Source organism: Flavobacterium anhuiense (assembly GCF_001705175.1).
Taxonomy (GTDB): Bacteria; Bacteroidota; Bacteroidia; order Flavobacteriales; family Flavobacteriaceae; genus Flavobacterium; species Flavobacterium anhuiense.
Map to the genome: position 1 here is coordinate 2,191,517 of NZ_CP016907.1, position 115,343 is coordinate 2,306,859.

The following is a 115,343-nucleotide window of genomic DNA, read 5'->3' on the forward strand; positions in this document are numbered from 1 at the left end:
ACAAAGAAGAAATAACGGATCTGCACGTTTTTTATAAAACAAAAAAAGAAAACAAAAGCTCTCAAAAATGGGGCAAAAAGCTGAATTTGAAAGATGAGAAAGTAAAAAACTTTGTTGAATTTTTGTATTTGGCTCAAAAAATAGAAACCGTTTCAATTGGCGAAGATTATTGGAGTTATGATCCTGTTGTGGCAAAAACTTTCAATGATGCCAAAATGATTCAATCAATCGAAAATGTATACAATACTTTGTCTGATCCGTTTTTAAAAAACAGATATTGGTTCCTCACTATGAAGGCGCGTTTTTATAGTAATGACAAACAAAAAGCAATTGACTTTTTTAACAAAACCGAAAGTTCTGTTGCCAAGAATACTTTGTATTATCGTGCTTTGGCGTATGTTGCCGGAATAAATTATAAGCAGAAAAAATACGCGACTTCAAATTATTTATACGCTCAGGTTTTTGACAAATGTCCAGAATTAAGAGTGGTTACGGCTTATAGTTTCAAACCAAAAAACGAATCTGATTGGACTAAGGCTTTAGCCATGGCAAAAAACAATAAAGAAAAAGCAGCGCTTTGGGCAATTCACGGATATTATAAAGATGAAAAACAGGCGATTGAAAAAATCTACGAGTTAGATCCGAAAAGTGAACATTTAAATTATCTAGGAACGAGATTGGTAAATTCGCTAGAGCAAAAAATAAACAATTCATTTCAGGTGAGCAGCGGAGATTATAGCAAGCCGCCAACACCGCAGACTGTTGCAGAGAATAAAAATGAAAACAAAGCAAAAGTTGACAATAGTGAAGTTGATTTAATTGCAAAAATTTCTGCTGCTGGAAATACCGAAAAACCATACTTATGGGATCTTGCAATTGGATATCTTCAAACGCTAAAAGGCGATTATGCTAATGCGGATAAGAATTATACGAAAGCTGAAAAAACACTTCCAAAAACAGAATTGGCCAAATATCAAATTCGATTATTGCGTTTTGTAAATAATTTGAGCAAAATAGATAAGCTGACTGATGAAAACGAAAAAACAATTCTAGCCGATTTGAATTGGCTGTATTATGAACTTCCTAAAAATTATAAAGGACAAGAATTTCGTTATCAGAATGCTTCATCATGGAGCAGAAGTTATTTGTCAAATCTTTATAAAGAAAGCGGCAATTTGGTTATGGCTGAAATTTTTGGTGAATCTCGTTATAGTTATTGGAATGATGGAAATTCGTTTTATGATGATGAGAAGAAATTATTGGGAATTAAAACATTTTTGGCAAAACCAAATAAAACTGAAATAGAAAATATTGGAGCAGGAATTTATAGTTTGAAACTAAAAGATATAAATAATTTTCAAGCAGTTCAGGCGACATTCAAAAACAAAATTCCAGAAGCAATCGAGTTTATGAAACAAACCGATTCGGTTCAGTATTATAAGTTTTTAGGGAATCCGTTTAACGGAAGTATAAAAGATTGTCATGATTGCGATCACGCGGCGTATCAGAAAAGAAAATATACTTTCATGGATTTCTTGACTACAATAAAAGAAATGCAGGATAAATTGGCGCAGAAAGAAGATGTTTACACGAATAGTCTTTTGCTAGGAAATGCGTTTTATAATATTTCTCATTTTGGAAACGGAAGAACTTTTTATGAAAACAACATTGTAGGTTATGGTTCTAGTCCATATTCATTCAGAAATACAATGAAAGAAATGATTACAAATAATTCGGTTTCGAAAATGTATTATCAAAAAGCTTTTGAAGCAGCATCAAACAAAGAGCAAAAAGCAAAATGTTTGTATCTGATTTCAAAATGTGAAAGAAATGATTATTACAATAAAAAATACAATAACGTAAACAGCTATTGGGAAATTCAAGATGATAAAGTTAATTTTATTGCTTGGAACTCATTCAAAGCGTTGAGAAAAGACTATTCTGATACGAAATATTATCAGGATGTAATTGGAGAATGCGGTTATTTTAATACATATATAAATCAATAATTGAAGTAATGGTAAACAAAATAGAACATATCGGGATTGCTGTAAAAAACATGGATGATGCGAATGTTTTGTTCGAAAAAATGCTTGGCGTTCCGTCTTATAAAATGGAAGCAGTAGAAAGCGAAGGCGTATTAACTTCTTTTTTTCAAACCGGAAATAATAAAATCGAACTCTTGGTAGCAACAAATACTGAAAGTCCGATTGCTAAATTTCTGGAGAAAAAAGGAGAAGGCATTCATCATATTGCATTTGATGTTGATGATATCGAAGCTGAAATTGCACGTTTAAAAAACGAAGGTTTTGTCTTGATTAACGAAGTTCCAAAGAAAGGAGCCGACAATAAATTGGTTGTTTTTCTGCATCCAAAGAACACAAATGGAGTTTTGGTGGAGCTTTGCCAAGAAATTAAATAAAAAAATGTCATTTAATTTTTAAATAAGATGTTGAAAATCAATTTCGTTTTTGAGATTCAAAAAAAGATTTAAAATAAAATTCAAATGATGTCTTAAAATATTTGGAGTGAATGAAAAATAGTAGTAATATTGCATCCTCTAAACCGGTCCTATAGCTCAGCTGGTTAGAGCACCTGACTCATAATCAGGTGGTCCCTGGTTCGAGCCCAGGTGGGACCACTTATTTAGAAAATAGAAAGCCTTTACAGAAATGTAGAGGCTTTTTTTGTTTTTGGCGCTTTTGAGATGTGAAAATTGAAATTTTTGATACTTAATAATTAAATTCCTGTTTCTGTAAAATCCCTTAACTTTATCCATCCAAAACAAATTTAATCTTAAGATGGATAGATTAACTCCCGAACAGAGGAGGAAAACTATGCAGGCCATAAAAAGTACTGCTACAAAGAGTGAAGTAAGGCTTGCAAAAGCATTATGGAAATTGGGCTACAGATATCGAAAGAACAATAAAAAGATATTTGGAAGGCCTGATCTTACTTTTGCCAAATATAAAATCGCCATTTTTGTGGATAGTGAATTTTTTCACGGAAAAGATTGGAAAACTGAACAGTTAAGAATTAAAACGAATCGAGAGTATTGGATTCCGAAAATTGAAAGAAATATACAGCGAGATGAAGAAGTCAATTCTTTTCTAATTGATAAAAATTGGACCGTTCTTAGATTTTGGAGTAAGGATATTGAGAAAAATCTCGAAGTCTGTGTGGCAAAAATTGAAGGAACGATTATGCTTTTGAGTATTTAAACCTTTCTGCTTTGAGTTGTTTGGCTTCGATTTTTTCAATGCATTTGAATATTTCGGAAGCTAGTCTCTCTATAACCGGCATGCTTACCGAATTTCCTGCTTGTTTGTAAAGGCTTGAATTAGAAATTTGGGGTAATTTATAGCTGTCAGGAAAACCTTGAAAACGAAAACACTCTCTTGGAGTTAATTTTCTAAAACCGAATTCTGTTGTAATAATGGGAACGTTGTGTCCTCCAGTTCCCATATTGGCAGTTAGAGTAGGGCAGACTTCTTTTTTGTTTTCTCGTACGTAATGTCTTCTGAACTGATAAATTCTATCTTCTCTTACAACCGCTTCTTTGAGCGTGTTATACATGTATTTGTCTTCTGTATAATAGAATTTTTTATCAACTTTTTCTTTTATGATTAAATCGGTAACTTTTTGGGTTAATTCTTCTTTTTCAGGAAAATTAAATTTAAAACCTTTTTTAACGAAATCTTTATCAAACGCGATCATGAAAATCCGTTCGCGGTTATGAGGAATGTTTCCAAAATCTTTAGTATTCAAAATGGCGCTGTCAAAAGTGTAATTGCGTTTTTTGATTTCACGTTGAATTACTTTCATGGTATTTCCTTTGTCGTGTCCTTTAAGATTTTTGACATTTTCGAGAAATACTACTTTAGGTCTCATTTCATCAATAAAATCTAATATTTTAAAAAAATGATTTCCTCTGCTGTCTTTAAAGCCTTTTCTGTGACCCGCAAGAGAAAAAGGCTGGCAAGGAAAGCCGGCAGTAAGAATATCTATTTTGTTGAGTTTTTTTACATCGAGCTGCATTACGTCGCCTTCAATAAGTTTATGCTCGAAATTGTTTCGATAAGTGACACAGGCTTTCTTGTCAAATTCATTTGCCCATTCTAATTTGAAACCTGCATTTTCAAAGCCCAAACAAATACCGCCCACGCCTGCATATAAACTTCCGACTGTATATTTGTTTTTCATTTTGATTACGATTGAGATGCGTCTGAATTGGATTGTACAAATATATTAATTTGATATTCTTATTCTAGAAGGAATGAACTTGAACTGTTTTTTAGATGTGAGTTGATTTAGAAATTTTTTCGAAGAGAAGTTTTTTTTTGAAATCAGTAAATTCTTATAGGCCTGTGGTTCTTGTGAATAATAATAATTGCCCTTCTAGAGCCTTTTATAAAAGGATTAGCAGAATTGGAAAAAGAAAATGTTAAAATTTGTTTCTCCTTTTTTAATTTAAAAGTTGCTTTTCTGTAAAAAACTTATACTTTTGTTCAAGATTTTAGAGATAGAAATGCATTGTGCGAAATTTCTACCAAAGAATATTTATCAATAATTATCTAGACTTGCATATTGCAATAGCTTGAATTTATGAAAAATCTAAAAGCCCCATTTTTAGTAATCGCCTTATTGTTGTTGAATGTTTCATTAGTTGTGGCAAATGAGCCACTTCCTGAACCCGGTAATACAGATGGTATGAATCAAAAAAGTAGTGAGGATTGTGCAGCTTGTCCTGAAGGCTTTCCAATAGATCAAAATGTTAATATTCTCCTTGTAGGCGGTTTGGCTTTAGGAGCTATTATGATATATAAAAACCGAACAAAAAAAGCTTCAATTTAATTGAAGCTTTTTTTATAAAAAAAAATAATTAGGGTTATTTGTTTATAGAATAAAGTCTAGAAATATATTTTCCGACTACATCAAATTCAAGGTTGATTTTTGTTCCAACTTTGAAATCTTTAAAATTAGTGTGTTCATATGTGTATGGAATAATTGAAACACTAAATTCATTTGTTTTAGAATTTACAACTGTAAGGCTAACACCATTTACTGTAATCGAACCTTTTTCGATTGTGATATTGTTTTGAGTTTTGTCGTACTCAAAAGTATAATTCCAGCTTCCGTTTGCTTCTTCAATTTTAATGCAAGTTCCAGTTTGGTCTACGTGTCCTTGTACAATATGCCCGTCAAGACGATCTCCGAGTTTCATTCCTCTTTCTAAATTAACGATATCGCCAACCTGCCAATCGCCGATATTGGTTTTTAAAATAGTTTCGTCAATCGCAGTTACTGTATATAGAGAATCTTTAATGGCTACAACTGTAAGGCATATTCCGTTGTGCGAAACGCTCTGATCTATTTTTAATTCGTGAGTTATGGATGAATCAACTGTTATATGAAGATTGCTTTGGTCTTTTTTGATTTCGTGAACTTTGCCGAGTGTTTCTATAATTCCTGTGAACATTGTGGTTTTATTTTACTAAATTTGCACATCAAAATTAGTAATAAATAAACTGAGCTCATGAATAAAAAAGCAGAAAATATAATTGTTGGAATTTCAGTTGGAGATTTAAACGGTATTGGAAGCGAAGTTATACTGAAAACATTCGAAGATTCTCGTATGTTAGAATTGTGTACGCCGGTTATTTTTGCAAATGCTAAAATTCTTTCTTTCGTTAGAAAAAGCTTTACATCTACAGTTCAGTTTCACGGAGTTGATAAATTGGATCAGATTATACCAGGAAAGGTAAATGTTTTGAATCTTTGGAGAGAAGGGGTTGATATTAACTTTGGAGTCAATGATCCAAAAATAGGAGAATATGCTATAAAATCTTTTACAGCTGGAACAAAAGCGTTGAAAGAAGGTGAAATAGATGTTTTGGTAACAGCTCCGATTAATAAGTATAATATACAGTCTGAAGATTTTAAATTTCCTGGACATACGGATTATCTAAATCAAGAATTAGAAGGAGATGCTTTAATGATGATGGTGCAGGATAATTTAAGGGTAGGTTTAATTACAGATCACGTGCCTTTAAACGAAGTGGCTTCTCATTTGACTGAGGAGCTAATTACTAAAAAAATAGAAACTATTAGAAAATCTTTAGTTCAAGATTTTAGTATAGTGAAGCCAAAAATTGCAGTTTTAGGATTGAATCCGCATGCTGGTGATGGTGGTGTAATCGGGAAAGAGGATGATTTGATTTTAAAACCAGTTCTGAAAAAAATATTCGATTCAGGGACAATGGTTTTTGGTCCGTTTCCTGCAGATGGTTTTTTTGGAAGCTCTCAATATGAAAAATATGATGCTATTGTGGCAATGTATCACGATCAAGGATTAATTCCGTTTAAGACGCTTTCTTTTGGGAAAGGAGTGAATTATACAGCAGGTTTAAATAAAGTAAGAACCTCTCCAGATCACGGCACAGCGTATGATATAGCGGGGAAAGACATGGCAGATTACAATTCGTTTAAAGAAGCAGTCTATCTTGCAATCGATATTTTTCGCTCGCGTAATCAGTATGAGGAGATTAGCCAAAAACCTCTTAAAATAAAAGAAAAACAGTTATAAACAAAAAAAGGTCAATAAGATTATTAGATTTATAATAATTTTATATCTTTGCACCCCAATTCAGATATCTAGTTTTAGAATTGAATTGATCAAATTGATGTTGAAATGAGCAAAACAAAAGAATTTTTAATTCCTTTCGTAGGATTAAAACTAGGAAAACACCATTTTGAGTATCAAATAAATAACACGTTCTTTAAGGACTTTGATTACGATGAGTTTAAAAGTTCAGATATTAAAGTCAATTTACTTTTCGAAAAGAAAAGTAATATGTTAGAGTTAGAATTCAAACATAAAGGAACCGTAAATGTCCCTTGTGATCTGACAGGCGAAGATTTTGATTTACCTATAAAGGGAAAAATGAAACTGATTGTTCGCTTTGGAGAAGAATTTAATGATGATAATGAAGAGTTGTTGATTTTACCACATGGTGAACATGAAATAGATATAGCACAATATATTTATGAAATGATCGCACTTTCTGTTCCGCAGAAAAGAGTTCATCCAGGTGTTAAAGATGGAAGTCTGCAAACAGAAGCTTTAACAAAACTGAATGAATTAAGTGTAAAAGAACAAAAGGAAGAGAGTAACAAAGAAGAAGATATTGACCCGCGTTGGGAAAAATTAAAGAAACTATTAACGGATAAATAATATAGTAAAATGGCACATCCTAAGAGAAAAACCTCGAAAACAAGAAGAGATAAGAGAAGAACACATTACAAAGCTACTGTAGCTCAAATCGCTACATGTCCTATTACAGGTGAGGCACATTTATACCACAGAGCTTACTGGCATGAAGGTAAAATGTACTACAGAGGGCAAGTTGTTATCGATAAATCTGAAGCGGTTGCTTAATACGTTTTTGTAAATTATACTAGAACTCTCACATAGTGAGAGTTTTTTTTGTTGGTTATAATTTTCGTTTTTTAGGAAAATATAGACAAATTCGTTACGTTTTTTTTTGTAATTTTCAAGCCTTTTAAAAATTTTTCAAATTAATGATAATTTGAAAGGAAAATAATAGAATATAATGAATACAATCACAGCCGCAATTACCGCTGTTGGAGCTTATGTTCCTGACTTCGTTCTTTCGAACCAAGTGCTAGAAACAATGGTTGATACCAATGATGAGTGGATTACCGCTCGAACAGGAATTAAAGAAAGAAGAATTCTTAAAGATGCTGATAAAGGTACATCTTATCTTGCCATTCAAGCAGCAAAGGATTTAATTGCAAAAGCAAATATAGATCCGCTTGAGATTGATATGATTATAATGGCAACTGCAACACCAGATATGATGGTGGCTTCTACAGGAGTTTATGTTGCGACAGAAATTGGAGCTACAAATGCATTTTCATACGATTTGCAGGCTGCATGTTCAAGCTTTTTATACGGAATGTCGACAGCTGCAGCATATGTTCAGTCAGGACGTTACAAAAAAGTGCTTTTAATTGGTGCTGATAAAATGTCATCAATTGTAGACTATACAGACAGAGCAACTTGTATTATTTTTGGAGATGGAGCTGGTGCAGTTCTTTTCGAACCAAATTATGAAGGTTTAGGTTTGCAGGATGAGTATTTAAGAAGTGATGGTGTTGGAAGAGATTTCCTTAAAATCCCAGCAGGAGGTTCTTTGATTCCGCCTTCAGAAGAAACTATAAAAAATAGACAGCACAATATTATGCAGGACGGTAAAACTGTTTTCAAATATGCTGTGACTAATATGGCCGATGCCAGCGAATTGATTTTACAAAGAAATAATTTGACAAATCAAGACGTTGATTGGTTGGTGCCACACCAAGCAAACAAACGTATTATCGATGCTACAGCAGGAAGATTAGAATTAGACGAGTCTAAAGTGCTGGTAAACATCGAGAGATATGGTAATACTACTTCTGGAACTTTACCATTAGTATTAGCTGACTTTGAAGATAAGCTTAAAAAAGGAGATAATGTTATCTTTGCCGCTTTTGGTGGTGGATTCACTTGGGGATCTATCTATTTGAAATGGGCTTACGATAAAAAATAAATTAAAACTAAAAACGAATCATTATGGATTTAAAAGAAATTCAAAACCTAATTAAATTTGTTGCAAATTCGGGCGTTGCAGAAGTGAAGTTAGAAATGGATGATGTAAAAATCACGATCAGAACAACTTTAGAAACAAATGTAACTGAAGCAACTTACGTACAGCAATTACCTGCTCAAGCAGCTTTACCTCAAGCGGCAGTTCCGCAAGTTACAGCTCCAACAGTTGTAAGTGTAACTCCAGAGAAACCTGCTTCTGACGATTCTAAATATGTTACTATAAAATCTCCAATCATTGGAACATTCTATAGAAAACCATCTCCAGACAAACCAGTTTTCACAGAAGTTGGAAGCACTGTATCTAAAGGTGATGTTCTTTGCGTAATTGAAGCAATGAAATTATTCAACGAAATCGAATCTGAAGTTTCTGGTAAAATTGTAAAAATTCTTGTAGATGATATGTCTCCAGTTGAATTTGACCAACCTTTATTCTTAGTAGATCCATCATAAATAAATTTAGATTTTAGATTTTAGATTTTAGATTGATCTGTCAGAATTAATACAGACATCTAAAATTATCTAATTATCAAATTGTCTAATTATCTAATTAAAATAAGATGTTTAAAAAAATATTAATTGCGAATAGAGGAGAAATTGCACTTCGTGTAATTCGTACATGTAAGGAAATGGGAATCAAAACTGTTGCAGTTTACTCTACAGCCGATGCAGAAAGTTTGCATGTTAAATTTGCAGACGAAGCGGTTTGTATAGGCCCTCCTCCGAGTAACTTATCGTATTTGAAAATGTCAAATATTATTGCAGCTGCAGAAATTACAAACGCAGATGCAATTCATCCAGGTTATGGATTTCTTTCTGAGAATGCTAAATTCTCTAAAATCTGTCAAGAGCACGGAATTAAGTTTATCGGTGCTGCTCCAGAAATGATCGACCGAATGGGAGATAAAGCTACTGCAAAAGAGACAATGAAAGCTGCAGGAGTTCCTTGTGTACCAGGTTCAGACGGTTTATTAGAATCATACGAACATGCAAAAAAAGTAGCTAAAGAAATTGGCTACCCAGTAATGATGAAAGCTACTGCTGGTGGTGGTGGAAAAGGTATGCGTGCCATCTGGAAAGAAGAAGACCTTCAGAAAGCATGGGAAAGCGCACGTCAAGAAGCTGCTGCAGCGTTTGGAAATGACGGAATGTACATGGAAAAACTTATTGAAGAGCCACGTCATATCGAAATTCAAGTTGTTGGAGATGCATACGGAAAAGCATGTCATCTTTCTGAAAGAGACTGTTCTGTACAGCGTCGTCACCAAAAACTTACTGAAGAAACCCCTTCACCTTTCATGACAGACGAACTTCGTACAAGAATGGGAGAAGCTGCTGTAAAAGCTGCTGAATTCATTAAATATGAAGGAGCTGGAACTGTAGAATTTTTAGTGGATAAACACAGAAACTTCTACTTTATGGAAATGAATACTCGTATTCAGGTGGAGCACCCAATCACAGAACAAGTTATTGATTATGATTTGATCCGTGAGCAGATTATGGTTGCTGCCGGAATTCCGATTTCTGGTAAAAACTACCTTCCGCAATTACACGCTATTGAAGTTCGTATTAATGCTGAAGATCCTTATAACGATTTTCGTCCTTCTCCAGGAAAAATTACTACACTTCATATGCCAGGAGGACATGGAGTTCGTTTAGATACTCACGTATACTCAGGATATAGCATTCCGCCAAACTATGATTCTATGATTGCTAAGTTGATTACAACTGCACAATCTCGTGAAGAAGCTATTAGCAAAATGCGCAGAGCTTTGGATGAGTTCGTGATCGAAGGCGTGAAAACTACAATCCCTTTCCACAGACAATTAATGGATGATCCAAAATATATTGCAGGAGATTATACAACTGCATTTATGGATACATTTAAAATGAATAGTCCAGAATAATTATAAAGGCTTCCAAATTTGGAAGCCTTTTTTTTATAAGCCTTTATAAATTCCAATATTTAAATTCCAAATTCCAATTGGAAACTTGAAATTAGGAATTTAAATCTTACTATAAACTTTGGAATTTGGAATTTACAAAAATTGGAATTTCTTTCAAGGTTACACTTTAAGTGTTTACTTATTACACACCTTTTTTCTCTTTTACACACCTTTTTAATTTTCTCATTTTTTGTTATATTTGATCTAAAACCTTTAAATACAGGTTTTTATGGTATTTGGCACGGCTCTTTTCTTTTATGGCATAATAATTTCATTACTTAAAGCGTAAACAACTATTAATTTAAATATATACGTTATGAAAAAATTATTTTTATCAGCCGCAATTGTTTTAGGAAGTTTAACGTCATTCGCTTCAACTACACAAGCACCCAATACAATCGTAAAAACGATTTCTATTGAAGACGAATACACAGAAATAAAATTAGAAGAATTACCAGCCGCTATTACAGAAGCTTTGAAAAAAGCATATCCTGAAGCAGTAATTACTAAAGCATACAAAAACGAAAAAGCACAGTATAAACTTGATGTGACAGTTGGCGACAAAGTTGGAAATCTTTTCGCAAATGCAGACGGAACTTGGATTAAACAATAATCTTAAAATGAGGTCTTGTGAAAATCCGGATCAAGAATACTAAGATCAAATTAACTATATTAAAAAACAACTATCATGAAAAATTTATTTTTATCAGCCGCAATCGTTTTGGGAGGTTTAACATCATTTGCTTCAACTTCGCCAATTTCAAATTCAATCGTAAAAACAATCTCTATCCAAGATGATTATACAGAAATCAAATTGGAAGAAGTTCCAACCGCTGTAACAGACGCTTTGAAAAAAGCATATCCAGACGCTGTGCTTTCTAAAGCATTTAAAAACACAAAATCTGAATACAAACTTGAAGTAACTGTTGGAGATAAAACAGGAAATCTTTTTGCTAACGCAGACGGAACTTGGATTAAAAAATAATAAAGTCTAACCCTTAAACTATAACTATGAAAAAGTTAATCTTATCGGCAGCAATTGTCTTAGGCAGTTTGTCGATGCATGCAGAAACCACTGCTGTAACTAACCCAATAGTACAGACAGTTAATGATCAGGATGGATATAAAGAAGTAGACGGAGTTCCGGCAGCTGTTAAGAAAGGCTTAGATGAAGCTTATCCTGGTGTAGTGCTTGAAAAAGCTTGGGTAAATGATAAAAAGGAGTACAAAATTGAGATAACGGTTCGAGGTGAAAAATCGATCGTTTATACAGATGCTTCTGGTAACATTCTTAAAAAATAATTTAAACCACAAATATTATGAAAAAGTTAGTTTTATCAGCAGCGATTGTTTTAGGAAGTCTTTCAGTAAATGCTGCAGTTCTTCCAGCAATCTCAATTACTCAATCAGTAATTTTTCAAGATGCATATACTGAGGTGGCTGCAGACCAAGTGCCGGCAGCAGTAAAATCTACAGTTGAAAAATCGTTTCCAAACACTAAGCTGGAAAAAGCTTATAAAAACGATAAGAACGAGTACAAACTTGAAATTTCAAGTGGAGATAAGAAGTATACTATTTTTACAGATGCTTCTGGTAATATCATCAAGAAATAATTAAAAATCAGCATCATGAAAAAATTAATCTTATCCGCAATAGTTGTTTTAGAAATAATGTCAATTCATGCAAATGTATTGCCTGCTTCTAAAGTTACTAAAGCAACTGTAACCATTCAGTCAGAATATACAGAAGTTACAGTAGATGCTGTGCCTGCAGCTGTAAAAACAGCCTTGCAGACCGCTTATCCGGGTGCAAAACTGGAAAAAGCATTTGTAAACGAAAAAAAAGAGTACAAGCTCGAAATATCAGTTGGAGACCAGAAGGCTACTGTTTATTCAGATGTCAATGGTAACTGGTTGAAAATATAATTAGGTGAATTTAGATTTATGTTTTTGGTGAAAAAGAGATTGCGTCGTGCAATCTCTTTTTTTTTACATATTTTACATAATTTTATGAAATAACAAGTATAATAATATTATTTTAGCAAAAAGTCCCTAAAAGCAGATGCCGAAGATATTAATAATAGAAGATGATATTGCGTTTTGTAAATTATTAGAAAAATTTCTAATCAAAAAAGCGTACGATGTAACGATAGCGTTCTCTGCCTCAGAAGCACGTGAAGCAGTTAAAAATGAATCCTTTGATTTGATTTTGACAGACCTTCGCTTGCCTGATTCTGATGGTATTGGATTGATGTCTGAATTTAAAAATTCGCATCCTCATATTCCGGTTATTTTGATGACAGGTTATTCTGATGTAAACACTGCAGTTAAAGCCATTAAAAATGGAGCGGCAGATTATATTTCTAAGCCGTTTAATCCAGATGAAGTTCTTTTGGTTATTACCAATGCATTGCAAGCTCCAAAAGCTGAAGAAGAACAATCTGAAATTACAGAGAAAAAGAAAAAAGCATCTAAAAAGCCAGTTTCAACAGAAAATGAATTTGTTAGAGGAATTTCTGTTGCTTCAAAAAAACTTCTGGATCATATTCAATTGGTTAGTCCAACCGATATGTCTGTTTTGATTATTGGTGAAAGTGGAACAGGAAAGGAAATCATAGCAAAAAGCATTCATCAGCAGAGCAGACGGAAAGACAATAATTTTATTGCAGTAGATTGCGGAGCAATTCCGAAAGAATTGGCAGCGAGCGAATTTTTCGGTCACTTGAAAGGTTCTTTTACCGGAGCAATCAATGATAAAAAAGGATATTTTGAAGCGGCTAATGGCGGAACTTTGTTCTTGGACGAAATTGGAAATCTTTCGTACGAGAATCAAATTCAATTGTTGAGAGCACTTCAAGAAAGAAAAATTAAACCCGTTGGCAGCAATAAAGAAATAAACGTCGATATACGCATTATTACGGCGACCAATGAAGATTTGCGTGAAGCAGTAAAAAACGGCGATTTCAGAGAAGATTTATACCATAGAATCAATGAATTTTCTATTCAGTCACCATCTTTAAAAGACCGTGGAGAAGATTTAATGGTTTTTGCCGATTATTTCCTTGAAAAAGCTAATCAGCAGTTAGATAAAGATGTTATCGGATTTTCTCCAGAAGTAGTTTCTATTTTTCAAAATTACAACTGGCCAGGAAATTTACGAGAATTGCAAAATTGCGTAAAACGTGCCACTCTTTTAACCCGTGGAGATTTTATAGAAAGCGATGTGCTTCCGGCAGAGTTTTTTCAGATTCAAAAACAACCTTCATCAAATGAGGTTTTTTCATTATCTGAAAACGAAAAAGAAACTATTATTCATGCGTTATCAAAAACACAAAATAATAAATCGGAAGCGGCAAAATTGCTTAAAATTACCAGAAAGACACTTTACAATAAATTGAAACAGTACAATATTGAGTAAAAAATTACTTTAAAAAGAGTTTTTTAAATCTCGTGTTTTAATTCTTCAAAAAGAACTTTTATTTTCTCATTTAAATCTGAGTAAGTCGCTTTTATATCAATCGTATCTAAATCTTCTTTTTCGAGATCTTTTAAAAGTTCACCAATTTCATTCGCCTGAATTTGTTTGAACATCGGAGCAATACGGTGCGCGATAGATTTTATTTCATCATAATTTTTTTCTTGAACCGCGATTTTCAAAAAGCCTAAATTTTCTACTGTCGTGTCAATAAAAGATTTTAAAACTTCTTTTAACGCCAATTCGTCTTGTCCCAAAAAATCTTTCAAAGTTTCGAGAGAATAGATTTGAGAAGCATTAGTTGTGCTCTCAATATATTCATTCACAGGAATTTCTTCATGATCCAAAATATGCTGAATCGTTTCCAATAAAATTTTTGGCGAATAAGGTTTCTTTATAACCGTAGTAAAACCAGCATTTTTATATACCGAAAGATCCAAATCTGTACGTCCTGTAAGTGCAATGACAGGCTGATTTTTAAATACAGTTTCGGGAAGCTCGCGAAGTTTCTCTAAAAACAAAAATCCGTCGATTTCTGGCATTTGAATATCAGTAATGACAAAATCAAAATGCGTATTTCGAAGCGCTTCTAGAGCTTTAGCAGGATTAGTAAACGATAAAACCTGATGCTGTTCCTGTTTTAAAACACCGCTGGTCAAATTCAAGAGATTTATATCGTCATCTACAACAATAAAAGTTTGTTTTTTGATTTTTTTTGAAAGTTTGCTTTTGGTTTCGTTTAAAATAATATTCCCCTGGCTGCTATCAAATAATAATGGCAACTGAATAGTAAATGTGCTTCCTTTTCCAAAAATACTTTCTAAACTTAAGCTTCCGCCCAAAATAGAAATGATCTTCTGGCAAATTGATAATCCTAAACCGGTTCCGCCATATTTCTTTTCAATGTTCTCATTAGCTTGCGCAAATTCTTCAAAAACCAATTTCTGATTCGCTTTTTCAATTCCAATTCCAGTATCTTGAATCGAAATTGTAAAAGACTGATCGTCATTCGCGTAAGCGGCAATTCGAATATGACCTTCTTCGGTAAATTTATAAGCATTTCCAATAATGTTGGTCAGAATCTGTTTTAAGCGAAAAGGATCGCCAACAATGCGTTTCTGAAACTGCTCGTCTACGTTGATGATCAGATCGATGTCTTTCTGTTTGTAAACCGTCTGAATGTTTCTAGCAACATCTTCAATAATTTCGGGTAATGAAAATGGAACTTTTTCTATAGAAATTTTTCCTGCTTCAATCTGCGAAAAATCCAATAAATCCTGAACAAGCTGAGTTATATATTCAGACGAATTTTTAATGTTTTTAATGAAATAGGATTGCTTGGTATTGACATCTGAATTGCCTAAAAGTTCAGAATAACCGACAATGGTACTCAAAGGAGTTTTTAGATCGTGGCTTACAGTTGAAATTAATTGCTCGCGGCTTTTCAACAGATTTTTGGTTTTAAAATTCGCGATTTCAAGCTGTTTTTTGTACAACTGAGATTTCGAATAATCGCTGACAATCAAAATTGAGAAAAAGACCGTCAGCAACAAACCAATAACAGCAGAAGCCGTAACAATTTCGTTGACTCTTTTTAATGATTTTTCTTTTAATGAATTGTTCTTTATCGAATTGATGATAATCTCTCGCTCAATAATTCGAAGTATTTTTCTTAGCTGATCTGAAATGGCGATTTCATTTTGAAGCAATTTGTTTTCTTCAAAATTCAAAGATTCTTTCTTTTTTTCGGCTTTTATTTTTACAGAACTCAAAAGCTTTTTAGAATTGGCCAAAATAGAATCTGAAGCTTTTTTGCTCAGCGTGTTAGTGCTGTCATCAGGAATGTTCGAATTTAAATAATCGACATAACGCTGCAGAACACTTCGCTGGTAACTTCCTAATTGATTAGGGTTTTTAGTGAAATCCTGAAGTTCGAGTTTTCTAAGATTAAACTCCATTTTCGTGATTTCATCAATCGCATTATTTACAGAAGTTTCATCGTCTGCTTTATTCTTGATTTCTCTTAATTGCTTGATGTTTTCTGTCTTTTCTGCCAAGAAATAAGTGACACTATCCAAAAGTGTTTTCTGGTATTCTGTCGTAACAATCTGTTTTAAAGTATCGATACGTTTGCGAAGCGAATCGGTTTCGATCAGATAATTTTTAAAATCTTTTTCAGAATTATTCTGAATTGTCTGTCTGGCTAAGCTCTCAGTTTTATAGACATTCGAATAAAGTCGGCTGACTCTAAGGATTTTGGTTTTTTCTAAAGCGATCTTATCTTCAAGCTTGTTATAAACCACATTTTCAGAATACAGAAACCACCCAACTGTAACAACCAAAGCCAATAATGCAACATAGCTGAATAAAACTTTGATTGCGGTGTAACTTCTTTTGGTCTCCATATTTTGCTTGAAAGATTTGGGATTCGGTCCGATTTTCGGGGATTAAAAACATTGCAATTTATCTAAAAAAATCTGTTTACGGAATAGTAAATTGGTCAATATCTTACATAATTCTAATGTCTAAAAACAGAAACAGCCGTAGATTATGTAAATCTACGGCTGCCAAATTATGTTTTTTGCTAATTATAAAGTCTCATCCAACCATTTGAAGAATTCACCTTGCCAAACTTGAGCATTTTGCGGTTTTAAAACCCAGTGGTTTTCATCTGGGAAATACACAAATCGGCTTTTAATTCCTCTTAATTGAGCTGCTTGAAAAGCTTCTTGTCCTTGCCCGATTGGAACACGGAAATCTTTACCTCCTTGGAAAATTAAAATTGGCTTATTCCAATTCTGAACCAAAGTTGCAGGGTTGAAAGTAGTATACGCTTTTTGTGCTACAGCGTTATCTTTTTCCCAATATGGTCCTCCAAAATCCCAGTTATTAAAGAAAACTTCCTCAGTTGTTCCTAACATTGAAACGGTATTGAAAACACCATCGTGAGCGATGAAAGTTTTGAAACGGTTTTTGTGGATTCCAGCTAAATAAAATACAGAATATCCTCCGTAACTAGCTCCAACGCAACCCAAACGGCTTTTGTCAACATAGCTTTCTTTTGCCACGTCATCAATGGCAGAAAGGTAATCGTCCATAACTTGTCCGCCCCAATCTTTACTGATTTGTTCATTCCACTCAACACCATGTCCTGGCATTCCGCGACGGTTTGGAGCAACTACTACATAGCCTTTTGCAGCCATTAAAGAGAAATTCCAACGGAAAGAATACGATTGTGTCAATGGACTTTGTGGTCCTCCTTGACAGAATAATAAAGTTGGATATTTTTTAGTAGCATCAAAATTTGGAGGTAAGATTACCCAAACCAGCATTTTTTTGCCGTCGGTTGTAGTAACATAACGTCTTTCGGTTTTGCTTAAAGCTAAAGTTTTATACGTTTCTGTATTGATGTTTGATAATTGTTTCCAAGTATTTTTTTTCAAATTGAAAGAATATATTTCTCCAGCGTGATTCATGTCTGTTCTAGTAACAATAATATCATCTCCAGAGAAACCAATTAAATCATTCACATCAAAATCTCCGTTTGTCAATTGGCGAACATTGATTGCGATTTTAGTCAAACCAGGAAAATTAACTGAGAAAAGTTGTTTTGTACCATCAATTGGCGCCACAAAAAATACTGTTTTCCCGTCTTTACTCCAGATAAAATTATCTACAGTTCCGTCCCAGTTTGCTGTCAAGTTAGTTTTGATGCCTTTAAATTCAACAATAATATCGTTTTTATCAGACTCGTAACCGTCACGTTTCATTTGCAGCCAAGATAAATTTCCTGTTGGAGAAAATTGCGGTGCAGTATCATAACCTAAATTACCTTCGGTTTTATTAATTGTTTTTTGAGTTTCTAAATTGTACTCATAAATGTCTGTGTTGGTAGAAATAGCATAAGCAGTTCCCGCTTTTTTCTTGCAAACATAGAAAATGCTTTTGCTGTCTGGCGACCAGATATAATCTTCGTCACCGCCAAAAGGTTTTTGTGGAGAATCGAAAGTTTCACCTTTCATGATGTCGGTTCCTTTTGCTCCGTCTTTGTTTTCTTTATAAAAAACGTGATTAAACTTTCCTTCGTTCCAAGTATCCCAGTGACGATAATCTAAACCATCATAAATTTGAGCATCAGATTTTGTTAGACTTGGATAAAAATCTTTACCTAAAACACTTTCAAGTTTTACTTCTTCATTGTAAACGACAAATTTTCCGTCAGGCGAAATATTTTTATCAGCTAAAATTTCTTTAGTGTCTTTAATCTCAGTTGCAGTTCCTCCGTTTACAGGGATCGTGTAGATTTTAGAAGTCGATTTGTTATCGGCCACAGAAGGCGTTGAAACTTTAAAAACGACATTTTTTGCATCTTTAGAAATGCCAAGAGGCGTCACTCTCCCTAATTTCCATAACAATTCTGGTGACATTACATTCTGTCCGATAGCATTTAAACTCATCATTATTAAGGTTGTTAATACTACTTTTTTCATAATTAATTATTCTATTTTTTGTGCGCTAAAAATACAACATTTAAATTCCAAGTTGTTAAATTCCAAATCCCAATTATTGTTAAAATTCTGAGATAAATTTTTTCGCCACGAATTCACGAATTTTTATTCTCAAAGATTATCAAAAAATAATTCGTGAATTTGTAGCTATCAAAAAATCAGTATTTTTATAAAAAACTCTGAAAATGGAACTAAGCTATTGGGAACTTAAAAATTGGTTCACGAATGTAGATTACACAATTGTGGGTAGCGGAATTGTAGGTCTTCATACTGCATTACGCTTGCGCGAAAGATTTCCTGCTGCTAAAATTCTGGTTCTCGAACGCGGAATGTTGCCACAAGGCGCCAGTACAAAAAATGCCGGTTTTGCCTGTTTCGGAAGTCTTTCTGAAATTATGGATGACTTAAAAACGCATTCAGAAGAAGATGTTGTGGCACTTATTGAAAAACGTTGGAAAGGACTTCAGCTGCTTCGAAAAAGATTAGGTGATCAGGCCATTGATTTTAAACCTCATGGCGGATATGAATTGTTTTTGAAAGAAGATGAATTTGGATTTAATGAATGCATTTCTAAAATTCCGTTTATCAATGAAGTTTTAAAACCACTTTTCAAGACCGATGTTTTTTCGAAAGAAGTAGACCGATTCGGATTTCAAAATATTCAGGATTATTTAATTTTTAATCCGTTTGAAGCGCAGATTGATACTGGAAATATGATGCAGGAATTGCTAAGGCAAGCTGTTTCTTCAACTATTTTAATTCTAAATCAGCAGACAGTTACTTCCTATCTTGATGCAGGAAATCATGTCGAAGTGGTTTTAAATGATTTTAGCTTTAAAACACAAAAACTGCTTTTTGCAACCAATGGTTTTGCAAGCTCTTTGACAAACGGAGCAGTAAAGCCAGCCAGAGCGCAAGTGCTTATTACAGAACCAATTCACAATTTAGACATCAAAGGTACGTTTCATTTAGACCGCGGTTATTATTATTTTAGAAATATTGGCGATCGAATTTTATTAGGCGGAGGAAGAAACCTTGATTTTGAGGGAGAAACAACTGCCGAATTTGGACAGACGAAAATTATTCAAAATAAATTGGAAGATTTGCTGAAAAATGTAATTTTACCAAATCAGGATTTTCAGATTTCGCATCGTTGGAGCGGTATTATGGGAGTCGGAAATAGTAAGAATCCTGTCTTGACCCAGCTTTCTGAAAATGTGTTCTGCGGAGTGCGTCTAGGCGGAATGGGAGTGGCAATAGGAAGTTTAATAGGAACAGAATTAGCAGATTTAATATAATGGCAGCAACCAAAAAACCAGTACCAAAAAAAACAACAGCAAGCAAACAAAAACCTAAAACGTCTTCCAAAAAATCGAATCGTTCTTTTGGCGAAAAAGTAAAATGGTTTTTTATTAAAGCGGCTTTATGGTTTTTTGGATTATCAATTGGGTCGGTTATATTTTTTAAATACGTTCCAGTGCCATTTACGCCATTAATGCTCATTCGTGCCATCGAAAATAAAATGGCTGGTAAAGAAGTTTATTTTGACCACGATTGGGAACCGATTGATAAAATATCAATGAATTTGCAAAAAGCTGTAATTGCAAGTGAAGACGGAACTTTTTTAACCCACAATGGTTTTGATTTTAAAGCACTTCAAAAAGCGTATAAAAGTAACGAACGCGGACGCCGAATTAGAGGCGGAAGCACCATTTCGCAACAGACGGCCAAAAATGTCTTTTTATGGCAAGGGAAAAGTTATTTCCGTAAAGGTCTCGAAGCTTATTTTACGATTCTAATAGAATTGATCTGGGGTAAAGAACGCATTATGGAAGTGTATTTGAACAGTATCGAAATGGGTGATGGTGTTTATGGCGCTTATGCAGCTACAGAACATTGGTACCGAAGAGACGCTTCGAGTCTGACTCCAATGCAAGCAGCTGGAATTGCGGCGATATTGCCAAACCCAAGAAAATTTAAAGCTACAGGTTCTTCAAGCTACATTAATAGAAGAAAGGAAAGAATTGTGCGAGAGATGCGTTATGTTGGAAAAATCAATTACAATGGAAAAGAAGAAAAGAAAAAGTAAAAAAGCGCTTTTTGCTTTTCTGATTTTGACTGTAACGTTAACTTTTGGGCAAGGAAAAACAACAGAAATAGGTTTTATATCTGACAACGATTTGTACACATCGTCTAAATACGATATGTATTATACCAATGGCTTGGAACTCTTTTATCGATTTTTATCTAAAAACAACAGTGAGAAAATCAATAAAGAAATTACCGAATTTAGAATTGGGCAATATCTTTATAATCCACGTTTTCTAAACAAAGAGGCCGTTACGATAAACGATCGTCCTTTTGCGGGTTATCTTTTTGCAGAAGCTGGAAAAAGCTTTTTTTATCAGAGCGAATCAGTTTTAAAGACCGATTTTCAAATTGGCTTTCTTGGGCCAAATGCATTTGGAGAGGAATTGCAAGAGGGTTTTCATAAATTGATCGGCTACAAAAAAGTATATGGTTGGGAAAACCAGATTCATAATGCTTTAGGTTTGCAGGCGCATGTTATTTATTCAAAAAAAATGTTTCCTTCAAAACATAACGATTTTGTCGATCTTCATTGGCAATCAGAAGGCAATCTGGGAACTATTTTCTCAGGAGTTTCTACAGGATTTATGGCGAGATTTGGATTTAAAAAACTCCTTCCAATTTACGATTCTAATATGCATAATGCTTCGGTAAGTGCAAATGAACAGCTAAATATTAGAGAGTTTTATTTCTACGCAGCGCCAAGTGTCAATTATCAGTTTTATGATGCGACGATTGAAGGCAGTATGTTTAATGATACAAGTCCAATCACTTTCGATTTGGAACCGCTTCGCTTCAACGCCGAAGCTGGTTTGAAATACCGACACAACAACTTCAACATATCTTATTCTTTCCTCTATCGCGGAAGAGAATTGAATGATCCTGGAATTGATACGAATTCGGGATATTTTTATGGGTCGATAAGGATGGGGTTTTTGTTAAGATAGGCTAAGCTATATATTCTGTAGTGCCTCTAGTTCATAGTGCTCATAGTGCGTTAGCACTATCTTGATGCTGATAGGCTTTCAGCCTATAATAAAGATAGCTCTGAAAGAGCGCAACCACTAGCATAACGCAACGCGTTATGAATATGAATATGAATATGAATACGAATGCAAATTAATACAGTTAATCCAGCCCTGAAAGGGCGAAAGCCTAATCCCAAAGATAGCGTTCGTCATATTCAACCTTATATTTGTTTAGAAAGGCTAGAAGTTCTTTTTTGAATGTCTTTTTTCTATGATGTTCTTCTTGGTTTTTAATGTACTTTATAACGATATCTAATTGTGAAGGATTAACAGAAAAAATGCCATAACCATCCTGCCAATAAAAGTTAGAGTAACGCGGATCTACCGTTTTTACCCATTTTGATGATCGTTTTTTTACTTCTTCAACCAATTTCATTTGTGTAATCTTTTTAGATAACAGACATAGAATATGAACATGGTCATTATATCCTCCTACTTGAATGGGATTGCATTCTAAACCTTTGCAAATTCCTCCAAGATAAGCCCATAATTTCTCTTTTAAATTGTCGTCAATAAACGGATTACGCTTTTTTGTGCTAAACACTAGATGCACATATACTTTGTATAACGATTGTGGCATATTTTTCTCTTTTATAATTGCATTGATGAATTTTAAGCAGAAAGATTTGTGTCAAATGCTGATGATTTGAAATGCAAATATTGTATACGCAAATACAGAATTTGGACTCCAAAAGTTTTATTTATGACATAATAAGTCACAATATAATTCAGAAAAAAAGCCACTTCTGTTTTTTCAGAAATGGCTTTTTCGTTATAATAAATTGAAAGACTTATTTCTCCTTCAACAATTTTTCCAAATATTCAACTTTCTCTTTTTCTGCTTGAACCAAACGCTCATAAAGTTCAACTACTTTATCAAGAGGATTAAAAGTACAATGATTGCTATTGAAGTTTCCTTGGCTATCATGAAAAGTATTAAAGTAATTAAACACATTTTCTTCCGAAAAACTTTTTATAGCTTCTGGAGTTACACCAAGCGCTTTTGCTATTTCGGCAAGTTTTGCTTCATCGATGGTTTCACTATTTTCTATGGCAGAAATAGTTTGTTGGTTTGTTCCTAAAGCTTGCGCCAAAGCTTCTTGCTTCATATCGCGAAGTTCACGAATACGGCTTATTTTTCGCCCTATATGATTTGATTTTGTTGATGTGCTCATAATATCAAAGGTATTTAAAAAACATTTACAAAATTGTTTTCGAGTAAAAAACAGATTCCTTTCTGTAAAATACGTTAAGGTTAATAAGAATAAAATAATAGTTTATGGTCTAGGAATTATCCTGAATGGTCAACATACAAATACCAAACGCCATTTATCTTTCGCATAATTCCCGAAAAGTTACCAGAACTATTTTTGCCATTTGGAGCTTCGACGCTAAATTTTGCGCTTACAAAAGCATCTTTTTTCGAAAGTGGTTCCACAACAAAATCGGTCATAGTCAATTTTCCCATTCTTTCTTTTGGCCAATATTTTTTGTAGAAATCGGCAATATTGTTTTTTCCGTAAACCACACCAGCAGTGTAAATCATACGAACCGAATCTACAGGAGCATAAAAATCAAGGTAACCTTCAAGATCACCATTGTTCCAACAAGCTTGCTGAGCTTTTAGACGGTCGAGTACTTGTTGTGAAATTTTATCTTGACAAATGCCTTTAAAAGAAAGCATTAGTAAAGAAGCAAAAAATAATAGTTTTAAGTGACGCATATCGATAGTTTTAAGTTAATTCTAAATTTAATTGCTTTTTATTGCGGCAATATTTCCTGTCTTTTTATCGAAAGTAATGGTTTTGTTTGGTCCACCATAAAAGAGGGTCAAAGTCAGCGTGCTATCGGTTTCATTTTTAAATAGAATATCTTTTGCTGTTCTAATTTTGATATTCAAATTATCATTCATAATCTCAGAATCGATGCATTTGATAATTCTTTTTTCAAATAATCCCTTTTTCTCAATTACTTCCAACCACGGTTGGACCATCACGCCGTAGCCAACAATTTGCGCTCTGTAATTTTCGTTGAGATCTTTATTTTGATACAAACCTAAAGATGTGCTCGATAGCAGTAAAGCATAAAACGGAAGCATCATGGCTATAATGCTCAATGCAAATGTTACCAGTATTGTTGCTAAAAAAAGTTTTGAAATGAGTTTTTTCCAAAAAACAATGATAATTACAAAACTGCTTATTAGCCAAACCCATGATAATACTACATCACTATAATAACCGCGCAGACTGATTTCTTTAAAATAATATAAAAGACAATCTAGCACAAAAATCGCACAGATAATGAAATAAACTCGCAATATCATTTTTTTACTCTTACTCATAATTTTCCTAAAATATAATGTAAAGCAAAAAGCATAACAGTTGATAAAACTAGAATAGGGAAGAAGGAAAATGAAAGTGTGTACATAATTTCTTCATTCAGAAGATATGTGCTCCACGAAGATTCACGATCAACGAAAATGCCATAATTCCAGAGAAACCAAATCGAAATTAAGAAAACTAATTCAAGTCCGATTTGTAAATATTTGTTTTTTATGAGTGTAAACAGCAAAAAAACAATGGTTAGAAAAACGGTTGTGAATACGGACATTAAATAAGCATCATCAAAAAAAGAACAATCTAAACAACCACTTGACATTCTTTCAGAAAAGCTTCCCATTGCCCAGTAGATTTCTGCGAAAGTAAAAACGAAAAGAAAAACTGCAATAAGAATAAGTTTCTTTAAGAGTGAAAATATTTTGTTTTTTAAGTTCTGATTCATTTTGAAATGTTTGATAAGCTATAAAAAATATCCTGTTCGGAATTTTGTTTCACACAAAAATAGAAAACGGTTTTTGAAGAAATATCTTTCAAATAGTATAATTGCATCAAAATAAGTTTTATTAAAAAATGAAATGCTTAACTGTTTGATAACATGAAAGATAATTTTGATTATTTACCTTTAATTAAAATTTCAAATTATGGATATCAATTGGAATATAATAGCGATTGTAGCAATATTGGTAATTATTCTTGTTGTGCTAACAATCAGAAAAAATCAGCGAGAGAAAAAGAAATTGGAAAAGTTGCTAAACAACGATTTTAAAAAAGCTGAGAAAAAGAGAGTGGATGCAGATGATGCTGCAAATGAGAAATAGATAGAAATTTTAAAAATCTAAATACACAGTTTGTATTTCGAGCCTTCTTCGAAAAAAATATTTATACTAAACCCGACAGGTTTTAAAACCTGTCGGGTTTAAATTTGTGGAGAATACCGGATTCGAACCGGTCGCCTCTACGCTGCCAGCGTAGCGCTCTAGCCAAATGAGCTAATCCCCCTGATTATTTTAGAGTATAGATTCGAACAGTCGCCTTCCCGATTTTTCATCGGGACGCTCTAGCCAAATGAGCTAATCCCCCTGATTATTTTAGAGCATAGATTCGAACAGTCGCCTTCCCGATTTTTCATCGGGACGCTCTAGCCAAATGAGCTAATCCCCCTGATTATTTTAGAGCATAGATTCGAACAGTCGCCTTCCCGATTTTTCATCGGGACGCTCTAGCCAAATGAGCTAATCCCCCTGATTATTTCGGAGTATAGATTCGAACTGTCGCCTTCCCGATTTTTCATCGGGACGCTCTAGCCAAATGAGCTAATCCCCCTGATTATTTCGGAGTATAGATTCGAACTGTCGCCTTCCCGATTTTCATCGGGACGCTCTAGCCAAATGAGCTAATCCCCAAAAGTCTTAACAAATAAAGTCAATTAATTCTCAAAAAACAAATTTCTAGAAGTTTCGGATGAATTATTTTCAAAAGCGTAACTTTACCTTTAAATGTAATTTTTATGAGTCTAGAAAATACAAACGGAAGTTTAGAAACTTCTTTTCAAAATACGATTGCAATAGTTCAATTTGGTCATCCAGCCAGTAATTCTTTTCCGCGAACTTTATTAGATGCTTTGACTGCCGAGATAAATAGTTTAAGTCGAAATGAAGATGTTTCGGTTATTATTTTAAAAAGCGAAGGAAACAAAGCTTTTTGTTCAGGAGCTTCTTTTGATGAACTTTTAAAAGTCGAAAATGAAGAACAAGGCGTAGAATTCTTTTCGGGTTTTGCACATTTGCTGAATGCCATGCGAAATTGCAATAAAATTATAATCGGCCGAGTACAAGGAAAAGCTGTTGGCGGAGGTGTCGGAATTATTTCGGCTTGCGACTATGTTTTTGCAACTCCGCAAAGCGATATAAAACTGTCTGAATTAGCAATTGGAATAGGGCCATTCGTTATTGAACCAGCCGTTTCTAGGAAAATAGGAAAAACGGCAATGACACAAATGACTCTGGCAGCTCACGAATGGAAATCGGCAGATTGGGCTTTCCAGAAAGGTCTTTATTCGAATATAAGTGACTCCGAAAATTTAGATAAAGATGTCGAAAATTTTGCTAAAAGATTAAGTTCTTATAATCCCGAAGCGCTTTACGAAATGAAAAAGATTATTTGGGAAGGAACAGAACAATGGGAATCTCTTTTGTTTGAACGTGTTGCCATTACGGGTAAATTGGTTTTGTCAGATTTCACTAAAAATGCTTTGCTTCAGTTTAAAAAATAGGTATGATATAAGTCATTGATTTTAGAAAAATAGGAGCATAGCTTTGAAAAAGTTTTAAAATCAAATTTTCACTACATAAATTATTGAACATGACTATTATTTCGCTAATGCAAAAAGTTGACATTGCAGAGAAAATTAAAGACGCTCCAGACAGTGGTTATCAAATTGGGGTTGTCATTGGATCTTTTATTCCGTTTCTGGTTTTGGGCGGAATTGCTTTGTGGATGTATACTCGTGCTAAAAAAAGAGCTAAAAACGGCAATTAATTTGTAAATTTGCAAGCTTAAAATTAAAAATCGATGAGTAATATCAGAATTACAAAACAATTTAGTTTCGAAACCGGTCACGCTTTGTACGGTTACGACGGAAAATGCAAGAACGTTCACGGACACAGTTATAAATTATCGGTAACGGTTATTGGCTCTCCAATTACAGACCGATCGAATGTAAAGTTCGGAATGGTGATTGACTTTTCTGATCTAAAGAAAATTGTAAAAGAAGAAATCGTCGATCAATTTGATCATGCTACTGTTTTCAACCAAACAACTCCGCATGTCGAATTGGCAAATGAATTGAAAAACCGTGGGCATCATGTTATTTTGGTAGATTATCAGCCAACAAGCGAAAATATGGTGGTTGATTTTGCTGAAAGAATTAAAAATCGTCTGCCTGCCGGAATTTCTCTTTTTTCATTAAAACTTCAAGAAACAGAATCGTCTTTCGCAGAATGGTACGCTTCTGATAATCTTTAAAATTCCAAAAAAGAAATTCTAAATTCTAACTTTTTGACTTCGCTCAAAGTGGCAAAAGTCTAAAATTCTAAGAAGTCTAACAATCTAACAATCTAAATGAAAAAAATATATTTTGCTTCAGATCAGCATTTTGGTGCGCCAACTCCAGAAATGAGTTTGCCTCGCGAAAAAAAATTCGTGGCTTGGCTTGATGAGGTTAAGGAAGACGCAGAAGCAATTTTTTTATTGGGAGATTTATTTGATTTTTGGTTTGAGTATAAAACGGTTGTTCCGAAAGGTTTTGTTCGAATTTTAGGTAAGCTGGCAGAAATTCGCGACAGCGGAATTCCGATTTATTTTTTTGTTGGAAATCATGATTTGTGGATGAATGATTATTTTGAAACCGAATTAAATATTCCGGTTTATCACGATAATAAAGAATTTACTTTTAACGGAAAAACCTTTTTAATTGGCCATGGCGACGGAAAAGGTCCGGGCGATAAAGGTTACAAAAGAATGAAAAAGGTATTTACCAATCCGTTTTCAAAATGGCTTTTCCGTTGGTTGCATCCAGATGTTGGCGTGAGTTTGGCTCAATATTTATCGGTCAAAAACAAATTGATTTCTGGTGACGAAGATGTGAAGTTTCTAGGAGAAGAAAACGAATGGCTGGTTTTATATGCGAAACGCAAGCTAGAAACCAAATATTACAATTACTTTATTTTCGGACACCGCCATTTACCTATGATTATTCCAGTTGGAGAAAACTCCGAATATGTGAATCTTGGAGATTGGATTGGATATTTTACTTACGGTGTTTTTGATGGAGAAAAATTCGAGCTTAAAAAATTCGAAAAATAATTACTTCGCATTCGGATAAATGCCAATTTTATGCGTTCGCAGAATATATTCAGAAAGCTGTTTGCTGTTTGAAAGCTGAAATTTAATTGCTCCAGATGCTTTTTTAGGCATATGGCATTCTACACAATTGCTCGCTAATAACTTCTCAGGCATTGTTTTTAAAGTAGTTTCTTTATGCTTCAAACCTTGATGGCAGCTCATACAGATTTTTGAATACGAAGCTATATTTTTAGAAGCATTTTCATGCGGATTATGGCAAGTAATGCAATCCATTTTATCACTTTTCATAAAACATTTGCTTTGCGCCATCAATCGATATTGATTGCCGTGAACATCAAAATTTGCGGTATCAGTGATGCTTTTAGTCTCACGAAAGAATTCGGATAAATTATTACCAGGTTTAAATTCAAAACGAGATTTCAATTTCATGCCATCATTTCCTGCGTGACATAAAGCGCAAGCATCCAATTTTTGCTGTCTGTTTAAGGTTTTGAAACTCGTAATGCTATTGGCAACTTTTACGTTTGGATTTTTTAAATGAAAGTCAACATGTTTTTTGGCAGGGCCGTGGCAACGTTCACAATCAATTCCGTAAACTATTGTTTCCTTTCTAATAATATCTTCAACGTCCATAGACATCATATTCCTTTGTTCAGAATTTTGATTCACGCTTCGGCTGCTGGCATTTGAGGCGTGGCAAGAATAGCAATCTTTTACCACCATACGGTCAAAGTATGGCTTATCGGCAGGAAAACCTGGACTTGTTGCCCAATTATTTATGGAGTGATAAAAAGAAACGGGAAGTTCGTAAGTATTGTTGTTTTTCCAATAAACAGAAGTCTGAGCATGTTTGGTTCCAAAAACAATTTCAAATTTATATTTAGCTGTTTCTTTGCCGTTTTTATAGACAACCTGATACAAGCTGTCACCATGTTTTTCCATGACCAATTTGGTCTCTTTATCGTAAATGAAAGTATGATTTTTAGAATCAAAATCGCCAGAAACATTTTCTAAAATTGCTGGAGCGGTCGCTTTAAAATGTGAACTTCGAAAAGCCATTTCAGATTGCACTTTGTGGCATTGCACACAGCTTTCAGAACCTGCATAATCAGTTCCGCGCGGATCAATATATTCTTCTGATTTGCTATTGCATCCGACAAAGAGAATTGCCAGAAGTGATAAGGTAAGTAGAAATGCAGCTTTTTTCATTCCTGTAAATATACTTTTTTTTGAATTGAATCAAAATATATTTCAATAATGAAAGAATGCTGTTAAAATATTTAGAATGCTTCTTAATTCATGCCGACTCCATAAACATATTCATCGAGTTCAATTCTGAATAAAGAACCTTCGACCAAATCTTTTATCGATTTTAATTCGGTCATATTTACAGCCAGATCAATAGAATTGCATGGAGTTTTCAATAAAAACTTATGGCAAGAGTATTTCATTTCGCATGCTTCGCAACAAGCGTTTTCAATCATGCTATCTTCAATCAAATCACAAAAATGATTCAATTCCTGAACTGTAAAATAAAAACCAGTTTCCTTAAAAACCAATTGCACTTTGTCTGAAATCGTAGTGTTGTGATCTTTCCAGTAAAAAGCTATGCCAAAGTTGTTATGATATATTTGTTCAATTTCTCTCATCGTAAATCCTTTTATTCGAACAAATATAAATATTATTTATATTAATTCTAAATAAAAAAAATCATAAAAGTTTGAAAAAAAACTCTGATCAGTTTGTTTTAGTTTCTGCCAGACCCGTAAATATATTCGTTGAGATTAAGTCGAAATAAAGAACCGTCGACCAAGTCTTTTATAGAATCTAATTCCTTTGGTGATATTTCTAAATCTATAGCAACATAGGGAGTTTTCAATAAAAATTTATCGAAGGCGCGTTTTACACCACGCGTATCATAGTCATTGTGGTCTGTGACGCAGTCTTCAATTAAATCGTGAAATTCATTTAATTCTTGAACTGAAAAATAAAATCCCATTTGTTTAAAAAGCAACTGGATTTTATCTGATATAATTTCGTTGCCTTCTTTCCAATAAAATGAAATTCCAAAATCGTTTCGGTATATCTGTTCGATATCTTTCATGGCAATTTTTTTAGGCCACAAAGATACGGACTCTTTGTACTAATACTTGACTAAGAAAAGCATAAAAAAAAGCTAAAAAATAGTATTAGTGTTTTGATTTTTAGCTGTTTATGTAAGGTTTTGTGAATTCGCTTTTTTAGGAAATTCAATTATTATTTCAACCAATATTTTAGCTTGGAAAGAAAAGCTGTCTGTTGGTCAACAAATAAATAATGGGAGCAATTATCAAGGAAAGCAAAGTTATTTTTTTCAGTTATAGCCTTTAGAGAATTGATTTGTGCCGATGAAAAAATGCCATCATCTTTTCCGTAAATTCCATAGATTGGAACTCCAGCCGCTTTAATTTTTTTTAAAAAAGGTCTGCTGTCGATATTGTTTTGCTTTTCATTTTGATAAAAAACTAAAGGCGCGTTTTTATTTCTAATATTGGTTTTGAAAAATTCCCCAGCTTCGTAATCGGCATATAGTTTTTTAGATTCTGCCGTTGGATTTGGCATTTTAAAAAAGCCATTTTCTCCAGCAAGTTCGTAGCATCCTTTTCTGTATTCGGCAGAATTTTTATTTAGATTTTCTACGATATCAATTTTCTTCAATTGTTCAGAATCGTTATGGTACTTTTTCTTTAATGTATTTAAAATATGATCGTAAGTTTCCTGTTGAGAAAACAAAGCTCCTGCTAAAACCAAAGCGGTTACATTTTGAGGATATTTGTTGGTATAAAGTGTTGCAACCAAACCACCAAAGCTATGACCCAATATGATTGCTTTCTTTAAATGATATGTTGCATAAATCGAATTTATATCCTGAAAAGCTTCTTCAAAAGTAAATTTTGCATCAGGATCTGTAGATCTTCCTTCGCCACGACGATCATAAGCAATAACATAAAAACCTAAATCAGCTAGATTTTGAGCTGTTGTTCCTTCAAATAAAGTAGCGTTTCCACTTGGACCTCCGTGAATAAAAATTACAGCTTTATTCTTCTCGTTTCCGTAGGTTTTGATGTAAAGACTTTGTCCGTTTGAAAAAAAAGATATCGATAAAATAAAAGTTAAGAATAATGATTTCATTTATTCCAATTTGTGATGATCGTCCATATCTTTTTGAAGATCTAAATTTCTAAAAGTAGGAGATGCAAATCCAAAACCTAAAACAGTCAAAAGTGTAACACTTCCTCCAAAAATTACAGACGTAACAGTTCCCATTAGTTTTGCGGTTGCACCACTTTCAAAAGCACCTAATTCGTTAGATGATCCAACAAAAATTGAATTTACAGCACCAACGCGTCCACGCATATGATCTGGAGTTTTAAGCTGTAAAATAGTCTGGCGAATTACTACTGAAATTCCATCGGCTAATCCGCTTAAAAATAAAGCGAAAACAGAAAGCCAGAATGAAGTTGAGAATCCAAATAAGATAATAGATAATCCAAAAACAAAAATGGCAACCAAAAGTTTTTTACCTGCATTTTTATATAAAGGAATATAGGCCGAAACAATCATGGTTATAAAAGCTCCAACAGCAGGCGCAGCTCTTAAGATACCAAAACCTTCGGAACCTACTTTTAAAATATCTTGTGCAAATACAGGCAATAACGCTACCGCGCCCCCAAAAAGCACGGCAATCATATCAAGAGATAATGCGCCAAGAACAATTTTATTTTTGAAGACAAAAGTTAAACCTTCAGTTAGACTGTCTTTGATTGATTCTCCAATCTTCGGATTTATAATTGGTTTTGCACTGATTTGCGATAAGGCGATTAAGGAAAGAATCGAGAATCCGAAAACAATACACATTGACCAGTGAACACCAATCCAGTTGATCGAAAATCCCGCCAATGCGGGCCCCATCACAGCTCCAATCTGCCAAACCGAACTGCTCCAAGTTGCAGCATTTGGATATACTTTTTTAGGAATAATTAAGGATAAAAGCGAGAAAATAGTTGGCCCCATAAAAGCACGAACCAATCCGCCAAAAAATACTAAAGCGTAAATAGAATACAAAATTACATTTGAAGACCAACCCACAACTACTTTTGGCCAAGTCAGTAGAAATAGCCCGAAACTGATTATCGAGAATCCTAAAATGCATTTTACCAATAATCCTTTCTTTTCTTTTTGGTCAACAATATGTCCTGCGAATAATGCCATCCCAACGGCAGGTATAACTTCCATTAAGCCAATAATTCCTAACGAAAGTGGGTTTTTAGTTAAACTGTAAACTTCCCATTCGATTACAATAAACTGCATTGACCAGGCAAAAACCATTGCAAAACGCAATAATAAAAATACGTTGAATTCTTTATAACGAAGCGCCTGATACGGATCTGGCTTGTTGGATTTAATCTCTTCCATCTGTTCTAATGTCTTTCAGCATAAGCTGAGTTGAAATTGTACCGTTCCATTCATTTTCGGCAATGGTATACGCCAGCTGAAACGGATTTTGATTTTGTGCTATATTTAATTTTTTTCCGAGTCCAAAGCCAATTGCGGCAATTCCGTCGGAATTATTTTGTTTAACGAAAAGTCTTAAATGCTCTTCTTCTGCGCCTAAAGTTTTCGCGTAACCAGTATCTTTTATATTTCTGGTCATAAAAACCGGCGTCATGTTTTGCGGACCAAATGGTTCAAATTGTTTTAAAATTCGAATGAGTTTTGGGGTGATATCTGAAAAATCAATTTCAGCATCAATTTCAATTTCTGGAGTTCTCATTTCAGGATGGATAGTTTCTCGCACGCATTTCTCAAAAGCTTCTTTAAAAAGCTGATAATTTTCGGCTTTCAAGGTCATTCCAGCGGCGTACATGTGTCCTCCAAATTGCTCCAAATGTTCTGAACAGGCATCTAGTGCATTATAAACATCAAAACCTTTTACAGATCGGGCAGAAGCGGCATATTTATCACCACTTTTTGTAAAAACCAAAGTCGGACGATAATAAGTTTCAATCAATCTTGAAGCCACAATTCCGATTACGCCTTTGTGCCAATCTTCCTGAAAAACAACCGTAGAAAAGCGTTCTTCTTCCTTGTTTTCTATAATCTGTTGAAAAGCCTCTTTGGTAATTTTTTTATCTAAATCTTTTCGGTCCGCGTTGTATTGTTCAATTTCCGAAGCGAATTGCTGAGCTTGCTCAAAATTAAATTCAGTTAACAATTCAACTGCATGGTTTCCGTGTTTGATTCTTCCTGCTGCATTAATTCTTGGTGAAATAATAAAAACAACATCAGTAATATCCAGAACTTTCTTTTTTACTTGATGGGTTAAAGCTTTAATTCCAGGTCTTGGTTCGCTATTAATGACTTTCAAACCAAAGTAAGCCAATACACGATTTTCTCCCGTTATCGGAACAATATCGGCTGCAATTGCTGTGGCCACTAAATCTAAATAAGGAACTAAATCTTCAATCGTTTCATTTCGATTCTGACCTAAAGCCTGAATTAGTTTAAAACCAACTCCGCAACCGCACAACTCATCGTAAGGGTAGGAGCAATCTTCTCTTTTTGGATCTAAAACTGCAACTGCATCAGGAAGGATTTCTCCAGGGCGGTGGTGATCACAAACAATAAAGTCAATGTTTTTCGCTTTCGCGTAAGCGATATGATCAATGGATTTGATGCCACAGTCAAGAGCGATAATTAGGGAAATTCCGTTATCGTCTGCGTAATCAATTCCTTTATATGAAATTCCATAACCTTCGTCATACCGATCCGGAATATAAGTAGCAATATTTGGATAATGTGATTTCAAATAGGAAGAAACCAAAGAAACCGCTGTTGTTCCGTCAACATCATAATCGCCGAAAACTAAAATGTTTTCTTCATTTTGAATGGCTTGTTCGATTCGTGCAACGGCTTTGTCCATATCTTTCATTAAATACGGATCGTGAAGGTGATCTAAAGATGGACGAAAGAAGTTTTTCGCATCTTCAAACGTTTCAATTCCACGCTGAATTAGCAGTGATGCTACAAAATCTTCTACATTTAAAGCTTGCGCTAAATGTTTAATTTTTTCTTCAGATGGTTTTGGTTTTAAAGTCCAACGCATGGGTTGATTTTAAATTTTAAATTTTAGATTATTGATTTTAGATGGTAGATTTCTGAAATCGTTTAATCTGATTGGTAATTTTTTTTGCCACTCCCGATAACATCGGGATAAAAGATTTGAAAGGATTTTTAACCACAAATTACACAAATTTCCGCTAATTCAATTTGTGGGAATTTGTCTAATTTATGGTTTACTTTTTTATCGCTTCATCTGCGGCGGGTTATTTCGGCAACTTAGACAAAGTTTTGAGAATGTTAGATTGGTGGTTTTTGAAAAATCTAAAATCTACAATCTGAACTCTAAAATATGTTACTTCGCTTCTAAAGCATTTCCTTCAAACTGAATGCCGTCCCAGCCTAAGTTGATGAAATTTCTAATGTTTTGGTGATTTGTTCCATTTGGATCGCCTAAAACTTCTTCAAAATAAAAAGCTCCGAAGCAAGCTAAAGTTTCTTCTTTGCTTAAGTTTTGCAGTTTTGCGAAAGAAAACAATTTGCAAGAACCTGAATTTTCGCCCGCTGCATTATGCTGTGTTCCATTTTGAAAAGCAGTTGGAGTAAAGTTGTAATTTTCTTCAATTACTGCAATAGTCTCAGGAAATGTGATTTGTGTTGGAGTTTGTTTTACTTTTTCTAAAAAGGCTTGAATGCTCATGATTTATTCTTTAATTATATTTTTTGATTCCTATTGTCAGTTCGAGCGGAGTCGAGAACCAAATGTTCATCTAGACTCTGCTTGATGTAACAAATGGAATTTGAACCAACAATAATTTTATTCTTCTTCGTCTTTTGAATATTTACTCTTTTTGGCTTCTTTTTCAATTGTTTTTCCGGCAACAACCACGACAATTTCGCCACGCGGAGCTGTTTTTTCAAAATGTGCTAAAACTTCTTTTGCTGTTCCGCGTACATTTTCTTCATGTAATTTTGATAATTCTCTTGAAACGCAGACTTGTCTTTCTTCTCCAAAATACTGAACAAATTCGCTAAGAGTTTTAACGAGTTTATGTGGAGAAACGTATAAAATCATGGTTCGGGTTTCTTCGGCTAAAGCCAAAAAACGAGTCTGACGCCCTTTTTTATCGGGCAGAAAACCTTCAAAAACAAATTTATCATTTGGTAGCCCGCTGTTTACCAATGCGGGAACAAAAGCAGTTGCTCCTGGAAGACATTCGACTTCAATTTTATTTTCGACGCAAGCGCGAGTCAATAGAAACCCCGGATCTGAAATGGCTGGAGTTCCAGCATCCGAAATTAAAGCGATAGTTTCGCCTGCTTTTAATCTTGCAATTAAATTTTCGGTCGTTTTATGCTCATTGTGCATATGATGGCTGTGCATGTGCGTGCCAATTTCAAAATGCTTTAATAGTTTTCCGCTTGTACGAGTATCTTCCGCCAAAATCAAATCGACTTCTTTCAAAACCCGAATGGCTCTGAAAGTCATGTCTTCAAGATTGCCAATTGGCGTTGGAACGATATATAATTTTGACATAATTGTTTATTCGTAAAATGTAAAATGTGAGATGTGAAAATTTCTTTACGAGAATTTCTTTTCAATAATTCCCATAAAACGTTCTGCGTAATCGTCTTTTCCTTCCCAATTATTATAGTCTGGTTTTACCATGTTTTCTATAAAATCTTTCGCTTCGCTATAAGAATCAAAAGTCATTAATTGGTTTAAAACGCGGCTGTAATCTTCTGTGCTATTTCCAAAAAGATTTTTAGTAAATGCGATTCGATCATTTAGATCAATATGAAAACCTCTTGCCAGTTTCTCATTTAAGCTTACAGCTTTTGGTTGTGCAGGAGTTTCAAGAATAGCAGTTTCTACTTTTTTAGGTTCTTTGAAATCATTTATTGAAGGAGTTGGAGTTGATGGAACAGCTTCAAAACTATCTACTTTTACAAACTGCGCATCGGCATAATTAATTCCGAAATCTTCAAACTGAATAGTTGGCTGTGCAGGAGTTTCTTTCTTAGGTTCTTCTTTCACTTCTTCAATGAATGGTTCTGTTTCCAATTCGAAAGCTGGTTTGAAATCTGGAATTGGTTTCAATTCATTTATAGTTGTGAACGAAAGATCATCAGTAGGTTTTTTGGTTTCTTCTGCCTTTTCAGCAATTGGCTCAGCAATTTCTTCGATAACTGGCTCTTCAATTTCCGCAGCGATTGGTTCAACAGCTTCTTCGATTGCAGGTTCTACGACTTCAGCGATTGGTTCAGCAGTTTCAACAATTTCTGTTGGTTTTTGTTCCGAAATTTCAGGTTCGTAAGATTCTTCAAGCGTGATAACTTTTTCTTCGGCTGGCGCTTCAAGTTCAATTATAGCAGGAATTGTCTCTTCTTCTTTTTCAAAAATGGTTTCCAATTCGGCTACAATATCGTTTTGCCCGATTGTTGGTTTTGCAGCGTCGAAATTCTCTTCTACAAATTTTAATACCGCTAATTTCTCGTATAATTTCTGAGTTTCAAGGTACAATTGATTGATATCGGATTTATTTTTAAGTTTTAAAATTCGATGTGCAATGCTAATTAAATCAGCTTCCAATTTTTTTTTCATAACTGTTGAAAATTATAGTGAATAAGGTATTTTAGTGTATTTAATGTCTGAATGTCTCTATTCTCAAGGAAATTCAAAAGATAATTTTTTATTTCTGTTAATACGCTTTCGCGAATCTAAGGTTTGGTAAAAATTTTCTACTTTTGAAAAAATGTAAAACAGTACATTTTTACATCAATTTATTGCCAGTACAAAGTAATAAAAACTATTCATTTTTAAAGGTAGAAAAATACAAAATGTTTCTCGAAAATACAGTAAATCACAAAGAACAATTTGGTTGGATTGAAGTTATTTGTGGATCAATGTTTTCGGGTAAAACCGAAGAGCTGATCCGAAGATTAAAGCGCGCCCAATTTGCCAAACAAAGAGTCGAAATCTTTAAACCAGCTATTGATACCCGTTATCATGACGAAATGGTGGTGTCTCATGATGCCAACGAAATTCGTTCAACTCCAGTTCCAGCAGCTGCCAATATTTTAATTTTAGCTCAAGGTTGTGATGTAATCGGTATTGACGAAGCACAATTTTTTGATGACGAAATTATTACGGTTTGTAACGATTTGGCAAATCAAGGAATTCGCGTCATTGTTGCAGGTTTAGATATGGATTTTAAAGGAAATCCGTTTGGGCCAATGCCGGGACTTATGGCGACGGCAGAATATGTAACTAAAGTTCATGCGGTTTGTACCAGAACAGGAAACTTAGCTAATTATAGTTTTAGAAAAACCGATAATGATAAATTGGTTATGCTTGGAGAAACAGAAGAATACGAGCCACTTAGCCGTGCAGCGTATTTTAAAGCGATGAAAAAGAATCACGAAAAATAGATTATTTTACTTAATATAAGCCTTGACAAAAACATTTTAAAATATGAGAAAATCGACTGTTTTATTGTTAATATTAATTGGAATTGCTGCCGCTTTTGTAGCTTATTTTCAGTTTTACCTAGGCGAAAAAGAAGATGAAGTAAATACTGAAGTAGTAGAGTTAATTGCAAAATATAATAAAAGCTGTCCTTTAAATATTCAGGAAGGGATTCGTTTAGACAGCGTAAGTTTACATGGAGAAAAAACAGTTCAATACAATTTAACATTATTGAATGTGACTAAAGAAACTGCTGAGGTAAATGTAATTCAAGAAGAAATAAGAAAAAGTCTTTTAAGCACTGCAAAAGCAAATACAGGACTTCAGGTTTTTAGAGAAAATGATTACACTCTGATTTATAGCTACAGTGATAAAAAGAAAGTTTTTTTGTTTGATATAAAAATATTTCCTGATCAGTATAAATAAGGTTTAGAGGTATTATAAATTAAACCCGACAGGTTTCTGAAACCTGTCGGGTTTATTGTTTTAAAGCAATTATCAGGTTGAGCGGAATTGAAGCCTCATTTAGCCGAAGCTTTGACTCCGCACAGCCTGAAAAGACGTAAACATTTAACATTATTGAAATGGTTTAAAAACAAAACCCGATAGCTTTAAAAACTATCGGGTTTGTTTATTTTAAATGAACTTACAGTTCTTATATGGTTTAAAAAACCTTAAATCTTCTTTCTCATTCTCGCCACCGGAATGTCCAATTGTTCACGATATTTAGCAATAGTTCTTCTCGCAATTGGGTATCCTTTTTCTTTTAAGATTTCAGCCAATTGATCGTCTGGAAGCGGTTTTCTCTTATCTTCTTCTTCAATCGTATTTTGAAGAATTTTTTTGATTTCAAGAGTCGAAACATCTTCTCCCTGATCATTTTTCATCGCTTCAGAGAAGAATTCTTTAATCAGTTTGGTTCCGTATGGCGTTTCTACATATTTGCTGTTTGCCACACGCGAAATGGTCGAAATGTCCAAACCAACCATATCTGCAATATCTTTTAAGATCATTGGTTTAAGTTTGGTTTCGTCGCCATCTAAGAAATATTCTTCTTGATAATGCATGATTGCATTCATTGTTACAAAAAGAGTTTCCTGACGCTGTCTAATGGCATCAATAAACCATTTAGCAGAATCTAATTTTTGCTTGATAAACTGAACCGCATCTTTCTGTGCAGTCGATTTGTCTTTAGATTCTTTATAAGTCTGCATCATTTCCTGATAATCTTTAGAAACGTGCAGGGAAGGAGCATTTCTTCCGTTTAAAGTCAATTCCAATTCGCCGTCCACAATTCTAATGGCAAAGTCGGGAACAATGTTTTCTGTTACTTTATTGTTTCCAGCAAAAGAACCGCCCGGTTTAGGGTTTAATCTTTCAATTTCGTGAATTGCTTTTTTAAGCTGTTCGTTAGAAACGCTATACTTCTGTAACAGTTTATCGTAATGTTTTTTCGTAAAAGCATCAAACTGATTTTCGATGATGTCAATCGCTAAATCAACATATTCAGTTGGTGTTTTATGTTTCAATTGGAGCAATAAACATTCCTGTAAATCACGCGCCCCAACTCCAGAAGGTTCAAGCTCATGAATTACGGTCAACATTTTTTCGACCATTGCTTCATCAGTATAAATTCCCTGAGTAAAAGCCATATCGTCTACAATGTCAGGAATACTTCTGCGGATGTAACCCATATCATCAATACTTCCCACAAGGAATTCGGCGATTTCGCGTTCTTCATCATTCAAAATAAAAGTATTCAGCTGATTGATTAAATCCTGATGAAAACTGATCGGAGCCGCAAAAGGAGTTTCGCGTTCCTCGTCATCACTGTAATTATTAACCTGAGTTTTGTAATCAGGCGTGTCATCGTCGCTTAGATATTCGTCAATGTTAATGTCGTCTGCTTCGATTCTGTCAGATTCGTTATCATCATAATCATCGTAGTCGTCATTAGCATATTCATCAGCTTCGTAATCGTCTTCTTTACCCGCTTCAAGAGCCGGATTTTCGTTCATTTCTTCTAATAAACGCTGTTCAAAAGCTTGCGTAGGCAATTGAATTAACTTCATCAGCTGAATTTGCTGCGGAGATAATTTTTGGGATAATTTTAAATTTAAAAATTGCTTTAGCATTTGTTTTTGTTAAAAGTTTCAAGTTTCAAGTTTCAGGTTGCAGAACATGCCACAACTTGAAACTTGAAACCTGAAACAAATATTATTATTTTAGTTCAAGTTCAACTTGAAACCTGAAACCTGAAACTTTTTAAATCTTCTTAGAACTCAGCGCTTCCCGGAGTTCTTGGGAAAGGAATTACGTCTCTAATGTTTGTCATTCCTGTTACAAACAATACTAAACGCTCAAATCCTAAACCGAAACCTGCGTGAGTTGCCGATCCAAATCTTCTGGTGTCTAAATACCAGTATAATTCTTCTTTGTCGATTCCAAGTTTTTCCATTTTTTCAACCAAAACATCGTAACGCTCTTCTCTTTCAGAACCACCAACGATTTCACCGATTCCAGGGAAAAGGATGTCCATGGCACGAACTGTTTCTCTTCCAGGTTCTGTGTTGTCATTCAAACGCATGTAAAACGCTTTAATGTTTGCTGGGTAATCGTATAAAATTACTGGACATTTAAAGTGTTTTTCTACTAAATAACGCTCGTGTTCTGACTGTAAGTCAGCTCCCCATTCGTTGATTAAATATTGGAATTTCTTCTTTTTATTTGGAGTTGAATCTCTTAAAATGTCAATTGCTTCTGTATAAGAAACGCGTTTGAAGTTGTTTTCTAAAACGAAGTTCAATTTCTCTAACAAACTCATTTCGCTTCTTTCGGCCTGTGGTTTTGATTTTTCTTCTTCAAGAAGTCTTCCTTCTAAGAATTTCAAATCATCGCCACAATTGTCTAAAGCATATTTAATTACATACTGAATAAAATCTTCAGCCAAATCCATGTTGTCGTCCAAGTCGTTGAAAGCAACCTCAGGCTCGATCATCCAGAATTCTGCCAAGTGGCGAGAAGTGTTTGAGTTTTCTGCTCTAAACGTTGGTCCAAAAGTATAAATCTGACCCAAAGCCATTGCAAAAGTTTCTCCTTCTAACTGTCCAGAAACGGTTAAGTTGGTATGTTTTCCGAAGAAATCTTTTTTGAAATCGATGTTTCCTTCTTCATTTTTAGGAAGATTATCCAAAGGCAATGAAGTTACTTGGAACATTTCTCCCGCACCTTCAGCATCAGCTCCAGTGATAATTGGCGTGTTTACATAAACGAAACCTTTGTCTTGAAAATATTTGTGAACTGCATAAGACAATACTGAACGCACACGCATAATCGCACCAAAAGCATTTGTACGTACACGCAAGTGAGCGTTTTCACGTAAAAATTCTAAAGAGTGTTTTTTAGGCTGCATTGGGAATTTCTCAGCATCAGAATCTCCAAGTATTTCTAGTTTAGAAACCTGAATTTCATATTTCTGACCCGCACCTTTACTTTCGACCAAAGTTCCAATTACAGAAACTGCTGCTCCAGTGGTGATTCTTTTTAAAGTCTCTTCTGGTGTATTTTCAAAATCAACAACACATTGAATATTATTAATTGTAGAACCGTCATTTAAAGCGATGAACTGATTATTTCTAAAAGTTCTCACCCAACCTTTTGCATTCACTTCCTGTAACGTTGTCGTACTGTTTAATAAGTCTCTAACTTTTGTGTGTTTCATTTTTATATATAATTGATATTAAATAATATTCGTTTTGAACAACTGCAAATATAATCGATAATAATTAATTTTTGAAGCTGTTTCCTGCTATCCGCTATATCTTTTTCTTGCTAAAGGAGCAAGAAAAAGGATGTCGCTTCTATCAGGGCTAGGGCAATCGGTTTCAAAAGAAGCAATTTCTCTTGTTTTTGTCATTCCGAGGAACGAGGAATCACACTAGTAATTCCGTAAAGAAAGTCGCCAATCTTTGTCGATTTCCGAGTGCGATTCCTCGTTCCTCGGAATGACAAACTGTGCGTTAATAATCTTTGTCAAAGTTTTAAACTTTGACAAAGATTTATGTTTTTTAAATTCGTGTCAATTCGTGAAATTCGTTGCAAAAAATTACTTCTCTAAACTCTCCAATTCCTCTTTTCTCGTTTTCTTCTTTTCAAAAGTTAAAACCAATGAAGGTAATACAACCAAGTTAGCAAACATTGCAAAAACCAAAGTACAAGAAATTAATCCTCCTAAAGCAATAGTTCCGCTGAAGCTTGATAAAGTGAAAGTCGCAAAACCTAAAATTAAAACAACAGAAGTATAGAACGTACTTACTCCAGTTTCTCTTAAAGCGCTGAAAACAGATTTTTTTACTTTTCCTTTATTTTGAATCAAGTCATGTTTGTATTTCGCCATAAACTGAATTGCATTATCAACCGAGATTCCGAAAGCGATACTGAATACCAGAATTGTTGATGGTTTTAACGGAATTCCGAAATAACCCATTAATCCCGAAGTGATACAAAGCGGTAAAATATTCGTAATCAAAGAAGCTGCTACCATTTTGAACGAACGGAATAAATACAGCATCAAAATCGCAATTGTCAAAATCGCAAACAATAATGACTCGATTAAGTTGTGCGCCAAATAAGTTGTTCCTTTTTGGAAAACTAAAGCTTTTCCTGTAATTGTAACTTCATAACGGTCTTTCGGGAAAATCTCATCAATTTTTTTGCGCAATTTTCCTTCTACTTTTGCCATTTCATCCGTTCCAATATCTTTCATGAAAGTTGTAATTCTGGCATATTGTCCAGTTGAATCCACATACGCTTTCATTAAGTTTTCTTTGCTGTTTTTGGTTGCATTTTTAGCATAACCCAAAATAAAAGTCTGTTCCTGAGAAGTTGGCAATTGGTAATATTCAGGGTTTCCGTTGTAGAACGCCTGTTTTGCATATTTAACCAAGTTTACAACCGAAACAGGTTTTGCCAATTCTGGAATTTCAGAAATAGTATTCTGCAATTCATCCATTTTACGAATCGTCGAAGGCTTCATAACACCTTTTTTCTTTTTGGTGTCAATCATGATTTCAAGAGGCATTACACCGTTGAATTCTTTTTCGTAAAATAAAATATCTTTAAAGAAAGAAGCGCTTTTTGGCATTTCGCCAATTAAACTTCCTGAAACTTTCATTTGTCTAACTCCATTCAAACTCACAAGAAACAGAACAGCGTAAATGCAATAAACAATTGTTTTCTTGCCTTTAACTATAGCGGTAACCGTATTTAAAAGTGTCGAAATGTAAGTTTTGTCCAAATGATATAAGTGTTTTGCTTTTGGTAATGGCATAAAACTGTAAATAATCGGCACAATGAAAAGTGTCAAAGTATATACAGAAAGCACGTTGATAGAAGTTACCAATCCAAACTCAAAAAGTAATTCGTTTCCTGTAATCATCAAAGTTGCAAAACCAATTGCAGCCGTTAAATTGGTCATCAAAGTCGAAGATCCAATTTTTGAAATCACACGCTGTAATGCTTTTGCCTGATTGTTGTGCAGTTTAATTTCCTGCTGATATTTATTAATCAGGAAAATACAGTTAGTAATTCCGATTACGATAATTAGTGGCGGAATAATTGCTGTTAAAATCGTGATTTTATAACCAAACAATCCAAGAGTTCCAAACGACCAAGTTACGCCGACAATTAAAATACAAATCGAAATAAAAGTGGCTCTGAACGAACGGAAGAAGAAAAAGAAAATCAAAGAAACCGTCAATAAAGACGCTCCAATAAAAAGCCCGATTTCGCCTTTCATATTATCCGCATTGATTGTACGGATGTATGGCATTCCTGAAACTTTAAGATCGATTCCGGTTGTTTTTTCGAATTTATCGATTTTCGGAACTAAATCTTTTAAGATAAAAGTCTTTCTCTCAGCCGTGTTTACCAGCGCTTTGTTCATGTAGATTGCAGAACGAACACTTCCGCTTTCTTTGTTAAACAGCAAACCTTCGTAAAAAGGCAGATTGTGAAACAAATCATACTGAACACTTTTTAAATAATTAGCGTCAAGCGCTTTGCTTTCGTCAATAAATGGCGCTAAAACAAACTTTTGATTTACAGTATCTTTTTCAAGTTTCTTTAAATCATTCAAAGAAATAACCAAATCAACTTCTTTTGCTTTTTTCAAACCGTTCATTAATTCGGTCCAAGCCGCATAATTTTTTGGTGTAAAGAATTTAGGATCTTTGAAACCAATAACTATTAGGTTTCCTTCCTCGCCAAATTTGTCTAGGAATTTTTGATAATCTTTATTTGCAATATGATTTTTCGGAAGCAAGTTAGCTTCAGTATAAGTCATAGAAAGATTCTTCCACTGATAACCAAAGAAAATAGTTAAAGCAGAAAGTATAACCAGAATCGTAATTCTGTTTTTAAGTATGATTCGGGCTAATTTTTCCCAAAATCCAACTTGGACAGTGTTTTTCATAAAATCTTTAAAAATGGATGCAAATGTAGTGAAAAGTGCTCGAAATCATAAATATTCGAATCTATTTTACTTAACGTTAACACAAAATTGATAGTGCTATTTTTGTCATAATTTGCCTTGTTTTAGCTGTAAACCATAACGTTTTCTCATATTTGCAAATAATTTCGATTTTAAGAAAATTTAGATTAGATAATTTTCTTAACGAAAAAGCCTCATGCAGATTCAACAGATTGAATCGGATTCAGTAATTTTATTCGTGAATTTGACTTAAATATAAAACCACGCAAATGCAGCAAAACAATACAACTACTTTTATTTTTTTAGCAATTCTGTTGCTTTTAATTGTTATCATTTGTTTTATGATTTATCAATTGATGCAAACCAAAAAAGCTAAGGAAGATGCAGAAAAAAGTTTTTATGCCTTAGAATCAAAAGTCAACGATTTGCAATTGGAGAATTTGGAATCAAAACTGAATCCACATTTGTTTAAGAATATTCTAAATTCGATTCAGTCGCATGCGTATCAGACTTATTTTGCTTTAGATAAACTTGCAAATGTTTTGGATTATATTCTTTACGAAAGCAAAAAGAAGTTTGTAACGGCCAAAGAAGAAATTGATTTTGCAATGAATTTAATTGAAATCAATAAAATTAAAATTAGTCCGCTTTTTGAACTTAAAGTCAAAACCAATATCAATCAGGAAGATAAATTGTACGATCAGCCTTTGCTGGCGCCTTTAATTTCGATTGATTTAATTGAAAATGCTTTTAAACATGCTGATCTTCAGAGTGCAGATGCTTTTATTTCGGTAGTTTTTGAGTTTAAAAATAATGCTTTTTTTATGACGGTTTCCAATAAAATTTCCGATAAAAAAGTGTTGAAAAAGGAACGAAGCGGTTTTGGACACGCAACGCTTGAGCACCGTCTTCGCATCATTTATAAAAATAATTTTAAACTCGATAAGTTTATAGAAAACGATGTTTATATTGCTCATCTAAAAATTGATTTACTTGAATACAAAACTGAAATGCTTGCTTCTGGACGATGAGATTCCAGGATTAACGTATCTTAAAATGCTTTGCGAACAAATTCCAGAATTGGAAATCGTGAAAACATTTAATAATCCTGAAAAACTTTTGTCTGATATTCCTGAGTTAGATTTTGATCTGCTGATTTCGGATATTGAAATGCCCGGAATTGACGGGTTGCATCTGGCAGAAAAACTGCAGGACAAATTGGTGATTTTTTGTACGGCCTATAAAGAGTATGCGGCTGAAGCGTTTAATATAGATGCTGTAGATTATATTACAAAACCTGTAAAATTAGAACGTTTGCAAAAAGCCATTACAAAGGCTTTTGAGCGTTTTGAGAAATCAAATTCTGATAAAAAGTTTATACAGCTCAACACTGATAAAGGAAAAACGTTATTGTATTTTAATACAATTCAATACATAAAAACGGCTGCGAGCGATAGTCGCGATAAAACGGTTCTGCTTACTGATGGCAGTTTTTTGAATTTAAAAAATGTAAAATTCGACACGCTATTAAACGAATTGCCTGATGCTGATTTCTGCCGAATCAATAAAAAAGAAATTGTAGCGGTGAAGGCAATAAAGTTTTTTAATCATAATGAAATTGTGCTTCATCATTTGGAAGAAACTAATAAAAATACAGCTTTAATTTTAAGTGAAACGTATCGTTCTGATTTTTTGAAAAAGGTAAAATTATAACTTATTACAAAGTTTTTCCGACTTGTTACATACATTGAAAATTAGCAGGAAATTTGCTTTTTCACTTAAAACTCAGTTCTGATATTTGCTGCAATAAATCTAAAGAACGAGTTATGAATAACATTAAGAACTCTCTATTCTACGTAACAATTATTGGTGGTTTTACAGCGCTGATATATTGGGTAATTTCAAAAGGCGCCGCATTAGAAGTGGGGCGAAATATTGTAAAGAAAAGTGTTGAAAGCAACCATTGGAAAGACTTTCTTCATTCTATGGTCGACAACCTGCAGCATCCTTTGGCTATTTTATTGGCGCAGATTGTTACCATTATTTTAGTTGCACGTTTATTTGGATGGTTTTTTAGAAAAATAGGACAACCGTCTGTAATTGGCGAAATGATTGCGGGAATTGTGTTGGGGCCATCTTTGGTCGGAATGTATTTTCCGGAGTTTTCAGCGGCTTTATTTCCAAAAGAATCTTTAGGCAATCTACAGTTTTTAAGCCAAATTGGTTTAATCCTTTTTATGTTTGTTATCGGAATGGAATTGGATTTAAAAGTGCTGAAAAATAAGGCGCATGATGCAGTTGTCATTAGTCACGCTAGTATTGTAATTCCGTTTGCTTTAGGATTATCATTGGCATATTTTATTTACGAAATCTATGCTCCAATGGGAGTTGAATTTTCTTCTTTCGGATTGTTTATGGGTATTGCTATGAGTATCACAGCTTTTCCTGTTTTAGCTAGAATAGTTCAAGAACGTGGCATGCAGAAAACTAAACTCGGGACTATTGCCATTACTTGTGCCGCTGCAGACGATATTACGGCTTGGTGTATCTTGGCAGTTGTTATTGCCATTGTAAAAGCAGGTTCACTTTCAAGCTCATTGTATGTAATTGGAATGGCGATTTTGTATGTCATTATAATGCTTAAAATTGTTCGCCCATTCTTAAAAAGAGTAGGAGATTTGAATGCAACACGCGAAAGTTTGAACAAACCTGTTGTTGCGATTTTCTTTATTACGCTTTTAATTTCTGCTTATGCGTCAGAATTAATCGGAATTCACGCTTTGTTTGGGGCTTTTTTAGCGGGAGCAATTATGCCAGAAAACAACAAATTCAGAAACATATTTATTGAAAAAGTTGAAGACGTTTCGATTATTGTGCTATTGCCATTGTTTTTCGTATTTACAGGTTTACGTACCCAAATCGGATTATTGAATGATCCTGAATTATGGAAAATTACCGGTCTGATTATTTTAGTTGCCGTAGTTGGTAAATTCTTCGGAAGCGCATTGGCAGCAAAATTCATGGGGCAAAACTGGAAAGACAGTTTGTCAATCGGTGCTTTGATGAATACTAGAGGTCTGATGGAATTGGTGGTCTTGAATATTGGTTATGATCTAGGGGTATTGTCGACAGAGATTTTTACTATGATGGTCATTATGGCTTTGGTGACCACTTTTATGACAGGTCCGGCATTAGATTTTATCGGATTTATTTTTAAAGATAAAACTACGGCAGTTCCAGAAGAAATTGGAACTAAAAGCAAGTATAAAATTCTGCTTGCGTTTGCAACTCCAGAAAAGGGAAAAAAATTGCTTCAAATTGCCAATAGCTTAGTTAAAAAACAAGGAGACAATTCTATTGTAACGGCAATGCATTTGTCGTTGAGTACCGAAGTGCATTCTTTTGATATTAAAGAACACGAACGCAAGATGCTGGTTCCTGTAATTGAGGAGTCGCAACGTTTGAATCAGAATGTGGTGAGTTTGTTTAAAGTTTCTAATGATATTGATTCGGATATTATTGATACTGCAAATCAAGGAGAATATGATTTACTGCTGATTGGTTTAGGGCAATCTATTTTTGACGGAACGCTGCTTGGAAAAATTCTTGGGTTTACAACCAGAATTGTAAATCCAGACCGTTTGATTGATAAGTTTACAGGAAAAGAAGGATTGTTTGAGAATTCTCCATTTGATGAAAGAACACGACATATTATTGCTAAAGCAAAAATGCCAGTTGGAATTTTCATCGAAAAAAATCTAGAAGAGGTTAATCAAGTTTTGATACCTGTTTTTAATAAAGAAGATGCTTTTTTAATTGATTATGCTAAAAAACTAATCAATAACAACGGTTCTCAGATTACCGTTTTAGATGCCGGCGGAGAAGTGAAAAATACAAGAGAAATTCAAGAAACCATACGTTCTATTGAACAGATTGCACCAAATCATATCATGATTATGCACGACAGAACATTGAAGAAAGAATTTTTAGAAAGTCAGGACTTGATGATTATCAGTCTAGAAAGTTGGAAAAAACTAATAGAATCTCAAAGTATTTGGCTTAATAATTCGCCGTCAGTTTTGATTCTTAAGCCATAATTTTTTTGAAATACCAAAATTTTAAAATCCCAAATTCCAATTTTACTTATTGGAGTTTGGGATTTTTTTTTAGCCACGAATTCACGAATTTTAATGAATTTCTTTACGCTGTACTTGTCGATAAATCGCACAAATTTACGCAGATTGCTAACGGAAATTCGTGAAATTCATCGGTAAAATTTTTGTAAAGTTTTAGTGGGTAAATTTGTGAATTCGTGGCGAAAAAAAATGAATTTTAAAATTAAAGTCCCAGGTCAAGAACATAAGAAATCTTAACTGCAATATTATCCTCAAATCTCATTAACTGATTTGGTCCGTAACGATAGAATCCGCCCAAACCAAAACCTTTAAAGATTCGGTTCAATTCTAATCCCGATTCAAAATAACCTTTGTCAAGCGTTTTGTATGCTGGACCAACATGCTGTTCTGGTTTTTCCATGTTTCCCCAAGCCATTCTAGTAACTAAAACCAGTGACGGGCGAACTTGTTTCATAATTTTGATTCGGTCAAAACCATGTTTAATTTGAAACATTAAATATTGGCTCGAGAAGAACTCGTTAAAAAACATGGTTTCAAAAGCATTTCTTCCCGCAAAAGTGATACGCTGAACAACAGTTTCTTTTGTTAAGTTGTTTGGTGCTGTATTGTACAAATGCGTAATAGGCACATCTCCCATTGCCAAACCTCCCTGTAAAAGTAAACTTGTTTTCTGACGGTTTAGGTACTGTTTTTCGTATTCGGCCTTAAAATCTATTTTGCTAAAAGTAAAATCATTGTCAAAAACATTTGGCAAAGATTGTGTGTATTGGAAAGTAAACCTCGGAAATTTTTTGTCGCTTTCAGTTCTTCCAGTTGAAGTTTGCATATAATTGCTAAATGGCGCCCAAACAATAGAAAGCATTGCTGTGGTCATGGTATAATTAGAATACAGTTTTCCGTTTAGGTTATAGAGATAATCAAATTTTGGTTCAATATAATTTCTTGAAAGTTCTAAAACAGCCTCAGTTTTCGGAATAAATTTGGTTTGAATATTGGTACGCCATCCTATATACTCGTAAAAGGTGCTAATGTTTATTGGGCGCGGATCATAAATTTTAAAAACACGTTTGTCAACAGAAAAAACAGTACTTGCAATTTCTCGCACATCGTCAGTATAATAGCCATTAATCCAAGTATTGGTATGTTTATCTAATAAAACGCCACCTCCGACGCTATATTTAAAAACACCATCTTTTGTTCCATAAGCGCCGTAGCCTTCAACTCGGAAATACTTAGACAAACGGTCATTTGTAATACCTCCCACACCAAGACGAAAGCCTTCATAATTGTTATAACTTATAATCTTTTTCAAATCTAAATCGACAGGGCCAATCGGATAGAAACCATTAATAATTTTTCGACCAATTCCTAAACGTTTTTCAATTCTATTTCGAACCGAAAGGCTGTCGAGCAATAAATAGGTTTTTTGGCTTTTTTGATCGAGATTTTCTTTTCGATAAGCTTCCCAGAAACTTTCAGGTTTTTTGGCCGCATCGTCTTTGATTTCGATATAAAGCGAAGGATTTTTTATTGGAGTGTCGGTATTTACACGAACATCAAAACTATTGCTTTCAGAAAGCAGATAGGTGAAATCTGAAGCTACTTTTTTTCTGCGTTCGTAATTATCTTCAACATCTCCGTCAAATTGAATCGTACCACCAAGAATACGAATATCGTCGTCATTTTTTCCTTTTACGATTTTAAAAGTGGTATTGCTCTGAAACCAGATTTTTTCTTTCGGAATATATTCAAATTCATGGATGCCGCTAATGTCCAAAACGCCTTTAATTCGCATTACCGCTTTCGCGACAGCGTAATTTTCTTTATCAATATATAAAACCCCTTCCAGTCCAGAAGCTCTGTGTTTTGATTTGTTTTTAAAATAAATCATATACGCATCTCGGCCTCTAATGGTAACCGTATCTAACAGTTTGTAATTATAGCTTGAAGGAGCATTTTTGGAAATCGGATTTTCGTACTTGGTTTCGAACAATTCGTATTTTGGATCGTAAATCGAAATAGATTGGAGGTTGAAGGCCAGAACTTCATAAATCGGTTGTTTGAAACCAGCAATTTTTGTGCCTAGAACCGTTTCCTTTAATTTGTTATTTCCAAACTGATATTGAGAAACTTTTTCAGTTTGAAATAAATGCTGTTTGCTTACAATTTCTTTAAACTTATAATCAGAAGAATCAATGTTTATGATTCTTTTGTTTAAGTCTTTATAAGCGGCTGTTGTGTCAATACGGCCGTCAATCGAATCTGGATTGGCGGTTACGATAAGTTTGTTATAGGTTTTATATTCAAAATTATTGAGTTTCTTCTGCGGATCGTTTGTTGCCTTATTGGCAATAACTTTTTTTATTATGGTAAGAGCAGGATTTTCATTTGATACCACAACTTCTTTTAAATCATCAGTCTGCTGTAAAAGCGAAATCGAATAAAAGGTTTTGCTGTTGATTAAAGCAATAGTTTTGGATTGAAAGCCTATATAAGATACCGTAAGCGATGTCGCAGAGGAACTGATTTTAAAAATAAATTTTCCGTCAACATCTGTAATTGTGTTATTGTTTTCTGAGGTGGTAATGGTGGCAAACGGAAGAGGTTTGTTGTTTGAATCGGTTACGATTCCGTTTATTTGAATTTGCGCCTGAAGAGTAAGCGTAAAAAACAAAGTCAAAAAACAAAATAGCTTCATACAGAATGATATAGTTTCAAAAACGAAAAGAAATTAATTTTCGTATGCAAAAATAGCAATAAAAAAATCCGTCTAGTGCAATAAACCAGACGGATTTTTTATTTTATAATCAAAACTTACTTATACTTTCATGATTTCAGCTTCTTTTGCAGCCAATAACTCATCAATTTTTTTAATGTAAGCATTTGTCAAGTTCTGAACTTCTTCTTCTGCAGATTTACAGATGTCTTCTGAAGTTCCTTCTTTTTCCAATTTTTTGATATCAGTATTAGCATCTTTACGAGAATTGCGGATACCAATTTTAGCATCTTCAGCTTCAGCTTTTGCTTGTTTCGCTAAATCACGGCGACGCTCTTCTGTCAAAGGCGGTACGCTGATGATGATAACGTCTCCATTATTCATTGGGTTAAAACCAATGTTAGCGACTAAGATTGCTTTTTCAATAACAGAAAGCATATTTTTTTCAAATGGCTGTAATGTAATTGTTCTAGCATCTGGAACGCTGATTTTAGATACTTGAGAAAGTGGTGTAGAAGAACCATAATAATCTACAAAAACACCTCCAAGCATAGCTGGAGAAGCTTTTCCTGCACGAATATTAAGAAATTCTTTCTCTAAGTGTGCAATAGTACCATTCATTGATTCCTCAGTACTTTCTAAAATAAAGTCTATTTCTTCAGTCATTGTTTTTTAGTTTTCAGTTTTCATTCTCAGTTTTCAGTTTAAGTCTTATTGTGCGACTGTAAAACTGTTACTGATGACTATATATTTACTACAGTTCCGATGTTTTCGCCTTCGCAGATTTTCAAAAGGTTTCCGATTTTATTCATATCAAAAACAACGATTGGCAATTTGTTTTCTTGGCTTAATGTAAATGCAGTGGTATCCATTACATTTAATCCTTTTTTGATTACATCGTCAAACGAAATAAAATCAAATTTTACTGCCGACGCATTTTTTTCTGGATCAGAGTCGTAAACTCCATCAACGCGAGTTCCTTTTAGAATAACATCAGCATTAATTTCGATACCTCTTAAAACTGCTGCAGTATCAGTTGTAAAATATGGATTTCCAGTTCCGGCTCCAAAAATTACAATTCTGCCTTTTTCTAGGTGGCGGTCAGCTCTTCTTTTGATATATGGTTCTGCAATAGATTCCATTTTCAAAGCCGTCTGCAGACGCGTTTTCATTCCTTTATCTTCAAGAGCGCCTTGCAAAGCCATTCCGTTTATAACAGTTGCAAGCATTCCCATATAATCTCCTTGCACCCTGTCCATTCCTGAGCTTGCTCCGGCAACGCCTCTAAAAATATTTCCTCCTCCAATAACAATAGCAATTTCTACTCCTTTATCGTGAATCTGCTTGATTTCATCTGCATATTCGCCTAATCTTTTCGGGTCAATACCGTATTGTAAATCACCCATTAGGGCTTCGCCGCTAAGTTTAAGAAGAATTCTTTTATATTTCATGTGTGTGTTGCGTTAATTTGTGCAAATATAGACATATTCTGATTTTTAAAAATAATGTTTGCAAAAAATTAATTCTTGCTTCAATTTTAGCCATTTAAAGCCTTAAAAAGGGAATTTGTTCTAAAGGATCTGTTTTTACCGCAAAGTACGCTAAGAATTTTTATATAAATAAAACTGCAATTTGTAAAGTTCGCAAAGCTTAGCATTTAAAATGCTTTGCGCTCATTGCATTAAATGTACATTTAAAAGCTATACAATTATTGTTGGATAAAATTTAAAAGGAATATTAAATGTGACAAATGTCATTTTCTCCGTCTTCCTAAATTTTGTATTTTTATTGTATCCTAAAAATGAAATAAATATGAAAAGCATCGTAGCCAAAGCACTGTTCAATAGTCATTCTTATGCTGAATACAGAAAAATCGTAACCGATTTATTAACCGAAGGAAAATCAACAGGAAACGAACAATCTGAAAGTCTTACCAATTATTCCAAATTAAATGAAGCCAGAATGAACAGGCTTGAAAAAACGATCACTATTTCAGATGCTATTGCAGAGAAACTTCAAAACTTAGATAATCATTATATCTGGTTGGTGCTTTCAGAAGGTTGGTGTGGAGATGCGGCGCAAATTCTTCCAATTTTAAACAAAATGGCTTTGGCTTCTAATAAAAGAATCGATTTGAGAATTGCATTGCGCGATGAAAATGACGATTTAATGAGCCATTATTTAACCAACGGCGGAAGAGCAATTCCAAAAGTAATCGTGATTTGTAAAGAAGCAGGAATTGTGCGTGCCGATTGGGGGCCAAGACCAAAAGGAGCAACCGAATTAATGGAAAAGCATAAAAGAGAAGTTGGCGCTATCGACGAAAAAATAAAAACAGATCTTCAATTATGGTATTTAGCAGATAAAGGAATTTCTGTTCAAGAAGAATTGGTCGAAATCATGGAAAAGATCAAATATAATCGCCTTTAATCGGATTAATATGTTGATAAACAGTATTCTTGGTTGATAAAATTATCTTAAAGTCTTTTTGGCTTCAATAGAATTTCGTAACTTAGTGAAGCTTACCCACTTCTATTATAACTTTCAGATTTACTCTTTTTATTGGTGTTTATTTAATGTTTAACAATTAAAAAATACACTATTATGAAAAAGTTATTCGAAAGGTTTTATGATTTCTTTTCTAAATTTTTGTTTGGAGGGAAAAATGTGCCTCACTATTAAATCGAGATGAATATGGAATAAAATTACTTTTCTTTAGAGCTTGGCACATTACTTTTCAAACAATGTAATGTGCTTTTTTATTTTTAGCTATTAAAAACTTTCTTCAAACAAAGTAATGTCAATCGCATTTTTTACATTGTAATCACCAATTTTTGTTCGGCGTAAAACAGTTAAATGCGAACCTGAATTCATGGCTTTTCCAAAATCGTAAGCAAGAGAACGAATGTAAGTTCCTTTAGAACAAACTACTCTAAAATCGACTTCTGGTAATGCAATTCTCGTGATTTCAAATTCGTGAATAGTAGTTTTTCTGCTTTCAATTTCTATTGATTCTCCCGCACGCGCATGTTCATATAGACGAACACCATCTTTTTTAATGGCAGAAAAGATTGGTGGTTTTTGGTCGATTTCGCCTAAAAATTGCTTTACAGTTTCATGAATCAAATCTTCATTGATATGGTCTGTTGGAAAAGTCTGATCGATTTCAGTTTCCAAATCATACGATGGAGTAGTAGCGCCGATATAAAACGTTCCGGTATATTCTTTTGCTTGACCTTGAAGTTCAGAAATCTTTTTAGTGAATTTTCCAGTGCAGATCAATAAAAGACCTGTTGCCAAAGGATCTAAAGTTCCTGCATGGCCAATTTTGAACTTTTTAGGAAGTCCGACTTTATTAATTAAAAGGTATTTTAATTTATTGACAGCTTGAAATGAACTCCATTTTAATGGTTTGTCAATCAATAAAACTTGTCCTTCTAAATATTCTTCAGGTGTCATTATATAATCGTAAGCGGATGAATGAAAAAGTGAATCAATAATAAAATGATTCCGGCAATGATTCGGTAATAACCAAAAACTTTGAATCCGTTTTTAGTCAAAAATCCGATGAAAGTTTTTATGGCTAATAATGCTACAGCAAAAGCAACGATGTTTCCAATAACCAACATGTTAACTTGGTCGTGAGACAATTCAAAACCTGCTTTGTAATAGTCATAACATTTTTTTGCAGTTGCTCCTAACATAGTTGGAACCGCTAAGAAAAATGAAAATTCTGCTGCAGAAGTTCTAGTCAGTTTTTGAGCCATACCTCCAACAATACTTGCGCCGCTTCGAGAAACTCCAGGAATCATGGCAAGACATTGGAATAAACCAATTTTTAAAGCTTTGGCATATGTAATTTCAGTTGAAACTTCTGGATCATTTGGTTTGTTAAACCATTCGTCTACTTTCAATAAAACTAAACCTCCAATTAGAAGTGAAATTGCAACTGTAACGGGGTTTTCTAGTAAGCCATCAATAAAATCGCTTAATAATAATCCTAAAACAGCTGCAGGAATAAAAGCAACTAAAAGTTTAAAATAGAAATCAAAGGTTTGAAAGAAACGTTTGAAGTATAAAATTACAACCGAAAGTATAGCGCCAAGCTGAATTACAATGGTAAAAAGTTTAGTGAAATCGTCATGTGCGATTCCGAAAAAAGAAGAAGCAATAATCATATGTCCTGTAGAAGAAACAGGCAAAAATTCTGTAATTCCTTCAATAATGGCAAGAACAATAGCTTGTAATGTGTTCATGTAGTTGAGATTGTTAGATTTTAGACTTCTTAGACTTCTTAGATTTAAAAAGATTAATTTAATAATCTAAAGATCTAAGAAGTCTAAGCTGTCTAAGAAAGTCTATTTAGATTTTTTGAAGATAGAATAAATCGTGATGCCAAAACCGATAAGAACAGTTGTTGGTGCTAAACGAATACGTCTAAAGCTGAAAATGTCTTCATTAAAAACATTTGGATCTTTACTTCCTCCGCCAGACATTAAAATAAATCCAAGTGCTATAACCGCAATTCCGATTAATAAGATTTTGTAATTAATGGCATCAAAAAGGAATTCCTGTTTTTGAACTTGTTGTTCTTCTTTATTTTTATTGTTTTTCATTTTTATGTGTTTGTCAGCCTGAGCGAAATCGAAGGCATATTTTTTAAATCTAAAATCTGCAATCTAAAATCTGCAATCAAAAATTAATAAAGATCGTCAGTTCTTAAATTCAAGAAACGCTGTGTTGCAAAATGTGTGCTTACCCAAGTAATTAAAACTCCTAATCCGAAAACAGCAACCAAAACCAAACCAGTTAAAGCTTTGTCTTCGAGAATTCCTAAACCAGGGAAATTAGTGTCTACATATAGTAATAGTGAGATTAAAGCAATAATTGCCAGACCAGCACCAAGCATTCCTAATTTTACGCTTCGCATTACAAAAGGTTTTCGGATAAATGCTTTTGTCGCACCAACCATTTGCATGGTTTTGATAATAAAACGATTTGAATGTATGGACAAACGCAATGAACTATTGATTAGCAAAACGGCAATTACTGTCAAGAAACCGCTAATAATCAGGATCCACATACTTACTTTTCTGATATTGTCATTTACAAGATTTACCAATTGTTTGTCGTAAACAATATCTGAAATCATAGCATTTTTGCGAAAGTTGCTTTCAATCTTAACGATACTGTCTCTTTCTACATAGTCTGCTTTTAAGTGAATGTCGTATGAATTCAATAACGGATTTTCTCCCAAAAAGGTTAAAAAGTCTTCTCCGATAATATCAGTATGTTCTTTTGCCGCTTTTTCTTTCGTTACATAAACAAAAGATTTAGCAAAAGGTGCTCTTTTAAGTTCGGTATTAAATTCTTTGATAATACTATCATTCGCTTCATTTTTGAAGAAAACCGTCATGGCGATTTTTTCTTTAAAATCGTCTGCCAATTGTTTAGAATTAATAATGAATAATCCCAGTACTCCCAATAGGAATAAAACCAAGAATACACTTAATACTACCGAAAAATAAGAGGAAATTAACCTGCGCTTTTGAAATTTATCAAAGTTAGAACTCATACTGTGCTTAAATTATGTGGTAAAAATAATAAACAATTTCTTTATTTAAAGTTAATAACAAACTTTTATACTTAAAAGTACGATTTAAATCTAGAATAAAAGTTTTTATTTCGTGCAAAGTCTTGCATGAAAAATTAACACATAGGACGCAAAGTCTTGCGTGAGGTCCGTAAGTTAGAAAGTTGCCAGAGATTAAAAATGATTTTTAAATCTTTGTAAATCCTTTAATCTGTGGCAAAAATAAATTAAGTACGTATTTCTAATGGTAATATTGCGTGTTTTTACTTAACCCTATATAAGTAATTTATTATTTTATTTGTTTGTCACCGAAATAGCTTTGCTACAATCCGCAATAAATGTAAATTTGCGGCTAAATTAATTTAGTGAAAAGCTTAGAACCTTAGTAACTTAGAATCTTAGTCACTTAGAAATGAAGTACAATCCAAACGAAATTGAAGCCAAATGGCAAAAATATTGGGCAGAAAATCAAACTTTTGCAGCAAAAAACAACTCTGAAAAGCCGAAACATTATGTTCTCGACATGTTTCCTTATCCGTCTGGAGCAGGATTACACGTTGGGCACCCACTGGGCTATATTGCTTCAGATGTGTATTCTCGTTTCAAAAGACATCAAGGATTCAATGTTTTGCATCCAATGGGGTATGATAGTTTCGGATTACCTGCAGAACAATATGCAATTCAGACAGGGCAACGCCCAGAAGATACTACACGTGTAAACATTGACGGTGGTGTTGACAAAGAAGGAAAACAAATTGCTGGATACAGAAAACAATTAGACAAAATCGGATTCTCATTTGACTGGGCGCGTGAAGTGCGTACCTCAAATCCGGATTACTATAAACATACACAATGGATTTTTATCCAATTGTTTAATTCTTGGTATTGCAGAAAACAAGGAAAAGCATTTGATATTTCAGAGCTTGTGACTGTTTTTGAAGAAAGCGGAAATGCATTAGTAGAAGCAGTTTGCGATGATAACGTAGCAATTTTTACGGCTGATGAATGGAATTCTTATTCTGCAGATCAAAAAGAGAAAATCCTTTTACAATATAGATTAACCTATTTGGCAGAAACCGAAGTAAACTGGTGTCCAGGCTTAGGTACTGTTTTGGCAAATGACGAAATTGTAAACGGAGTTTCTGAACGTGGAGGCTTTCCTGTTATAAGAAAAAAAATGACACAATGGAGCATGCGAATTTCTGCTTATGCCGAACGCTTGCTTGAAGGCTTAAATGATATTGATTGGAGTGAGTCTATCAAAGAATCTCAAAGAAACTGGATTGGAAAATCAGTAGGAGCATTGGTAACTTTTAATGTGAAAGATCACAATGAAGTAATCGAGGTTTTTACGACAAGACCTGATACAATTTTCGGAGTAACTTTTATGACTTTGGCCCCAGAACATGATTTGGTTGCTAAAATTACAACTCCAGAACAAAAAGCAGAAGTTGAAGCCTATATTGAAAAAACAGCGAAACGTTCCGAGCGTGAGCGTATGGCTGATGTAAAAACGATTTCTGGAGTATTTACAGGAGCGTATGCTGAACATCCGTTTACAAAAGAACCAATTCCAGTTTGGATTGGTGATTATGTTTTGGCTGGTTACGGAACTGGTGCTGTTATGGCGGTTCCTTGCGGAGACGAAAGAGATTACGCATTTGCAAATTTCTTTAAAGGCCAGAAAGGAATGCCTGAAATCAAAAATATCTTCGCAAATGTTGATATTTCTGAAGCGGCGTATGGATCAAAAGATAACGTTGAAATCGCAAATTCTGATTTCTTAAACGGATTAAATTATAAAGAAGGAACTAAAAAAGCAATTGCAAAATTAGAAGAAATCGGTCAGGGAACGGGTAAAACAAATTACCGTTTGCGTGATGCAGTTTTCTCTCGTCAGCGCTATTGGGGTGAGCCATTCCCAGTTTATTATGTGAATGGTCTTCCAAAAATGATTGAGACTCAGCATTTGCCAATTATCCTTCCAGAAGTAGAAAAGTATTTACCAACTGAAGACGGTTTGCCTCCATTAGGAAATGCTGCGGTTTGGGCTTGGGATACTAAACAAAACAAAGTTGTCAATACAGATTTAGTTGACAATGTTTCGATTTTTCCTTTAGAATTGAATACCATGCCAGGTTGGGCAGGAAGTTCATGGTATTGGATGCGTTATATGGATGCGCACAATGAAAATGAATTTGCGTCTAAAGAAGCTTTGGCTTACTGGGAAAATGTAGATTTATACATTGGAGGAAGTGAGCACGCAACAGGTCACTTGTTGTATTCTCGTTTCTGGAATAAATTCTTAAAAGACAAAGGTTTTGCTCCAACTGAAGAACCATTTAAAAAACTGATCAATCAGGGAATGATTTTGGGAACTAGTGCTTTTGTTTATAGAGTAGACAATATTATAGTGCAAGAAAAAGGGATAGATGTAAAAGAAATTGAACCAGTAATTGTTTATGAGGGAATTCATTTTAAATATAAAAATTCGGAAGTTTTTGAAGATGTAAATGTAACTTCTCATACTTATAAAGCAGATTCGATAGTTTTAATTTCTAAAAAGAAGTACGAGAATTTAGCTTCGGATTTAAATGATTATTTTTATAAACTTAATAGAGCTCATTGGGTAAGTGGTACTAATACTTCACAATTGCATGCTGATGTTTCAATGGTTAATTCTTCCGATGAATTAGATGTTGAAAAATTCAAATCTTGGAGAGAAGATTATGCTGATGCAGAATTTATTTTAGATGATAACGGAAAATACATTGTAGGCCGTGAAGTCGAAAAAATGTCGAAATCGAAGTACAACGTAGTTACTCCAGATGATATCTGCGCAGAATACGGAGCTGATACATTGCGTTTGTACGAAATGTTCTTAGGGCCTTTAGAACAAGCAAAACCTTGGAATACTGCTGGAATTTCTGGAGTATTTGGTTTCTTGAAAAAATTATGGAAATTGTACTTTGATGAGAATGGATTAATCGTAAACAACGACGAACCAACAAAAGACAATTTGAAATCATTGCATAAAACCATCAAAAAAGTAGCAGAAGATATTGAGAATTTCTCTTTCAATACTTCGGTTTCTCAGTTTATGATTTGTGTAAATGAATTGTCTTCTCAAAATTGTCATTCAAGAGCAATTTTAGAGCCGTTGGCTATTTTGGTTTCGCCTTATGCGCCGCATATTGCAGAAGAATTATGGTTACAGTTAGGACATACAACTTCAATTTCTGAAGTTTCGTTCCCAATTTTTGAGGAAAAACATTTAATTGAAACTAACAAAGAATATCCAGTTTCGTTCAACGGAAAAATGCGTTTCACAATCGAATTGCCTTTGGATTTAACCAAAGAACAAATCGAAGAAATCGTATTGAAAGACGAAAGAACTCAAAAACACTTGGACGGAAGAACGCCAAACAAAGTGATTATCGTTCCTGGAAAAATTATCAATTTGGTAGGATAGCCAAATTAATTTTCAATATAAAAATCCTAAATTCCAATTTTACGATTGGAGTTTGGGATTTTTTTTGTGCTTATTTTTTTGCCACGAATTACACGAATTTTCACGAATTGATTTGTACAATCTGAAGCAGAATAAAGCAAAGAAACTCCTTAATCTTGTCATTTCGACGAAGGAGAAATCTTCGTAAGTAACTCCGTTCCAATAAGCCAATCTTTGTAGAGCTACTCGCGAAGATTTCTCCTTCGTCGAAATGACAATATTGTGGAAAAAACTTTGCGACCTTGTGCCGTTGCGAGCAAAAAATCTAGCGTTCCTTCCGAAAAATCTTCGCGCACTTTGCGGTTAAAAACCCGTACCAACATTGGAGTTTGGTCCCGATAGCTGTCGGGATTCATTAAAAATTTAAAAACTTTTGTAACATTTTAATAGTTGTCGTATCAAAAGCATGGATCCGATTTAATTAACAACTTAAAACTATTACAAATGAAAAAGTATATCATCTTAATTATCGCATTCTTATTCTCAGCATTATGTCTAAATGTTTTTGCACAAACAAAACAATATCCTTTTGAAGTAATTAAAACTGGTAAAGGAAAACAATCTATAATCTTCATTCCGGGATTTGCTTCTTCTGGCGAAGTTTGGAAAGACACTAAAATCGCATTCGAAAAAGACTTCACTTGCTATACACTTACAATGTCGGGTTTCGCTGGAATACAACCACAGCCGAATCCATCATTTGAAAACTGGAAAAACGAAATCGCTGCTTATATAAAAGACAATAAAATCGAAAAGCCAATCTTAATTGGTCATAGTATGGGCGGAGGATTGGCACTTGCCATTGCAGCCGATTATCCAGAATTGATAGGAAAAATTGTTGTTGTCGATGCGCTTCCGTGTCTGGCGGCTTTGAGCGATCCTTCTTTTAAATCAAAAGAAAATAATGATTGTTCGCCAATGGTAGCTCAAATGACGGGAATGAACGAAACTCAATTTTACGATATGCAGAAACAAATGATGCCGAGACTTCTGCAAGATCAATCTAAATTGGAGATGGTTATTGGCTGGAGCGTAAAATCGGACCGAAATACTTTTGGGCAAATATATTGTGACTTTTACAATACCGATTTAAGAGCGAAAATCGCACAGGTAAAATGTCCGTCTTTAGTTTTATTAGAATCTTATTTTATAAATTTAAAACCCGCAATTGAAACACAATATGCAAATTTGAAAACAGCTAATTTTAAGTACGCTAACAAAGGGCTTCATTTTATTATGTACGACGATACCGCTTGGTACATGGAGCAGTTAAACAATTTTATAAAAGCATAAGATGGAATTCGAACAAATATATAAAACCTATTGGGATCGAATTTTCAGGCTTTGCATGGGTTTCGTAAACGATTATGACGCCGCTCAGGATTTGGCTCAGGAAACTTTTATAATTGTCTGGCAGAAATTGGAAACGTTTAGAAATGAATCTTCTATTGGAACCTGGATTTTTAGAATTGCTTCCAACAATTGTCTGAGACAGATAGAAAAGCAAAAACGTTTTCCGAAATCTGAACTTCCTGTTCATCTTTCAGAAGAAAAACTAACCTCAATAGAACCTCAGATTCAATTCTTGTATAAATGTATCGCTGAGCTTCCAGAAACCGATCGTATTATAATTTCGTTAGAGTTAGAAGATATCAAACAAAATGAAATTGCTAAAATTGTAGGTCTTTCTGAAGCAAATGTTAGAGTGAAAATTCATAGAATTAAAGAAAAACTGACTCAAAAATTTAAAGAAAATGGACAACGATAATAATATAGATTTTAAAGATTTATGGAAAAAACAATCCGTAAGTCAGCCAGATATAACCGATTTGCTGGCACGAATAAATAAGTTTAAAAAAACTGGACTGCGTTGTTTATGGCTTACGAACACTCTGCTTTTAGGAACCAGCGCTTTCATTGCTTTTGTTTGGTTTTATTATCAGCCGCAATTTATTTCGACTAAAATCGGAATTGTTTTGGTGATTTTGGCAATGGTGATTTATTTAATGGTCTACAACAAATTATTAGGCAATTATAAAAATATAGAAGCAAATCAAACCAATCAGGAGTATTTGCAAAATTTGATTGTAATTAAAAAGAAACAAAACTTCATGCAGACGAAATTGATGGCTTTGTATTTTGTTTTGCTAACTATTGGAATTTGTTTGTATATGTATGAATATGCAAGTAGGATGACAGCTTGGATGGCTATTTTAACTTATGGAATTACATTGTTATGGATGTTGTTTAATTGGTTGTATATCCATCCAAAACAAACCAAAAAACAACAAGAAAAAATTAATAGTCTGATTGAAAAATTTGAAGAAGTTAATCATCAGTTGGAATCATAAAAAAAAGAAAGCTTCGCAATTGCGAAGCTTTCTTTTACCAAAAACAAAAATCTAAAATTTTAAAGTAAGATTTATCTGGGAAAAATATATGTTTTAGGATGTACAACAATGATTCCTTCACTATCTGCTTTTCCTGTTAACTCAGAAACTACTTTTCCTCCCACATAAACTTTTGCTGTCACAGTTTGTCCAGCAACTCCTCCGTAACCGCTTGTGTGCACTAACGCACCCTCAGAATCTGCATCGGCAGTAAATTCTTTAGTCCATGGTAATGAAGGAACATCTTCGATAAGCGGAGCACCACTTTTTTCCATATAGGTTACATCAAGTTGTCCAGTATAATTACCAGTGATTTCATATTTTACATCTCTTGATGCTGGAGCTGAGTTGTTATCGTCGTTATCACTGCTGCAAGAAACTGCTGTAAAAGCAAGAGTCATTACGATTGCTAAGGTTTTCAAAATTGATTTCATAATATATTCTTTTAATTAATAATCTGATTCATAACAAAATTAGACCCTTACTTACGGGACGGCAATACCTGATAAAGTGTATTTTTTTTTACCTGATATCAGGTAAAAGCAATCAATTTCTTTTCGAAAGTCATTAAGCTTTAATAACTTTGGGTAAATGCCACATTTATGAAGAAACTCTACGCCTTTTTATTTTTTTTATTTTTTAGTGCAATTTCCAATTCACAAGTAATTCTTTCATTAGATGATGATACTGTTTATATTGACAGTATTGTTAAAATCACAAAAAATACAAAGTTAGACAGTGTCAAAAGTTTGAATAGTTTTAGATTATCAAAACTGTTTTTAATGGCGCAGGATGCTGAAAAATCTAAAGAATATCTTGAACAAGCCAATAAGCTTAAAGCTAAATTTCCTTTTCTAAAAGACGCCTCTATTTTTTATAACGCCTATAGTTTTATAGAAAAAGGCGATTTGGAAGGTTTTGAAAAAGCTTTGCTCGAAGCCAATACAAAACTGAAAAAATACCGAAATAAAGAAGCCTATAAACTTCGTGCCGTAATACTTCAGAATTATGGGATAATGCAGCAGCGTAAGAATAATGAAAACGCTTATATGAAACTGCTGGTAAATGAGGCGATTCCGATTGCTAAAAGAAGTGGAGATTATGAATTGATCAGTGCATTAAACAAAGCAGTCGCGATTATTTTTATGAATAATAATGAACGCGAAAAAGCAGCAGAATATCTAGATCAAGCTCAGAAATATATTGAAAGTGCTACTAAGAAATCGGCAACATTAGCAGAGTCTAAGATGGAAACGTATATTATAAATGCTGAGAATCTAGTTGAACTGAAACATTTTTACGACGCCAAAGAAATTTTGGACAAAGCTTATGCAACTTTAGAAAAATACCCAACATCAAACTTAAATGATTCTTATTTTTATTCGGAAGGGATTTATTATGCCAAGCAAAATAAGCACAATGAAGCATTGGTAAGTTTTGAAAAAGGGATAAAATCGGCAGAAAGCCATCAGAATGCCATTGCAGTAAACCGATTAAAATTTGCAGAATATGAAGTGCTTTTCAAACTAAAAAATTATGATAAAGCCAAAAGCAATTTGGAATATTTGATAGAGAAAACGCCTTTTATTGTCGATAAGAAGAATTATTACAAAGAGCTATCTAAGGTGTATAATGCGACTAAAGAATATCCGAAAGCGTATTATTATTCGAATAAATACAATATAATAAATGATAGTTTAAACGATGCGAAACTGAAAAGCGAAATTGTAGAGCTTGAAGCGAAGTATAAAAAAGCGGAAAGTGAAAAGAAAATTGGTCTGCTGCAGTCGGAAAATGAAAAAGCGGTTTTGCAGGTCAATAACAACCGTTTGAATATGCTGCTTTTTGCGGTGCTTTCGTTTGTTTTGTTTTTGGCAGTTTTGTTTTTATGGAGCTGGAATAATTATCAGAAAAAAATAAGTTTCCAAAAAGAAGTTAATCACAAACAAGAACTGGAAGCATTAGAAAATCAACAGAAATTATCGGTTTCGAATGCTTTGATTGAAGGGGAAGAAATTGAAAGGAAAAGAATTGCAAGAGATCTACATGACGGGCTCGGAAGTATGCTTTCGGGGCTTAAAATGCATTTGAATCTTGCCGATCGCGAGAATAAAGAAAATGCTCCGAATATTAATGGTTTATTGAATGATTCGATCAAAGAACTTCGTAATATCTCTCAGAATTTAATGCCAGAAAGTTTGATGAAACTTGGACTTGAGCATGCGCTTCGAGATTTATGCGCTTCACATTCAACAGCTGAAACAGCAATAGAATTTCAGTATTTAAATAAAAAGACAACTTTGCCGCAACATTTTAAAATTATGATTTTCAGAATCATTCAAGAACTTCTGAACAATGCTTTAAAATATGCCAAAGCATCACAAATTTTGGTTTCCTGTTCGCAGAATAAAGATGTGTTTTTTATTACGGTAGAAGACAACGGAATTGGTTTTAATGTTGAACATGCAGAAAAAAGAGATGGAATGGGCTTGCGGAATATAAAAAACCGAGTGGCTTTTTTAAATGGAAAACTGGAAATTGATTCTTTGATTGGCAAAGGAACTTCAACTTATATCGAAATAAAAATATAACTCAAATCATGATTATGAAGTATAAAACGGTAATAGTAGACGATCATCCGATTGTGATTTCTGGAATTTCAGGTTTGCTGTCGGATTTAGATAATATAGAAATTGTAGAGAAATTTGAATCTGGAATTGCGCTTTTAGATTATATCGAAGACCATAAAGTCGATTTGATTTTGATGGATATTTTTCTACCTGTAATAAATGGAGTTGATCTGTGTAAAACCATCAAGCAGAAACATCCGAAAATTGTAATTATTGGGATGAGCAGCCAGTCTGAAAGAAGTTTGGTCATGCAATTTATCCAGAATGGAGGAAACGGATATATACTCAAAAATGCTTCTTTTGATGAGTTTAAAGAATGCATTTACAAAGCAATTGATGGCGAAATTGTCTTTAGTGAAGAAGTGAAAACCATAATTAGCCAGCCATTATCTGAAGATTTAGAAAGAATTCCAGGTTTGAGCCGAAGAGAGCGTGATATTGCTCTGTTGCTTTCGCAAGGGAAATCTACTCAGGAAATTGCCGATGATTTGTTTTTGAGTTTTTTAACTGTTCAAACCCACAGACGCAATATTCTTCAAAAATATAAAATGAAAAATGTGGCAGAGTTAATCGCTTTTCTGCTCAAAAACAACATGCTGAATTAAGTCAAAAGTGCTGAAATGATGTCAAAATGGCATTTTGTTAAAATGGTTCGCAATTTGCAGTTTGTTTTGTAAATTTAAAAATCAATCTAAAAACAGAAAAAAATGGGATCAGGATATTTAATTCTTGCCGGAGCTATAATGTTGTTCAGCTGGCTGGTAAGCTCGCAGCTGAAGAGTAAATTTGAGTTGTATTCGAAATTGCAATTGAGAAACGGAATGAGCGGCCGCGAAATCGCTGAAAAAATGCTTGCCGATAACGGAATTACAGATGTTCGCGTAATTTCAACACCAGGTCAGTTAACAGATCATTATAATCCATCAGATAAAACAGTAAATTTAAGTGAAGCGGTTTATAACCACCGTAACGCGGCCGCGGCCGCAGTTGCAGCGCACGAATGTGGTCACGCAGTTCAGCATGCAATTGGTTACGAATGGCTGACTATGCGTTCTAAGCTTGTGCCGATTGTAAGCGTCGCTTCCAATTTTGTACAATGGATTTTAATTGCTGGAATTCTTATGATTAAAGTTTTTCCTGGATTATTATTAATTGGAATTATCATTTTTGCGGCAACAACTTTGTTTTCGATCATTACGCTTCCTGTAGAATATGATGCAAGTAACCGTGCGTTAGCTTGGTTAGAAAATAAACACATGTTGACTCAAGAGGAACAAGCTGGAGCAAAAGATGCTTTAAAATGGGCAGCAAGAACTTATGTAGTAGCGGCAATTGGTTCTATTGCAACGTTGCTGTACTATATATCGATTTATTCTGGAAGCAGAAGGAACTAATTTTAATTGAGATAATTAGTCATTAGATAATTTATAGTAAACCCCGACAGATTTTAAAATCTTTCGGGGTTTGTGTTTTTATTAGTTTGTCTGGCTGAGCGGAGTCGAAGCCTTTATAGGTGACAGATGTAGTAAAATTATCTAATTACTAAATTGGCACATTTTCTAATTCTAAAGCTGTATTTGCCTATCAATCTGTTGGTCTAATGAGATAAAAGTTTCAGTTCTAGAAACTCCTTCAATGGCTTGAATTTTTGTATTCAAAAGTTGCATTAAATGTTCGTTGTCGCGACAGATAATTTTAATCAAAACTGACCAGTTTCCTGTTGTATAGTGGCACTCTAAAACTTCTGGAATTTTTCTAAGTTCTTTTACAGCTTCAGAGTTTCGAGAAGCTTTGTCTAAATAAACACCAACAAAGGCCATGGTGTTATATCCTAGGACTTTTGGGTTTACGGTAAATTTAGATCCGGAAATAACGCCAGATTGCTCTAGCTTTTTTAATCTCTGGTGAATTGCTGCGCCTGAAATTCCTATTTTATTAGCAATTTGTAAGATTGGCTTTCGGGCATCGTCCATGAGATAGCGGAGTATTTCTTTGTCGATTCCGTCAATTTCAATTAAAAGGGAGTTGATTTTCATAACTTATAATTTGAAACTATTTTTAAGATTTGGGTTATCAATAGAAATCAAATGTAGTTAAAATGCATTAGAATAGGAAATTCCAAATTTTTGAAATTCCAAAAACCAAAAACCAAAAACCAAATTCCAAATTTCAAATTTCAAACATAACCCGTGGTTTCAATCAGGGGGAGACGACGTATCTAATAAACCATAAAAAGAAAAATTCCAAATTTCAAGTGCTTGACTTGGAATTTGGAATTTTAAAAATTGAATATTTTTAAAAAGGATTATTTTCCTTTGTTTGCTTCTGCAACGTATTTTTCTAAAGCCATTGTCATAGAAGGTGTTTCAGGAGTTGGAGCAAGAATATCAATTCTTAAACCATGATCTAGAGCCTCTTTCTGCGTTGTGCTTCCGAATACGGCGATTCTGGTGTTGTTTTGTTTAAAATCTGGGAAATTTTTAAACAATGATTTAATTCCTGTCGGACTGAAAAAAGCTAAAACGTCATAGTAAACATCTGCTAAATCAGATAAATCACTCATTACAGTTCTGTAGAAAATTGCTTGTGCCCAATCTACTTTTAGACTGTTTAATGTAACAGGAGCATCTGCATTTAATTGGTCAGATGCAGGAAGTAAAAACTTCTCGTCTTTGTACTTCTTAATCAGCGGAGATAAATCTGCAAAATCTTTTGCTCCAACGTAAATCTTACGTTTTCTGTACACAACATACTTTTGAAGGTAAAACGCAACAGCCTCAGATTGGCAAAAATACTTTAACCCTTCCGGAACTTTGTAACGCATTTCATCAGCCACTCTAAAAAAATGATCTACAGCATTTCTACTTGTTAAAATGATCGCAGTGTAATGATTAAGATCGATTTTTTGTAATCGAATCTCTTTTGCGCTAACCCCTTCTACATGAATAAATGGTCTGAAATCAATTTTTATTTTGTGTTTTTGTTGGAGCTCAAAGTAAGGAGAATTCTCCACTTTAGGTTCAGGCTGTGACACCAAAATTGTTTTCACTTTCATATTATAAATATTTTCTAAGCACTCCCTTTTGTTATCCAATAATAGAGAAAATAATAAGGGGCTATTTCAAGAGCGCAAAGATACAAAATAAAATAAAATAACTTACCGATTATTACGTTTTGATACGTTTTAATTGAAATAAAGTAAGAGTATACGCTAATACACAGGGAAATGCCTATGATTGCTAGCGGAATAATCTGCGGAATATTATTGTAATAGAACAAAACAGCATTAATAGGAAGGATTAAAACGCCTATATACGTCCTGTAGGTTACTTTTTGTAAGTTAAAAAGCTCTACGAAATCATCAATGTTGAAAGAAGCCGCTACAATTTTTTCGATTAAATATTTTCCTAAAATGAAATAAAGCAGAAAAGTTGCAATTCGGATAAATAAAAGCCAATCGGTTTTTGAAGCATAGCCAAAAATATTCATCGTAAGCAGAATAAAAAAGGCAAACGATACAACCTGTACAAAAAATAAACCAACCGTAAAGCTGTTTTTCATGTGGCTGTTGTCTCGATAAATTTTAGCATATTTATCAGAAAAAATAAGTTTACTAAATTCACTAAATCTTGTTTCGTAAGCCGATTTTGTCATGGCAACAACAGCAAAGGTCAGCACAAATAAAAGTGTTGCCCAGTCTTTGTTTTCAAGAATTCGAGGATGTAATTGTTCAATCATAGCGTTACAAAATTAGTAATTTTTTGATGCAATACTTTTATTATATATTTATTATGAATCAAATGCTATAAAAAGTTTACTTTTGCGGTGAAATTACCGAGAAAAAATGAATGATAGCATTGTCATAATTCCCACATATAACGAAATTGAAAACGTAGAAAGTATAGTTAGGGCTGTACTTTCGCAGCATAAATCTTTTCATCTGCTGATTATAGATGATAATTCTCCTGATCATACCGCAAAAAAAGTCATTGCATTGCAGGAAGAATATCCAGGAAAACTGTTTTTAGAGCAAAGAACTAAAAAATCAGGATTGGGAACGGCATATGTTCATGGCTTTAAATGGGCTTTGGAACGCGATTATCAATTTATTTTTGAAATGGATGCCGATTTTTCGCATAACCCAAATGATTTAGAAAAATTATACGATGCTTGCCATTTTGGCGGAGCAGATCTTGCCATTGGTTCTCGTTATGTAAAAGGGGTAAATGTGGTGAACTGGCCATTGAGCCGAGTTCTGATGTCTTACTTCGCATCTGTTTATGTGAAATTTATTACTGGAATGAAAATTCACGACGCCACTGCAGGTTTTGTGTGTTACAAAAGAGAAGTTCTGGAGAAAATCAATTTAAATAAAATAAAGTTTGTTGGGTACGCGTTTCAAATTGAAATGAAGTACAGAACGTACTGCGCTAAATTTCAAATTACAGAAGTCCCAATTATATTTACAGACAGAACGAAAGGAGTTTCTAAAATGAGCAATGCTATTATTAAAGAAGCTATTCTTGGAGTGATTTCACTTAGATTACGAAAATTAGTCAATTCATTATAAACCAACCGAAATGAACAGGATTTTAATAAAAAATGCCAAAATTGTAAACGAAGGGACAATTTTTGAAGGTGATGTTTTAATTGAAAACGATCTGATTGTTGAAATTGCAGACAGCATTTCATTAAAAACTTCAGATTGTATTGTCATCGATGCTGAAGGAAATTATTTAATGCCTGGCGCGATAGACGATCAAGTGCATTTTAGAGAGCCGGGATTGACGCACAAAGGTGATATCGAATCGGAATCTCGTGCTGCCGTTGCTGGTGGAATTACTTCTTTTATCGAGCAGCCCAATACAGTTCCAAATGCTGTTACTCAAGAAATATTAGAAGATAAATATCAAATTGCATCTCAAAAATCATTTGCGAATTATTCGTTTATGATGGGAGCAACAAACGATAATTTGGAAGAAGTTTTAAAAACAAATCCAAAAAATGTTGCCGGAATCAAGATTTTCTTAGGTTCATCGACAGGAAATATGCTGGTGGATAATGAAGCGGTTTTAGAAAAAATATTCTCAAGCACACCAATGTTAATTGCGGTTCACTGCGAGGACGAAACTACGATTAAAAATAATCTTGCGGCTTTTAAAGAACAATACGGAGACGATGTTCCTGTTACGGCGCATAATTTGATCAGAAGTGCAGAAGCTTGTTATATTTCTTCTTCAAAAGCTGTTGCTTTAGCAAAAAGAACTGGAGCGAGATTGCATATTTTCCATCTTTCGACTGCGAAAGAAATGGAATTGTTTACGAATAAAATTCCGTTAGAAGAGAAAAAAATCACTGCTGAGGTTTGCGTACACCACCTTTGGTTTACAGATGAAGATTATAAAACTAAAGGGAATTTCATAAAATGGAATCCTGCTGTTAAAACTGCTGATGACCGTGCAGAACTTTGGAAAGCATTGAATGATGGAAGAATTGACGTAATCGCGACAGATCACGCGCCTCATACCAAAGAAGAAAAGCAACAGTCGTATCTGAATGCGCCTTCTGGAGGTCCGTTGGTGCAACATGCAGTTGTGGCTATGTTTGAAGCGCATCATCAAGGAAAAATTAGCGTGGAGAAAATCGTGGAGAAAATGTGCCACAATCCTGCTAAACTTTTCAAAATAGAAAAAAGAGGTTTTATCAGAGAAGGCTATCACGCCGATTTAGTAATCGTTAATCCAAGTTTGCCTTGGAGCGTAAAGCCAGAAAATATTTTATACAAATGCGGATGGTCTCCGTTTGAAGGGTATACCTTCAAATCTAGAATCACGCATACTTTTGTGAACGGTGAATTGGTTTACAACAATTTCAAAGTAAAAGATACCAGACCAGGTAAAAGATTATTGTTTGACAGATAAAAAATAACTATGAAGAATTTTATAGTCATACTATTGGTTTTATTTCTTTCTATAAGCTGTAAAAAGGATGTGGTAAAAGAGCCTGCAAAGCTTATTGAGAAGGAAAAAATGATTGATATTATGTATGATCTATCTCTTTTGGAAGCCATGAGATATCAGAAACCATTGTCTTTGGATTCGATAGATAATGATCCGACCAAGTTTATTTTGAAAAAATACAAAGTTGACAGTCTTCAATTTGCACAGAACAACATGTATTATGCTTCTGATTATGAGAATTATAAAGATATGTTCGATCAGGTTAATAAAAGAATTGAAGTCAATCAAAGAGCTGCGGATTCATTAGCTAAAATTGATGAGAAAAAAGCAGCTAAAGCGGATAAAAATAAACCAAAAGAATTGAAAGAGGTTTCAAAAGATTCAGTTCGAAAAACAATTCCGAAAATTAATATTGACTCAATTAGATTGGCGCAAAGAAAACACAGAAGAGAGATTTAAGCTTCTCTTTTAATATAAAGATGAATATCAGTAAAAACCGTTCCTAGAGCGGTTTTTATTTTTTCGTTACTATATAGATTTTTTGAGTATGAAGCTTTTGCTGTTGCTTTGGTAATACTTCTTTTTCTAAAGAATAAAGTTGAAAATATTCCGTCAGCAATCCACAACAGATTCATTAAAAAAGGTTTGGCATGAATATGAGGTCTTTTTATTTTAAAAACATCAGAAATCGTATTTAAAAGATCTTTAAAAACAATATTTTCAGAGATAAGCGTGAAACGTTCATTTTTAATTTCGCTTTTCATCAATTGAATAGTTATTTTGACTACATCATCAACTGAAATGAAGCCAGTGCTCCCGAGCGTATAGAACGAAAGGCCTTTTGAAACTTTTCGATAAATTTCACTGCTGCCTTCATTAAAAATATCCATCATTTTTGGAGGACCTAAAATTACTCCCGGATTTACAACAATAACATTCAAACCTTCCTGTTGTCCTCGCCAAACTTCCATTTCGGCGCCATATTTAGAAATGGCATAATCGCTGTGTGGTTTTTCAGGATTCCAGTCTGTTTCTTCTGTAATATACGTTTCGTGAGCAGCAATATCTCCTAAAGCAGCAATAGAACTGATATAGCAAAATTTTTCTACATCTTTAGCAATAGCAAAATTGACCATATTTGCAGTTCCTTCGATATTGGTTTTTCTAAGGATTTCTTCATCTTTTGGATCAAACGAAATAAAAGCGGCACTGTGATACACTTGTTTGATATCGATAAAAGCAGTTTCAAGTGAAGGTACGTCTAGAATATCCGCTTCAAGCCAATTGATTTTTTCAAACAAGTGGGCTTTTTTATAAAAATCAAAAACCGATTTTGTTTTCTGAATATTTTTTTCGGTTCTGTAAATTGCCCGAACATTTTCCCCATTTTCGATTAAATGAAGCAATAAATGCGCGCCTACTAAACCAGTTCCTCCAGTTACTAATATCATGTGGTAAAGATAAGTTTTTGTTTTTTTGCCACAAAGTCGCAAAGTCGCAAAGTTCTTGTTTTTTGTTGGAAAGTTGCAAAAGCACAAAAGCAATAAGATGGAAAAAACATTTGCGTCTTAGCGACTTTGCAATAAACTATTTGTGAATCTTCGTGTCTTTGTGCCTTAGTAGTAGACTTTTTTGTCATTACCATTGACATTGATTACATTTGCGCAAATTATTTAAAAAATGAAGAATCTAGTTGAAGAATTAAAATGGCGCGGGTTATACCATGATAGTATGCCTGGAACGGAAGAACAATTGCTAAAAGAAGCAACCACTGCCTATATCGGTTTTGATCCAACTGCAGATTCACTGCACATCGGAAGTATGGTTCAGATTATTTTGTTGGTTCACCTAAAGAATTTTGGTCACAGACCAATCGCTTTAGTAGGTGGAGCAACAGGAATGATTGGAGATCCTTCTGGTAAATCTGATGAAAGAAACTTGCTTGACGAAGAGGCTTTGGCTAAAAACGTAGCCGGAATCAAAAGCGTTTTGTCTCGTTTCTTAGATTTTAATTCAACCGAAGCAAATGCACCTGTAATGGTGAATAACTACGATTGGATGAAAGAATTTTCTTTTATCGATTTTGCACGTGAAGTTGGAAAAAGAATTACCGTAAACTATATGATGGCTAAAGATTCTGTAAAAAAGAGATTTAGCGGAGAAGGTGAGGGAATGTCTTTTACAGAATTTACATATCAATTAATTCAGGGTTACGATTTCTATCATTTATATAAAAACAACAATTGTATTCTGCAAATGGGTGGTTCTGACCAATGGGGTAACATTACTACTGGTACAGAATTAGTACGCAGAATGGGAGGCGAGAATGCTAAAGCTTACGCCTTAACAACGCCTTTGATTACAAAAGCAGACGGATCTAAATTCGGAAAATCTGAAGGGGGAAACGTTTGGCTAGATGCTGATAAAACTTCTGTATACAAATTCTACCAATTTTGGGTAAACACAACAGATGCAGATGCTGAGAAATACATTAAAATCTTTACTTTCTTAGATAAAGATACTATTGATGCTTTAATTGAAGAGCATAAAACAGCTCCGCATTTAAGAGTTTTACAAAAGAAATTAGCAGAAGAAATTACTGTTTTTGTTCACAATAGAGAAGAATTAGAGAAAGCAATTCAGGCTTCAAACATTTTGTTTGGAAATTCTACTGCAGAAGATTTGAAAAAATTGGATGAAGCAACCTTTTTAGAAGTTTTTGACGGAGTCCCTCAAGCTGAAATCGCAAAAGCGGATTTAGAAAACGGATTGGATATTATTACTGTTTTAAACGAAAAAACAGGTTTCTTTAAATCGAATGGAGAGGCGAGAAGAGCTTTAACAGCAAACTCGATTTCTGTAAACAGAGAAAAAATAAAAGAAGATTTTGTTTTAACTGCAAATGATTTAATTAATAATCAATTCGTTTTATTACAAAGCGGAAAGAAAAACTATTTTGTGATTAGAGTTGTATAATTTCGAAAACAAAATATTTTAATTTGAAATAAAAAAGGCATCCTAAAAAAGGATGCCTTTCTTTTTATAATAGTAAAGTTTAGTTTTTTAGAACTTTTCTAGTCACACCATTTGATTTGATGATGTAAATTCCAGTTTTTAATGAGTCAAGAGATTTATCCTCTTCTTCTTTAGAATTAACTTCTTTAGTCAATACTTTTTGGCCATCAAAATTGAAAACATTGATAGAGTATGGTTGAGTAACTTCTTCAGTATCTGAACTTGATTGTGCTGTTCTTGCAAAAGGACTAACGAAAGTTACAGGTATAGGTGTTATATTGTTGTTTTCATTTGATTCTGTATTTGTTTTAGAATCGTCAACTGAAATAAGAATGTTTCGATTTCCGGTAACTGTTAATCCTCCAAAATCAGAAGAGAAAATTGATCTAGATACAGAAATTGAAGCGCCAGGGTTTATTGCACCTATTGAGATTGCGCCAGATGTAGATTTTATATCAGCAGAATCAAGAACACCGTCTGAAGATAAATAAAACTGAAGGGTAGAAGGAGTTGAGGCAACACTTCCCGTGTTTTTAATCGTTATTGATTGTAAATTGATAATTCCAGATTGATTGTTTATTGTGTGTCTTTTGCTTCCCAAATCACTTAAAGCGGCACTGCAATCAAAACAGTTGCTAAAAATAATCGTGTTAGTTGGATCAACAGCTAAATCTGGTTTTCCTGTTGGTGTTGTTGTCTGGTTAATAATGAATGACGATGTAGACGAAACTATGTTGTTTCCAGTATTTGTCTCTTCACTATTAACTAATTGCATAATTGCATAGTAAATACCACCGCTAATATTTGCAGGAATAGTTATCGATGGTGTTCCGTATTTAATTTCATTAGGATTTAGCGGGTCTAAAGTGATATCCGTGATTAATACATCATCAGCACTTAGAGTTGCATTGCCTTTAGAAAAGTAAATTAAGCAGTGAGACGGTGAAAATGCTCTACCGCCAATGTTTTTAAGAGAATAAACTGCTGTAAAAGTAGTTCCAGGAGTCATTGTTGCAGTTCCGCAATCTACAGCGTTAGCTTGTAAATCTGGTTTAGGACAATTTAATGTTGCAGGTGAAAAAATGGTATTGCTGTTTGTTGGGTCTATTTGATATTCGCTGTCACCAGCTTCGATACTTGCTCCTGTAATCAAATAGTAATTTACGCCTTTTCCGAAGTCCATAAAATAAACTTCACCTATATTTAAAGGTTTTTGGGTTTTTACATTTACTCTTTCTCGAGTAGTGTTAGCAGTCAAATTTGCGCAATAGTTGCTTTGAGCTTGTTCTAGGGTTGATCCTAATAAAACAGGTCTAATGTATTTCCAAGATAATGCATTGCACAAGTCTGGAATCAGTTCAAAAGAGGCTGGTTCGTCTATATCACTTCCTTTGTCAAGTGAATAATCAACGGCATATAAAACTTTATAGTAATGAGATCCTGATGTTGATCCTTGTATTAAATCGGATTTATAGATTTTACCAACTTCTAGTTTATAGTTTTGTCTTAAATTAAAATCTCTAGTTGGTCCAGGCGAAGTGTTTTGAGTGCATTCAGTTGAAATCGCTATTTCAACATTAGAGCCTAAATCCTGTAATGTATGAAATTTGTAGGTTTGTGACCAACTTACAATACGAGTGAATACAAGTAGTAATAAAGTAATTTTTTTCATAAGAATTATATTTAAAATTTGAAATAAAAATATATTTTAAATATGAAAACAGTATTTTTCTTATATTAACAATGGGTTAATAAATTCTGTATATTCCTACGAAAAGGTGTTTGGATTCTACTACGTGAAAAATCTTTTTTATAAGACCATCAAATTACAGCCACGAATATCAGAATTATCAAAACGTCCCAATACCTCAAAAGAGTTATTCGAATATTTTTTGCCTAAATCCTGCGTAGCTATAAAAGAACACGAATTGATATTCGCTAAATCAATAACATTTATTCCGCCAGTTTTTCCATCATTCACGTAAGTAAGAGCATCTTCAGGATCACGAACTAAAATATGCATCCAAGAAGGACATTCAAAAACACCTTCGCCAAGAGAATACGCCTGGGCTAAAAGTTCGGTCATTCCGTATTCTGAATGAATAGAAGAAACGCCAAAACCTTTGCATAAAATGTCGTGCAATTCTTCACGAATCATTTCTTTGCGTTTTCCTTTCATTCCTCCAGTTTCCATAATAATGGTATTTTGAAGATTGAATTGATGTTTTTCGATTAAATCTAACAAAGCATACGTGACCCCAATTAAGATTACATTTTGCCCTGCTTCGTCCAATTCAAGAAGTTTTTTGATTAGGTCTTCATGGTTGTGCAAATAAAACCCGCTTTCAGGCTGATTAGAGAGTTTTATCAGATCTTCAACCATATAAATTAACGAAGAGCCTTCTCGTTCTAAATAAGACGGCAAAAGGGCTAAAACAACGTAATCCTCTATATTGCCGTAAAATTGAGAGAATCCTTTGCGGTAACTTTCCTCATATAGGGAAATATCGGTCACTAAATGTTTGCTGGTAATCATTCCGGTTGTACCACTGCTGGTAAAAGTTACTTGTGCAGGATCTGTATTAGAAACCACATTGTGACTTTTGAAAAACTGAATGGGTAAAAAAGGAATTTGCTGCAGTGATTTTACCTGCTGTGGGTTGATTTTTAAAAAATCACAAAAATCGCGATAGACTTTATTGTTCTCATGCTGAAAACGAAACACTTTTAGTGCTATTTTTTCAAATTGTTTCTGACTTGAAATGGTAAAGATATCGTTGGCTGTGATCAAAACTTTTTTTTTGCAAAGATACTTTTTTTTAGTTTTCGGTCTCAGTTTTCAGTCTCAGTTTCGGTGAGGATTTTTACTAAAAGGTATAATTGAAAGAAGTGTTTAGTCACGGTTTTCGGTCGCATTGTTAGACAAAGTTTATAAACTGAAAACTGAGACTGCGACTGTAAACCGAAAAAAGCTCCAAAGGAGCTTTTTTTATCTTATAATGAGTTTTCGTGTTGCCGATGCGTTCTGTTCGCTTATTTTGATGATATAAACACCAGGAGGCAGTTCTGAAACACTTAATTCTTTTGATACTAAATGCGCCTGCAATACTTTTTTGCCCAAAAGATCGAACACAATAATTTCTTTCTCTAAATCGTTTTTAGATGATATGTACACTTTTCCGTTTGTCACTGGGTTAGGATACAAGCTGAGACCCTCAATAGAAGTAGATTCTTGAGGTTTTGGTAATTGCTTACTATCTTGCGCCGCGACGCTAAGAGTAAAGAAAAATGCCAATAAGAAAGTAATATAAAAGTAGTTTTTTGCCATCGCATGTATTTGATTACCGTAAATATACACAAAAAAAATTACAAAAATGACGCCAAAAAAAAACATCCTAAATATTTAGGATGTTTTTAACATTATGGACTCTAGGTGATTAGGAAAAAGTGTGATTTTACGCTCTCTAAGAATCCTAAAATAAAAAAAGCGGTCTGAAATATTTCAGACCGCTTTTCTATTTTTAGAATCTAACTTTTATTATTTAGTCCAGTTAGCCCAAGTTGGTAACTCAGCTCCGTTACCAGCTCCAAGGTTTCCTGTAGTTGTTCCAGCTAATTTAGGACCCGTAAAATCAGTTACAGAAGCTCCAAAAGTATAGTTTGTGATAGTAAAGTTACCAGCAGCAAGATTTGCAGTTACACCTGCGTCTGCAGATAATTTAGCAAGAGCAGCAGGCATTCCGTCAGCAACATATACGTTAGTGTAAGTTTGTTTTCCACCACCTTCTTTGTAATTGATTGCTTTTTCGTCAGCTAAGAAAGTAGCCCCACCTTTAACGATAGAGATGTTGTTGATTTTAGCGTTTGTCATTGGAGTAGCTCCACTTGGATCTTTAGCGTTAGTAGACCCTTCAACACCAGCTTTAGAAACACCTTTAATGTATACGTTTGTAGCAGTACCTTGCCACCCGTCAGCAAAATCTAATGAATCATCATAAGAGTTAATGATTGTTAAGTTAGAAGCATTTACAGCTCCTCCAAAGAACTCAATTCCGTCATCACCACTTTCGAAAGCGTAAATATCAGATACTATAGTTCCAGAACCTACTCCGAAGAAAGAAATTCCATTGTATTCTTTTTCAGCAGTATATTTAGAACCTGTGTAAGAAATTTTTAAGAAGTTAATGTTTCCAGAAGAATCTGCATTGTCATTTCCTCCGTAGCTTAAACCACCTACTTCAGAAGTACCATTATCTCCAGTATTTACTTTACCATTACCAGCAATGATCAATCCACCCCAGTCACTTTGAGCAGGAGATGCTTTTCCAGAAGTCATAACAACTGGTTTAGCAGCAGTCCCATTGATGTTAATTTTAGCGTTTCTTTCTACAGCGATATATAAAGAAGTTGCTTCAGCAGTAGGAGAACTTTTGATTACTGTTCCAGCAGGAATTACTAAAGTAGCTCCACCTTTAACCACTAAGCCTCCAGTTAAAGTATAAGTTTGAGTAGGATCTAAAGTTACTGTACCGTCTTTAATTTCTCCTTTTAAATCGTCAACTTTTAAAACAAAAGAACTATTGTTAGTGTTTTTGTTATTATCATCAGAACTACAGCTTGTCAAAGTAAGTCCTAATATTGCAGCCATTGCAAATAAACTTTTTTTCATTTTGTTGTGTTTTATTGTTTTATTTATTCAAGGCAAAGTAAACGAACATATGTTTTTGCTGAGTTAAGATGATATTAACAATCCATTAAGTATACTGGGGTAAAAATGCATTGTCTTAATATAAAATTTACATTTCAATTTTGGATAAAAAAAAAAGCGATTGGTTATCCAATCGCTTCTTGTAATTTATTGAATATCTTTTTTTTAGAAAGTATAGTTTAAAGTAAGTCTAAGATCTGAACCTGCTTTGTAAGAAGTTACGGTGATGTCTCCTACAGACTCTTTTCCAGGTACTTCTCCCTGCTCTTGTACACGCTTAAAAGTTGGGTTTAAGATGTTATTGTAAATAAGACCAATTTTTAAGTTTTTAGTTAAGCTAGAGTTTACAATAAAGTCGAGTTTGTTTACGGCTTTATCAACCATGTTTCCAACTCTTGAAGTTCCAATTACAGCTAACTTATCTGAGAAATAAGAGTAAGATACTGTTGCTGAAAGATCTGTGTTTTCTGAAAACTCATTTAAGAATGATAAGTTCGCATTGGCAAGGAAATTAGAAGCTCCTGTTAATTTACTTGACGTAAAAGTAAAGTTAGCTCCAAAATCATTTTCATTGTTTACTTTGTCATTGCTCAGATCTTGTTTAGTGTATAAATATGATCCGTTTGCGTCAAAAGAAAGTTTTGTTTTTAAGTTGTCTCTTTTTTCAATTTCAAAAAGATCTTTTCTATATTCAACTTCAACCCCAGCTACAGTTCCTTTGTCTCCTGTATTTGCATAAGAAATATCATTTGAAGAAGAGTTCAAGAACATTTCGTTGATTGGGTTTTGAATGATTTTACCAAAAGCAGTTACCGAAATTAACTCACTTGCTTTAGGGAAAAATTCCCATCCTAAATCGAAGTTGTAATTTGTTGAAGCATATAATCTTGGATTTCCTTCGTATGCTTGTGCAACATCTTCGTAAATAATTGGCACTTTTTCTTTAAATTGAGGAAGAGTATAAGTCTTACTTGCAGAGAATTTTAAATTCTGTCTTTCATTCAAAGTATATTTTGAAATTAAGCTAGGTAAAATATTGAATTTAGAATCGTCAGAGTTTCCTCCAGATGGAACTGTTGTTGTGATATAGAAAACATTTTGATTTAATTGCTCTAATCTTGCTCCTAGTATTACGCTTAATCTTTCAGTTAAAGAATATTGAACATTAGCAAATGCAGCATTAATATCTAAATTTCCATTATATGTTTGGTGAATTCTGTTTGAGTAAGAAGACCCCCAATGTGCAGGATCTAAATAATTATCTACATGGTGAATGTCTTCTTTAGGGAAAGAGATCGAAGTTCTGTTTGGGAAAAATGAAAATTGCTGCATATCATAATCTACATCTTTGAATTTTCCTGAGTAACCAACTGTTACTTTTCCTTTATAAGTATCATCACTTCCTTTTTTGAAGTTATAAGAAAGAGCAATATTTGCAGCGATTTCATTTTCTTTCAAGTCGTGAAAAAATCTATGGTTATTAATGTTTGAATTCGTAAAAAACGTGTAATCAATAGCATTAGGCGCGTACACGAAAGAGTTCTGCATACGATCTGGAATTGCGCTATCAGAAATACTATATCCAACTCCCCAGTTTAAATTCCACTGATCGTTAAATTTGCTTTTTCCTGTTAATTGGTTTACCACCAATTGAGTTCTTTCAAAAGTTCCACGTTTGATAAAACCGCTAATTTGCTGTTGAGCATCTCCACCACCGTCAAAGTTAATATTAGTTCCTTCATACTCGCTATAGTCTTGCTCACTAGAGTTTAAGAATAAAGACGTAAAGAAGATCGAATGGTTTTTGTTGATTTTGTAATCAGCAGTACCCATAACTGTTGTTGTAGTGTTATGTTTGTAAGCTGTTCTGATAAAGTCAGAATAAATATCTCCGTCAGAAGTAATACCTCCTCGGCTGTAACCTTGAGTAAATTTGTTTTTTGCACTGAAAGATCCAGTAACAAAAGCACCAATTGAACTTTCGTCGTTTATTTGAAATCTTTTTCCTCCAGATAAAGTGTAAAAAGCATTTAATACATTTTTACTTTCTTGTCTGTCCCAGCTTGTTGAATAGCTGTATGGCAATAGTGGAGAATCCGGAACTCCTACTTTCTTAAATCCTGCATAAGTAGGTCCGTCTTGAAGGTAAAAATGATCTTGTCCTAAAACATTTGTATTTGCACCAGTACCAATTGAAACGTTAATGAATGGTTTTCCGCTGAATTTCTTTGCACTAATGTCAATATTAGCTCCTCCAAAGTCAGCATAGTTTTGAGATTCAAAAGTTTTACTAATTCCGATATTATCTACAATGTTTGTAGAGAAAATTTCTAAAAGAATGTTTTTGTTTGCTGGGTTATTTGATGGTAACGGAAGACCATTTAAAGTAGTTACATTATAACGGTCACCTAATCCTCTAACGAATACGTTTCCAGAATCATCTTGTTTAGAAACACCGCTTACTTTTGCAACAGCGTTAGCAACGTCATTAACTCCTTTTCTTGCAATTTCTTCAGCACCAATAGCAGCTTTAAATTGAACTGCATTTTTTTGATCTAATAATAATGCCGATTCTTTTTGTTTGTTTCCTGCAGAAGATTTTACAACTACATCTTTAAGTGTATAACTTCCAGACGAAAGGCCTTGATTAACTGTTACGGTTTCATTTGCTTTTACAGCAACTGGAGCTTCAACAGATTCATATCCTAAAAAACTAAAGATTAAAGTATAATTTCCAGGATTTACGCTTAACGAATATTTTCCGTCTACGTCGGTATTTACGCTAATATTTGTACCTTTAACTAAAACATTAGCAAATGGCAGAGCTGCGTTGTTCATATCCTTGTCAGTCAGAACTCCAGAAATCGTACCTTTGTTTTGCGCGATCGAAATCGTACAGATAAATAATGCAATAAAGAGAAATCTTAAATTGAATTTCATTTTTTTCAGTGTTGTGTTTGTGTCTTATTATTTTTGTGCAAAGAAAGAACCGCTCTGTGAAGTCCATGTTACCGACTTGTTATGTTTTTGTGTTGTTAAGATTATCAAATTGTTACGAGATTAAATTACGGTTAACACCATTTTTTAAAGGTTCTTTTGTTAGTATATTTACCCTGTGAAATAAGAAATATCGAATGTTTAATGAAGAAGTTTCGATATAAAAATCTCAATTTTTGCTATTTATGAAAAAAACACAAACTAAGATTTTATTAGTTGACGATGAACCAGATATCTTAGAAATCGTTGGCTATAACCTTGCTCAGGAAGGCTATCAGATTGTTACAGCTTCTAATGGAAAAGATGCTATAGCAAAAGCGCAGAAAGAGCTGCCAGAACTAATCATTATGGACGTGATGATGGCAGAAATGGACGGAATGGAGGCTTGCGAGCATATTAGAAAAATTCCAGAGTTAAATAATGTTATCATAACATTCCTTACAGCAAGAAGCGAAGATTATTCTCAAGTAGCTGGTTTTGATGCCGGTGCAGATGACTATATTACTAAACCAATAAAACCAAAATTACTGGTCTCTAAAGTAAAGGCGCTGTTAAGAAGGTTAAAAGAACAGGAAGTTGTTACGGATACTTTAAATGTAGGCGGAATCGAAATTAATCGTGAGGAATACAAAATCATAAAAGGCAATGTAGAAATTGCTTTGCCAAGAAAAGAATTCGAATTGTTCTATCTATTAGCTTCAAAACCAGGGAAAGTTTTTAAAAGAGATGAAATCTTGGATAAAGTTTGGGGAAATGAAGTTGTAGTTGGAGGAAGAACAATTGATGTTCACATCAGAAAACTGCGAGAAAAAATAGGCGAAGATCTTTTTAAAACTATAAAAGGTGTAGGCTATAAATTTGAAGTTTAATTTCTCTATAGAAAATGAACTATATAAGTGATATAAGTTCATTTAAAATTATAGTTTACTTTAAAATAAAAAAGCTCATTTTTGTCAAAGCCTGACTTTGATAAAGATGGGCTTTTCAAAATTATTATTTATTCCCAAAAAAAGTTATTTTTAAATGAACTTGTATCACTTACATGGTGAAGAAAAATATTCCTTTAATGGTTAATTGTTTTAATATCAATGAAAATTAATTTTAAGAAAACATATAAATTCGCCATAAAATCGGCATTGTATATCAGTCTCTTTACAACAGCATTTGTGCTGATGTTGATGTCGTTATTTTATAAGAATCAATTAAAACATCAAGTTGCGTTTGGAATAATCTTCATTATCGTAATTTATATTTTCTCATTTTTGGTTTTGCAGTATCGCGTAGAACGATTTATTTACAGAAGAGTAAAGAAAATCTATGATGAGGTTTCGTTGTTAGAATCAACAACCTTAATCAATCAGCCTATTAATACCGATATGGAAACTCTTTCGCGCGAAGTGAAAAAGTTCGCGACCGATAAAAAACTCGAAATCGAAATGCTTGAAATTCGTGAGCAATATAGAAGAGAGTTCTTAGGAAACGTTTCACACGAATTGAAAACACCTTTATTTACTGTTCAAGGTTACGTTTCTACTTTGCTTGATGGCGCAATGGACGATAAAAATATTAGAAAAAAATATTTAAAACGCGCCGAAAAAGGAGTAGAGCGTCTTATCTATATCGTAGAAGATTTGGATATGATTACTAAATTAGAATCAGGCGATTTGGATTTGAATATGACTGATTTTGATATTGTCGAATTAATTCAAAATGTTTTCGAGTTGCTCGAAATGAAAGCAGACAAAAAGAAAATAAAACTTGCTTTTGAAAGTAAAAATGTGCAGTCAGTAATGATTAGAGGAGATAAGGATAGAATTCAGCAAGTGTTGGAAAATCTGATTGTCAATTCAATTAAATACGGAAAGGAAGGCGGATTGACTGAAGTTGGCGTCGTAAACTTAACTAAGAAAAAAGTTTTAATCCGCATTAGCGATAACGGCGAAGGTGTTGAAAAACAAAACATTCCCAGACTTTTTGAACGTTTTTACCGAGTGGATAAAAGCGGAACTAGATCTGAAGGCGGTTCTGGTTTAGGATTAGCGATTGTAAAGCATATTATTGAAGCACATAAAGAGAAAGTTTATGTAGAAAGTGAGTTCGGAATTGGCTCTGAATTCTCTTTTACGCTCGAAAAAGCAAATAAAACATCAAAAACTGACGTTAAAAAATCGTAACGTCAGTTTTGCTAAAAGCCCTAAAACAAAGGTGTTTAACACTAAATAAACATTCCGATTTAGGCCATAACATTAAATTTTTATTATAGTAACATCTGGTTAATGATTTCTTAACATAGGTGCTCCATCTTTGCATCCTGAAATTAAGGGAATTACAGAACTAATGATAAAAAGAAAACTATTGGCAGTTTTATTACTGCTAACTTGTGCAGCCAATGCGCAAGAAACAAACAAACAAGAATTGAATAAACAGGATGTAAAAAACGAAGTAATGCGTATTTTAGATTCTATAAACAAAGCAAAACTTCCGGAAACAAAATCTGGAGGTGGAGTTGAGGAACATTGGTATGATAGAATCTCTTTAAGAGGTTATGCGCAAATCAGATATAACGGTTTGTTTTCTACAAATGATAAAGTTTCCTGTGAGCAATGTGATAGATCTTGGGGAACAACATCGACGGCTCCAGATGCAAAAGCAAACAACGGGCTTTTTATTCGCCGTGCCCGTTTAGTGTTTTCTGGACAAGTGCATCCAAATGTATTTTTCTATTTTCAACCCGATTTTGCGAGTTCGCCGAGTACAGGAATTCAGAACTTTGTTCAAATTCGTGACCTGTATTTTGATCTTTCTTTTGATAAGAAAAAAGAATATCGGGTACGTGTCGGGCAGAGTAAAATTCCATACGGATTTGAAAATATGCAGTCAAGTTCACAGCGTTTAACTTTAGACCGTGCTGATGCCATCAACTCTTCAATTTTAAATGAGCGTGATTTAGGAATATTCTTTTATTGGGCGCCGGCCGAAATCAGAAAACGTTTTGAAATGTTAGTTAAAGATGGCTACAAAGGTTCTGGAGACTTCGGGGTTTTTGCTTTAGGAGTTTACAATGGTCAGATTGCAAATAAGTTAGATGGAAACAGAGACTTAAATGTTGTGTCTAGAATAACATATCCTTTTGTTATCGGAAGCCAAATTATAGAACCTGGAATTCAGGCTTATACTGGTAAATGGGCATTCACGGGAGAAGTTTCGCCAGGAGTGGTTGTCAATGATCCGCAATACGTAAAAGATCAGCGAGTTGGAGCGACTTTCGTTTTATATCCACGACCATTCGGAATCCAGACGGAATACAATATCGGAACTGGACCTCGATACAATCCAGCAACCAATAGAATTGACCAAACCGATTTGAACGGAGGTTACGTTTTATTAAACTATAAATGGGATCTTAAAAAGCAGCATATTTATCCTTTTGCTAAATTCCAATATTATGACGGAGGAAAAAAATACGAAAAAGATGCTAGAAGTTATGTGGTTAGAGATTACGAATTTGGTGTAGAATGGCAGCCGATTAAAGCATTTGAACTTACAGCAGAATACGTAGTAGCCGACCGAACTTTTGAAGATAGTGTCTTGCCTGTAAACAGACAGCAAGGAAATGTTCTAAGATTGCAAGTGCAGTTTAATTTCTAAAATCAGTACGCGGATTAAACGGATTTGCTATCACAAAGACGCTGATAAAAACTGATTTATTTTATAAAAATGAAAAACCTCCAATTTTAATTGGAGGTTTTTTTATGTGAAAAGCAATTTGTAAAATCCGTTTAATCCGCGTGCAATCAAGCAATTTTGTCTTCAAAAACTTTAAATAAAGAATCCCAATCAATATTATTTTCAAATTGAGACAATCCTTTAAACGATTTTACTTTTGATAAATCTTCAATGGTAAAATCGTCTTGCATCGCATATGGTACAAGATTTTCTTCCTGAAGTTTTATCGCCAGATATTCCTGCTCATATTGTCCGGGTGTCGGAATAAAGAAGGCTTTTTTGCCCAGCTTTGCCAAATCCATTACCGTTGTATAACCCGAACGGCACAATACAAATTCACTTTCATTAAAAGTCTGTTCGAGCTGTTTGGAGTTCATGAAATTATAATAAGTAACATTTCCAGCTTGCCACTTTTCCTGTGATTTTTCTACTTTTCCTTGTACAAAAACCACTTTTCCAGGATATTTTGCCGCTTCTTTCTGCAGTTTTTCATCCAAAAAAGTACGCTGAGGTTCTGGGCCAGACAATATAATCATTAGATCATATATTTTTGGAGTTTCCTTTTTTTTCATGCGGCTCAGCGGACCGATGTATTTTAAATTCAGCTCATTATTTTTTAAATGACCCAAATCTCCCGTTAGGTTTATTTTTTCGTTGGTGTCAGGAACCCAGCATTCATTGTATTTTTTAATAAAATGCTGATGACATTTACTGGTAAACCAAGTCGTATTTCCTGTCATAACATTTAATTGGTGCGTAATAAAAACCGAAGGCACTTTTTTACTGATGACTCCCAATCTGTTGTCTGAGATAATACCGTCAATGCCATGTTTTTTGATCCAATGATTCACCATTTTTTTCTCATCCAAAATAGCAGTAATCATTTTCGGAAGATTTTTAATCAGCTTCCATTTAAAGTTTTTGCCATTTTTAGCATATTCAATATGATAAGAAGGCAGTTCTAAAGTTTGTATATAAGGAAATTCTTTTCGTAATAAAGCCAGAGCAACTCCATCAGAAGCAATAATCGGAATATAATTATTCTCTTGTAGCGCCTTGATAATAGGTATGCATCGGGTAGCATGTCCAAGTCCCCAATTTAGTGGAGCCACCAAAATAGTTTTATTCGCAGAATAATCTATACTCATTTTTAACAGTTTTAAAAACGAAGATAGAAAAATATGTTTTTTATGTTATTTCGGAGGTATTACTAAATTATTAACTTAAGGTGTTAAGTTTCTGAGTTGCTAAGCTTCTAAGTTCAAACATTTTCTGTTTAGAAAACAAGAAAGCCGAACTATAGGTTCGGCTTAATCTGTTAATCTTAGAAGCTTAGCAACTTAGAGTCTCAGCATCTTAGAAACTTAATCTTGAATATACGTTTTATTACCATTTTTGTTAATGTAGTATTTACCGCCTCTTGGACCTGTATATACTTTTTTGCCATTGTACTCGCCAGTTACTTTGTCTGGGACAGCAGGAGCTTTTTCGTTAGTTTCTTTTAAAGTTTTTGTGGCCGATTTTTTGGCAGCTGTGGCGTCTTTTTTAGCAGCGTCAGCTTTTGCGGTCGTTTTCTTGGCATCGGCTTTGGTTTTGTCAGCAGAGCTTTTTGCTTTGTCAGCGGTACTTTTTGCTTTATCAGATTCTACAGTTGCTTTTTTGGCATCAGCTTTAGCTTTTGCAGCTTCTTTGTCGGCAGTCTTTTTTGCTGCGTCAGCAGATTCTTTTTTGGCTTTTGTCGAAGCAGCTTTTGCGTCATCTGCTGCTTTTGTAGATTTTGCTGCTTCCTTTTTTGCGTCGGCCGAAGCTTTGTCTGCACTTGCTTTCGCTTTTTTTGCTGAAGCTTCTGTTTTACTTTTCGTAGTTTTTGCAGTTGTTTCCTGAGCATAAAAATTAGAAGAGAAAACAACCATCAAACAGAACAATACTAATTTTTTCATAAGGTTAAAAGTTTAAATTTCAATTAAAATTAAACAATTTATTGTCATCTTTTTCGCAACACATTAAAAATATGCACGAAGCTGAACGTTTCCTGTATGAATCGTATTTCCCGTTTCGCTTTTTCTGCCCTGATAATTTAAATTGACATCCAAAAATGACGTAATGTTCTTTTGCAGAAGCAGTTTCCAAACCAAATTTGATCCCGCTTGAAGTCCTTCGAGCATCTGAAAACCTACTGATGAGAATTCATTTCCGTTAAATTTATTTTCATAAAAAGAAAATTCGCCATTCACCGTCACTTTCTTTTCGCCTGCATAAGAAAAAGAAGTTCCGATTCTATTTTGATCTAAAGTTTCGAAATTTCCAATCTGATTTTTTTTGTTTTGTAGCTCGTAAAAGAAATCCAATTTGGTGTTTTTTGAGAATAAATAACTGACTTTTGGTGCCAGTTGCCAGCCTTGAATATCATAGTTTTTTTCAACAAAATCTTTAGAAACCAAATCGGTTTTTATGGTTTTGGTAAAGAAATTAAACAGCCAGCTTTTCTGATATAAATGTGTGTACTGAATTTGATGTGAGTAATTCTGCACATGCTGCGAACCTACAGAAAGCAGACTTTTGCCTTTATTAATCAAATAAGAATAAGTAACGGAATGTTTCTGCTTACCTCGATTGTAAAATAAACTATTTCTAAAACTCGAATTCAATCCTAAAATATTGTCTTCTGATGAATCAAACGGATTGAGTTCTAACTTTTCTCCATCGCTTTTCACCTTTCGATCCATTATAAAAGAGGTCTGATTGTAAAAATAAGACAACAGTTTTTTAAAACCTTTTTCATTTTGCCATTGCAGTGGATTTAAAGTTAAAGATTGTGAAAACTTATTTTGATTGATTTTAATGTAAATCTGATTCGGCAAAAATACTCTCACATATCGCGCCTGATCTTGGTAAACCGCAACTTCAAATTCTTCCAATTCCTGAATTCCGTTGCCGTTATAATCATTCCAAGTATAAACACCTTGACCTGTCGGGACTTCTACATATGTAAATTCTTGCTGTGCAATAGTTCCAGAGCTGGTTTCGTAAGCCGTTCCAATCTGCATAAACTGATTAAAAAAACGATCATTGTATAAAATTCTCGAATTTAATGAAGGTTCGTTCTGTCTAGATTTATCAGTAAAATCTAAATTTCGATAACTTGCATAAACGGCTAAATCAGTTGTTTTGTTCTGGATCAATTTTGATTTTAAGTAATACGTCTGCGAATTATTAACGTGCTGTAATAATCCGTTTTGCAAACTATCGTTTCGCCTTTGTAGAAAACCGACTTCAACAAACACCTTAGTACTGTCGCCGCGTCCAGTAAATACTCCATATTCTAAAAATCTTTGGCTTACAGCCGAAAACTGATTGGTAACTTTATCTTTTTGCTGATTGTCTTCCAATTGCATAGTTCCTCCAACCCAATTTTTTCCAAAATGATATTTAGTCCTGGTCTGGTTTCTAATGAACTTTGAAGTCGAAGTTGTGGCGTCAGAATTTAGAAAACTTCCGTTGTTTTCAATCGTCCAATTTTTCAATTTGAATAAAGCGTTTGTTGTATGCCTTGCGCCGGAATAGCTTTCGCTGAAATCTAATTTTTCAAATTGATAAGTCAGCAAACCAATATTTGAAGTTTCTTTTTTCGAAAATAAATCAAAATTCAAACCCGTAACCAAAAGGCTTTGATTGCCATAAAGAGTTCCAGTTAAATTCCAATCACGGTTAAACTCAATATTATACAAACGTTCAACTGATTTAAAATTTTGCTGTACAAATTGATAATTCGCGAAAGCGTCTAAATTCCAGCTTCTAGAAAAGAGACGTTTTTTAAGATTGGTTTTAAAAGCAATTCCTTCATTATTGGCATCATCAATTCCAGAAAATAAATTTTGATCATTATTGCTAATGGCCAATTCAAAATCTACTAAAGTTTTTTCGTTCGGATTATATTTTCCTAAAAAAGTGGCCACCTGAAGTTTCATTGGCGCAACAAGCTGTACAATGGGTTCATAATTTCCTTGCAGAACTCCGTTAACCGGTTCAACATATTGATAAATTCGCTCAACAGAATTATTGTTTTGAATGATATAATTTCCCGCATTTGAACCAACTTGGCTAAATCGTACATTGTACAAAACATCGGCAGGATTATTTGAATATTCATAAGCTTCAACCGAATTGACCAATATTTTTTTGTACAAAATTTTATTCTCGGCATAACTGTCTTCATAGGCAGAAGGCGCTTTCATCAAATTAACATCATCGCCCGCCTGACTCAAAATCTGAATTTGTTCTGGAGAAAGATTTTGCTGTAAAGGCTGATTTTTCATGTCATTTTCAGAATACAAATAACCACCAAAGCTCCAGTTTTTGTTTTCATGTGTAGCGCCTGCGTATGTTACGAGACGATTGTAATTTCGCTCTGAATATTGGTATTCAACATTAATACGCATTTCTGAAGTAATGGTAAAAAGTGATGTAAAGACAATTTCACCCGCATTATAATCAATCACATAATCGTTGTTTTCGCCACGTTTTAGCAAAACTCCGTTTACATACACACGTTCTGAGCCTGAAATAACCAAAACATACAATTCGCCATTCTGTCCTTTTAGTTTGTACGGACCCTGATTTCCTTCTTGACCCGTAAAAGTACTTTTGGCATATTGTCCTTTTACAAAAGCAACCGAGGCAAAAACATTGGTTTTGCTTTTTTCGGTATCAAAATCAAAGTTAGCAGAAAGTCCTTGAACCTTTTTATTAAAGCCCAAAAATTGAGTTTTTCTGTTTTCTAAAAAGACATCGCCGGCGCGAATGTTCCAATCATCACTAAAAAGTTCGATAAAAATATTGTCAAACTGATCAAGTTTCTGTGAATAACCACCATCCTGCAGCGGAATATTATTGTCTTGCAGCGAAGCTCTTAAACTCACTTTGTCGGAAAGTTTTCCTGTAATCTGCAAGTCTAAATTGGAGTTTAAAACCGTACTTTGATTATTGCCGACCGTAACGCCACGAGTAATGCTTCCAGAAGTTTCGAGTCCGTCAAAAGGCGTTACTTTTTTGGCATTTGAAGTGTTGTCTATTCTGTACAGTTTGTCTGTTCCAACATCACCGCTTACAATCTGATCAGATTTATAAAGACTGTATTCTTTGGTCAAGAAATCAGGATAATTAAGATAATTGACAATCAAAGTATCTGAAACTGATTTGAAATTTTCATTTAAAAGCAAATAGCCTTTTTGAAAATCGACTTTATAAGAAGTCGAATCGATAGGCTCATTTTTAGTATTCAGAATTTGGAAAAATCCAGAGTTAATGGCCACTTTTTCTAGACGAATGGTGTCTTTTGAAACTACTATTTTTTTGGTTTTGTACAGCGATTCAGTTTCCTGAGCCTGAAGCACAGAAAACCAGAAGAAAACCGTCAAAAACAGTAATTTTTTCAACATAAATACTCTAAACTGTAAAAAGTCAAAAGTAGTATTTATAATCAAGAAATTACAAATCTACCCACATATGGAGCTTTCAATTATTTTGTATATTTTTTTATTGAAAAAAAATGATTTTTTGTGAGTATATATTTATAAAGTTGTCCTCTATCGTTTTATAAAAAGGATATAGATTATGAATGTTTTAGTTGGAAATAAATTAAGAATGCTTAGAAAAAGTAAAAACATGTCACAAGAGGAAGTGGCAGATTATCTGCATATATCTCAATCAGCCTATGCTAGAATGGAGAATGGAGAAAGTGGTTCTTGGGCTATTCATATTTTAAAAATCTCTAAAATTTTTGTAATTAGTCCTGAAGAATTATTAATTATAGATGATAAAACAAATAATGGATCTTCGTCGGGGGCCGTTACTCAATTATCGAAAAAAGTCATAGAACAATATGAAGAACGAATAAAAGAGTTGAAAAAGGTAATTAATGATTTGAAGAAGAAAAATGAAAATAAAATGTAAAACAAGGAAGATTCCATATTTAGGAGTCTTCCTTGTTATTTGTTGTTTATCCTTTGGGAGTTTTATTTCTTTTCTTAAAAATATTAGGAAAGCTATTGCTAAGAATAATGCTAATTATAATTTTAAATCAAATTTGTGATCAATTATTTTTTGTAAAGGGAATGAATTCCCTTCAAAGAAAATAATCCAAAACATTACGATTATAGCAATAGGACTAAAAATATAGTTATATACAAAAGTGAGTATTTTTATATTATTTGGTTTCATAATTATTCTATAAATCTTATTAATGTCTCGTCTGAAGTGTTTAAAACAGTATTTATTAGATTGTCAGAGTTTTCAAATATATAAAAATTAAATTGATTAGGATCAATTGGAGCAAATCTCTATAGAAAAGTAGATATACTCAGCTTCTAAAGTTGAGCGTTCCATAGCACAATCTATAAAAGCCCATGTAAGTTTCACTAGTCCTCCGCTTACAGCTCCTTAAGCTGCCCCAAAAACAGCTCCACCTATAGCTCCACTGGCAGTTCCTATACCAGGCAATGCTACAGTTCCTCCAGCTGCACCTACTAAAGCTCCAGTTGCAACTGCTCTTCCTATACCTTTTCCTTTTGTTGCAAAGCAATCTCCAAAACCAGCCGCTTTTCCTGTTTTACTAGTTTGAGATTTGTTTAAAATTGCGCCTATTTCATTAGTGGTTTTCTCAATTGTACTAAATATAAAATTAGCTTCATTTTTAAAATCTAATGAAAAATTGCTGTTGTTAAGCGAGATTCTTTTTGAATTCAAAAGTTCAATAATCTTATTATCGTAACAGTTTGCAAGATCCTGATAAAAACTTAGCATAAACTGACTCTCTTCTTGATTATAATGAGGGTCTAAAGTAATTTTAATGGTTGTTTCATGTTGGGCACTTTTATTAGCATTCAATGATTTTGGTTTAGTTTTAAAATACTTTAAATAGTTTTCCTCAACATTAGATTTTACTGTTAAAGTTCTTAGTGTACTGATTTGCTTATCTATTGATTTGTTTAAAGTAAAATAGTCGATCTTATTCTCTGATTTATTCTCTATAAACTCGTCTTTATTGCATGAATACAATATGCCAATAAGTATAAATGTGATAAAAAAAAGTTTTTTCATTTTTGATAATTGGGTAGTAATGATTGAATTAAAAAACTAAATTACTCACCTTATCATAATTGTATTATGTGAAATTATGGTATTTTTAACCTTAATCTGCATAAGCCAAATAGAATTGGGATATTATTTTCCTAATAAGCCAATCTTTTTTTTTAGCTTTGTTTTGATATAACTAACTTACATTATGGATACTAGCAAAGAACTTTTATTCTTTTTTAGTGCTTTAGGAGCTTTCAACGGAATTATTCTCGGGGTTTATTTCTTCTTTTTTACCAAGAAAAAATACTTAACCAATTATTTCCTTGGAGCGCTCTTGTTTGCCTTAAGTATCCGAATTGCTAAATCTGTATTTGTTTATTTTCATCCCGAACTGCCAAAAATGTACTTGCAGTTTGGACTTACAGCTTGTTTTTTTATCGGACCTTTTTTGTATTACTTTATTAAATCGGCTATTGATGAAGTGCAAACAATGCCCAAATCCTGGAAATTTATTTTGGCATTTTGGGCAATTTTTATTGTAGCTGTCGGCATTTTATATCCGTATGAAATGTATCCGAAATTTTGGGGAGGCTTTTTTATAAGAATCATTTATTTTCAATGGTTTGTTTATATTGTTTTTGCTGGTTTTGAACTTCGTGGCGTTCTAAGAAAAATCTTGAGTAGAAAAGAAAAAACAACTTCGTCAGAAATGTGGTTCGGAATGTTGTTTTTTGGTAATTTTCTCTTATTTCTGTTTTACTTTTTGGCCATTATGGGAGCTTCTGCAGCAACTTATATAAGTGGCGCAGTTGTTTTTTCATTCATTTTATATTTAGGAATTTCAATTCTTTTGTACAGAAAAAAAACCGACGATCTATTTTTATTGAATGGAAAGATTTCGAATAAAAAAATAGATTCGGAAGAAGCATTAATCTGGTCAGAAAAACTAGAAAAGGTTATGTCTGAAAAAAGTTTGTATAAAAATCCGAATCTGACACTTCAAGATTTGTCTCAGGAAATTAATATTTCTAGCCATCAATTATCGCAGTTTCTAAATAGTAATTTGGGAAAGAATTTTACCAGTTTTGTAAACGAATTTAGAATTAGCGAAGCTTGTAAAATTATTACATCTTCAGATAAATTGACTCTAGAATCCGTTGGCTACGATGTTGGTTTTAATTCTAAATCTACTTTTTTCGCGGCCTTCAAAAAACATACGGGAACCACTCCGCTTAACTATCAGCTTCAAGCTTTACAAACTTAAAATATGAGTATAGGCAAAGAAATGTTATTCTTTTTTGGTGCTTTGGGCGCTTTCAACGGATTTATTCTAAGTCTGTATTTTTTATTTTTTACCAAGAAAAAATATCTTTCTAATCTTTTTCTTGGTGCGCTTTTGTTTATTTTAAGTACCAGAATTGTGGTTACAGTTTTGGTTTACTTTAATAATGATCTGTCTAAAATCTATCTTCAAATTGGGCTTTCAGCTTGTATGTTAATTGGTCCGCTTTTGTATTATGTTTTAAAATCAGGCATCCGAAACAACATTTTGATACAATGGAAATGGCATCTAGCCACTTGGGTTTTGGTAATTCTAATAATTGGTTTTGTATTTCCATATCAAAATTATCCAGTTTTATGGAATGATTATTTTGTAACAGCTATTTTTCTTCAATGGTTTTCATACTTCTTTATTTCTGGTTTTGAAAACAGAGAATTGCTTCAAAAAGTAACTCAGAATTATACCGATTCCTCACCTTCAGAGAGATGGTTCGGAATGATTTTTCTGGGAAATGCTTCAATATTTATGGCTTACTTTCTCGGATTTGCGCGAGTTCCGTTTGTTTCCTGTATTACGGGAGCGCTTGCTTTCACCTTTATTTTATACCTGATCATTTTGGTTCTTTTGCACAGAAAGAAAACAGATGATTTATTTCTGCTTAATATTCAAAAAGATAAAAAACTGAACAATGAAGAAGCCGAGATTTTATTCCAAAAATTGGAAAATATCATGAATGAAAAAGTATTATATAAAAATCCGAATTTGAGTTTAAAAGATTTATCTAAAGAAGTAAATATATCCAGCCATCAGTTGTCTCAGTTTTTAAATAACAATCTCGGAAAGAATTTTACCAGTTTCATAAATGAATTTAGAATTCAAAATGCTTGCGAAATTATAATTTCAAATGATAAACTGACATTAGAATCTGTTGGTTACGATGTGGGATTTAATTCCAAATCAACCTTTTTTGCGGCTTTTAAAAAACATACTGGAACCACACCTTTAAACTATCAAATTCAGGCTTTGCAGGCATAAATAGAGTATTAATTTATAAATCCGTACTCCTGATTTCGCTTTCGATTACCTTATAAAGCGATTAAGAACTGACTTTTGTTTTATCAAAGTCAAAACTTAATCGCTAAAATTTATGAGGTTTTTAATTTTAATTTCCGTTTACATTTATTGTTTTCTTTTCAATGTAACGCAATCCAATGCACAGTCAATTCAGACAATTTCTGGGAGAGTCGTCAATTCAAATAACGAATTAATGATGGGAACAGCTTCTATAGTATCAGTCAAAGATTCTACAATAATAAAGCATCAGGATTTTTTAGATGGTGTTTTTCAAATATCAGATATAAATCAAAAAGAGGTGTTGGTAAAACTAACTTCGGCAGAATTTGCAGATCGCTATTTGAATGTGAATTTTTCGGGAACAGAAAATATAGATTTAGGTGCTATTATTGTAAAAGAAAATCTTAATCAACTATCAGAAGTTGTCGTAAAAAGCCAGCCTTCATTATTAAAATATGGAGCTAATGGAAATCTCGATGTCAATGTAAACGGAACTGTTCTGGCAACCAGCAGTTCGGTAAACGAATTGCTTGGAAGAGTGCCAAATGTTGTGGTCGCCGACGGAGAAATTAGCGTTGTCGGGAAAGGTGAAGCCATTATTTATCTCAACGGAGTTTTGATTAATTACGAACGGTTTGCTGCAATTCCAGTTTCTCAGATTCAAAAAATTGAACTTATTTCCAATCCTTCTTCGAGATATGATGCCGAAGGAAAAGCGGTGATCAATATTATAACCAAGCAAAATATGGATAGCGGTGTAATGGGAACGGTCAATCAACACGTAACAGTGTCTAAATTTGGAGGAACGCTTTACAACACGCTTTTGGATTTTAATTATTCGAAAGGGAAATTCTCTTTTGTAACTAATTACGGTTTGCAGTTAGGAAGAAATCGCGAGCTACTGTATACGACCAGAACCCGACCAAATCCAGATGATTTTATGAAATCTGAATTGACAACCGATTGGAAAAGAAGATTTAATAATTATTCGAATTTCGGATTAGGGCTTCAGTATAGTTTTTCTACAAATAATTATATTTCATTGGCTTATAGCGGAAATGTGAGCGATTTGGGCGGCATTACAGTAAGCAGGAATTCGATAACCAACAATTCAGGAAAAAGTTTTTATGCTACAGATGTTGACCGAAATGATGTTTTGTTAAATCAGTTTGTCAATTTGAATTATAATTGGACAACGGCTAAAGGTTCTACATTATTTATTGGATCACAATTTTCAAATTACAATCAAACGATAAGAGATTTTATTGAAGAAAACAGTTTGGTAGAACAAACAGATTCTGAAAGATTTTTAAAGAATAATGTTGGAAGCAGAATCAATATAATAGCTGTTCAAGCCGATTATTCGAAGAAAATAAATGAAAAGACAAAACTCGAAGCAGGAGCAAAGTTTAGTAACGCCACGATAAACTCAGGAACAGATTTTTTGATTTCTGATGACGAAATAAATTTTGAATTCGATGATGAGCTTTCGAGTGATTTTGAATACAATGAAAAAATTGCCGCCGCTTACTTTAATTATATTATGACATTAAACGAAAAAGTTAATTTTTCGCTTGGTGCACGCGGTGAAAAAACAAGCTATAATTTGTTTACAAATGCCAACGGAATTCAGAAATTTGATAAATCGTACGGTAATTTTTTTCCAAACGCACTTTTGAATTTTGATCTTTCAGAAGATTGGAAAGGACATTTCTCTTATGTTTCCAGAATTACAAGACCCAGATATCAGGCTTTAAATCCGTATGTGATTTATCAGGATCCTTTTACTACAATTGAAGGAAATCCAAATCTGCTTCCAGAAAAAACACATGCTTTTGAAATAGGCACGATGTACAAAAAGTTCGATTTTAAAGTCGGTTACACTTATAAAATTGATCCTATTTCTGCAGCTGCTTTGCGAGGAGATACACCAAACAGTTATATTTTAAGAGCACTGAATCTTGAAAAAGGGCATACTTTTTTTACCTCGCTTTCCAGATCTTTCAACTTCAAATGGTGGAACTCTGTTAATACAGCCAGCATCACATGGCAGAAATCGGTAGACAATTATTACGCATTTGCTTTTAGTCCGGTAGAACCTCAGATTTATTTATATACTAATAATACATTTACGATTCCTAAACTTTTTAAGTTGCAATTTTTAGCTTGGTATTTAAGCGACCGCAGCTACGGATTAGGAAGCGAAAACGGCCGTTCAACCATAACTTTAGGAATAGAAAGAAATTTTTTTAAAGACGCACTAAAACTCAATTTTACCGCAAACGACATCTTTCATAAGTTTATGGTTTCGGGTGATTATAATGTCGGGCAAACCCAAATTTATTATCACCGAACCTATAGTACTGATTATTTTAAAATAATTGCAACTTACAATTTTGGAGACTCAAAAAAGGTGACTTATAAGAAAACTGAAATTGAACAGTCGGAGAATAATAGGGTGAGGTAGATTGCTTAATACTTTTAGATATAAGCATTTAGGCGATGATTCGGACTGTTTATCATTTCAATGAATTGTTTATTCTCTTATTGATTTATATCTTAATGCAATTACAATAGTTAATGTAGAGATTTCGTTTTTAACTTCTTTTCTGTTTTATATACAACAATAACAACACATAATATCAAACTTATAAATGTTGATGATTCAGTTAGTGACGTACTTCCATACGTTAGGTACAATACAATTTGAACTAAAAGTAGGAATGATAATAGAAGTAATAAAAGATTTGTGCTGTATTTTTGAGCAAAGTCCCAGTTTGATTTGCTTTTCATAGAAGTTGCTGTTCGATATCCATATAGAGAATTTATATTCTGTGGAGGAAATAGTTTAGTTATAAGGATTATAGTCAATGAGATAGCAACAATCGGGTTTTTAGATAAAAGATTTAGTACTTCCATTTTTTTATTTCTTTCTGGCTAGAAAAACTTTTATTGCTTGTTGGCTTTTCCTTTTTTCAGTTGTGTATAGGTTATAAGAATTCCAACTGTAGATAAAAATGGACCAATTACCAATCTAAAATCTGAAAAAGAAATGTCTTTGATATCCTTTGTAAGCAACGGACTTAAAGATATACTGACGTATAATAAACCAAGGATAATGAAAACCAATAAAAAACTTTTTTTGCTCATTTTAAATTCTTTAGAAAGAAAAGTAAATTTAATAAAAAAATAGATAAAATAGAGAAAATTCTCTCGTAATAAAAAAGGCTTCACAATTAAGTGAAGCCTTTCTAAATATATTTGAATTGAAATAATTACCTTTTATAAAGTAATATTAGATTAATTCTTTAGTGACAATCTGCATAGTTTCGCGGCTAACTTGTTTTAGTAGAACTTCTTTGTTTGCCTCGACAGTTTGCGCTGCCTCTTCTGTAAAGTGACGGATTGTATATAAGGTTACATTTTCGCTGTATTCTACTTTGAATTTTTTAGAAAGAATAGCATTCAATTCTGGGAAATTTCCAAATTTATCTTCCACGCAAACAGAGAAACTAATTGCTGAGTTTTGAATCAAGTTTACTTTGATTTTGAATTCGTGGAATAAACCAAAAATCTCACTGATGTTTTCTTCCATAATGAAAGAGAAATCAATAGAAGAAAGCGAAATTAAAAGCTGTTCTCTTTTTACGATAAAACAAGGATATTGCGGTTCTAAATCAACGCCTTTAGAAACGCAAGTTCCTTTTAATAATGGGTTGATAAAAGATTTTACGTATAATGGAATTTCTTTTTTCTGTAATGGCTGTAATGTTTTTGGGTGAATAACCGTTGCTCCGTAAAACGCCAATTCGATAGCTTCACGATATGAAATCTGGTTTAGCAAACTTGCATTTTCGAAATAACGCGGATCGGCATTCATAACTCCAGGAACATCTTTCCAGATCGTTACGCTTTCTGCATTTAAGCAATAAGCAAAAATTCCGGCAGTATAATCAGAACCTTCACGGCCCAAAGTTGTTGTAAAATTATTTTCGTCTGCACCCAAGAAACCTTGTGTAATGTTTAATTGTTTTCTTGGAACATTTTTGCTGATATTTTGCTGTGTAGTTTCCCAGTCAACTTCAGCATCTCTATAGTTTGCATTCGTTTTAATGAAATTACGAACATCAAGCCATTGCGTCTGAATTCCTCTGAAATTCATATAATGACTTAAGATATTAGTCGAAATCAATTCACCAAAACTTACCACCTGATCATAAACAAAGTTGTAATTTGGAGATTTATTATGGGCCAAGAAGTATTCTAATTCGTCAAACTGAGCATTTACAGCCGCAAAAACAGCATGATTTTCATCTTCAAACAAATCCAATAAGATCTGATTGTGATATTTTTTAATTTCCTGAACAGAAGCGTTTAATTCTGTCGATTTTTCAAAGTAATTCTTGATTACAACCTCAAGAGCATTTGTTGTTTTTCCCATAGCCGAAACCACAAGAATTACATCCTCATAACCCACTTTTTGTAAAACGTCGTACACGTTTTTAATTCCATCTGCATCCTTTACCGATGCACCACCAAATTTAAATACTCTCATTTTTAATTTTAGATTTTTAGATTTTTTTTCCGCCACGAATTCACGAATTATTTTTTCTAATCTTTACGAATAAAAATTCGTGAATTCGTGGCGAATAATATTTTTATAATTTTTCTAAGAACGAATTAATTCCTGCTTGATCCATCTGCACTACCCTCCAAGTGTCAAGGATTTTTGCGCCAGAATTTTCATAGAATTTTACGGCTGGAGTATTCCAATCCAAAACATTCCATTCTACTCTTCGCACGCCGTCTCTTTTTCCTTGTTTCATGATTTCAGCATAAAGAGCAGAACCTAAACCGGTGCCTCGCATTTTTTCTTTTACAATCAAATCTTCAAGGTGAATTGTCTTTCCTTTCCAAGTAGAATAACGATAATAATACAGCGCAATTCCAACAATTTCTTTTTGTTTTTCTTCGTTTTCGATCTCTGCAACAAAAACGTGAAATAATGGTTTTTCGCCAAATCCGTCGCGCACTAAATCTTCCTCTGTAATAACAACCGCATCGGGTTCTTTTTCGAATATTGCAAGCTCCTGAATAAGCCCTAACACCGATTTCATATCTTCAGGATTTCCTTTCCTAATATTCATATATTCTTATTTTTAACTATTTATTATCTAAAAAAGCGTCATTTTATTGGATGCTTTTTGCAGATTGTTAGCAAATATACAATAGTAGCAAACAAACAAAATAATTTTTAAATCATTCTCACAAAATAAGCGATATTTGTGACTTAAAAATAAAACTATAACGATTTAGAAATGGAAGAACGCAATAAAACACTGGGAGAGTTTATTATTGAGAACCAAAAAGCATTTCAGTATTCGTCGGGAGAACTCTCGCGAATTATCAACTCTATTCGATTGGCAGCAAAAGTGGTCAATCATAAAGTAAACCAAGCGGGTTTAGTAGATATTGTGGGCGCGGCAGGCGAACAGAATATTCAAGGTGAAGACCAGCAAAAATTAGATGTCTATGCAAACGAAGTATTTATCCAGACGTTAATAAACCGTGAGATTGTCTGTGGTATTGCTTCAGAAGAAAACGACGATTTTATTACAGTTCAGGGGAGCGACAACTGTCATAATAATAAGTACGTGATCTTAATGGATCCGCTAGACGGATCTTCAAACATTGATGTAAATGTTTCTGTGGGAACTATTTTTTCTGTTTTCAGAAGAGTTACTCCAATAGGAACTCCGGTAACTAGCGAGGATTTTTTACAGCCGGGAATCAATCAAGTTGCAGCAGGCTATGTAATTTATGGAACTTCAACCATGCTTGTGTATACGACAGGACATGGCGTAAATGGTTTTACGTTAAATCCAGCGATAGGTACATTTTATCTTTCGCATCCAAACATGAAATTTCCAGAAAACGGAAATATTTATTCGGTAAACGAAGGAAACTATGTTCATTTTCCGCAAGGAGTAAAAAATTACATTAAATACTGCCAGCGCGAAGAAGAAGACAGACCGTACACTTCAAGATATATCGGAAGTTTGGTAGCCGATTTTCATCGAAATATGATTAAAGGCGGAATTTATATTTACCCTACAAGTTCGAAAGCGCCAAAAGGGAAGTTGCGTTTGCTGTACGAATGTAATCCGATGGCATTTTTGGCAGAGCAAGCAGGAGGAAAAGCAACAGATGGTTTTGGAAGAATTATGGAAATCCAGCCAACCGAATTGCACCAAAGAGTACCTTTCTTTTGCGGAAGCTATAAGATGGTAGAAAAAGCCGAGGAATTTATGGCGGCTGAGTGAGTGGTTAGTTTTTAGTGTTCAGTCACAGTCGCAGTTTTCAGTCTGGATTTTAAATATTAAACCCGACAGTTTTTCAAAAACTTGTCGGGTTTATAATTTAATGCGAGTTTTAATTTCTTTTTTCGGCATCAAAATAAACTGTAAACTGAGACCGAAAACTGAATACTATTTATGCATATGCTGCATTTCGTAGATAAAAGTATCTGCATCTACTTTTTTGTCAACCAATGACAATGCTTTTGCAATAATATAATCTACGTTGCTTGGTGTAAATCCAAGGGCAACACTTATCTTTTTTAGAAGTACTTCTTGTTTGTCTTCAAGCTGATGGTCAACATGCACCATGCGAGTTAGGTCATATAAACGCTCCAAGCGTTGAACATATGAATAAGGTGGATTGATCGGATATTTTAAAGGATCGCTAAGAATTTCTTCATATTCCGATTCTGTAATTTCTAAGCGAGAAGCAAGTTTATCTAAAAAGGCTTTTTCTTCTGGATAAACCACCCCATCAGCTAAAGCTACACGAACAATAGCAGAAAAGTGTCCTTTGTTTCTTTGCTTGAATTCGCTATCAAATAATTCTGAAAATGACATAATGATAAAGTTTTATTATAACAAATATAATCCTATTTTTAAATTATTGATTTTAAATTTCTGCTAAAATTTAACTTATTTTTATTGCAGGATTTAGTAGCCCGAATCTTTAATTTTGAAAATTAATCGTAAGTTTACAACCCCTAATTATTTAATTACATTATACCTATGTCACAATTTTGGATTTATTTTCAAATAGGATTAAAACACGTTTTAGACATTAATGCTTACGATCACGTTCTTTTTTTAATCGCCTTAACTGTTCCGTATCTTTTTAAAGACTGGAAAAGAATTTTTTTATTGGTTTCGCTTTTTACAATTGGCCATACCTTGGCTTTAATTCTTTCTGTTTACGGCATAATTGCCATAAAAGTGAATGTTGTAGAATTCCTGATTCCGATTACAATCTTGATAACAGCTCTTTATCATTTGTTTACGGCCGGAAAGACCTCAAAAAATGATGGCGTAAATCTAGTATTTTTCATAACTTTATTCTTTGGAATTATTCACGGACTAGGTTTTTCTAATTATTTCAAAACAATTTTAGGAGGTTCTGCCACCTCAAAATTGTTACCTTTAGGAGAGTTTGCCTTAGGAATAGAAGCTGCTCAGCTAATAGTAGTTTTTGTTGTTCTGGTAATTTCATATATAGTGCAGACCGTTTTCCGTTTTTCAAAACGCGACTGGGCACTTGTAATGTCGGCTTTTATTATCGGAGTTGTAATTCCGATGATTATTGAAAGCCCAATTTGGAACAGATAAATTAAATGGAAGTAAAAAAACTGAATAAATACGATAAAGCATATCTGCGAATTGCAAAAGAGTGGAGCTTGCTTTCTTACTGTAAACGTAAACAAGTTGGCGCTATTATTGTAAAAGATAGAATGATCATCTCTGATGGTTACAATGGGACACCGTCAGGATTTGATAATTGCTGCGAAGATGAAAACGGATTGACACGTTGGGATGTTCTGCATGCCGAAGCAAATGCAATCCTGAAAGTAGCAAGATCAACGCAATCTTGCGAAGGAGCAACATTATATATTACGCTTTCGCCTTGCAAAGAATGCAGTAAATTGATACATCAGTCAGGAATAAAAAGAGTAGTGTATAAAGATGGATATCGAGATGATTCTGGAATCCAATTTTTAATAAAAGCAGGGGTAGAAGTAGAACATATTCCTGTTTTGGAAGAATAATGAAATTTAATTCGAAATATTTGCCAATCGTAATAGGAGCGACTTTTGCTCTTGGAACAATTGCCGGAAGCGTGATGAACGCTCCTGCAAGTGACCAGCTTTTGGCTAAAAATTACTCTAAAACCAAGCTAAATAAACTTATTGATTTTATCAATACCGAATATGTTGATAGCGTCAATACCGATTCGATTGTAAATCTTACTGTCGATAATATTCTTTCTAAATTGGATCCGCATTCAGTTTATATTCCGCCAAGCGAACAGGCTGAGGTTGCTGAAAGCATGAAAGGTGATTTTGTGGGAATCGGAATTAATTTTTATATGTATAAAGATTCGGTTGCGATTATAAAACCAGTCGAAAACGGACCTTCGGCAAAAGCGGGAATAAAATCTGGAGACCGTATTTTGTTTGCAGGAAAAACCAAATTGTATGGTAGAAAATTGCCTTCAGATAGTTTGTTTTCTAAATTAAAAGGACTTCAAGGTTCAGAAATCGAATTGACTGTTTTTAGAAAATCTGAACAGAAGAAACTGAAGTTTAAAGTTAAACGAGATGTTATTCCAATTAAAAGCGTTGATGCTTCTATGTTAATTGGTAATAATATTGGCTATATCAAAATTAACCGTTTCGCAGAAACTACTTTCAACGAATTCAAAACAGGTTTAACGAGATTAAAACAAAAAGGAATTCAGTCGCTTGTAATTGACCTCCGCGATAATGGAGGCGGTTATATGGAAGAAGCTATTGCTATTGCCGATGAGTTTTTAAAAGACAGACAATTAATCGTTTTCACGAAAAGCAAAAACGGTTCTACTGAGAAAACGTATGCAACAAAAGCAGGAAGTTTTGAAACAGGGAAAGTTTATGTTTTAATTAATGAAAATAGTGCCTCGGCTAGTGAAATCTTAGCAGGAGCCATTCAAGATAATGATCGCGGAACTATTGTTGGACGTCGTTCTTTCGGTAAAGGTTTGGTTCAGAGAGAAATGGACTTTAACGACGGATCTGCAGTAAGATTGACTGTGGCGCGTTATTATACGCCAACGGGAAGATCGATTCAAAAACCGTATAAAAAAGGAAACGAAGAATATTTTAAAGAATCTGAAGCAAGAATTGCTACTGGAGAATTGTATGCAAAAGACAGTATAAAAGTGGCCGATTCTTTAAAATTCAAAACTCCGAAAGGAAAAATAGTGTACGGCGGTGGCGGAATTGTTCCAGATGTTTTTGTTCCAATGGAAGCAGAGCATGGAAATGAAAATGTTGCATATTTGCTACAGACTGGAATTGTAGGGCATTTTGTCTTTGAAGAATTAGATAAAAATAGAAATGCTTTTGCTGGAGATAATTTTAATGAGTTTTTGGCAAAAATGAAGAACTCAGATTTTTATTTCAAAAGATTTAAAAACTATATTTTAATGACGGGATTGGATTTGAAATTGGATAAAACGAAAGCGCTCGTAAACCGTCATATTACAGCTGAATTCGCACGACAGCTGTTTGGAGAATTGTATTATTATGATGTAATCTTGAAAGATGATGCCATGATAAAGACAATTCTAGCTCCAAAGAAATAACCTCAATCTTTATATCATGAAAATAGAAACCGTTGTTGATGCAGAAATAGAACTCCTGACTGCAATTAAAAAATCGGATGTTATGGCTTTGGAAACAATTCTTCATGATGATTTATTGTTTAATATGCCCGACGGACAAACCATAACGAAAGAGTTTGATTTGGAATCATATCGTTCAGGAAAGTTAAAAATTAATTCTTTGGAAGCATCAGATCAAATTGTCAGCGTAATTGATGATTCTGCAGTGGTTACAGTTACAGTTGCCTTAAAAGGCGCTTATGACGGAAATGCAATCAGCGGAGTTTTCAAATATTTAAGGGTTTGGAAAAAATCGGGTAAGAATCTAAAAGTTATTGCAGGGAGCTGTGTTCAGTTGGCGTAAAGTTTGATGCAATAAAATAATAGTAACTTAAAATAAAACTTTGGGAACCTTTCGTAAATCCTCGCGAACTTCGCGGTTAAACTAATAATATATGAAAAATTTAAAAAGACTAAGTTTTCTAGTACTCCTAATGACTTTTGTAATCTCTTGCACAACTATGAAAAATGATGCTAATGCTGTAGTTTCAGGAAAAGTAGACGGTATAGAAGCAGGTAAAGATGGTTACACGGCCAAAATTACAACAGACGCAAAAGAAGTTTACTTTGCAACAATCAGTATTGTAAACGTTGGCGGGCCTCAGAATTACAAACAATTAAAAATTGGAGATGTAGTGTCTGTAAAAGGAGAAAAATGGAAATCTGAAGATGAAAACCATATTAAAGTGACAGAAATCGTTTCGGTTAAATAATCAGAAACATAAATAAAAAAATAAACCATTAAGAGATTAAGTTTATTAAGCTTTACAGCTTATTTTTAATCTTTTAATGGTTTTTTTTGCCTGATTCTTAATGTAGCTTTCGCCCTAAAATATATTAAGGCAAAAAACTTAATTCTCTTTATGGGCTTAATGGTTCAAAAGAGATCTTATCGGATACTATCGTGAGCGTGAGTTTGCGTGCCGTTGTTCCATAAAGTAAGAATGTCTGTCGCTACAGCAGCGCCACTTCCGGCTGCAATTGCCAATTGACTTCTCCAACCCGCTAAAGTTCCGATAACATAAATGCCGTCTGCTACTTTGTGATCTTCGTTTTTAAGCTGAATACGCTGTTTTTCTGGAAGCGCTTTTTTGTGAGGTTCAACAAATTGCATCAAACCTTTAATGGCGAAAGTATTGGCAGAACCAATTCCGACCACGATATTTTTTGTTTGGTATGAATTCTTGTTGGTTACTACGGTAAATTCTGGATAACTTCCTTCAATTTTCATTACTTTTTCATTTGAAATCTGAGTAATGTGCGGGTAAGTTGTTGCTAAATGCTGTGTGCTTTCAGTTAAAAGCTCAGAACCTAATTTTCCTGATGTAATTCCGTAAGCGTTATAAAATATTGCCTCTTGTAAAGAAGAATTTTTCTGATGAGTAAAAATTCCGATTTTTTTGTCAGTAACAAAAGTTTTGTTTTTTGCGGATCCTAAGACTAGAGCACAAGACATGCCAGATACTCCTCCGCCAATAATTAAAACATCAAACATATTATCTGTTGTCATTCATTTTTTCTTCAATTCTTTTTGAAATTCTAAAAATCAAAAGAATCAAAACAGCGCAAAATGAAGCGGCGATTCCAATAAAAGCTACCATACTATCTCCTTGAAAAGGGTTTTTAAAGTCTAATAGCGTAATATTAAAAACGATTAAAGCTAATGCCAAAAGCACTAAGATTGAAGTGAAAATTTTCATAAGGTTGTCTTTGTTTTTGTCTAAAATAATAAAGTATAACTTTATGGGGAAATTGCCTTAAAGTTGTATTTTAGAAATTTTATGGGGTAAATTTATAAAAATAAAATTTAGACAAACAAACCTTTAACATTAGCAGCGAATAATTTAACAGCAATTGCTAAAAGTATTACTCCAAATGTCTTGCGAACCACTCCAAGTCCGTTTTCTCCCAGTAGATTCTCGATTTTTTTAGAAGACTTTAAAACTATGTAAACCAAGATAATATTTAAGACAATCGCTATGATAATATTAATAGTATGAAACTGAGATCGAAGTGATAACAAGGTTGTCATTGTTCCTGCTCCAGCGATTAGAGGGAAAGCCAGCGGTACAATAGAAGCAGATCCTGGTTCTTCATCACGATAGATTCTGATTCCTAAAATCATTTCTAAAGCCAAAAAAAACAAAACAAATGAACCAGCAACGGCAAACGAGTGAACATCGATACCAATTAAATTCAGTAAACCTTCTCCAACGAAAAGAAAAACAATCATGATAGCGCCTGCAACGATAGAAGCTTTTTCAGACTCAATGTGTCCAACTTTTGCTCTTAAATTCACAATAATCGGAATCGAGCCAACAATATCAATTACGGCAAAAAGCACCATACTAACGGTAATGATTTCTTTAAAATCGATTTCTAACATATCGCTTTGATTTTTAGGGTTTAAAAAACTGCTGCAAAAGTAGTTAATAAAGTTAGGTGTTTTTTCAATACAATGCACTTTTGTTATAAAAACATGTTTTAATGGTTAAAAAAGTGATATTTGTAACAATTATTGTTTTCTTTTGCATTTAGTAAAACTTATAATAGGTTTAACCGTAAAGCACGCAAAATTAAATTCGCAAGGTTCGCAAATTAAAATGGGTATTGGAAATGTGTGCGTATAAACTTTGCGAAACTTTGCGCAAATCCTTGCGAACTTTGCGGTTAAATTTTCATCCTATTTTATCTCCTTTCTTTGACTATCTTTGCACTTTATAAATTAGAGTAATAAATATCATGTTTCAGTTAGGTAAAACTATTATTTCAGAGGATATTCTGGAAAAAGAATTTGTGTGCAACTTGTCTGCTTGTAAAGGGGCTTGTTGTGTGGATGGAGATGCGGGCGCGCCTTTGAATGAGGCTGAAACTAAAATCTTAGAAGAAATTTTTCCAAAAGTGAAACCTTTTTTACGAAAAGAAGGAATCGAAGCAATCGAAGCGCAAGGGACTTGGGTAAAAGGAACTGATGGTGATCTAGAAACGCCACTGATTGATAATAAAGATTGCGCTTATGTGATTTTTGACGGAAAAACGGCACTTTGCGGAATCGAGCAAGCTTACAATCAAGGTGTAGTGGATTGGAAAAAACCAGTTTCTTGTCATTTATACCCAATTCGAGTAAAAGACTTCACAGAATTTGCAGCTGTCAACTATGATAAATGGGATATCTGCGATGATGCTTGTTCGTTAGGAAAAGAATTAGAAGTTCCAGTTTACAAATTTGTAAAAGAGGCATTGATTCGCCGTTTTGGAGAAGACTGGTATTTGGAACTAGAAAAGGTAGCCGAAGAGCTTAAAAATTCTTAAAAATTAAAGTGTAATTTATACCTTTTTTTCTCTTCATTTTTTGACTCAAAAAAACAAAGTTTTAATTCAAAAAAAACTTTTTAAACTATTTAAAATTTCTTGCTTTTTATATTTAAAAGTCTATATTTTACGGGGCTTTCAGGTATAATTATTGGTTTTAAATGTTTCATTTACAGCAAATTAATTATTGTATGAAAAATGTTTCAAAAAATTAACGTTGTTAAAAACTACAGCAAATTGTGAATAAGTTTGACTTTCATTTTTGGCGTTAATTGATAATCTTTGTAGTCTATTGAATTAGCAAAAAATTCGGTATAAAAATTAAACAAAAATTGTCATGTCTCAAGTAGAACCAATCTTACAAGAAAATAAAAATCGTTTCGTTATTTTTCCTATCAAACATCATGATATTTGGGAATGGTATAAAAAAATGGAAGCTAGTTTCTGGACTGCTGAAGAAATCGATTTGCACCAAGATTTGACAGATTGGAATAACAAACTGAATGACGATGAAAGATATTTCATTAAACATATTTTAGCATTCTTTGCAGCTTCTGACGGAATCGTAAATGAAAACTTGGCTGAGAACTTTGTAAACGAAGTTCAATATGCAGAAGCGAAGTTTTTCTATGGTTTCCAGATTATGATGGAAAACATTCACAGCGAAACGTATTCTTTATTAATTGATACTTACGTTAAAGATGAAGCAGAGAAAACGGAATTGTTTAATGCTTTAGAAGTTTTCCCGGCTATTGCTAAAAAAGGAGAATGGGCTTTAAAATGGATCGAGTCTGATTCGTTTGCTGAAAGGCTTATTGCTTTTGCTGCAGTTGAAGGAATCTTTTTCTCAGGAGCCTTCTGTTCAATTTATTGGTTAAAAAAACGTGGTTTAATGCCAGGTTTAACTTTCTCAAATGAATTGATTTCTCGTGACGAAGGCGTACACTGTGATTTTGCTGTTCACTTGCACAATCACCATTTGGTAAACAAAGTGCCAAAAGAAAGAATCAAAGAAATTATTGTCGATGCTTTAGATATCGAAAGACAATTTATTACTGAATCTCTTCCGGTAAGTTTAATCGGTATGAACGCTACTTTAATGACACAGTACTTAGAGTTCGTTGCCGATAGACTTTTAGTAGAGTTAGGTTGTGAGCGTGTCTACGGATCAGCGAATCCATTCGATTTCATGGACATGATTTCTCTTCAAGGAAAAACTAATTTCTTTGAAAAACGTGTTGCGGAGTATCAAAAATCAGGTGTGATGAACAACGACAGCGATGCTCAAAAAATTTCATTCGATGCAGATTTTTAGACAACAAAAAATATTTTAGCGTCTATCTTCTAGAGACACTAAAAAAAGATTACAGATTATTTTTAAAGGTTGAACCTCTTTCCCCAAGTCGCAGGTTCAATAGCAATTTTTGACGCATTTAAATTCGTTTTTCGGATTTGAAACGAGTAACTATTGAGAATTTGGTAATTCTCTAAAATTAATTTAAAAACACGCAATGTTTAAGTACTGGAATTCGTTTTCTAGTTACTTTAATTTTTTCAATAACCATAAAAGGTAAGCTTATGTATGTAGTAAAAAGAGATGGCCATAGAGAGCCCGTAATGTTTGATAAGATTACAGAAAGAATCAAAAAATTGTGTTACGGCTTAAACGAGCTCGTAGATCCAGTTAAGGTAGCCATGAGAGTTATCGAAGGATTGTATGATGGAGTTTCGACTTCTGAATTGGATAATCTTGCAGCAGAAACGGCGGCTTCTATGACAATTGCGCATCCTGATTATGCTCAATTAGCAGCTCGTGTAGCAATTTCTAACCTGCATTCAAATACTAAAAAATCTTTCTCAGAAACGATGAAAGATATGTATCACTACGTAAATCCAAGAAATGGTCAAGATGCGCCATTAATTGCTGATGATGTTTACAAAGTGATCCAAGAAAACGCTGCCTTTTTAGATTCTCATATCATTTATACAAGAGATTTTAATTACGACTATTTTGGTTTCAAAACTTTAGAGCGTTCTTATCTTCTTAAGATAAACGGAAAAATCGTCGAGCGTCCACAGCACATGTTAATGCGTGTTTCTGTTGGGATTCACTTAGATGATTTAAAATCGGTTATCGAAACTTACGATTTAATGTCTAAAAAGTTCTTTACGCACGCAACGCCAACGTTGTTCAACGCGGGAACTCCAAAACCGCAAATGTCATCTTGTTTCCTTTTGGCAATGCAGGAAGATAGTATCGACGGTATTTATGATACATTGAAACAAACAGCTAAAATTTCGCAGTCAGCGGGAGGAATCGGACTTTCTATTCACAACGTTCGTGCGACTGGATCTTACATTCGCGGTACAAACGGAACATCAAACGGAATTGTTCCGATGTTGAGAGTTTTCAACGACACAGCACGTTATGTAGATCAAGGAGGTGGAAAACGTAAAGGAAGTTTCGCGATTTACATCGAAACTTGGCATGCTGATATTTTCGATTTCTTGGATTTAAAGAAAAACCACGGAAAAGAAGAGATGCGTGCAAGAGATTTATTCTTCGCAATGTGGACTTCAGATTTATTCATGAAACGTGTTCAAGAAGATGGACCATGGACTTTAATGTGTCCAAATGAATGTCCAGGTTTATATGATGTTTACGGAGACGAATTCGAAGCATTGTATACAGGATATGAAGCGCAAGGAAAAGGAAGAAAAACAATCCGTGCTCGTGAATTATGGGAGAAAATCCTAGAATCTCAAATCGAGACTGGAACGCCATATATGTTGTACAAAGATGCAGCGAACCGCAAATCGAACCACAAGAATTTAGGAACAATTCGTTCTTCTAACTTGTGTACAGAGATTATGGAGTTTACATCTAAAGATGAAATTGCAGTTTGTAACTTAGCTTCAATCTCATTGCCGATGTTCGTTGAAAACGGAGAATTCAACCACGAATCACTTTACAATGTTACAAAACGTGTTACTCGCAACTTGAACAAAGTAATCGACAGAAACTACTATCCAGTACAAGAAGCTGAAAACTCAAACATGCGCCACCGTCCAGTTGGATTAGGAGTTCAAGGTTTAGCAGATGCTTTCATTATGTTGCGTATGCCGTTTACAAGTGATGAGGCTAAAAAGCTAAACCAAGAGATTTTCGAAACCTTATACTTCGCTGCTGTAACTGCTTCTATGGAAATGGCAAAAGAAGAAGGGTCTTATTCAACTTTCGAAGGATCGCCAATGTCTAAAGGAGAATTCCAATACAACATGTGGGGATTAAAAGATGAAGAATTATCTGGTCGTTGGGACTGGGCTTCATTAAGAAAAGAAGTTATGGAACACGGAGTTCGTAACTCTTTATTAGTGGCACCAATGCCAACCGCTTCTACTTCTCAAATCTTAGGAAACAACGAAGCTTTTGAACCATATACTTCAAATATCTATACTCGTCGTGTATTGTCTGGAGAGTTCATCGTAGTAAACAAACATTTACTAGAAGACTTAGTGAAATTAGGTTTATGGAATGAAGATTTGAAACAAGAAATTATGCGTCATAATGGATCTGTTCAAAATATCAATATCATTCCTCAAGACTTAAAAGATCTTTACAAAACAGTTTGGGAAATGTCGATGAAAGATATTATCGATATGTCTCGTCAAAGAGGATATTTTATTGACCAGTCTCAATCTTTGAACCTGTTCATGCAAGATGCAAACTATTCTAAATTAACGTCAATGCACTTCTACGCTTGGCAGTCTGGTTTAAAAACAGGAATGTATTACCTAAGAACAAAAGCGGCTGTAGATGCGATTAAATTCACATTAAACAACGATAAAAAACAAGAAACAGCTCCGTCATTAGTCCAGGAAACTGAATCAATCAGTGTTGAGGATTACAAAGCAATGCTTTTAAAAGCACAAGCTGCAGATCCTGAGGATTGTGAAATGTGTGGGTCTTAATTTTTCTTAGAAGAAAGAACATAGAATAAAGAAGAAAGATTTTCTTAGTTATAGAAAGCAGTTATTTAACGATAACTGCTTTTTTTATTTTACATTTGTTTTTTTAATAGTAAAAATAATACAAAAAAAATGAAAATCGAAATTGAAGATTATAATCGAATTGCAATAAAATTAAAAGAGGAATATTCAAAACTATCAGATTTTGAAACTTTATCATTAGCGATTCAAATACAAAGAAATCAAATTTTAGAAAATGGATTAGTAGTTAGTTCATCAGATAAACATCCAAGTGCTTTAGAAGCGATAGCAATTGCACTAGGCTATGAAGGGAGAAGTTCAGTAACTATTACAGATGTGTTGCGAAATATAGCAAATGGAGAGGAGGCTTAATTGTTTAAATGTTTTTTTGGATTAACAAGTTGTACTTTGGTACAACTTTAATATATTTGTAATTTATGAATAATGAAAAGATTAGGTCTGTTTTTTTCTTTAAAGACTATTTTAAAAAGTTTTTTGATAAACAAGAAGAAAAAGTTAAGGCAAAAATAATCTGGACGATAAGAGTAATTGAGTATGTTGAAAATATTCCATCAGCATACTTAAAACATATTGAAAATACAGATGGACTTTTTGAAATTCGAATCCAGCTAGGAAGTAATATATTTAGGGTCTTTTGTTTTTTTGATGAAGGAAGATTAGTTGTTCTGGCTAATGGGTTCCAAAAGAAAACTCAAAAAACACCAAAGAAAGAAATTAAAAAAGCATTGAAAATTAAGAAAGAATATGAAAACGAAAAATAAAAATTTGGTTAGCTTAGAAGATTTTGTAGAACAACATTATGGAAAAATTGGAACACCAAAACGTGACGAGCTAGAAGCGGGTTATGAAAATTTTAAAATTGGAGTTTTGCTTCAAGAAGCGAGACTTCAAAAAGGAATGACTCAGGAAGAACTTGCGGTAAAAGCAGGGACAACAAAATCATATATTTCTAAGATTGAGAATAATGTAAAAGAAGTTAAATTTTCGACACTTCAAAAAATTGTAGAACTTGGTTTGGGTGGGCATTTAGAGCTGTCAATTAAATTCTAAATCTAAAATAAATGGATTTATCAGAAGGAATATTTGATAATGAAAAAGAGTTTTATAATCTTGCTGCAGAATATTTTTACAATATAAGTGCAGATGAATATGAAACGATTCAATTCGATAGGATTGTTTCAAAATCTATTTCAATTTTGTTAGATCACGATTTTATTCCTACTCCGTATGTTGAAATCAGATTAGAACTATGTAAAGATGAAAAAAAGATTGCTAATTATTTTCTTTACGTTAATGAAGATAAAGAATTCATAGATGAATTTTTATATTAATAACGGAAGGTTTAGCTATTTTTTGTTGAATATTGCCCATGCTTTCAACCACCGGAACACAATATATTTCCCCAATCTGCTTCCCGTGGTTGAAACCACGGGCTATATTTGATTATGATTATTGAATATTGTTAAAACAATATCCCCAAAAAATCCCCGTTCTAAATTAATACCAAAGACTTTCAAAACTTAGCGCCTCAGAATCTTAGTGACTTAGCATCTTTTAAAAATTAAACCTTTAAAAGAAACTCAAGTCTTATTGTAATAATTTCTGAACGATGAAAAAAAGCAGTCTTTGGTCCTTACGTTTAGGTTTTTCAGGAAAACAAGCTTCAAAAATTGAAAAACTCGGCTTAGAAAAATTTCTAAAGCAATCTTATAATTCAAAATTTGATACAGCACTTCCAGACTTTCTGCAAGATCAGCCTAAAACTACTTTAGAGCTTAAGCAAGTTCGAGAAATCATCAAAACTTCAGACCCCGAAACCAAAAAGGAAATTCAGAAAAAAGAAAATCAAGCCACTGCTGAATTCAAAAAATGGTGGATTGCTAAAATGCGAAATGATGAATTTCCATTGCGTGAAAACATGGTTTGTTTTTGGCACAATCATTTTGTTTCGACTTCTCAAAAAGTAAAAATCAATTACTGGATTTATCAGCACAATATGATTTTGCGCGAAAATGCCTTTGGCAATTTCAAAGAATTAACCAAACAAATTCTGAAATCAAACGCAATGGTGCGATACCTCGATAATGGCGATAATAAAAAAGGAAAAGTAAACGAAAATCTAAGCCGTGAATTACTAGAACTATTCACAATCGGAATTGGAAATTATACCGAAGACGATATTAAAAATGGTGCAAAAGCTTTGGCCGGATTGAATATTGGCGATGAAGGTGCGGTTTACAGAAAGAATATCGAAGACAACAGCGATAAAATTTACTTCGGAAAAAAAGGAAATTGGAAAGCAGATGATTTAGTGGATATTATTTTCGAACAGAAAAACATTCCGTACCTCATTACCCGAAAAATTTTGAAATGGTTTATTTGTGATAATCCGCCTGAAGATTTAGTGGTGTATTACGGAGATTATCTTCGAAAGCAAAAATTTGAAATCGAACCTTTATTGACTAAAATCTTTACGGAAGAATTTAAAAAAGAAAATTCTGGAAATAAAATCAAAAATCCGCTGGTTTATATTTTACAGCTTTGCGACGAATTGCAGATGGAGAATGTAAGTGATGCCGCAATTATGGCATTTATAAAGCAGCAGGGAATGGATTTGTACAATCAGGTGAATGTAAAAGGCTGGGATGGTGGAAATTCTTGGCTGACTTCGCAGATTTATCTTCAAAGAAACAATACAGCCGATTTATTATGCAGTGGAAAAAGTCTGAATCGAAAGGTTTTGAAAACGATGATGAACGGAGTTGAAAAAGAAAAATCGGAATATGAAAAAGTTGCCGTAAAAGTCGCTTTTGATTCTGATGGAAATAATAAAACGATTATTTCAGAATTGTCAGACCGATTATTATTTAATGTCAGCGATTCGGCTCAAAAAGATATGGAAAATCTTCTGAAATACGATTTTGATCCTAAAGACCCACACGCCGATTTTGCTGTGGTCAGACTTTTTAATTACATCGCAAAACTTCCAGAATATCAATTAATCTAAAAAGCAGTAATCATGAACAGAAGAAATTTTCTAACACTCACAGGAACTTTTACAGGCGGATTGCTTGTGCTTCCCGATTTTTTACACGCTTTTGGTTCTCAGAACAATTTGATTGTGGGAGAACAATGTGTCGTTTTTGTACAGCTGAATGGCGGAAATGACGGTTTAAATACCTTTATTCCATATGATGATCCATTATATTATGATTTACGAACGAAAATTGCTTTAAATAGAGATTTGGTTATTGGTAAAAATAAAGGAATGGCATTTCATCCTTCGTTAAAAGATTTTGCTCAAATACAGCAAAACGGAGATTTAACCGTAATTCAGAATGTCGGTTATCCAGAACCTATTCGTTCTCATTTTAGAAGTCAGGAAATCTGGCAGACCGCAACCGATTCGAATAAATATATAAATGAAGGCTGGCTCGGTAGATTTCTAGATTTGCAAT

Annotated in this window: 113 protein-coding genes and 2 tRNA genes (2 of these 115 running past the window's edge); 64 read left to right on the forward strand and 51 right to left on the reverse strand. The window is 33.7% G+C overall.

What is annotated here, in order from left to right; genetic code table 11:
* The 4 genes from BB050_RS09310 to BB050_RS09325 form a co-directional block, all read left to right on the forward strand.
* A protein-coding gene (locus BB050_RS09310) for a hypothetical protein (RefSeq protein WP_066033385.1) crosses the window boundary here: on the forward strand, nt 1-2,009 show its 3' portion. 352 nt of this gene lie to the left of the window's left edge; 2,009 of the gene's 2,361 nt are visible here — the last part of the coding sequence; its start codon lies beyond the left edge, outside the window; the stop codon is at nt 2,007-2,009.
* Nucleotides 2,010-2,017: 8 nt separating this feature from the next.
* Nucleotides 2,018-2,422 carry a methylmalonyl-CoA epimerase gene (gene mce, locus BB050_RS09315; protein WP_066033386.1) on the forward strand — a complete coding sequence of 135 codons (405 nt, stop codon included), beginning with the start codon at nt 2,018-2,020 and terminating at the stop codon, nt 2,420-2,422.
* Nucleotides 2,423-2,567: 145 nt separating this feature from the next.
* Nucleotides 2,568-2,641: transfer RNA gene (locus BB050_RS09320), tRNA-Ile, on the forward strand.
* 160 nt (nt 2,642-2,801) lie between these two features.
* Nucleotides 2,802-3,221 carry a very short patch repair endonuclease gene (locus tag BB050_RS09325; protein WP_066033387.1) on the forward strand — a complete coding sequence of 140 codons (420 nt, stop codon included), beginning with the start codon at nt 2,802-2,804 and terminating at the stop codon, nt 3,219-3,221.
* Here BB050_RS09325 and BB050_RS09330 read toward each other — a convergent pair.
* Nucleotides 3,202-4,203 (reverse strand): DNA cytosine methyltransferase, encoded by a 1,002-nt coding sequence (locus tag BB050_RS09330; protein ID WP_066033388.1) that lies wholly within the window; start codon nt 4,201-4,203, stop codon nt 3,202-3,204. The genes BB050_RS09325 and BB050_RS09330 overlap by 20 nt on opposite strands.
* 402 nt (nt 4,204-4,605) lie before the next feature.
* Between BB050_RS09330 and BB050_RS09335 the strand changes: the two genes are divergently transcribed.
* A complete protein-coding gene (locus tag BB050_RS09335; protein WP_066033389.1) occupies nt 4,606-4,854 on the forward strand; it encodes a hypothetical protein in 249 nt (82 codons plus the stop codon).
* A gap of 34 nt (nt 4,855-4,888) precedes the next feature.
* On the opposite strand, the gene BB050_RS09340 is transcribed toward BB050_RS09335, so the two are convergent.
* The gene (locus BB050_RS09340; RefSeq protein WP_066033390.1) at nt 4,889-5,479 is read right to left on the reverse strand and encodes a riboflavin synthase; all 591 of its coding nucleotides are present in this window, start codon (nt 5,477-5,479) and stop codon (nt 4,889-4,891) included.
* Between the two features lie 57 nt (nt 5,480-5,536).
* Between BB050_RS09340 and pdxA the strand changes: the two genes are divergently transcribed.
* From pdxA to BB050_RS09400, 12 genes are all read left to right on the forward strand, one after another.
* A complete protein-coding gene (gene pdxA / locus BB050_RS09345; RefSeq protein ID WP_066033391.1) occupies nt 5,537-6,586 on the forward strand; it encodes a 4-hydroxythreonine-4-phosphate dehydrogenase PdxA in 1,050 nt (349 codons plus the stop codon).
* Between the two features lie 105 nt (nt 6,587-6,691).
* Nucleotides 6,692-7,234, forward strand: a complete 543-nt coding sequence (locus BB050_RS09350; protein ID WP_066033392.1) for a YceD family protein — start codon at nt 6,692-6,694, stop codon at nt 7,232-7,234.
* Between the two features lie 9 nt (nt 7,235-7,243).
* Nucleotides 7,244-7,438 (forward strand): 50S ribosomal protein L32, encoded by a 195-nt coding sequence (gene rpmF, locus BB050_RS09355; protein WP_008465217.1) that lies wholly within the window; start codon nt 7,244-7,246, stop codon nt 7,436-7,438.
* Between the two features lie 175 nt (nt 7,439-7,613).
* Entirely contained in the window at nt 7,614-8,612 is a 999-nt protein-coding gene (locus BB050_RS09360; protein WP_008465216.1) for a beta-ketoacyl-ACP synthase III, read from the forward strand.
* Nucleotides 8,613-8,635: 23 nt separating this feature from the next.
* Nucleotides 8,636-9,121 carry an acetyl-CoA carboxylase biotin carboxyl carrier protein gene (gene accB, locus BB050_RS09365; RefSeq protein WP_008465215.1) on the forward strand — a complete coding sequence of 162 codons (486 nt, stop codon included), beginning with the start codon at nt 8,636-8,638 and terminating at the stop codon, nt 9,119-9,121.
* Between the two features lie 107 nt (nt 9,122-9,228).
* Complete coding sequence (gene accC, locus BB050_RS09370; protein ID WP_008465214.1) at nt 9,229-10,575, forward strand: acetyl-CoA carboxylase biotin carboxylase subunit; 1,347 nt, start codon at nt 9,229-9,231, stop codon at nt 10,573-10,575.
* Between the two features lie 355 nt (nt 10,576-10,930).
* Nucleotides 10,931-11,227 (forward strand): hypothetical protein, encoded by a 297-nt coding sequence (locus BB050_RS09375; RefSeq protein ID WP_008465212.1) that lies wholly within the window; start codon nt 10,931-10,933, stop codon nt 11,225-11,227.
* Between the two features lie 75 nt (nt 11,228-11,302).
* Nucleotides 11,303-11,599, forward strand: a complete 297-nt coding sequence (locus BB050_RS09380; RefSeq protein WP_008465211.1) for a hypothetical protein — start codon at nt 11,303-11,305, stop codon at nt 11,597-11,599.
* Nucleotides 11,600-11,625: 26 nt separating this feature from the next.
* Nucleotides 11,626-11,916, forward strand: coding sequence for a hypothetical protein (locus tag BB050_RS09385; protein WP_008465209.1), 291 nt, complete (start codon nt 11,626-11,628; stop codon nt 11,914-11,916).
* 17 nt (nt 11,917-11,933) lie between these two features.
* Nucleotides 11,934-12,227 (forward strand): PepSY-like domain-containing protein, encoded by a 294-nt coding sequence (locus BB050_RS09390; protein WP_008465208.1) that lies wholly within the window; start codon nt 11,934-11,936, stop codon nt 12,225-12,227.
* A gap of 15 nt (nt 12,228-12,242) precedes the next feature.
* On the forward strand, nt 12,243-12,539 hold the full coding sequence (locus BB050_RS09395; RefSeq protein WP_066033393.1) for a PepSY-like domain-containing protein: 297 nt from the start codon (nt 12,243-12,245) through the stop codon (nt 12,537-12,539).
* 136 nt (nt 12,540-12,675) lie between these two features.
* Complete coding sequence (locus BB050_RS09400) at nt 12,676-14,031, forward strand: sigma-54-dependent transcriptional regulator (RefSeq protein WP_066033394.1); 1,356 nt, start codon at nt 12,676-12,678, stop codon at nt 14,029-14,031.
* Nucleotides 14,032-14,054: 23 nt separating this feature from the next.
* Here the strand turns inward: BB050_RS09400 and BB050_RS09405 are convergent, their stop codons facing one another.
* Together BB050_RS09405 and BB050_RS09410 are read right to left on the reverse strand one after the other, a co-directional pair.
* Nucleotides 14,055-16,493: a hybrid sensor histidine kinase/response regulator gene (locus BB050_RS09405; protein WP_066033395.1), complete on the reverse strand. Its 2,439-nt coding sequence runs from the start codon at nt 16,491-16,493 to the stop codon at nt 14,055-14,057.
* A gap of 183 nt (nt 16,494-16,676) precedes the next feature.
* The gene (locus tag BB050_RS09410) at nt 16,677-18,578 is read right to left on the reverse strand and encodes a S9 family peptidase (RefSeq protein ID WP_066033396.1); all 1,902 of its coding nucleotides are present in this window, start codon (nt 18,576-18,578) and stop codon (nt 16,677-16,679) included.
* A gap of 203 nt (nt 18,579-18,781) precedes the next feature.
* On the opposite strand from BB050_RS09410, the gene BB050_RS09415 reads away from it, so the two are divergent.
* From BB050_RS09415 to BB050_RS09425, 3 genes are read left to right on the forward strand one after another with little or no spacing between them, the layout of a single operon-like run.
* Nucleotides 18,782-19,894, forward strand: coding sequence for an NAD(P)/FAD-dependent oxidoreductase (locus BB050_RS09415; RefSeq protein WP_066033397.1), 1,113 nt, complete (start codon nt 18,782-18,784; stop codon nt 19,892-19,894).
* Complete coding sequence (mtgA, locus tag BB050_RS09420) at nt 19,894-20,685, forward strand: monofunctional biosynthetic peptidoglycan transglycosylase (protein ID WP_066033398.1); 792 nt, start codon at nt 19,894-19,896, stop codon at nt 20,683-20,685. Before BB050_RS09415 ends, mtgA begins: the two co-directional genes overlap by 1 nt.
* Nucleotides 20,660-21,631: a lipid A deacylase LpxR family protein gene (locus BB050_RS09425; protein ID WP_066035129.1), complete on the forward strand. Its 972-nt coding sequence runs from the start codon at nt 20,660-20,662 to the stop codon at nt 21,629-21,631. The genes mtgA and BB050_RS09425 overlap by 26 nt, the downstream gene beginning before the upstream one ends.
* 208 nt (nt 21,632-21,839) lie before the next feature.
* Here BB050_RS09425 and tnpA read toward each other — a convergent pair whose 3' ends face one another.
* The 5 genes from tnpA to BB050_RS09450 all read right to left on the reverse strand — a co-directional run bounded on the left by tnpA (nt 21,840) and on the right by BB050_RS09450 (nt 24,493).
* Nucleotides 21,840-22,292, reverse strand: a complete 453-nt coding sequence (gene tnpA / locus BB050_RS09430; protein WP_066033399.1) for an IS200/IS605 family transposase — start codon at nt 22,290-22,292, stop codon at nt 21,840-21,842.
* Between the two features lie 211 nt (nt 22,293-22,503).
* The gene (locus BB050_RS09435) at nt 22,504-22,887 is read right to left on the reverse strand and encodes a helix-turn-helix domain-containing protein (protein ID WP_066033400.1); all 384 of its coding nucleotides are present in this window, start codon (nt 22,885-22,887) and stop codon (nt 22,504-22,506) included.
* Nucleotides 22,888-23,003: 116 nt separating this feature from the next.
* A complete protein-coding gene (locus BB050_RS09440) occupies nt 23,004-23,435 on the reverse strand; it encodes a YybH family protein (RefSeq protein ID WP_083219822.1) in 432 nt (143 codons plus the stop codon).
* A 27-nt stretch (nt 23,436-23,462) separates the two neighbouring features.
* The gene (locus BB050_RS09445) at nt 23,463-24,053 is read right to left on the reverse strand and encodes a hypothetical protein (protein WP_206352872.1); all 591 of its coding nucleotides are present in this window, start codon (nt 24,051-24,053) and stop codon (nt 23,463-23,465) included.
* On the reverse strand, nt 24,050-24,493 hold the full coding sequence (locus tag BB050_RS09450) for a hypothetical protein (RefSeq protein ID WP_008465184.1): 444 nt from the start codon (nt 24,491-24,493) through the stop codon (nt 24,050-24,052). Before BB050_RS09450 ends, BB050_RS09445 begins: the two co-directional genes overlap by 4 nt.
* Before the next feature lie 199 nt (nt 24,494-24,692).
* Between BB050_RS09450 and BB050_RS21850 the strand changes: the two genes are divergently transcribed.
* On the forward strand, nt 24,693-24,869 hold the full coding sequence (locus BB050_RS21850) for a hypothetical protein (protein ID WP_008465182.1): 177 nt from the start codon (nt 24,693-24,695) through the stop codon (nt 24,867-24,869).
* 107 nt (nt 24,870-24,976) lie between these two features.
* Here BB050_RS21850 and BB050_RS09455 read toward each other — a convergent pair.
* Nucleotides 24,977-25,050: transfer RNA gene (locus BB050_RS09455), tRNA-Ala, on the reverse strand.
* Nucleotides 25,051-25,558: 508 nt separating this feature from the next.
* On the opposite strand from BB050_RS09455, the gene BB050_RS09485 reads away from it, so the two are divergent.
* The 4 genes from BB050_RS09485 (at nt 25,559) to BB050_RS09495 (ending at nt 27,915) form a co-directional block, all read left to right on the forward strand.
* The gene (locus BB050_RS09485; RefSeq protein ID WP_066033402.1) at nt 25,559-26,323 is read left to right on the forward strand and encodes an enoyl-CoA hydratase/isomerase family protein; all 765 of its coding nucleotides are present in this window, start codon (nt 25,559-25,561) and stop codon (nt 26,321-26,323) included.
* Nucleotides 26,324-26,412: 89 nt separating this feature from the next.
* A complete protein-coding gene (locus BB050_RS21855; RefSeq protein WP_008465178.1) occupies nt 26,413-26,589 on the forward strand; it encodes a hypothetical protein in 177 nt (58 codons plus the stop codon).
* Nucleotides 26,590-26,622: 33 nt separating this feature from the next.
* Nucleotides 26,623-27,075 (forward strand): 6-pyruvoyl trahydropterin synthase family protein, encoded by a 453-nt coding sequence (locus BB050_RS09490; protein ID WP_008465176.1) that lies wholly within the window; start codon nt 26,623-26,625, stop codon nt 27,073-27,075.
* 96 nt (nt 27,076-27,171) lie between these two features.
* Nucleotides 27,172-27,915: a UDP-2,3-diacylglucosamine diphosphatase gene (locus BB050_RS09495; protein WP_066033403.1), complete on the forward strand. Its 744-nt coding sequence runs from the start codon at nt 27,172-27,174 to the stop codon at nt 27,913-27,915.
* On the opposite strand, the gene BB050_RS09500 is transcribed toward BB050_RS09495, so the two are convergent.
* From BB050_RS09500 to BB050_RS09540, 9 genes are all read right to left on the reverse strand, one after another.
* Entirely contained in the window at nt 27,916-29,124 is a 1,209-nt protein-coding gene (locus BB050_RS09500; RefSeq protein ID WP_066033404.1) for a cytochrome c3 family protein, read from the reverse strand.
* Between the two features lie 83 nt (nt 29,125-29,207).
* On the reverse strand, nt 29,208-29,564 hold the full coding sequence (locus tag BB050_RS09505) for a hypothetical protein (protein ID WP_008465169.1): 357 nt from the start codon (nt 29,562-29,564) through the stop codon (nt 29,208-29,210).
* Between the two features lie 98 nt (nt 29,565-29,662).
* Nucleotides 29,663-30,019 (reverse strand): hypothetical protein, encoded by a 357-nt coding sequence (locus BB050_RS09510; RefSeq protein WP_066033405.1) that lies wholly within the window; start codon nt 30,017-30,019, stop codon nt 29,663-29,665.
* A 152-nt stretch (nt 30,020-30,171) separates the two neighbouring features.
* Nucleotides 30,172-31,086, reverse strand: a complete 915-nt coding sequence (locus tag BB050_RS09515; protein WP_066033406.1) for an alpha/beta fold hydrolase — start codon at nt 31,084-31,086, stop codon at nt 30,172-30,174.
* Nucleotides 31,087-32,370 (reverse strand): MFS transporter, encoded by a 1,284-nt coding sequence (locus BB050_RS09520; protein WP_066033407.1) that lies wholly within the window; start codon nt 32,368-32,370, stop codon nt 31,087-31,089. It abuts the gene before it with no gap.
* On the reverse strand, nt 32,357-34,060 hold the full coding sequence (gene recJ, locus BB050_RS09525) for a single-stranded-DNA-specific exonuclease RecJ (protein WP_066033408.1): 1,704 nt from the start codon (nt 34,058-34,060) through the stop codon (nt 32,357-32,359). The genes BB050_RS09520 and recJ overlap by 14 nt, the downstream gene beginning before the upstream one ends.
* 309 nt (nt 34,061-34,369) lie before the next feature.
* On the reverse strand, nt 34,370-34,714 hold the full coding sequence (locus BB050_RS09530) for a HopJ type III effector protein (RefSeq protein WP_008465164.1): 345 nt from the start codon (nt 34,712-34,714) through the stop codon (nt 34,370-34,372).
* A 117-nt stretch (nt 34,715-34,831) separates the two neighbouring features.
* The gene (rsmI, locus tag BB050_RS09535) at nt 34,832-35,551 is read right to left on the reverse strand and encodes a 16S rRNA (cytidine(1402)-2'-O)-methyltransferase (RefSeq protein ID WP_066033409.1); all 720 of its coding nucleotides are present in this window, start codon (nt 35,549-35,551) and stop codon (nt 34,832-34,834) included.
* A 45-nt stretch (nt 35,552-35,596) separates the two neighbouring features.
* Nucleotides 35,597-36,619, reverse strand: coding sequence for a hypothetical protein (locus BB050_RS09540; protein WP_066033410.1), 1,023 nt, complete (start codon nt 36,617-36,619; stop codon nt 35,597-35,599).
* Nucleotides 36,620-36,855: 236 nt separating this feature from the next.
* Here BB050_RS09540 and BB050_RS09545 point away from each other — a divergent pair, with 236 nt between their 5' ends.
* Nucleotides 36,856-37,446 (forward strand): thymidine kinase, encoded by a 591-nt coding sequence (locus BB050_RS09545; protein ID WP_066033411.1) that lies wholly within the window; start codon nt 36,856-36,858, stop codon nt 37,444-37,446.
* A 43-nt stretch (nt 37,447-37,489) separates the two neighbouring features.
* Complete coding sequence (locus BB050_RS09550; protein ID WP_066033412.1) at nt 37,490-37,909, forward strand: hypothetical protein; 420 nt, start codon at nt 37,490-37,492, stop codon at nt 37,907-37,909.
* A gap of 248 nt (nt 37,910-38,157) precedes the next feature.
* Here BB050_RS09550 and rpoN read toward each other — a convergent pair whose 3' ends face one another.
* From rpoN to BB050_RS09565, 3 genes are all read right to left on the reverse strand, one after another.
* Nucleotides 38,158-39,618, reverse strand: a complete 1,461-nt coding sequence (gene rpoN, locus BB050_RS09555; protein ID WP_008465152.1) for an RNA polymerase factor sigma-54 — start codon at nt 39,616-39,618, stop codon at nt 38,158-38,160.
* Between the two features lie 140 nt (nt 39,619-39,758).
* Entirely contained in the window at nt 39,759-41,204 is a 1,446-nt protein-coding gene (gene asnS / locus BB050_RS09560; RefSeq protein ID WP_066033413.1) for an asparagine--tRNA ligase, read from the reverse strand.
* 384 nt (nt 41,205-41,588) lie between these two features.
* Nucleotides 41,589-43,955, reverse strand: a complete 2,367-nt coding sequence (locus BB050_RS09565; RefSeq protein WP_066033414.1) for an efflux RND transporter permease subunit — start codon at nt 43,953-43,955, stop codon at nt 41,589-41,591.
* Nucleotides 43,956-44,242: 287 nt separating this feature from the next.
* Between BB050_RS09565 and BB050_RS09570 the strand changes: the two genes are divergently transcribed.
* The 3 genes from BB050_RS09570 to BB050_RS09580 all read left to right on the forward strand — a co-directional run bounded on the left by BB050_RS09570 (nt 44,243) and on the right by BB050_RS09580 (nt 48,070).
* A complete protein-coding gene (locus tag BB050_RS09570; RefSeq protein ID WP_066033415.1) occupies nt 44,243-45,004 on the forward strand; it encodes a sensor histidine kinase in 762 nt (253 codons plus the stop codon).
* The gene (locus BB050_RS09575; RefSeq protein WP_066033416.1) at nt 44,967-45,686 is read left to right on the forward strand and encodes a LytR/AlgR family response regulator transcription factor; all 720 of its coding nucleotides are present in this window, start codon (nt 44,967-44,969) and stop codon (nt 45,684-45,686) included. The genes BB050_RS09570 and BB050_RS09575 overlap by 38 nt, the downstream gene beginning before the upstream one ends.
* A gap of 113 nt (nt 45,687-45,799) precedes the next feature.
* Nucleotides 45,800-48,070, forward strand: coding sequence for a cation:proton antiporter (locus BB050_RS09580; RefSeq protein ID WP_066033417.1), 2,271 nt, complete (start codon nt 45,800-45,802; stop codon nt 48,068-48,070).
* 241 nt (nt 48,071-48,311) lie between these two features.
* Here BB050_RS09580 and BB050_RS09585 read toward each other — a convergent pair whose 3' ends face one another.
* The 3 genes from BB050_RS09585 to pyrH form a co-directional block, all read right to left on the reverse strand.
* Nucleotides 48,312-50,807 (reverse strand): DUF5686 family protein, encoded by a 2,496-nt coding sequence (locus tag BB050_RS09585; RefSeq protein WP_066033418.1) that lies wholly within the window; start codon nt 50,805-50,807, stop codon nt 48,312-48,314.
* Nucleotides 50,808-50,927: 120 nt separating this feature from the next.
* Nucleotides 50,928-51,491 (reverse strand): ribosome recycling factor, encoded by a 564-nt coding sequence (gene frr, locus BB050_RS09590; RefSeq protein WP_008465142.1) that lies wholly within the window; start codon nt 51,489-51,491, stop codon nt 50,928-50,930.
* Between the two features lie 77 nt (nt 51,492-51,568).
* Nucleotides 51,569-52,276: a UMP kinase gene (gene pyrH / locus BB050_RS09595; protein ID WP_008465141.1), complete on the reverse strand. Its 708-nt coding sequence runs from the start codon at nt 52,274-52,276 to the stop codon at nt 51,569-51,571.
* Nucleotides 52,277-52,637: 361 nt separating this feature from the next.
* On the opposite strand from pyrH, the gene BB050_RS09600 reads away from it, so the two are divergent.
* Entirely contained in the window at nt 52,638-53,255 is a 618-nt protein-coding gene (locus BB050_RS09600) for a thioredoxin family protein (RefSeq protein WP_066033419.1), read from the forward strand.
* Between the two features lie 342 nt (nt 53,256-53,597).
* Here BB050_RS09600 and truB read toward each other — a convergent pair whose 3' ends face one another.
* The 4 genes from truB to BB050_RS09620 all read right to left on the reverse strand — a co-directional run bounded on the left by truB (nt 53,598) and on the right by BB050_RS09620 (nt 56,400).
* Entirely contained in the window at nt 53,598-54,284 is a 687-nt protein-coding gene (gene truB / locus BB050_RS09605) for a tRNA pseudouridine(55) synthase TruB (RefSeq protein ID WP_066033420.1), read from the reverse strand.
* The gene (locus BB050_RS09610) at nt 54,284-55,081 is read right to left on the reverse strand and encodes an undecaprenyl-diphosphate phosphatase (RefSeq protein WP_008465138.1); all 798 of its coding nucleotides are present in this window, start codon (nt 55,079-55,081) and stop codon (nt 54,284-54,286) included. The genes truB and BB050_RS09610 overlap by 1 nt, the downstream gene beginning before the upstream one ends.
* Nucleotides 55,082-55,183: 102 nt before the next feature.
* Nucleotides 55,184-55,441, reverse strand: a complete 258-nt coding sequence (locus BB050_RS09615) for a DUF3098 domain-containing protein (RefSeq protein WP_035691391.1) — start codon at nt 55,439-55,441, stop codon at nt 55,184-55,186.
* An 83-nt stretch (nt 55,442-55,524) separates the two neighbouring features.
* Nucleotides 55,525-56,400 carry a cell division protein FtsX gene (locus tag BB050_RS09620; protein WP_066033421.1) on the reverse strand — a complete coding sequence of 292 codons (876 nt, stop codon included), beginning with the start codon at nt 56,398-56,400 and terminating at the stop codon, nt 55,525-55,527.
* 430 nt (nt 56,401-56,830) lie between these two features.
* On the opposite strand from BB050_RS09620, the gene BB050_RS09625 reads away from it, so the two are divergent.
* The 4 genes from BB050_RS09625 (at nt 56,831) to BB050_RS09640 (ending at nt 62,280) form a co-directional block, all read left to right on the forward strand.
* Nucleotides 56,831-59,890, forward strand: a complete 3,060-nt coding sequence (locus BB050_RS09625; protein ID WP_066033422.1) for a leucine--tRNA ligase — start codon at nt 56,831-56,833, stop codon at nt 59,888-59,890.
* 483 nt (nt 59,891-60,373) lie between these two features.
* Nucleotides 60,374-61,222 (forward strand): alpha/beta fold hydrolase, encoded by an 849-nt coding sequence (locus BB050_RS09630; protein WP_066033423.1) that lies wholly within the window; start codon nt 60,374-60,376, stop codon nt 61,220-61,222.
* 1 nt (nt 61,223) lies between these two features.
* The gene (locus BB050_RS09635; RefSeq protein ID WP_008465132.1) at nt 61,224-61,697 is read left to right on the forward strand and encodes an RNA polymerase sigma factor; all 474 of its coding nucleotides are present in this window, start codon (nt 61,224-61,226) and stop codon (nt 61,695-61,697) included.
* Nucleotides 61,684-62,280, forward strand: a complete 597-nt coding sequence (locus BB050_RS09640) for a hypothetical protein (protein ID WP_066033424.1) — start codon at nt 61,684-61,686, stop codon at nt 62,278-62,280. Before BB050_RS09635 ends, BB050_RS09640 begins: the two co-directional genes overlap by 14 nt.
* Before the next feature lie 71 nt (nt 62,281-62,351).
* Here BB050_RS09640 and BB050_RS09645 read toward each other — a convergent pair whose 3' ends face one another.
* Nucleotides 62,352-62,753, reverse strand: coding sequence for a hypothetical protein (locus BB050_RS09645; protein WP_066033425.1), 402 nt, complete (start codon nt 62,751-62,753; stop codon nt 62,352-62,354).
* A 168-nt stretch (nt 62,754-62,921) separates the two neighbouring features.
* On the opposite strand from BB050_RS09645, the gene BB050_RS09650 reads away from it, so the two are divergent.
* The 3 genes from BB050_RS09650 to BB050_RS09660 all read left to right on the forward strand — a co-directional run bounded on the left by BB050_RS09650 (nt 62,922) and on the right by BB050_RS09660 (nt 66,343).
* A complete protein-coding gene (locus BB050_RS09650) occupies nt 62,922-64,910 on the forward strand; it encodes an ATP-binding protein (protein WP_066033426.1) in 1,989 nt (662 codons plus the stop codon).
* Between the two features lie 14 nt (nt 64,911-64,924).
* Nucleotides 64,925-65,554, forward strand: a complete 630-nt coding sequence (locus BB050_RS09655) for a response regulator (RefSeq protein ID WP_236940436.1) — start codon at nt 64,925-64,927, stop codon at nt 65,552-65,554.
* 102 nt (nt 65,555-65,656) lie between these two features.
* Complete coding sequence (locus tag BB050_RS09660; protein WP_066033427.1) at nt 65,657-66,343, forward strand: zinc metallopeptidase; 687 nt, start codon at nt 65,657-65,659, stop codon at nt 66,341-66,343.
* Nucleotides 66,344-66,514: 171 nt separating this feature from the next.
* Here the strand turns inward: BB050_RS09660 and BB050_RS09665 are convergent, their stop codons facing one another.
* The 3 genes from BB050_RS09665 to BB050_RS09675 form a co-directional block, all read right to left on the reverse strand.
* The gene (locus tag BB050_RS09665; protein ID WP_008465121.1) at nt 66,515-66,985 is read right to left on the reverse strand and encodes an Lrp/AsnC family transcriptional regulator; all 471 of its coding nucleotides are present in this window, start codon (nt 66,983-66,985) and stop codon (nt 66,515-66,517) included.
* Between the two features lie 269 nt (nt 66,986-67,254).
* A complete protein-coding gene (locus tag BB050_RS09670) occupies nt 67,255-68,004 on the reverse strand; it encodes a uroporphyrinogen-III synthase (protein ID WP_008465120.1) in 750 nt (249 codons plus the stop codon).
* Between the two features lie 14 nt (nt 68,005-68,018).
* Nucleotides 68,019-68,687 (reverse strand): DUF4271 domain-containing protein, encoded by a 669-nt coding sequence (locus BB050_RS09675; RefSeq protein ID WP_066033428.1) that lies wholly within the window; start codon nt 68,685-68,687, stop codon nt 68,019-68,021.
* A 106-nt stretch (nt 68,688-68,793) separates the two neighbouring features.
* Here BB050_RS09675 and BB050_RS09680 point away from each other — a divergent pair, with 106 nt between their 5' ends.
* From BB050_RS09680 to BB050_RS09690, 3 genes are read left to right on the forward strand one after another with little or no spacing between them, the layout of a single operon-like run.
* On the forward strand, nt 68,794-69,519 hold the full coding sequence (locus tag BB050_RS09680) for a polyprenol monophosphomannose synthase (protein WP_066033429.1): 726 nt from the start codon (nt 68,794-68,796) through the stop codon (nt 69,517-69,519).
* A 10-nt stretch (nt 69,520-69,529) separates the two neighbouring features.
* Complete coding sequence (locus tag BB050_RS09685) at nt 69,530-70,870, forward strand: dihydroorotase (protein ID WP_066033430.1); 1,341 nt, start codon at nt 69,530-69,532, stop codon at nt 70,868-70,870.
* A 9-nt stretch (nt 70,871-70,879) separates the two neighbouring features.
* Nucleotides 70,880-71,368 carry a DUF4296 domain-containing protein gene (locus BB050_RS09690; RefSeq protein ID WP_066033431.1) on the forward strand — a complete coding sequence of 163 codons (489 nt, stop codon included), beginning with the start codon at nt 70,880-70,882 and terminating at the stop codon, nt 71,366-71,368.
* On the opposite strand, the gene BB050_RS09695 is transcribed toward BB050_RS09690, so the two are convergent.
* Nucleotides 71,365-72,360, reverse strand: a complete 996-nt coding sequence (locus tag BB050_RS09695) for an NAD-dependent epimerase/dehydratase family protein (RefSeq protein WP_066033432.1) — start codon at nt 72,358-72,360, stop codon at nt 71,365-71,367. The genes BB050_RS09690 and BB050_RS09695 overlap by 4 nt on opposite strands.
* Nucleotides 72,361-72,589: 229 nt before the next feature.
* Between BB050_RS09695 and tyrS the strand changes: the two genes are divergently transcribed.
* The gene (tyrS, locus tag BB050_RS09705) at nt 72,590-73,885 is read left to right on the forward strand and encodes a tyrosine--tRNA ligase (protein WP_066033433.1); all 1,296 of its coding nucleotides are present in this window, start codon (nt 72,590-72,592) and stop codon (nt 73,883-73,885) included.
* Nucleotides 73,886-73,964: 79 nt separating this feature from the next.
* Here the strand turns inward: tyrS and BB050_RS09710 are convergent, their stop codons facing one another.
* The 5 genes from BB050_RS09710 to BB050_RS09730 form a co-directional block, all read right to left on the reverse strand.
* The gene (locus tag BB050_RS09710; protein WP_066033434.1) at nt 73,965-75,596 is read right to left on the reverse strand and encodes a CARDB domain-containing protein; all 1,632 of its coding nucleotides are present in this window, start codon (nt 75,594-75,596) and stop codon (nt 73,965-73,967) included.
* Between the two features lie 138 nt (nt 75,597-75,734).
* Nucleotides 75,735-76,715 (reverse strand): LuxE/PaaK family acyltransferase, encoded by a 981-nt coding sequence (locus tag BB050_RS09715; protein WP_066033435.1) that lies wholly within the window; start codon nt 76,713-76,715, stop codon nt 75,735-75,737.
* A gap of 198 nt (nt 76,716-76,913) precedes the next feature.
* On the reverse strand, nt 76,914-77,252 hold the full coding sequence (locus BB050_RS09720; RefSeq protein WP_008465102.1) for a T9SS type A sorting domain-containing protein: 339 nt from the start codon (nt 77,250-77,252) through the stop codon (nt 76,914-76,916).
* Between the two features lie 210 nt (nt 77,253-77,462).
* Entirely contained in the window at nt 77,463-78,593 is a 1,131-nt protein-coding gene (locus BB050_RS09725) for a hypothetical protein (RefSeq protein WP_008465101.1), read from the reverse strand.
* Nucleotides 78,594-78,797: 204 nt separating this feature from the next.
* The gene (locus BB050_RS09730) at nt 78,798-81,572 is read right to left on the reverse strand and encodes a TonB-dependent receptor (protein WP_066033436.1); all 2,775 of its coding nucleotides are present in this window, start codon (nt 81,570-81,572) and stop codon (nt 78,798-78,800) included.
* 242 nt (nt 81,573-81,814) lie between these two features.
* On the opposite strand from BB050_RS09730, the gene BB050_RS09735 reads away from it, so the two are divergent.
* The 3 genes from BB050_RS09735 to BB050_RS09745 all read left to right on the forward strand — a co-directional run bounded on the left by BB050_RS09735 (nt 81,815) and on the right by BB050_RS09745 (nt 85,277).
* Nucleotides 81,815-82,498 (forward strand): response regulator transcription factor, encoded by a 684-nt coding sequence (locus BB050_RS09735; protein WP_008465097.1) that lies wholly within the window; start codon nt 81,815-81,817, stop codon nt 82,496-82,498.
* Nucleotides 82,499-82,717: 219 nt separating this feature from the next.
* Complete coding sequence (locus tag BB050_RS09740; RefSeq protein WP_066033437.1) at nt 82,718-83,803, forward strand: sensor histidine kinase; 1,086 nt, start codon at nt 82,718-82,720, stop codon at nt 83,801-83,803.
* Between the two features lie 163 nt (nt 83,804-83,966).
* On the forward strand, nt 83,967-85,277 hold the full coding sequence (locus BB050_RS09745) for a porin (RefSeq protein WP_066033438.1): 1,311 nt from the start codon (nt 83,967-83,969) through the stop codon (nt 85,275-85,277).
* A 146-nt stretch (nt 85,278-85,423) separates the two neighbouring features.
* Here the strand turns inward: BB050_RS09745 and BB050_RS09750 are convergent, their stop codons facing one another.
* The 3 genes from BB050_RS09750 to BB050_RS09760 all read right to left on the reverse strand — a co-directional run bounded on the left by BB050_RS09750 (nt 85,424) and on the right by BB050_RS09760 (nt 90,793).
* The gene (locus BB050_RS09750; RefSeq protein ID WP_008465092.1) at nt 85,424-86,503 is read right to left on the reverse strand and encodes a glycosyltransferase; all 1,080 of its coding nucleotides are present in this window, start codon (nt 86,501-86,503) and stop codon (nt 85,424-85,426) included.
* 216 nt (nt 86,504-86,719) lie between these two features.
* The gene (locus tag BB050_RS09755) at nt 86,720-87,295 is read right to left on the reverse strand and encodes a hypothetical protein (protein ID WP_066033439.1); all 576 of its coding nucleotides are present in this window, start codon (nt 87,293-87,295) and stop codon (nt 86,720-86,722) included.
* A gap of 63 nt (nt 87,296-87,358) precedes the next feature.
* Nucleotides 87,359-90,793 (reverse strand): hypothetical protein, encoded by a 3,435-nt coding sequence (locus tag BB050_RS09760; protein ID WP_066033440.1) that lies wholly within the window; start codon nt 90,791-90,793, stop codon nt 87,359-87,361.
* Nucleotides 90,794-90,968: 175 nt separating this feature from the next.
* Between BB050_RS09760 and BB050_RS09765 the strand changes: the two genes are divergently transcribed.
* Nucleotides 90,969-91,307 carry a helix-turn-helix transcriptional regulator gene (locus BB050_RS09765; RefSeq protein WP_066033441.1) on the forward strand — a complete coding sequence of 113 codons (339 nt, stop codon included), beginning with the start codon at nt 90,969-90,971 and terminating at the stop codon, nt 91,305-91,307.
* A 486-nt stretch (nt 91,308-91,793) separates the two neighbouring features.
* On the opposite strand, the gene BB050_RS09770 is transcribed toward BB050_RS09765, so the two are convergent.
* Complete coding sequence (locus tag BB050_RS09770; RefSeq protein ID WP_066033442.1) at nt 91,794-92,453, reverse strand: bacteriocin class II family protein; 660 nt, start codon at nt 92,451-92,453, stop codon at nt 91,794-91,796.
* Nucleotides 92,454-92,637: 184 nt separating this feature from the next.
* Between BB050_RS09770 and BB050_RS09775 the strand changes: the two genes are divergently transcribed.
* From BB050_RS09775 to BB050_RS09785, 3 genes are all read left to right on the forward strand, one after another.
* Nucleotides 92,638-93,696 (forward strand): helix-turn-helix domain-containing protein, encoded by a 1,059-nt coding sequence (locus tag BB050_RS09775; RefSeq protein ID WP_066033443.1) that lies wholly within the window; start codon nt 92,638-92,640, stop codon nt 93,694-93,696.
* Between the two features lie 3 nt (nt 93,697-93,699).
* The gene (locus BB050_RS09780; protein ID WP_066033444.1) at nt 93,700-94,749 is read left to right on the forward strand and encodes a helix-turn-helix domain-containing protein; all 1,050 of its coding nucleotides are present in this window, start codon (nt 93,700-93,702) and stop codon (nt 94,747-94,749) included.
* Nucleotides 94,750-94,861: 112 nt separating this feature from the next.
* Entirely contained in the window at nt 94,862-97,255 is a 2,394-nt protein-coding gene (locus BB050_RS09785) for a TonB-dependent receptor domain-containing protein (RefSeq protein WP_066033445.1), read from the forward strand.
* A 110-nt stretch (nt 97,256-97,365) separates the two neighbouring features.
* Here the strand turns inward: BB050_RS09785 and BB050_RS22245 are convergent, their stop codons facing one another.
* From BB050_RS22245 to BB050_RS09805, 4 genes are all read right to left on the reverse strand, one after another.
* Nucleotides 97,366-97,707: an SdpI family protein gene (locus tag BB050_RS22245; RefSeq protein ID WP_066033446.1), complete on the reverse strand. Its 342-nt coding sequence runs from the start codon at nt 97,705-97,707 to the stop codon at nt 97,366-97,368.
* 30 nt (nt 97,708-97,737) lie between these two features.
* Nucleotides 97,738-97,938, reverse strand: coding sequence for a hypothetical protein (locus BB050_RS09795; RefSeq protein ID WP_066033447.1), 201 nt, complete (start codon nt 97,936-97,938; stop codon nt 97,738-97,740).
* A 145-nt stretch (nt 97,939-98,083) separates the two neighbouring features.
* A complete protein-coding gene (locus tag BB050_RS09800; RefSeq protein WP_008465067.1) occupies nt 98,084-99,343 on the reverse strand; it encodes an aspartate kinase in 1,260 nt (419 codons plus the stop codon).
* Between the two features lie 103 nt (nt 99,344-99,446).
* The gene (locus BB050_RS09805; protein WP_008465066.1) at nt 99,447-99,935 is read right to left on the reverse strand and encodes a GNAT family N-acetyltransferase; all 489 of its coding nucleotides are present in this window, start codon (nt 99,933-99,935) and stop codon (nt 99,447-99,449) included.
* A 171-nt stretch (nt 99,936-100,106) separates the two neighbouring features.
* Here BB050_RS09805 and fbp point away from each other — a divergent pair, with 171 nt between their 5' ends.
* Nucleotides 100,107-101,111 carry a class 1 fructose-bisphosphatase gene (gene fbp / locus BB050_RS09810; protein WP_066033448.1) on the forward strand — a complete coding sequence of 335 codons (1,005 nt, stop codon included), beginning with the start codon at nt 100,107-100,109 and terminating at the stop codon, nt 101,109-101,111.
* A 165-nt stretch (nt 101,112-101,276) separates the two neighbouring features.
* Here fbp and BB050_RS09815 read toward each other — a convergent pair whose 3' ends face one another.
* Nucleotides 101,277-101,708, reverse strand: a complete 432-nt coding sequence (locus BB050_RS09815) for a TerB family tellurite resistance protein (protein ID WP_008465064.1) — start codon at nt 101,706-101,708, stop codon at nt 101,277-101,279.
* A 168-nt stretch (nt 101,709-101,876) separates the two neighbouring features.
* On the opposite strand from BB050_RS09815, the gene BB050_RS09820 reads away from it, so the two are divergent.
* The 5 genes from BB050_RS09820 to BB050_RS09840 all read left to right on the forward strand — a co-directional run bounded on the left by BB050_RS09820 (nt 101,877) and on the right by BB050_RS09840 (nt 105,275).
* Nucleotides 101,877-102,470 carry a HupE/UreJ family protein gene (locus tag BB050_RS09820; protein WP_008465063.1) on the forward strand — a complete coding sequence of 198 codons (594 nt, stop codon included), beginning with the start codon at nt 101,877-101,879 and terminating at the stop codon, nt 102,468-102,470.
* 5 nt (nt 102,471-102,475) lie between these two features.
* Entirely contained in the window at nt 102,476-102,907 is a 432-nt protein-coding gene (locus tag BB050_RS09825; RefSeq protein WP_066033449.1) for a deoxycytidylate deaminase, read from the forward strand.
* Nucleotides 102,907-104,484, forward strand: a complete 1,578-nt coding sequence (locus BB050_RS09830; protein WP_066033450.1) for a S41 family peptidase — start codon at nt 102,907-102,909, stop codon at nt 104,482-104,484. The genes BB050_RS09825 and BB050_RS09830 overlap by 1 nt, the downstream gene beginning before the upstream one ends.
* 16 nt (nt 104,485-104,500) lie before the next feature.
* Complete coding sequence (locus tag BB050_RS09835) at nt 104,501-104,866, forward strand: nuclear transport factor 2 family protein (protein WP_066033451.1); 366 nt, start codon at nt 104,501-104,503, stop codon at nt 104,864-104,866.
* Between the two features lie 91 nt (nt 104,867-104,957).
* The gene (locus tag BB050_RS09840) at nt 104,958-105,275 is read left to right on the forward strand and encodes a hypothetical protein (RefSeq protein WP_066033452.1); all 318 of its coding nucleotides are present in this window, start codon (nt 104,958-104,960) and stop codon (nt 105,273-105,275) included.
* A 176-nt stretch (nt 105,276-105,451) separates the two neighbouring features.
* Here the strand turns inward: BB050_RS09840 and BB050_RS09845 are convergent, their stop codons facing one another.
* From BB050_RS09845 to BB050_RS09855, 3 genes are all read right to left on the reverse strand, one after another.
* Nucleotides 105,452-106,057, reverse strand: a complete 606-nt coding sequence (locus tag BB050_RS09845) for an FAD-dependent oxidoreductase (RefSeq protein WP_066035131.1) — start codon at nt 106,055-106,057, stop codon at nt 105,452-105,454.
* A 1-nt stretch (nt 106,058) separates the two neighbouring features.
* A complete protein-coding gene (locus BB050_RS09850) occupies nt 106,059-106,262 on the reverse strand; it encodes a hypothetical protein (RefSeq protein WP_008465053.1) in 204 nt (67 codons plus the stop codon).
* 107 nt (nt 106,263-106,369) lie between these two features.
* A complete protein-coding gene (locus BB050_RS09855) occupies nt 106,370-106,948 on the reverse strand; it encodes a MarC family protein (protein WP_008465051.1) in 579 nt (192 codons plus the stop codon).
* A gap of 356 nt (nt 106,949-107,304) precedes the next feature.
* On the opposite strand from BB050_RS09855, the gene BB050_RS09860 reads away from it, so the two are divergent.
* The 9 genes from BB050_RS09860 to BB050_RS09900 form a co-directional block, all read left to right on the forward strand.
* Entirely contained in the window at nt 107,305-107,874 is a 570-nt protein-coding gene (locus BB050_RS09860; RefSeq protein ID WP_066033453.1) for a DUF3109 family protein, read from the forward strand.
* Between the two features lie 337 nt (nt 107,875-108,211).
* The gene (locus tag BB050_RS09865; protein WP_066033454.1) at nt 108,212-109,189 is read left to right on the forward strand and encodes a ribonucleotide-diphosphate reductase subunit beta; all 978 of its coding nucleotides are present in this window, start codon (nt 108,212-108,214) and stop codon (nt 109,187-109,189) included.
* A gap of 263 nt (nt 109,190-109,452) precedes the next feature.
* On the forward strand, nt 109,453-111,846 hold the full coding sequence (locus BB050_RS09870; protein WP_066033455.1) for a ribonucleoside-diphosphate reductase subunit alpha: 2,394 nt from the start codon (nt 109,453-109,455) through the stop codon (nt 111,844-111,846).
* A gap of 129 nt (nt 111,847-111,975) precedes the next feature.
* Entirely contained in the window at nt 111,976-112,236 is a 261-nt protein-coding gene (locus tag BB050_RS09875; RefSeq protein ID WP_066033456.1) for a histidine kinase, read from the forward strand.
* Nucleotides 112,237-112,301: 65 nt separating this feature from the next.
* Complete coding sequence (locus BB050_RS09880) at nt 112,302-112,646, forward strand: type II toxin-antitoxin system RelE/ParE family toxin (RefSeq protein WP_066033457.1); 345 nt, start codon at nt 112,302-112,304, stop codon at nt 112,644-112,646.
* Nucleotides 112,630-112,935 carry a helix-turn-helix domain-containing protein gene (locus tag BB050_RS09885; protein ID WP_008465037.1) on the forward strand — a complete coding sequence of 102 codons (306 nt, stop codon included), beginning with the start codon at nt 112,630-112,632 and terminating at the stop codon, nt 112,933-112,935. Before BB050_RS09880 ends, BB050_RS09885 begins: the two co-directional genes overlap by 17 nt.
* A gap of 11 nt (nt 112,936-112,946) precedes the next feature.
* Entirely contained in the window at nt 112,947-113,216 is a 270-nt protein-coding gene (locus tag BB050_RS09890) for a hypothetical protein (protein WP_008465034.1), read from the forward strand.
* Nucleotides 113,217-113,494: 278 nt separating this feature from the next.
* On the forward strand, nt 113,495-114,892 hold the full coding sequence (locus BB050_RS09895; protein ID WP_066033458.1) for a DUF1800 domain-containing protein: 1,398 nt from the start codon (nt 113,495-113,497) through the stop codon (nt 114,890-114,892).
* Nucleotides 114,893-114,904: 12 nt separating this feature from the next.
* Nucleotides 114,905-115,343 carry the 5' end (the start) of a DUF1501 domain-containing protein gene (locus BB050_RS09900; RefSeq protein ID WP_066033459.1) on the forward strand. Its footprint extends 725 nt past the window's final position, so the window shows 439 of its 1,164 coding nt (coding positions 1-439); it begins with the start codon at nt 114,905-114,907; its stop codon lies beyond the right edge, outside the window.

Bases quoted from the DNA above. Each gene is read 5' to 3' on its own strand.
- BB050_RS09450 (WP_008465184.1), bottom strand. From the start codon at position 24,493: ATGAATCAGAACTTAAAAAACAAAATATTTTCACTCTTAAAGAAACTT.
- BB050_RS09860 (WP_066033453.1), top strand. From the start codon at position 107,305: ATGTTTCAGTTAGGTAAAACTATTATTTCAGAGGATATTCTGGAAAAA.
- BB050_RS09625 (WP_066033422.1), top strand. From the start codon at position 56,831: ATGAAGTACAATCCAAACGAAATTGAAGCCAAATGGCAAAAATATTGG.
- BB050_RS09335 (WP_066033389.1), top strand. From the start codon at position 4,606: ATGAAAAATCTAAAAGCCCCATTTTTAGTAATCGCCTTATTGTTGTTG.
- BB050_RS09885 (WP_008465037.1), top strand. From the start codon at position 112,630: ATGAAAACGAAAAATAAAAATTTGGTTAGCTTAGAAGATTTTGTAGAA.
- BB050_RS09845 (WP_066035131.1), bottom strand. From the start codon at position 106,057: ATGTTTGATGTTTTAATTATTGGCGGAGGAGTATCTGGCATGTCTTGT.
- BB050_RS09540 (WP_066033410.1), bottom strand. From the start codon at position 36,619: ATGAAAAAAAAATTGGAAGCTGATTTAATTAGCATTGCACATCGAATT.
- BB050_RS09760 (WP_066033440.1), bottom strand. From the start codon at position 90,793: ATGTTGAAAAAATTACTGTTTTTGACGGTTTTCTTCTGGTTTTCTGTG.
- BB050_RS09820 (WP_008465063.1), top strand. From the start codon at position 101,877: ATGTCACAATTTTGGATTTATTTTCAAATAGGATTAAAACACGTTTTA.
- BB050_RS09890 (WP_008465034.1), top strand. From the start codon at position 112,947: ATGGATTTATCAGAAGGAATATTTGATAATGAAAAAGAGTTTTATAAT.
- BB050_RS09765 (WP_066033441.1), top strand. From the start codon at position 90,969: ATGAATGTTTTAGTTGGAAATAAATTAAGAATGCTTAGAAAAAGTAAA.
- BB050_RS09545 (WP_066033411.1), top strand. From the start codon at position 36,856: ATGTTTCTCGAAAATACAGTAAATCACAAAGAACAATTTGGTTGGATT.
- BB050_RS09360 (WP_008465216.1), top strand. From the start codon at position 7,614: ATGAATACAATCACAGCCGCAATTACCGCTGTTGGAGCTTATGTTCCT.
- BB050_RS09580 (WP_066033417.1), top strand. From the start codon at position 45,800: ATGAATAACATTAAGAACTCTCTATTCTACGTAACAATTATTGGTGGT.
- BB050_RS09770 (WP_066033442.1), bottom strand. From the start codon at position 92,453: ATGAAAAAACTTTTTTTTATCACATTTATACTTATTGGCATATTGTAT.
- BB050_RS09825 (WP_066033449.1), top strand. From the start codon at position 102,476: ATGGAAGTAAAAAAACTGAATAAATACGATAAAGCATATCTGCGAATT.
- BB050_RS09440 (WP_083219822.1), bottom strand. From the start codon at position 23,435: ATGCGTCACTTAAAACTATTATTTTTTGCTTCTTTACTAATGCTTTCT.
- accB (WP_008465215.1), top strand. From the start codon at position 8,636: ATGGATTTAAAAGAAATTCAAAACCTAATTAAATTTGTTGCAAATTCG.
- BB050_RS09615 (WP_035691391.1), bottom strand. From the start codon at position 55,441: ATGAAAAACAATAAAAATAAAGAAGAACAACAAGTTCAAAAACAGGAA.
- BB050_RS09800 (WP_008465067.1), bottom strand. From the start codon at position 99,343: ATGAGAGTATTTAAATTTGGTGGTGCATCGGTAAAGGATGCAGATGGA.
- rsmI (WP_066033409.1), bottom strand. From the start codon at position 35,551: ATGTCAAAATTATATATCGTTCCAACGCCAATTGGCAATCTTGAAGAC.
- BB050_RS09385 (WP_008465209.1), top strand. From the start codon at position 11,626: ATGAAAAAGTTAATCTTATCGGCAGCAATTGTCTTAGGCAGTTTGTCG.
- BB050_RS09445 (WP_206352872.1), bottom strand. From the start codon at position 24,053: ATGAGTAAGAGTAAAAAAATGATATTGCGAGTTTATTTCATTATCTGT.
- BB050_RS09570 (WP_066033415.1), top strand. From the start codon at position 44,243: ATGCAGCAAAACAATACAACTACTTTTATTTTTTTAGCAATTCTGTTG.
- BB050_RS09785 (WP_066033445.1), top strand. From the start codon at position 94,862: ATGAGGTTTTTAATTTTAATTTCCGTTTACATTTATTGTTTTCTTTTC.
- BB050_RS09530 (WP_008465164.1), bottom strand. From the start codon at position 34,714: ATGAGCATTCAAGCCTTTTTAGAAAAAGTAAAACAAACTCCAACACAA.
- BB050_RS09330 (WP_066033388.1), bottom strand. From the start codon at position 4,203: ATGAAAAACAAATATACAGTCGGAAGTTTATATGCAGGCGTGGGCGGT.
- BB050_RS09675 (WP_066033428.1), bottom strand. From the start codon at position 68,687: ATGATTGAACAATTACATCCTCGAATTCTTGAAAACAAAGACTGGGCA.
- asnS (WP_066033413.1), bottom strand. From the start codon at position 41,204: ATGAAACACACAAAAGTTAGAGACTTATTAAACAGTACGACAACGTTA.
- BB050_RS21850 (WP_008465182.1), top strand. From the start codon at position 24,693: ATGGATATCAATTGGAATATAATAGCGATTGTAGCAATATTGGTAATT.
- BB050_RS09375 (WP_008465212.1), top strand. From the start codon at position 10,931: ATGAAAAAATTATTTTTATCAGCCGCAATTGTTTTAGGAAGTTTAACG.
- mtgA (WP_066033398.1), top strand. From the start codon at position 19,894: ATGGCAGCAACCAAAAAACCAGTACCAAAAAAAACAACAGCAAGCAAA.
- BB050_RS09505 (WP_008465169.1), bottom strand. From the start codon at position 29,564: ATGAGAGAAATTGAACAAATATATCATAACAACTTTGGCATAGCTTTT.
- BB050_RS09655 (WP_236940436.1), top strand. From the start codon at position 64,925: ATGAAGTATAAAACGGTAATAGTAGACGATCATCCGATTGTGATTTCT.
- BB050_RS09640 (WP_066033424.1), top strand. From the start codon at position 61,684: ATGGACAACGATAATAATATAGATTTTAAAGATTTATGGAAAAAACAA.
- BB050_RS09695 (WP_066033432.1), bottom strand. From the start codon at position 72,360: ATGATATTAGTAACTGGAGGAACTGGTTTAGTAGGCGCGCATTTATTG.
- BB050_RS09720 (WP_008465102.1), bottom strand. From the start codon at position 77,252: ATGGCAAAAAACTACTTTTATATTACTTTCTTATTGGCATTTTTCTTT.
- BB050_RS09895 (WP_066033458.1), top strand. From the start codon at position 113,495: ATGAAAAAAAGCAGTCTTTGGTCCTTACGTTTAGGTTTTTCAGGAAAA.
- BB050_RS09620 (WP_066033421.1), bottom strand. From the start codon at position 56,400: ATGAGTTCTAACTTTGATAAATTTCAAAAGCGCAGGTTAATTTCCTCT.
- BB050_RS09650 (WP_066033426.1), top strand. From the start codon at position 62,922: ATGAAGAAACTCTACGCCTTTTTATTTTTTTTATTTTTTAGTGCAATT.
- BB050_RS09510 (WP_066033405.1), bottom strand. From the start codon at position 30,019: ATGAAAGATATCGAACAGATATACCGAAACGATTTTGGAATTTCATTT.
- BB050_RS09325 (WP_066033387.1), top strand. From the start codon at position 2,802: ATGGATAGATTAACTCCCGAACAGAGGAGGAAAACTATGCAGGCCATA.
- mce (WP_066033386.1), top strand. From the start codon at position 2,018: ATGGTAAACAAAATAGAACATATCGGGATTGCTGTAAAAAACATGGAT.
- BB050_RS09405 (WP_066033395.1), bottom strand. From the start codon at position 16,493: ATGGAGACCAAAAGAAGTTACACCGCAATCAAAGTTTTATTCAGCTAT.
- BB050_RS09745 (WP_066033438.1), top strand. From the start codon at position 83,967: ATGATAAAAAGAAAACTATTGGCAGTTTTATTACTGCTAACTTGTGCA.
- BB050_RS09435 (WP_066033400.1), bottom strand. From the start codon at position 22,887: ATGAGCACATCAACAAAATCAAATCATATAGGGCGAAAAATAAGCCGT.
- BB050_RS09780 (WP_066033444.1), top strand. From the start codon at position 93,700: ATGAGTATAGGCAAAGAAATGTTATTCTTTTTTGGTGCTTTGGGCGCT.
- BB050_RS09515 (WP_066033406.1), bottom strand. From the start codon at position 31,086: ATGAAATCATTATTCTTAACTTTTATTTTATCGATATCTTTTTTTTCA.
- BB050_RS09775 (WP_066033443.1), top strand. From the start codon at position 92,638: ATGGATACTAGCAAAGAACTTTTATTCTTTTTTAGTGCTTTAGGAGCT.
- tyrS (WP_066033433.1), top strand. From the start codon at position 72,590: ATGAAGAATCTAGTTGAAGAATTAAAATGGCGCGGGTTATACCATGAT.
- BB050_RS09865 (WP_066033454.1), top strand. From the start codon at position 108,212: ATGTCTCAAGTAGAACCAATCTTACAAGAAAATAAAAATCGTTTCGTT.
- BB050_RS09875 (WP_066033456.1), top strand. From the start codon at position 111,976: ATGAAAATCGAAATTGAAGATTATAATCGAATTGCAATAAAATTAAAA.
- BB050_RS09815 (WP_008465064.1), bottom strand. From the start codon at position 101,708: ATGTCATTTTCAGAATTATTTGATAGCGAATTCAAGCAAAGAAACAAA.
- BB050_RS09755 (WP_066033439.1), bottom strand. From the start codon at position 87,295: ATGAAAAAATTAGTATTGTTCTGTTTGATGGTTGTTTTCTCTTCTAAT.
- BB050_RS22245 (WP_066033446.1), bottom strand. From the start codon at position 97,707: ATGGAAGTACTAAATCTTTTATCTAAAAACCCGATTGTTGCTATCTCA.
- BB050_RS09390 (WP_008465208.1), top strand. From the start codon at position 11,934: ATGAAAAAGTTAGTTTTATCAGCAGCGATTGTTTTAGGAAGTCTTTCA.
- BB050_RS09750 (WP_008465092.1), bottom strand. From the start codon at position 86,503: ATGAGTATAGATTATTCTGCGAATAAAACTATTTTGGTGGCTCCACTA.
- BB050_RS09855 (WP_008465051.1), bottom strand. From the start codon at position 106,948: ATGTTAGAAATCGATTTTAAAGAAATCATTACCGTTAGTATGGTGCTT.
- BB050_RS09485 (WP_066033402.1), top strand. From the start codon at position 25,559: ATGAGTCTAGAAAATACAAACGGAAGTTTAGAAACTTCTTTTCAAAAT.
- accC (WP_008465214.1), top strand. From the start codon at position 9,229: ATGTTTAAAAAAATATTAATTGCGAATAGAGGAGAAATTGCACTTCGT.
- BB050_RS09730 (WP_066033436.1), bottom strand. From the start codon at position 81,572: ATGAAATTCAATTTAAGATTTCTCTTTATTGCATTATTTATCTGTACG.
- BB050_RS09425 (WP_066035129.1), top strand. From the start codon at position 20,660: ATGGAAAAGAAGAAAAGAAAAAGTAAAAAAGCGCTTTTTGCTTTTCTG.
- BB050_RS09340 (WP_066033390.1), bottom strand. From the start codon at position 5,479: ATGTTCACAGGAATTATAGAAACACTCGGCAAAGTTCACGAAATCAAA.
- BB050_RS09830 (WP_066033450.1), top strand. From the start codon at position 102,907: ATGAAATTTAATTCGAAATATTTGCCAATCGTAATAGGAGCGACTTTT.
- truB (WP_066033420.1), bottom strand. From the start codon at position 54,284: ATGACACCTGAAGAATATTTAGAAGGACAAGTTTTATTGATTGACAAA.
- pdxA (WP_066033391.1), top strand. From the start codon at position 5,537: ATGAATAAAAAAGCAGAAAATATAATTGTTGGAATTTCAGTTGGAGAT.
- BB050_RS09565 (WP_066033414.1), bottom strand. From the start codon at position 43,955: ATGAAAAACACTGTCCAAGTTGGATTTTGGGAAAAATTAGCCCGAATC.
- BB050_RS09660 (WP_066033427.1), top strand. From the start codon at position 65,657: ATGGGATCAGGATATTTAATTCTTGCCGGAGCTATAATGTTGTTCAGC.
- BB050_RS09610 (WP_008465138.1), bottom strand. From the start codon at position 55,081: ATGAACACATTACAAGCTATTGTTCTTGCCATTATTGAAGGAATTACA.
- BB050_RS09850 (WP_008465053.1), bottom strand. From the start codon at position 106,262: ATGAAAATTTTCACTTCAATCTTAGTGCTTTTGGCATTAGCTTTAATC.
- BB050_RS09835 (WP_066033451.1), top strand. From the start codon at position 104,501: ATGAAAATAGAAACCGTTGTTGATGCAGAAATAGAACTCCTGACTGCA.
- BB050_RS09840 (WP_066033452.1), top strand. From the start codon at position 104,958: ATGAAAAATTTAAAAAGACTAAGTTTTCTAGTACTCCTAATGACTTTT.
- BB050_RS09740 (WP_066033437.1), top strand. From the start codon at position 82,718: ATGAAAATTAATTTTAAGAAAACATATAAATTCGCCATAAAATCGGCA.
- fbp (WP_066033448.1), top strand. From the start codon at position 100,107: ATGGAAGAACGCAATAAAACACTGGGAGAGTTTATTATTGAGAACCAA.
- BB050_RS09725 (WP_008465101.1), bottom strand. From the start codon at position 78,593: ATGAAAAAAAGTTTATTTGCAATGGCTGCAATATTAGGACTTACTTTG.
- BB050_RS09685 (WP_066033430.1), top strand. From the start codon at position 69,530: ATGAACAGGATTTTAATAAAAAATGCCAAAATTGTAAACGAAGGGACA.
- recJ (WP_066033408.1), bottom strand. From the start codon at position 34,060: ATGCGTTGGACTTTAAAACCAAAACCATCTGAAGAAAAAATTAAACAT.
- rpmF (WP_008465217.1), top strand. From the start codon at position 7,244: ATGGCACATCCTAAGAGAAAAACCTCGAAAACAAGAAGAGATAAGAGA.
- BB050_RS09400 (WP_066033394.1), top strand. From the start codon at position 12,676: ATGCCGAAGATATTAATAATAGAAGATGATATTGCGTTTTGTAAATTA.
- frr (WP_008465142.1), bottom strand. From the start codon at position 51,491: ATGACTGAAGAAATAGACTTTATTTTAGAAAGTACTGAGGAATCAATG.
- BB050_RS09795 (WP_066033447.1), bottom strand. From the start codon at position 97,938: ATGAGCAAAAAAAGTTTTTTATTGGTTTTCATTATCCTTGGTTTATTA.
- BB050_RS09380 (WP_008465211.1), top strand. From the start codon at position 11,303: ATGAAAAATTTATTTTTATCAGCCGCAATCGTTTTGGGAGGTTTAACA.
- BB050_RS09550 (WP_066033412.1), top strand. From the start codon at position 37,490: ATGAGAAAATCGACTGTTTTATTGTTAATATTAATTGGAATTGCTGCC.
- BB050_RS09805 (WP_008465066.1), bottom strand. From the start codon at position 99,935: ATGAATATTAGGAAAGGAAATCCTGAAGATATGAAATCGGTGTTAGGG.
- BB050_RS09680 (WP_066033429.1), top strand. From the start codon at position 68,794: ATGAATGATAGCATTGTCATAATTCCCACATATAACGAAATTGAAAAC.
- BB050_RS09880 (WP_066033457.1), top strand. From the start codon at position 112,302: ATGAATAATGAAAAGATTAGGTCTGTTTTTTTCTTTAAAGACTATTTT.
- tnpA (WP_066033399.1), bottom strand. From the start codon at position 22,292: ATGCCACAATCGTTATACAAAGTATATGTGCATCTAGTGTTTAGCACA.
- BB050_RS09710 (WP_066033434.1), bottom strand. From the start codon at position 75,596: ATGAAAAAAATTACTTTATTACTACTTGTATTCACTCGTATTGTAAGT.
- BB050_RS09735 (WP_008465097.1), top strand. From the start codon at position 81,815: ATGAAAAAAACACAAACTAAGATTTTATTAGTTGACGATGAACCAGAT.
- BB050_RS09600 (WP_066033419.1), top strand. From the start codon at position 52,638: ATGAAAAGCATCGTAGCCAAAGCACTGTTCAATAGTCATTCTTATGCT.
- rpoN (WP_008465152.1), bottom strand. From the start codon at position 39,618: ATGCTAAAGCAATTTTTAAATTTAAAATTATCCCAAAAATTATCTCCG.
- BB050_RS09630 (WP_066033423.1), top strand. From the start codon at position 60,374: ATGAAAAAGTATATCATCTTAATTATCGCATTCTTATTCTCAGCATTA.
- BB050_RS21855 (WP_008465178.1), top strand. From the start codon at position 26,413: ATGACTATTATTTCGCTAATGCAAAAAGTTGACATTGCAGAGAAAATT.
- BB050_RS09395 (WP_066033393.1), top strand. From the start codon at position 12,243: ATGAAAAAATTAATCTTATCCGCAATAGTTGTTTTAGAAATAATGTCA.
- BB050_RS09350 (WP_066033392.1), top strand. From the start codon at position 6,692: ATGAGCAAAACAAAAGAATTTTTAATTCCTTTCGTAGGATTAAAACTA.
- BB050_RS09415 (WP_066033397.1), top strand. From the start codon at position 18,782: ATGGAACTAAGCTATTGGGAACTTAAAAATTGGTTCACGAATGTAGAT.
- BB050_RS09495 (WP_066033403.1), top strand. From the start codon at position 27,172: ATGAAAAAAATATATTTTGCTTCAGATCAGCATTTTGGTGCGCCAACT.
- BB050_RS09520 (WP_066033407.1), bottom strand. From the start codon at position 32,370: ATGGAAGAGATTAAATCCAACAAGCCAGATCCGTATCAGGCGCTTCGT.
- BB050_RS09645 (WP_066033425.1), bottom strand. From the start codon at position 62,753: ATGAAATCAATTTTGAAAACCTTAGCAATCGTAATGACTCTTGCTTTT.
- BB050_RS09500 (WP_066033404.1), bottom strand. From the start codon at position 29,124: ATGAAAAAAGCTGCATTTCTACTTACCTTATCACTTCTGGCAATTCTC.
- BB050_RS09490 (WP_008465176.1), top strand. From the start codon at position 26,623: ATGAGTAATATCAGAATTACAAAACAATTTAGTTTCGAAACCGGTCAC.
- BB050_RS09670 (WP_008465120.1), bottom strand. From the start codon at position 68,004: ATGAAAGTGAAAACAATTTTGGTGTCACAGCCTGAACCTAAAGTGGAG.
- BB050_RS09410 (WP_066033396.1), bottom strand. From the start codon at position 18,578: ATGAAAAAAGTAGTATTAACAACCTTAATAATGATGAGTTTAAATGCT.
- BB050_RS09690 (WP_066033431.1), top strand. From the start codon at position 70,880: ATGAAGAATTTTATAGTCATACTATTGGTTTTATTTCTTTCTATAAGC.
- BB050_RS09870 (WP_066033455.1), top strand. From the start codon at position 109,453: ATGTATGTAGTAAAAAGAGATGGCCATAGAGAGCCCGTAATGTTTGAT.
- BB050_RS09585 (WP_066033418.1), bottom strand. From the start codon at position 50,807: ATGAAGCTATTTTGTTTTTTGACTTTGTTTTTTACGCTTACTCTTCAG.
- BB050_RS09665 (WP_008465121.1), bottom strand. From the start codon at position 66,985: ATGAAAATCAACTCCCTTTTAATTGAAATTGACGGAATCGACAAAGAA.
- pyrH (WP_008465141.1), bottom strand. From the start codon at position 52,276: ATGAAATATAAAAGAATTCTTCTTAAACTTAGCGGCGAAGCCCTAATG.
- BB050_RS09635 (WP_008465132.1), top strand. From the start codon at position 61,224: ATGGAATTCGAACAAATATATAAAACCTATTGGGATCGAATTTTCAGG.